Annotated in this window: 106 protein-coding genes, 3 tRNA genes, 2 rRNA genes, 1 pseudogene and 1 riboswitch (2 of these 113 running past the window's edge); of the genes and pseudogenes, 56 read left to right on the top strand and 56 right to left on the bottom strand. The window is 63.0% G+C overall.

Annotation, left to right across the window (positions count from 1 at the left end; genetic code table 11):
* Both ACRARG_RS13770 and serA read left to right on the top strand, forming a co-directional pair.
* A protein-coding gene (locus ACRARG_RS13770; protein WP_432690584.1) for a phosphoserine transaminase crosses the window boundary here: on the top strand, window positions 1-579 show its 3' portion. It extends 576 nt beyond the left edge of the window; the window shows 579 of its 1,155 coding nt (coding positions 577-1,155); the start codon falls outside the window, past its left edge; its stop codon occupies window positions 577-579.
* Window positions 580-749: 170 nt separating this feature from the next.
* Window positions 750-2,345, top strand: a complete 1,596-nt coding sequence (gene serA / locus ACRARG_RS13765; RefSeq protein ID WP_432690583.1) for a phosphoglycerate dehydrogenase — start codon at window positions 750-752, stop codon at window positions 2,343-2,345.
* 66 nt (window positions 2,346-2,411) lie between these two features.
* On the opposite strand, the gene ACRARG_RS13760 is transcribed toward serA, so the two are convergent.
* Window positions 2,412-2,786: a hypothetical protein gene (locus ACRARG_RS13760; protein ID WP_432690582.1), complete on the bottom strand. Its 375-nt coding sequence runs from the start codon at window positions 2,784-2,786 to the stop codon at window positions 2,412-2,414.
* Between the two features lie 307 nt (window positions 2,787-3,093).
* Between ACRARG_RS13760 and ACRARG_RS13755 the strand changes: the two genes are divergently transcribed.
* Together ACRARG_RS13755 and ACRARG_RS13750 are read left to right on the top strand one after the other, a co-directional pair.
* A complete protein-coding gene (locus tag ACRARG_RS13755) occupies window positions 3,094-3,822 on the top strand; it encodes a metallophosphoesterase family protein (protein ID WP_432690581.1) in 729 nt (242 codons plus the stop codon).
* Between the two features lie 91 nt (window positions 3,823-3,913).
* Entirely contained in the window at window positions 3,914-5,092 is a 1,179-nt protein-coding gene (locus tag ACRARG_RS13750; protein WP_432690580.1) for an acetyl-CoA C-acyltransferase family protein, read from the top strand.
* A gap of 182 nt (window positions 5,093-5,274) precedes the next feature.
* On the opposite strand, the gene pbpC is transcribed toward ACRARG_RS13750, so the two are convergent.
* Both pbpC and ACRARG_RS13740 read right to left on the bottom strand, forming a co-directional pair.
* Window positions 5,275-7,311, bottom strand: a complete 2,037-nt coding sequence (pbpC, locus tag ACRARG_RS13745) for a penicillin-binding protein 1C (RefSeq protein WP_432690579.1) — start codon at window positions 7,309-7,311, stop codon at window positions 5,275-5,277.
* Window positions 7,308-12,755 (bottom strand): alpha-2-macroglobulin family protein, encoded by a 5,448-nt coding sequence (locus tag ACRARG_RS13740; RefSeq protein WP_432690578.1) that lies wholly within the window; start codon window positions 12,753-12,755, stop codon window positions 7,308-7,310. The genes pbpC and ACRARG_RS13740 overlap by 4 nt, the downstream gene beginning before the upstream one ends.
* 138 nt (window positions 12,756-12,893) lie before the next feature.
* On the opposite strand from ACRARG_RS13740, the gene ACRARG_RS13735 reads away from it, so the two are divergent.
* Both ACRARG_RS13735 and ACRARG_RS13730 read left to right on the top strand, forming a co-directional pair.
* Window positions 12,894-15,110, top strand: coding sequence for a response regulator (locus tag ACRARG_RS13735; RefSeq protein WP_432690577.1), 2,217 nt, complete (start codon window positions 12,894-12,896; stop codon window positions 15,108-15,110).
* A gap of 124 nt (window positions 15,111-15,234) precedes the next feature.
* On the top strand, window positions 15,235-16,632 hold the full coding sequence (locus ACRARG_RS13730; protein WP_432690576.1) for a lytic murein transglycosylase: 1,398 nt from the start codon (window positions 15,235-15,237) through the stop codon (window positions 16,630-16,632).
* A 91-nt stretch (window positions 16,633-16,723) separates the two neighbouring features.
* Here ACRARG_RS13730 and ACRARG_RS13725 read toward each other — a convergent pair whose 3' ends face one another.
* The 4 genes from ACRARG_RS13725 to ACRARG_RS13710 all read right to left on the bottom strand — a co-directional run bounded on the left by ACRARG_RS13725 (window position 16,724) and on the right by ACRARG_RS13710 (window position 21,922).
* Window positions 16,724-19,651, bottom strand: a complete 2,928-nt coding sequence (locus ACRARG_RS13725; RefSeq protein WP_432690575.1) for an error-prone DNA polymerase — start codon at window positions 19,649-19,651, stop codon at window positions 16,724-16,726.
* Window positions 19,652-19,803: 152 nt separating this feature from the next.
* Window positions 19,804-20,601, bottom strand: coding sequence for a metal ABC transporter permease (locus tag ACRARG_RS13720; RefSeq protein WP_432690574.1), 798 nt, complete (start codon window positions 20,599-20,601; stop codon window positions 19,804-19,806).
* Window positions 20,598-21,443, bottom strand: coding sequence for a metal ABC transporter ATP-binding protein (locus ACRARG_RS13715; RefSeq protein ID WP_432690573.1), 846 nt, complete (start codon window positions 21,441-21,443; stop codon window positions 20,598-20,600). The genes ACRARG_RS13720 and ACRARG_RS13715 overlap by 4 nt, the downstream gene beginning before the upstream one ends.
* Window positions 21,440-21,922, bottom strand: a complete 483-nt coding sequence (locus ACRARG_RS13710; protein ID WP_432690572.1) for a Fur family transcriptional regulator — start codon at window positions 21,920-21,922, stop codon at window positions 21,440-21,442. Before ACRARG_RS13710 ends, ACRARG_RS13715 begins: the two co-directional genes overlap by 4 nt.
* 64 nt (window positions 21,923-21,986) lie before the next feature.
* Here ACRARG_RS13710 and ACRARG_RS13705 point away from each other — a divergent pair, with 64 nt between their 5' ends.
* Window positions 21,987-22,964 (top strand): zinc ABC transporter substrate-binding protein, encoded by a 978-nt coding sequence (locus ACRARG_RS13705; RefSeq protein WP_432690571.1) that lies wholly within the window; start codon window positions 21,987-21,989, stop codon window positions 22,962-22,964.
* Here ACRARG_RS13705 and ACRARG_RS13700 read toward each other — a convergent pair whose 3' ends face one another.
* The gene (locus tag ACRARG_RS13700; RefSeq protein WP_432690570.1) at window positions 22,965-24,227 is read right to left on the bottom strand and encodes a glycerate kinase type-2 family protein; all 1,263 of its coding nucleotides are present in this window, start codon (window positions 24,225-24,227) and stop codon (window positions 22,965-22,967) included.
* A gap of 155 nt (window positions 24,228-24,382) precedes the next feature.
* Here ACRARG_RS13700 and ACRARG_RS13695 point away from each other — a divergent pair, with 155 nt between their 5' ends.
* On the top strand, window positions 24,383-25,771 hold the full coding sequence (locus ACRARG_RS13695) for an aminotransferase family protein (protein WP_432690569.1): 1,389 nt from the start codon (window positions 24,383-24,385) through the stop codon (window positions 25,769-25,771).
* 116 nt (window positions 25,772-25,887) lie between these two features.
* Here ACRARG_RS13695 and ACRARG_RS13690 read toward each other — a convergent pair whose 3' ends face one another.
* On the bottom strand, window positions 25,888-26,268 hold the full coding sequence (locus ACRARG_RS13690; protein WP_432690568.1) for an HIT domain-containing protein: 381 nt from the start codon (window positions 26,266-26,268) through the stop codon (window positions 25,888-25,890).
* 8 nt (window positions 26,269-26,276) lie between these two features.
* Window positions 26,277-27,851 carry a DUF5928 domain-containing protein gene (locus tag ACRARG_RS13685; protein WP_432690567.1) on the bottom strand — a complete coding sequence of 525 codons (1,575 nt, stop codon included), beginning with the start codon at window positions 27,849-27,851 and terminating at the stop codon, window positions 26,277-26,279.
* Between the two features lie 134 nt (window positions 27,852-27,985).
* Between ACRARG_RS13685 and ACRARG_RS13680 the strand changes: the two genes are divergently transcribed.
* Window positions 27,986-28,804, top strand: coding sequence for a sulfotransferase family protein (locus tag ACRARG_RS13680; RefSeq protein ID WP_432690566.1), 819 nt, complete (start codon window positions 27,986-27,988; stop codon window positions 28,802-28,804).
* A gap of 3 nt (window positions 28,805-28,807) precedes the next feature.
* On the opposite strand, the gene ACRARG_RS13675 is transcribed toward ACRARG_RS13680, so the two are convergent.
* Window positions 28,808-29,404 (bottom strand): TetR/AcrR family transcriptional regulator, encoded by a 597-nt coding sequence (locus ACRARG_RS13675; RefSeq protein ID WP_432690565.1) that lies wholly within the window; start codon window positions 29,402-29,404, stop codon window positions 28,808-28,810.
* 90 nt (window positions 29,405-29,494) lie between these two features.
* Between ACRARG_RS13675 and ACRARG_RS13670 the strand changes: the two genes are divergently transcribed.
* Window positions 29,495-29,809, top strand: a complete 315-nt coding sequence (locus tag ACRARG_RS13670; protein WP_432690564.1) for a darcynin family protein — start codon at window positions 29,495-29,497, stop codon at window positions 29,807-29,809.
* Window positions 29,806-30,555 carry an SDR family NAD(P)-dependent oxidoreductase gene (locus ACRARG_RS13665; protein WP_432690563.1) on the top strand — a complete coding sequence of 250 codons (750 nt, stop codon included), beginning with the start codon at window positions 29,806-29,808 and terminating at the stop codon, window positions 30,553-30,555. Before ACRARG_RS13670 ends, ACRARG_RS13665 begins: the two co-directional genes overlap by 4 nt.
* Window positions 30,556-30,557: 2 nt before the next feature.
* Here the strand turns inward: ACRARG_RS13665 and ACRARG_RS13660 are convergent, their stop codons facing one another.
* From ACRARG_RS13660 to ACRARG_RS13650, 3 genes are read right to left on the bottom strand one after another with little or no spacing between them, the layout of a single operon-like run.
* Window positions 30,558-31,664, bottom strand: coding sequence for a CaiB/BaiF CoA transferase family protein (locus ACRARG_RS13660; RefSeq protein ID WP_432690562.1), 1,107 nt, complete (start codon window positions 31,662-31,664; stop codon window positions 30,558-30,560).
* Window positions 31,664-32,335, bottom strand: coding sequence for a DsbA family protein (locus ACRARG_RS13655; protein ID WP_432690561.1), 672 nt, complete (start codon window positions 32,333-32,335; stop codon window positions 31,664-31,666). Before ACRARG_RS13655 ends, ACRARG_RS13660 begins: the two co-directional genes overlap by 1 nt.
* Window positions 32,336-32,857 (bottom strand): DUF721 domain-containing protein, encoded by a 522-nt coding sequence (locus ACRARG_RS13650; protein ID WP_432690560.1) that lies wholly within the window; start codon window positions 32,855-32,857, stop codon window positions 32,336-32,338.
* A gap of 103 nt (window positions 32,858-32,960) precedes the next feature.
* On the opposite strand from ACRARG_RS13650, the gene ACRARG_RS13645 reads away from it, so the two are divergent.
* Both ACRARG_RS13645 and ACRARG_RS13640 read left to right on the top strand, forming a co-directional pair.
* Entirely contained in the window at window positions 32,961-34,019 is a 1,059-nt protein-coding gene (locus ACRARG_RS13645; protein WP_432690559.1) for an A/G-specific adenine glycosylase, read from the top strand.
* A gap of 26 nt (window positions 34,020-34,045) precedes the next feature.
* Window positions 34,046-35,176 carry an alkane 1-monooxygenase gene (locus ACRARG_RS13640; protein ID WP_432690558.1) on the top strand — a complete coding sequence of 377 codons (1,131 nt, stop codon included), beginning with the start codon at window positions 34,046-34,048 and terminating at the stop codon, window positions 35,174-35,176.
* Between the two features lie 147 nt (window positions 35,177-35,323).
* Here the strand turns inward: ACRARG_RS13640 and ACRARG_RS13635 are convergent, their stop codons facing one another.
* The 3 genes from ACRARG_RS13635 to ACRARG_RS13625 form a co-directional block, all read right to left on the bottom strand.
* A complete protein-coding gene (locus ACRARG_RS13635) occupies window positions 35,324-36,421 on the bottom strand; it encodes a site-specific DNA-methyltransferase (RefSeq protein ID WP_432690557.1) in 1,098 nt (365 codons plus the stop codon).
* Window positions 36,422-36,526: 105 nt separating this feature from the next.
* On the bottom strand, window positions 36,527-37,144 hold the full coding sequence (rnhB, locus tag ACRARG_RS13630) for a ribonuclease HII (RefSeq protein WP_432690556.1): 618 nt from the start codon (window positions 37,142-37,144) through the stop codon (window positions 36,527-36,529).
* Between the two features lie 118 nt (window positions 37,145-37,262).
* On the bottom strand, window positions 37,263-37,760 hold the full coding sequence (locus ACRARG_RS13625) for a hypothetical protein (RefSeq protein WP_432690555.1): 498 nt from the start codon (window positions 37,758-37,760) through the stop codon (window positions 37,263-37,265).
* A 201-nt stretch (window positions 37,761-37,961) separates the two neighbouring features.
* Between ACRARG_RS13625 and ACRARG_RS13620 the strand changes: the two genes are divergently transcribed.
* A complete protein-coding gene (locus ACRARG_RS13620) occupies window positions 37,962-38,195 on the top strand; it encodes a hypothetical protein (protein WP_432690554.1) in 234 nt (77 codons plus the stop codon).
* Window positions 38,196-38,274: 79 nt separating this feature from the next.
* Complete coding sequence (locus ACRARG_RS13615) at window positions 38,275-38,925, top strand: winged helix-turn-helix domain-containing protein (RefSeq protein WP_432691370.1); 651 nt, start codon at window positions 38,275-38,277, stop codon at window positions 38,923-38,925.
* Here ACRARG_RS13615 and ACRARG_RS13610 read toward each other — a convergent pair.
* The 5 genes from ACRARG_RS13610 to ACRARG_RS13590 are packed head-to-tail and all read right to left on the bottom strand — an operon-like array spanning window position 38,922 to window position 43,216.
* Window positions 38,922-39,701, bottom strand: a complete 780-nt coding sequence (locus tag ACRARG_RS13610; protein ID WP_432690553.1) for an N-acyl homoserine lactonase family protein — start codon at window positions 39,699-39,701, stop codon at window positions 38,922-38,924. The two genes, ACRARG_RS13615 and ACRARG_RS13610, sit on opposite strands and share 4 nt — an antisense overlap.
* 59 nt (window positions 39,702-39,760) lie before the next feature.
* Window positions 39,761-40,594 (bottom strand): metal ABC transporter permease, encoded by an 834-nt coding sequence (locus tag ACRARG_RS13605; RefSeq protein WP_432691369.1) that lies wholly within the window; start codon window positions 40,592-40,594, stop codon window positions 39,761-39,763.
* Between the two features lie 14 nt (window positions 40,595-40,608).
* Window positions 40,609-41,463, bottom strand: coding sequence for a metal ABC transporter permease (locus ACRARG_RS13600; protein WP_432690552.1), 855 nt, complete (start codon window positions 41,461-41,463; stop codon window positions 40,609-40,611).
* Window positions 41,460-42,347 carry a manganese/iron ABC transporter ATP-binding protein gene (locus ACRARG_RS13595; RefSeq protein WP_432690551.1) on the bottom strand — a complete coding sequence of 296 codons (888 nt, stop codon included), beginning with the start codon at window positions 42,345-42,347 and terminating at the stop codon, window positions 41,460-41,462. Before ACRARG_RS13595 ends, ACRARG_RS13600 begins: the two co-directional genes overlap by 4 nt.
* Window positions 42,344-43,216, bottom strand: coding sequence for a metal ABC transporter substrate-binding protein (locus ACRARG_RS13590; RefSeq protein ID WP_432691368.1), 873 nt, complete (start codon window positions 43,214-43,216; stop codon window positions 42,344-42,346). The genes ACRARG_RS13595 and ACRARG_RS13590 overlap by 4 nt, the downstream gene beginning before the upstream one ends.
* Before the next feature lie 202 nt (window positions 43,217-43,418).
* Here ACRARG_RS13590 and ACRARG_RS13585 point away from each other — a divergent pair, with 202 nt between their 5' ends.
* Window positions 43,419-44,378 (top strand): IS1595 family transposase, encoded by a 960-nt coding sequence (locus tag ACRARG_RS13585; protein WP_432690550.1) that lies wholly within the window; start codon window positions 43,419-43,421, stop codon window positions 44,376-44,378.
* A 60-nt stretch (window positions 44,379-44,438) separates the two neighbouring features.
* Here ACRARG_RS13585 and ACRARG_RS13580 read toward each other — a convergent pair.
* A tRNA-Pro gene (locus ACRARG_RS13580) sits at window positions 44,439-44,541 on the bottom strand.
* A 120-nt stretch (window positions 44,542-44,661) separates the two neighbouring features.
* A complete protein-coding gene (locus tag ACRARG_RS13575; protein WP_432690549.1) occupies window positions 44,662-45,135 on the bottom strand; it encodes a hypothetical protein in 474 nt (157 codons plus the stop codon).
* A 90-nt stretch (window positions 45,136-45,225) separates the two neighbouring features.
* Here ACRARG_RS13575 and ACRARG_RS13570 point away from each other — a divergent pair, with 90 nt between their 5' ends.
* On the top strand, window positions 45,226-45,369 hold the full coding sequence (locus ACRARG_RS13570) for a hypothetical protein (protein WP_432690548.1): 144 nt from the start codon (window positions 45,226-45,228) through the stop codon (window positions 45,367-45,369).
* A gap of 122 nt (window positions 45,370-45,491) precedes the next feature.
* On the opposite strand, the gene hemP is transcribed toward ACRARG_RS13570, so the two are convergent.
* Both hemP and ACRARG_RS13560 read right to left on the bottom strand, forming a co-directional pair.
* Window positions 45,492-45,647: a hemin uptake protein HemP gene (gene hemP, locus ACRARG_RS13565; protein ID WP_432690547.1), complete on the bottom strand. Its 156-nt coding sequence runs from the start codon at window positions 45,645-45,647 to the stop codon at window positions 45,492-45,494.
* Window positions 45,647-45,931, bottom strand: a complete 285-nt coding sequence (locus ACRARG_RS13560; RefSeq protein WP_432690546.1) for a DUF2218 domain-containing protein — start codon at window positions 45,929-45,931, stop codon at window positions 45,647-45,649. Before ACRARG_RS13560 ends, hemP begins: the two co-directional genes overlap by 1 nt.
* Before the next feature lie 125 nt (window positions 45,932-46,056).
* On the opposite strand from ACRARG_RS13560, the gene ACRARG_RS13555 reads away from it, so the two are divergent.
* From ACRARG_RS13555 to tolA, 9 genes are all read left to right on the top strand, one after another.
* On the top strand, window positions 46,057-46,965 hold the full coding sequence (locus tag ACRARG_RS13555) for a siderophore ABC transporter substrate-binding protein (protein WP_432690545.1): 909 nt from the start codon (window positions 46,057-46,059) through the stop codon (window positions 46,963-46,965).
* A gap of 1 nt (window position 46,966) precedes the next feature.
* Window positions 46,967-47,908, top strand: coding sequence for an ABC transporter permease (locus ACRARG_RS13550; RefSeq protein ID WP_432690544.1), 942 nt, complete (start codon window positions 46,967-46,969; stop codon window positions 47,906-47,908).
* Entirely contained in the window at window positions 47,901-48,866 is a 966-nt protein-coding gene (locus ACRARG_RS13545) for an iron chelate uptake ABC transporter family permease subunit (protein WP_432690543.1), read from the top strand. Before ACRARG_RS13550 ends, ACRARG_RS13545 begins: the two co-directional genes overlap by 8 nt.
* Complete coding sequence (locus ACRARG_RS13540; protein ID WP_432690542.1) at window positions 48,863-49,615, top strand: iron ABC transporter ATP-binding protein; 753 nt, start codon at window positions 48,863-48,865, stop codon at window positions 49,613-49,615. Before ACRARG_RS13545 ends, ACRARG_RS13540 begins: the two co-directional genes overlap by 4 nt.
* Window positions 49,616-49,768: 153 nt before the next feature.
* On the top strand, window positions 49,769-51,706 hold the full coding sequence (locus tag ACRARG_RS13535) for a TonB-dependent receptor domain-containing protein (protein WP_432690541.1): 1,938 nt from the start codon (window positions 49,769-49,771) through the stop codon (window positions 51,704-51,706).
* 3 nt (window positions 51,707-51,709) lie between these two features.
* Entirely contained in the window at window positions 51,710-52,498 is a 789-nt protein-coding gene (locus tag ACRARG_RS13530; RefSeq protein ID WP_432690540.1) for a MotA/TolQ/ExbB proton channel family protein, read from the top strand.
* Window positions 52,495-52,872: an ExbD/TolR family protein gene (locus ACRARG_RS13525; protein WP_432690539.1), complete on the top strand. Its 378-nt coding sequence runs from the start codon at window positions 52,495-52,497 to the stop codon at window positions 52,870-52,872. The genes ACRARG_RS13530 and ACRARG_RS13525 overlap by 4 nt, the downstream gene beginning before the upstream one ends.
* Window positions 52,869-53,249 (top strand): ExbD/TolR family protein, encoded by a 381-nt coding sequence (locus ACRARG_RS13520; protein WP_432690538.1) that lies wholly within the window; start codon window positions 52,869-52,871, stop codon window positions 53,247-53,249. The genes ACRARG_RS13525 and ACRARG_RS13520 overlap by 4 nt, the downstream gene beginning before the upstream one ends.
* Window positions 53,246-54,301 carry a cell envelope integrity protein TolA gene (gene tolA, locus ACRARG_RS13515; RefSeq protein WP_432690537.1) on the top strand — a complete coding sequence of 352 codons (1,056 nt, stop codon included), beginning with the start codon at window positions 53,246-53,248 and terminating at the stop codon, window positions 54,299-54,301. The genes ACRARG_RS13520 and tolA overlap by 4 nt, the downstream gene beginning before the upstream one ends.
* Window positions 54,302-54,501: 200 nt before the next feature.
* Here the strand turns inward: tolA and ACRARG_RS13510 are convergent.
* Window positions 54,502-54,577, bottom strand: a tRNA-Lys gene (locus ACRARG_RS13510).
* A 151-nt stretch (window positions 54,578-54,728) separates the two neighbouring features.
* On the opposite strand from ACRARG_RS13510, the gene dapF reads away from it, so the two are divergent.
* The 4 genes from dapF (at window position 54,729) to ACRARG_RS13490 (ending at window position 58,207) form a co-directional block, all read left to right on the top strand.
* The gene (gene dapF, locus ACRARG_RS13505) at window positions 54,729-55,562 is read left to right on the top strand and encodes a diaminopimelate epimerase (RefSeq protein WP_432690536.1); all 834 of its coding nucleotides are present in this window, start codon (window positions 54,729-54,731) and stop codon (window positions 55,560-55,562) included.
* Complete coding sequence (gene mtaB, locus ACRARG_RS13500; protein ID WP_432690535.1) at window positions 55,559-56,812, top strand: tRNA (N(6)-L-threonylcarbamoyladenosine(37)-C(2))-methylthiotransferase MtaB; 1,254 nt, start codon at window positions 55,559-55,561, stop codon at window positions 56,810-56,812. The genes dapF and mtaB overlap by 4 nt, the downstream gene beginning before the upstream one ends.
* A gap of 89 nt (window positions 56,813-56,901) precedes the next feature.
* A complete protein-coding gene (locus ACRARG_RS13495) occupies window positions 56,902-57,525 on the top strand; it encodes an FMN-binding negative transcriptional regulator (RefSeq protein ID WP_432690534.1) in 624 nt (207 codons plus the stop codon).
* Between the two features lie 79 nt (window positions 57,526-57,604).
* Window positions 57,605-58,207 carry a glutathione S-transferase gene (locus tag ACRARG_RS13490; RefSeq protein WP_432690533.1) on the top strand — a complete coding sequence of 201 codons (603 nt, stop codon included), beginning with the start codon at window positions 57,605-57,607 and terminating at the stop codon, window positions 58,205-58,207.
* Window positions 58,208-58,254: 47 nt separating this feature from the next.
* Here ACRARG_RS13490 and ACRARG_RS13485 read toward each other — a convergent pair whose 3' ends face one another.
* The gene (locus ACRARG_RS13485) at window positions 58,255-58,935 is read right to left on the bottom strand and encodes an outer membrane protein (protein ID WP_432690532.1); all 681 of its coding nucleotides are present in this window, start codon (window positions 58,933-58,935) and stop codon (window positions 58,255-58,257) included.
* A 219-nt stretch (window positions 58,936-59,154) separates the two neighbouring features.
* On the opposite strand from ACRARG_RS13485, the gene petA reads away from it, so the two are divergent.
* Genes petA through ACRARG_RS13470 form a run of 3 tightly spaced genes read left to right on the top strand, consistent with a single transcriptional unit; the run spans window position 59,155 to window position 61,870 of the window.
* Window positions 59,155-59,730 (top strand): ubiquinol-cytochrome c reductase iron-sulfur subunit, encoded by a 576-nt coding sequence (gene petA / locus ACRARG_RS13480; RefSeq protein WP_432690531.1) that lies wholly within the window; start codon window positions 59,155-59,157, stop codon window positions 59,728-59,730.
* Between the two features lie 11 nt (window positions 59,731-59,741).
* Window positions 59,742-61,061, top strand: coding sequence for a cytochrome b (gene petB / locus ACRARG_RS13475; RefSeq protein ID WP_432690530.1), 1,320 nt, complete (start codon window positions 59,742-59,744; stop codon window positions 61,059-61,061).
* 14 nt (window positions 61,062-61,075) lie between these two features.
* Window positions 61,076-61,870, top strand: a complete 795-nt coding sequence (locus tag ACRARG_RS13470) for a cytochrome c1 (RefSeq protein ID WP_432690529.1) — start codon at window positions 61,076-61,078, stop codon at window positions 61,868-61,870.
* Between the two features lie 177 nt (window positions 61,871-62,047).
* On the opposite strand, the gene thiQ is transcribed toward ACRARG_RS13470, so the two are convergent.
* The 4 genes from thiQ to ACRARG_RS13450 form a co-directional block, all read right to left on the bottom strand.
* Complete coding sequence (gene thiQ / locus ACRARG_RS13465) at window positions 62,048-62,740, bottom strand: thiamine ABC transporter ATP-binding protein (RefSeq protein ID WP_432690528.1); 693 nt, start codon at window positions 62,738-62,740, stop codon at window positions 62,048-62,050.
* Window positions 62,727-64,259 carry a thiamine/thiamine pyrophosphate ABC transporter permease ThiP gene (locus ACRARG_RS13460; protein WP_432690527.1) on the bottom strand — a complete coding sequence of 511 codons (1,533 nt, stop codon included), beginning with the start codon at window positions 64,257-64,259 and terminating at the stop codon, window positions 62,727-62,729. Before ACRARG_RS13460 ends, thiQ begins: the two co-directional genes overlap by 14 nt.
* Window positions 64,235-65,212, bottom strand: coding sequence for a thiamine ABC transporter substrate binding subunit (gene thiB / locus ACRARG_RS13455; RefSeq protein WP_432690526.1), 978 nt, complete (start codon window positions 65,210-65,212; stop codon window positions 64,235-64,237). Before thiB ends, ACRARG_RS13460 begins: the two co-directional genes overlap by 25 nt.
* A gap of 44 nt (window positions 65,213-65,256) precedes the next feature.
* Window positions 65,257-65,356: riboswitch (TPP riboswitch) on the bottom strand.
* A gap of 255 nt (window positions 65,357-65,611) precedes the next feature.
* Window positions 65,612-66,973 (bottom strand): dicarboxylate/amino acid:cation symporter, encoded by a 1,362-nt coding sequence (locus ACRARG_RS13450; protein ID WP_432690525.1) that lies wholly within the window; start codon window positions 66,971-66,973, stop codon window positions 65,612-65,614.
* Between the two features lie 161 nt (window positions 66,974-67,134).
* Between ACRARG_RS13450 and aroC the strand changes: the two genes are divergently transcribed.
* The 3 genes from aroC (at window position 67,135) to ACRARG_RS13435 (ending at window position 69,457) form a co-directional block, all read left to right on the top strand.
* Window positions 67,135-68,238 carry a chorismate synthase gene (gene aroC / locus ACRARG_RS13445; RefSeq protein ID WP_432690524.1) on the top strand — a complete coding sequence of 368 codons (1,104 nt, stop codon included), beginning with the start codon at window positions 67,135-67,137 and terminating at the stop codon, window positions 68,236-68,238.
* Window position 68,239: 1 nt separating this feature from the next.
* Window positions 68,240-69,190, top strand: coding sequence for an AEC family transporter (locus ACRARG_RS13440; protein ID WP_432690523.1), 951 nt, complete (start codon window positions 68,240-68,242; stop codon window positions 69,188-69,190).
* 63 nt (window positions 69,191-69,253) lie between these two features.
* A complete protein-coding gene (locus ACRARG_RS13435; protein WP_432690522.1) occupies window positions 69,254-69,457 on the top strand; it encodes a hypothetical protein in 204 nt (67 codons plus the stop codon).
* A gap of 26 nt (window positions 69,458-69,483) precedes the next feature.
* On the opposite strand, the gene ACRARG_RS13430 is transcribed toward ACRARG_RS13435, so the two are convergent.
* The 5 genes from ACRARG_RS13430 to nth form a co-directional block, all read right to left on the bottom strand.
* On the bottom strand, window positions 69,484-70,374 hold the full coding sequence (locus ACRARG_RS13430; protein WP_432690521.1) for a DMT family transporter: 891 nt from the start codon (window positions 70,372-70,374) through the stop codon (window positions 69,484-69,486).
* Between the two features lie 98 nt (window positions 70,375-70,472).
* Window positions 70,473-70,760, bottom strand: a complete 288-nt coding sequence (locus tag ACRARG_RS13425) for an HU family DNA-binding protein (protein ID WP_432690520.1) — start codon at window positions 70,758-70,760, stop codon at window positions 70,473-70,475.
* Window positions 70,761-70,913: 153 nt separating this feature from the next.
* A complete protein-coding gene (locus ACRARG_RS13420) occupies window positions 70,914-72,377 on the bottom strand; it encodes an AMP nucleosidase (RefSeq protein ID WP_432690519.1) in 1,464 nt (487 codons plus the stop codon).
* Window positions 72,378-72,598: 221 nt separating this feature from the next.
* Window positions 72,599-73,633, bottom strand: coding sequence for an adenosine kinase (locus ACRARG_RS13415; RefSeq protein WP_432690518.1), 1,035 nt, complete (start codon window positions 73,631-73,633; stop codon window positions 72,599-72,601).
* Window positions 73,579-74,223: an endonuclease III gene (gene nth, locus ACRARG_RS13410; protein ID WP_432690517.1), complete on the bottom strand. Its 645-nt coding sequence runs from the start codon at window positions 74,221-74,223 to the stop codon at window positions 73,579-73,581. Before nth ends, ACRARG_RS13415 begins: the two co-directional genes overlap by 55 nt.
* Window positions 74,224-74,340: 117 nt before the next feature.
* Here nth and ACRARG_RS13405 point away from each other — a divergent pair, with 117 nt between their 5' ends.
* The 3 genes from ACRARG_RS13405 to ACRARG_RS13395 all read left to right on the top strand — a co-directional run bounded on the left by ACRARG_RS13405 (window position 74,341) and on the right by ACRARG_RS13395 (window position 77,206).
* Complete coding sequence (locus ACRARG_RS13405; protein ID WP_432690516.1) at window positions 74,341-75,180, top strand: methylated-DNA--[protein]-cysteine S-methyltransferase; 840 nt, start codon at window positions 74,341-74,343, stop codon at window positions 75,178-75,180.
* Window positions 75,181-75,313: 133 nt separating this feature from the next.
* Window positions 75,314-75,991 carry a YiaD family glycine zipper/OmpA-like lipoprotein gene (locus ACRARG_RS13400; protein ID WP_432690515.1) on the top strand — a complete coding sequence of 226 codons (678 nt, stop codon included), beginning with the start codon at window positions 75,314-75,316 and terminating at the stop codon, window positions 75,989-75,991.
* Between the two features lie 186 nt (window positions 75,992-76,177).
* A complete protein-coding gene (locus tag ACRARG_RS13395) occupies window positions 76,178-77,206 on the top strand; it encodes a Hint domain-containing protein (RefSeq protein WP_432690514.1) in 1,029 nt (342 codons plus the stop codon).
* A 4-nt stretch (window positions 77,207-77,210) separates the two neighbouring features.
* On the opposite strand, the gene uraH is transcribed toward ACRARG_RS13395, so the two are convergent.
* The gene (gene uraH, locus ACRARG_RS13390) at window positions 77,211-77,570 is read right to left on the bottom strand and encodes a hydroxyisourate hydrolase (RefSeq protein WP_432690513.1); all 360 of its coding nucleotides are present in this window, start codon (window positions 77,568-77,570) and stop codon (window positions 77,211-77,213) included.
* Window positions 77,571-77,647: 77 nt separating this feature from the next.
* Between uraH and puuE the strand changes: the two genes are divergently transcribed.
* Both puuE and ACRARG_RS13380 read left to right on the top strand, forming a co-directional pair.
* Window positions 77,648-79,075 (top strand): allantoinase PuuE, encoded by a 1,428-nt coding sequence (puuE, locus tag ACRARG_RS13385; protein WP_432690512.1) that lies wholly within the window; start codon window positions 77,648-77,650, stop codon window positions 79,073-79,075.
* A 191-nt stretch (window positions 79,076-79,266) separates the two neighbouring features.
* The gene (locus ACRARG_RS13380; protein ID WP_432690511.1) at window positions 79,267-80,622 is read left to right on the top strand and encodes a uracil-xanthine permease family protein; all 1,356 of its coding nucleotides are present in this window, start codon (window positions 79,267-79,269) and stop codon (window positions 80,620-80,622) included.
* Between the two features lie 107 nt (window positions 80,623-80,729).
* Here ACRARG_RS13380 and ACRARG_RS13375 read toward each other — a convergent pair whose 3' ends face one another.
* Window positions 80,730-81,575, bottom strand: a complete 846-nt coding sequence (locus ACRARG_RS13375) for an LOG family protein (RefSeq protein WP_432690510.1) — start codon at window positions 81,573-81,575, stop codon at window positions 80,730-80,732.
* Between the two features lie 210 nt (window positions 81,576-81,785).
* On the opposite strand from ACRARG_RS13375, the gene dapD reads away from it, so the two are divergent.
* The gene (gene dapD / locus ACRARG_RS13370) at window positions 81,786-82,613 is read left to right on the top strand and encodes a 2,3,4,5-tetrahydropyridine-2,6-dicarboxylate N-succinyltransferase (RefSeq protein ID WP_432690509.1); all 828 of its coding nucleotides are present in this window, start codon (window positions 81,786-81,788) and stop codon (window positions 82,611-82,613) included.
* A 155-nt stretch (window positions 82,614-82,768) separates the two neighbouring features.
* Here the strand turns inward: dapD and ACRARG_RS13365 are convergent, their stop codons facing one another.
* Window positions 82,769-84,205 (bottom strand): alanine/glycine:cation symporter family protein, encoded by a 1,437-nt coding sequence (locus ACRARG_RS13365; RefSeq protein WP_432690508.1) that lies wholly within the window; start codon window positions 84,203-84,205, stop codon window positions 82,769-82,771.
* A gap of 225 nt (window positions 84,206-84,430) precedes the next feature.
* Between ACRARG_RS13365 and ACRARG_RS13360 the strand changes: the two genes are divergently transcribed.
* Window positions 84,431-84,682 carry a GlsB/YeaQ/YmgE family stress response membrane protein gene (locus tag ACRARG_RS13360; RefSeq protein ID WP_432690507.1) on the top strand — a complete coding sequence of 84 codons (252 nt, stop codon included), beginning with the start codon at window positions 84,431-84,433 and terminating at the stop codon, window positions 84,680-84,682.
* Window positions 84,683-84,737: 55 nt separating this feature from the next.
* On the opposite strand, the gene ACRARG_RS13355 is transcribed toward ACRARG_RS13360, so the two are convergent.
* A complete protein-coding gene (locus ACRARG_RS13355; RefSeq protein WP_432690506.1) occupies window positions 84,738-85,130 on the bottom strand; it encodes a rhodanese-like domain-containing protein in 393 nt (130 codons plus the stop codon).
* Between the two features lie 132 nt (window positions 85,131-85,262).
* Here ACRARG_RS13355 and ACRARG_RS13350 point away from each other — a divergent pair, with 132 nt between their 5' ends.
* The 4 genes from ACRARG_RS13350 to rnr all read left to right on the top strand — a co-directional run bounded on the left by ACRARG_RS13350 (window position 85,263) and on the right by rnr (window position 90,040).
* Window positions 85,263-85,622 (top strand): DUF8846 family protein, encoded by a 360-nt coding sequence (locus tag ACRARG_RS13350; protein ID WP_432690505.1) that lies wholly within the window; start codon window positions 85,263-85,265, stop codon window positions 85,620-85,622.
* A gap of 60 nt (window positions 85,623-85,682) precedes the next feature.
* A complete protein-coding gene (dapE, locus tag ACRARG_RS13345) occupies window positions 85,683-86,825 on the top strand; it encodes a succinyl-diaminopimelate desuccinylase (RefSeq protein WP_432690504.1) in 1,143 nt (380 codons plus the stop codon).
* Window positions 86,826-87,536 (top strand): TIGR04282 family arsenosugar biosynthesis glycosyltransferase, encoded by a 711-nt coding sequence (locus ACRARG_RS13340; protein WP_432690503.1) that lies wholly within the window; start codon window positions 86,826-86,828, stop codon window positions 87,534-87,536. It abuts the gene before it with no gap.
* Between the two features lie 224 nt (window positions 87,537-87,760).
* Entirely contained in the window at window positions 87,761-90,040 is a 2,280-nt protein-coding gene (rnr, locus tag ACRARG_RS13335; RefSeq protein ID WP_432690502.1) for a ribonuclease R, read from the top strand.
* 12 nt (window positions 90,041-90,052) lie between these two features.
* Here rnr and ACRARG_RS13330 read toward each other — a convergent pair whose 3' ends face one another.
* From ACRARG_RS13330 to ACRARG_RS13315, 4 genes are all read right to left on the bottom strand, one after another.
* Window positions 90,053-91,051: a polysaccharide biosynthesis/export family protein gene (locus tag ACRARG_RS13330; protein WP_432690501.1), complete on the bottom strand. Its 999-nt coding sequence runs from the start codon at window positions 91,049-91,051 to the stop codon at window positions 90,053-90,055.
* A 226-nt stretch (window positions 91,052-91,277) separates the two neighbouring features.
* Window positions 91,278-92,063, bottom strand: coding sequence for a peroxide stress protein YaaA (gene yaaA, locus ACRARG_RS13325; RefSeq protein ID WP_432690500.1), 786 nt, complete (start codon window positions 92,061-92,063; stop codon window positions 91,278-91,280).
* A 9-nt stretch (window positions 92,064-92,072) separates the two neighbouring features.
* Window positions 92,073-94,151: a DNA helicase RecQ gene (gene recQ / locus ACRARG_RS13320; protein WP_432690499.1), complete on the bottom strand. Its 2,079-nt coding sequence runs from the start codon at window positions 94,149-94,151 to the stop codon at window positions 92,073-92,075.
* Between the two features lie 157 nt (window positions 94,152-94,308).
* Complete coding sequence (locus tag ACRARG_RS13315; protein WP_432690498.1) at window positions 94,309-94,596, bottom strand: YggT family protein; 288 nt, start codon at window positions 94,594-94,596, stop codon at window positions 94,309-94,311.
* 136 nt (window positions 94,597-94,732) lie between these two features.
* Between ACRARG_RS13315 and ACRARG_RS13310 the strand changes: the two genes are divergently transcribed.
* The 7 genes from ACRARG_RS13310 (at window position 94,733) to ACRARG_RS13280 (ending at window position 100,360) form a co-directional block, all read left to right on the top strand.
* Window positions 94,733-95,269: an acyl-CoA thioesterase gene (locus ACRARG_RS13310; RefSeq protein WP_432690497.1), complete on the top strand. Its 537-nt coding sequence runs from the start codon at window positions 94,733-94,735 to the stop codon at window positions 95,267-95,269.
* A gap of 112 nt (window positions 95,270-95,381) precedes the next feature.
* Window positions 95,382-96,737: an MFS transporter gene (locus ACRARG_RS13305; protein WP_432690496.1), complete on the top strand. Its 1,356-nt coding sequence runs from the start codon at window positions 95,382-95,384 to the stop codon at window positions 96,735-96,737.
* Window positions 96,738-96,841: 104 nt separating this feature from the next.
* Window positions 96,842-97,657, top strand: coding sequence for a penicillin-insensitive murein endopeptidase (gene mepA / locus ACRARG_RS13300; RefSeq protein WP_432691367.1), 816 nt, complete (start codon window positions 96,842-96,844; stop codon window positions 97,655-97,657).
* Window positions 97,630-98,529 (top strand): esterase-like activity of phytase family protein, encoded by a 900-nt coding sequence (locus tag ACRARG_RS13295; protein WP_432690495.1) that lies wholly within the window; start codon window positions 97,630-97,632, stop codon window positions 98,527-98,529. Before mepA ends, ACRARG_RS13295 begins: the two co-directional genes overlap by 28 nt.
* 65 nt (window positions 98,530-98,594) lie before the next feature.
* A complete protein-coding gene (locus tag ACRARG_RS13290) occupies window positions 98,595-99,215 on the top strand; it encodes a queuosine precursor transporter (RefSeq protein WP_432690494.1) in 621 nt (206 codons plus the stop codon).
* Window positions 99,216-99,521: 306 nt separating this feature from the next.
* A complete protein-coding gene (gene arfB / locus ACRARG_RS13285) occupies window positions 99,522-99,935 on the top strand; it encodes an alternative ribosome rescue aminoacyl-tRNA hydrolase ArfB (protein WP_432690493.1) in 414 nt (137 codons plus the stop codon).
* A gap of 197 nt (window positions 99,936-100,132) precedes the next feature.
* Complete coding sequence (locus tag ACRARG_RS13280; protein ID WP_432690492.1) at window positions 100,133-100,360, top strand: hypothetical protein; 228 nt, start codon at window positions 100,133-100,135, stop codon at window positions 100,358-100,360.
* Window positions 100,361-100,820: 460 nt separating this feature from the next.
* On the opposite strand, the gene ACRARG_RS13275 is transcribed toward ACRARG_RS13280, so the two are convergent.
* Entirely contained in the window at window positions 100,821-101,054 is a 234-nt protein-coding gene (locus ACRARG_RS13275) for a hypothetical protein (protein ID WP_432690491.1), read from the bottom strand.
* A gap of 328 nt (window positions 101,055-101,382) precedes the next feature.
* A pseudogene (locus ACRARG_RS13270) lies at window positions 101,383-101,737 on the bottom strand (nicotinate phosphoribosyltransferase); the annotation flags it as partial.
* Window positions 101,738-102,080: 343 nt separating this feature from the next.
* Here ACRARG_RS13270 and ACRARG_RS13265 point away from each other — a divergent pair.
* Entirely contained in the window at window positions 102,081-102,968 is an 888-nt protein-coding gene (locus ACRARG_RS13265; RefSeq protein ID WP_432690490.1) for a hypothetical protein, read from the top strand.
* On the opposite strand, the gene pncB is transcribed toward ACRARG_RS13265, so the two are convergent.
* From pncB to pncA, 3 genes are all read right to left on the bottom strand, one after another.
* On the bottom strand, window positions 102,965-104,257 hold the full coding sequence (gene pncB / locus ACRARG_RS13260) for a nicotinate phosphoribosyltransferase (protein WP_432690489.1): 1,293 nt from the start codon (window positions 104,255-104,257) through the stop codon (window positions 102,965-102,967). The two genes, ACRARG_RS13265 and pncB, sit on opposite strands and share 4 nt — an antisense overlap.
* Window positions 104,258-104,338: 81 nt before the next feature.
* Window positions 104,339-104,665 carry a TfoX/Sxy family protein gene (locus ACRARG_RS13255; protein WP_432690488.1) on the bottom strand — a complete coding sequence of 109 codons (327 nt, stop codon included), beginning with the start codon at window positions 104,663-104,665 and terminating at the stop codon, window positions 104,339-104,341.
* Entirely contained in the window at window positions 104,665-105,261 is a 597-nt protein-coding gene (pncA, locus tag ACRARG_RS13250; protein WP_432690487.1) for a bifunctional nicotinamidase/pyrazinamidase, read from the bottom strand. The genes ACRARG_RS13255 and pncA overlap by 1 nt, the downstream gene beginning before the upstream one ends.
* Window positions 105,262-105,373: 112 nt before the next feature.
* Between pncA and trhO the strand changes: the two genes are divergently transcribed.
* Window positions 105,374-106,276 (top strand): oxygen-dependent tRNA uridine(34) hydroxylase TrhO, encoded by a 903-nt coding sequence (trhO, locus tag ACRARG_RS13245; protein WP_432690486.1) that lies wholly within the window; start codon window positions 105,374-105,376, stop codon window positions 106,274-106,276.
* A 101-nt stretch (window positions 106,277-106,377) separates the two neighbouring features.
* Here the strand turns inward: trhO and ACRARG_RS13240 are convergent, their stop codons facing one another.
* From ACRARG_RS13240 to ACRARG_RS13215, 6 genes are all read right to left on the bottom strand, one after another.
* Window positions 106,378-107,544, bottom strand: coding sequence for a CmpA/NrtA family ABC transporter substrate-binding protein (locus tag ACRARG_RS13240; RefSeq protein WP_432690485.1), 1,167 nt, complete (start codon window positions 107,542-107,544; stop codon window positions 106,378-106,380).
* On the bottom strand, window positions 107,541-108,125 hold the full coding sequence (locus tag ACRARG_RS13235; protein WP_432690484.1) for an ANTAR domain-containing response regulator: 585 nt from the start codon (window positions 108,123-108,125) through the stop codon (window positions 107,541-107,543). Before ACRARG_RS13235 ends, ACRARG_RS13240 begins: the two co-directional genes overlap by 4 nt.
* Before the next feature lie 187 nt (window positions 108,126-108,312).
* Window positions 108,313-108,624 carry a hypothetical protein gene (locus ACRARG_RS13230; protein ID WP_432690483.1) on the bottom strand — a complete coding sequence of 104 codons (312 nt, stop codon included), beginning with the start codon at window positions 108,622-108,624 and terminating at the stop codon, window positions 108,313-108,315.
* Window positions 108,625-109,237: 613 nt separating this feature from the next.
* Window positions 109,238-109,314 (bottom strand) — tRNA-Met (locus ACRARG_RS13225).
* Between the two features lie 103 nt (window positions 109,315-109,417).
* Window positions 109,418-109,532, bottom strand: a 5S ribosomal RNA gene (gene rrf / locus ACRARG_RS13220).
* A 121-nt stretch (window positions 109,533-109,653) separates the two neighbouring features.
* A 23S ribosomal RNA gene (locus ACRARG_RS13215) occupies window positions 109,654-111,236 on the bottom strand; it runs 1,866 nt beyond the window's last position.

Here is a 111,236-nt window from a genome sequence, read left to right as displayed (position 1 = left end):
GTGATGGGCGGCGAGGCGGCACATGGGATGCTGATCCTGTCGCCGCGGGCTGTTGAACGGCTGGAAAGCTACACCCCCGCCTGGCCGATGCCGAAAATCTTCCGCATGACCAAAGGCGGCAAGCTGATTGACGGCATCTTCAAGGGCGAGACGATCAACACCCCGTCGATGCTGGCGGTCGAGGATTACCTCGTGGCGCTGGCCTGGGGTCGTGAGGTTGGTGGGCTGAAGGGCCTGATGGGCCGCGCCGATGCCAATGCCAAGGTGCTGTGGGATTTCTGCGACCGGACTCCCTGGCTGGCCAATCTGGCGGTGGATCCGGCGACGCGGTCCAATACCTCCGTCTGTCTGAAGTTCACCGATGACCGGATCAAGGACGGCGCCACCTTTGCCAAGGCCGTGGCCAAGCGGCTGGAGAAGGAAGGCGTGGCGCTGGATATTGGCGCCTATCGCGATGCTCCGGCCGGTCTGCGGATCTGGTGTGGCGCGACGGTGGAGACCTCCGATGTTGAGGCGCTGCTGCCCTGGCTCGAATGGGCCTTCGAGGCGGAGATTGCGGCCCAGACGGAAGCGGCCTGATCGGGATGGGTGCAGAGCACCCATCCTGCCCCTCCGCCGGGCTTTTCCGAACCATCCGTAGGATGGGTGCTTTGCACCCATCATGCCGACCCAACGGGTCATTCCAACACAACGCAGGACGGGTGCTGTGTACCCGTTTTCCCCGATAAAACACACAAGGAGCGCCTGACATGGCCCCCAGAGTTCTCATTTCCGACAAGCTGTCGGACGCCGCCGTCCAAATCTTCAAAGACCGTGGCATCGAAGTTGATTTCCAACCGAACCTCGGCAAGGACAAGGACAAGCTGGCCGAGGTGATCGGCCAGTATGACGGCCTCGCCATCCGGTCCGCGACCAAGGTGACTGCCGCCCTGCTGGAGCATGCCGACAAGCTGAAAGTCGTCGGCCGCGCCGGGATCGGCACCGACAATGTCGACAAGGACGCCGCCTCCAAGAAGGGCGTCATCGTCATGAACACCCCCTTCGGCAATATGATCACCACGGCCGAGCATGCCATTGCGATGATGTTCGCCGTGGCGCGCCAGATTCCCGAGGCCAGCGAATCCACCCATGCCGGCAAATGGGAGAAGTCGAAATTCATGGGTGTCGAGCTGACCGGCAAGACCCTGGGCGTCATTGGCGCCGGCAATATCGGCGGCATCGTCTGCGACCGCGCCCGTGGTCTGAAGATGAAGGTCGTGGCCTACGATCCCTTCCTGGGCGAAGAAAAGGCCGCGAAGATGGGCGTGGAGAAGGTCGAGCTCGACGAGCTGCTGACCCGCTCCGATTTCATCACGCTGCATGTGCCGCTGACCGATCAGACGAAGAACATCCTGTCGGCTGAAAACCTTGCCAAGACCAAGAAAGGCGTGCGGATCATCAACTGTGCCCGTGGCGGTCTGGTCGACGAAGAGGCGCTGGCAGAGCTGCTGAAATCCGGCCATGTCGCCGGCGCGGCTTTCGACGTTTTCTCGGAAGAGCCGGCAACCGAGAACGTGCTTTTCAACCTGCCCAACGTGGTCTGCACGCCGCATCTCGGCGCCTCGACGTCTGAGGCGCAGGAAAATGTCGCGCTGCAGGTGGCGGAGCAGATGTCGAACTATCTGATCGACGGTGCTGTGGAGAATGCGCTGAACATGCCCTCCATGACCGCCGAAGAGGCCAAGGTCATGGGCCCCTGGGTCAAGCTTGCCGCGCATCTGGGGTCCTTCATCGGCCAGATGACCGATGAGCCGATCAAGGCGATCAACATCCTCTATGACGGTGTCGTGGCAGAGATGAACCTGGCGGCGCTCAACTGCTCCGTCATCGCGGGGATCATGAAAAAGTCCAACCCGGATGTGAACCTCGTCTCTGCCCCCGTTGTGGCGAAGGAGCGTGGCATCCAGATCTCGACCACCAATCAGGACAAGTCCGGCGCGTTCGACGGTTATGTCAAAGTGACCGTGGTGACGGAAAAGCGCGAGCGCTCCATCGCGGGCACCTGTTTCTCCGACGGCAAGCCGCGCTTCATCCAGATCAAGGGCATCAATATCGATGCCGAGGTGGGCAGCCATATGCTCTACACCACCAATGAGGACGTGCCGGGCATCATCGGGACGCTGGGCAGCACGCTGGGTCAGAATGGCGCGAATATCGCGAACTTTACCCTGGGTCGTGCGGCGCAGGGCGGCGAAGCGATCGCGCTGCTCTATCTGGACGAGGCCCCGTCGGCCGGGGCGCTTTCCGCCCTGAAGGACACGGGCAAGTTCCGCCAGATCAAGCCGCTTGTCTTCGACGTGGCCTGAGCCGGTCCTGCCTTCTGATCTATGACGCCGCCCGGCCCCCGGGCGGCGTTTTTCTTTGGTCGCGCGTCAGGCCGGAGCCCGGCCCTTGGTGACTAGTACGATCAGGAAAATCACCATGGACAGGATGGTCAGGAGGGAGCCGATCTTGGCCAGCGCCTCTCCGGCCTGGTTGATCGCCATGGCGATCCCCGGGACGATCAGCACAACGCCCGCAATGGCGACGGCGGCCTGTATCTTGGCGATCATGCTGGCGCCCGCATTCGGAACCAGATGATAAAAGGTGCCGAACAGGGCAAGGCTGACCCAGCCCAGCAGGTTAAGATGGGCGTGGGCCGGTGACAGCGTGTGATCGCCGGAAGCCGACATGACAATGCCCCAGGCCATGCCGATCACGGCGCAGATCGCGGCCACGGCAAACAGAATAAATGGTAGTCCCTTCAATGTCTTTCTCCTCCATATCCCGGTCAGGGGATGTGATATGGGTTGGACCGGCGATGCCTTTCTGACCGCCAGCTGATCGGGGATCGCTCTCATACCCAATGAAACCATGGACCCCCTGAAATCCCCTGACGGACAGAATAACCGGAAAAAAACTGAGGCTGTCACGTCTTCTGCGAAGGTTGTGCGTCACCCCGGCCAAAGGTGATCTGACCCTGAACCGGCAAAGCTTGTCCGCCTGGCCTTCACATGTCCGGCAAGTCCCGGATCGCTCTGGACATTTCCCGCCAAAGGCCGGAGACCTTGCGGCATGACGATCTATGCAATCGGCGATATCCACGGCCAGCTGGCAGAGCTTGACCGCGTACTCTCCCTCATCGAGCGGGACGGGAACCCGCAGGCCGAGGTCATATTCCTGGGCGACTATACCGACCGTGGGCCGGACAGCCGGGGCGTTCTGGACCGGCTGATGGCCGGGCAGAAGGACGGGCGGACCTGGACCTGCCTCAAAGGCAATCACGACCGCATGTTCCAGCGCTTTCTGCAGGACGGCACCGTGGCCGATCACAATATCAAATCGGGCCTGCCGTGGGACAATCACCGGCTGGGCGGGCGGGCGACGCTGGAGAGCTACGGGATTGCCGCGCATAGTGACCGCAGCCCGGCGGAGCTGTTCGCAGCGGCGCAAACGGACGTGCCGGAGGCGCATCTGGCCTTTCTTGCCGGCCTGCCGCTTCATGCAGAACGCGACGGGCTGCTGTTTGTTCACGCCGGTATCCGGCCCGGCCTGAAGCTCGACGCCCAGATCGAGGACGACCTGATCTGGATCCGCGAACCTTTCCTGTCGGACCCCCAGCCGCATCCCTGGCTGGTCGTACATGGCCACACCGCACTGGACGCGCCGGAGCATTTCGGCAACCGCGTCGATCTGGACGGCGGCGCGGGGTATGGACGCCCCCTGTCGGCGGCGGTTTTTGAGGGGGAGGAGGTTTTCCTTCTGTCCCATCAGGGCCGGGTGCCGCTGCGCCCGACCAGCTGACATATGGTAGGCCAGATTGCGCTCCGGCGCGGGTTGGGGCATCAAATGGGCAAGACGGCCTTCGGGGCCGATGTCTGAAGGGGAGAGGATCATGGAAGATATTGTTATTCTGAGCGGCGCACGCACCGCGATTGGCACTTTTGGCGGTAGCCTCGCCGGGACCACACCGATCCAGCTGGGCACCGTTGCGGCCAAGGCTGCGCTGGAACGGGCGGGGGTCGAAGGCGCGCAGATCGGCCACGTTGCCTATGGCACGGTGATCAACACAGAACCGCGCGATATGTACCTCAGCCGCGTTGCCGCGATGGATGCGGGCGTGCCCGATACGACACCCGCGATGAACGTGAACCGGCTCTGCGGGTCCGGGGCACAGGCCATTGTGTCCGTGGTGCAGTCGCTGATGCTGGGCGATGCCGATTTCGGCCTGGCCGGCGGGGCGGAATGCATGTCCCGTTCGCCCTTTGTGGTGCCGGATCAGCGGTGGGGCCAGAAGATGGGCGATGCGCGGGTGCTTGACATGATGCTTGGCGCGCTGAACTGCCCCTTCGGCACCGGGCATATGGGTGTGACCGCCGAGAATGTGTCGAAAGAGCATGACATCAGCCGGGAGGCGCAGGATGCCTTCTCCCTCGAAAGCCAGAAGCGCGCCTTTGCCGCGATCGAGGCGGGCCGGTTCAAGGATCAGATCGTGCCGGTCATGGTCAAGGTCAAGCGTGACGAGGTGGCCTTTGAACAGGACGAACACCTTAAACCCGCGACGACGCTGGAAGGTCTGGCGTCCCTGCGTCCCGCCTTTGCCAAAGACGGCTCGGTCACCGCAGGCAATGCCTCGGGCATCAACGACGGCGCAGCGGCGCTGGTGCTGGCCCGCGCCTCCGCCGCGGAAAAGGCCGGTCTGACCCCCCGCGCCCGCGTTCTGGGCTATGCCCATGCAGGTGTCCGTCCGGAAGTCATGGGTGTGGGCCCGATCCCGGCCGTGGAGATGCTCTGCAAGCGCACCGGGCTCGACGTGTCCGATTTCGACGTGATCGAATCGAACGAAGCCTTCGCGGCGCAGGCGCTGGCGGTGAACAAGGGTCTGGGCCTCGATCCCGCGAAGGTGAACCCGAATGGCGGGGCCATTGCCCTCGGCCATCCGGTGGGCGCAACCGGCGCCATCATCACCGTCAAGGCGCTCTACGAGCTGGAACGGATCGGCGGCTCCAAGGCCCTGATCACAATGTGTATTGGAGGCGGTCAGGGGATTGCCCTGGCCATCGAGCGTATCTGAACCATTTGGTCTGACGGCGGCCGGGCGAGGAGGTCTTCGCCCGGTCTTCAGCGCCAGCCTGCACTGGGCCCCGGGCCTGGCCTGATCGCGGTGAGGCCGGCGACACCGTATTCCCCCTGCCCCGAAGAGCGTAGTCCCGGTCAACAGAGACCGGAGCGCAGTGCCTTGCCTGTCCTGCGCATCTACTGCAGCTCGATCGACACCCTGGCGCTTTGCCCGGAGGCGTCGATCACCGTCAGATCGGTGAAGCCCTGGGTCAGACCTGACAGAAGAACCTCCCGCGATCTGACGCCAACCATGACCGGCCGGCCGTTGGCAAGCCAGGCGAAAGGCGGTGTGCCCTCCCGCACCTTGGCGGGAAGCGGCCCGTCGCGGAACAGGCTGGCGCCGTCCGGCGGAAAGGTCAGTTGCAGGCTGTTCCCGGATGCGCGGTAGCCATCGCGCGGACGGAACCGCTGCAATGGTTCAGGCAGACGTGCCGCGCCAACCAGCAGGGTTGCCGGCGGTGGCGGGGGCAGCGGTGTCAGCGATGGTTTCAGCCGGTCGAACGCCTGAAACAGGACCGGCGCGGCGAAGGTCGCACCAGAGGCGCCGGGAACCGGCGTGCCGTCCGGGCGGCCGATCCAGACACCGATCACATGTTGTCCGTCATAGCCGACAGCCCAGGCGTCCCGATATCCGTAGCTGGTACCGGTCTTGTAGGCGATCGGGGCCGCAGAGCCGCCGGGTTGTGGTAACAGGCCGGCCAGAATATGCCCGACCTGCCATGCGGCCACAGGTGTGATCACATGGCTGGGCGCGGGTGGCGCGCCGTGACGCATATGCAGGGGGATGGCGTCTCCTCCCCGCGCGAAGGCGGCGTAGAGCTGCGTCAGATCCGTGAGCGTCATACCAAGCCCGCCCAGCGACACCGCCAGCCCCGGCCTGCCACCCGGCACAACCGGAGCAGCGCCAGCCCGGCGCAAAGCCGCAATCAGATTATGTGGCCCCAGTTCGGCGGTCAGCTGGACCGCAGGCAGGTTCAACGACAGACGCAGCGCCTCGGCGATGCGCACGTCGCCCCGGAACCGGCCGTCGAAGTTCTGCGGGGCATAGCCGTCAAAGTTCATCGGCCGGTCGGCGATCAGCGTTTCGGGATGGACCAGACCCGCATCAAACGCCAGACCATAGACTAGCGGTTTGAGGGTCGAGCCGGGCGATCGCACCGCTCTGGTCATATCGACAAACCCCTGCCCTTCGGCATCGCCGATCCCCTGAGAGCCGACGCTGGCCAGAATCTCTCCGGTGTAGTGATCCGCGACAAGGATGGCAATCGACAGGTTCGCCGGTTTATCCCGCAAGCTCCGCCGTGCCAGCGCCTCCAGCCGGGCCTGAAGCGGGGCATCGAGGGTCAGCTCCTGAACGGTCTGATCCGGCGCCATCAGCAATGCATGTTGCGTGAGATGCGGGGCCAGGGCCGGAAAGCCGTGCCGGCGGGCGGGCGCAGGTTCAGATGTCGCAACCGTCGCGGCTTCTGTGGTCAGCACGCCATGGGCAACAAGGCGGTTCAGGACCCGGTCACGCGCGGCGCGCGCCGTTTCCGGATGCCGGTCCGGGCGGCGCGTTTCCGGGGATTGCGGCAGTGCCACCAGCATCGCGGACTCTGCCGTGGTCAGCCGGTGCGGTTCCTTGCCAAAATAAGACAGCGAGGCGGCGCGCAGCCCTTCAAGATTGCCGCCCATCGGCGCAAGGTGAAGGTAGAGCCCCAGGATCTCGGATTTCGTCAGCTGGCGTTCGAGCGCCAGGGCCAGGCGCGCCTGCCGAAGTTTGCCGCGCCAGCTGCCGGTGCCGGAGGCCTCCAGCAGCCGGGCGACCTGCATCGTCAGGGTGGACCCGCCGGACACGATCCCGCCCGTGCGAACGGCCTGCCAGGCCGCACGGGCCAGGGCCAGGACGTCGACACCGGGATGGCTGTAGAACCTGCGATCCTCATAGCCTGTCAACATCCGCAGATACCCGGGATCGGCCTGTTCGACAGTCATGGCAAGGCGCCAGCGGCCATCTGCAACGGTGAAGACACGCAGCAGCTCGCCGTTGCGGTCCCGGATTTCGGCCGAGGTTTCAAGCGCGAGCGGTGGCAGGTCGGTCCGGTCGATCCAGCGATCGGTCAGATCCCGCAGCGCCGCGCCGGACCACAGCAGAAGCACCAGCGCCAGTAATGCGGCGGCGGGACGGGTCATGGTCCGACCGTGACCTGCCCCGTTCCGGTCCAGGCCCTGTAGCGCGGGCGATACATGTCCTCCACCGTGGCGGCGGAATGGCGATAGGTCCCGGGTGAGATCGCGCGGACGATATAGGCCAGCTGAAAGGCATCGCTGCCCTGCCAGTCCACCGCCGCGACAAAGCGGTCTGCGCGGAATTCGCTGTGCTGGGCCTCTGCCGGGCGCAGCCAGGCCAGGTCTTTGAGATCGCCGGCCCTGATGAGATTCGGATTATCGATTTCAAACCCTGCCGGCAGCGGGTCGTCGACCATCAGCCGGGCGCCGACCGTTTCAAACGGCCGGACGGTCAGGACCGTCACCATGCGCGTCCCGCGGGCAACCGTCGCCGGATCGACCGGGGCGCCTTCCAGCGAGAAATAGGCGCGGTCTATCGCATATCCGTATCCGCCCGCCTCTGGCGGCACCTCCGGCACGCCGGATGTGGTCAGGGTGATCTCTGTCCCGGCGGTGCCGCCGTTGAACAGCGCCATCGGGGCAAGCGCGCCGGAGCGGTCGACCCGCATGACCGGCCCTGCCAGCGGAGCGCCGTCCAGCGTCAGACCTGCCAGAGCGGGTTCATCGACCAATGCCCGTGCGGCGAGCAGGGTCCAGGTGCTTTCCTGGGTGGACATCGCCCCGCCCTGTCCGGACACCCGGTTGATCAAATCTGCCCTGTCCACGGCATCCGATCCTGCCTCGACCGCGAGGGTCAGCAGGCCGGCGGTATCGCGCAGGCGGGTTCCGTAATCGGCCCGCAGCAGTGGCTTTTCCTCATCGCCAGTGTCTGCGGAGAGTTTGCGCGCCGCGATCCGGAACATGGCATCCGCACGGGTCTGGTCGCCGTACATGGCAAGCGCTGCCGCCAGTTGCGCGGCGGCCAGCGGGGTTGCGAAATCATTGCCCTTGGTATCGGCAAAGTATCGCAGGTCGCCCATGCTGGCCGCGCCTTCCCGCGCGAGGACCAGCAGAGCATAGGCGATATCTTCGCCGCCGTTTTCCGTTCCGGCATCGAAATCCGGCGCGTAGTTCACGCGGTTGCGCAGATTGTCCAGTGCCATGCGGAACGCGGTCTCAGGCACATCGTAGCCCTGCTTGCCTGCGCGCGACAGAAAGTCCGTGACATAGGCGTCCAGCCAGAAGTCCCCGCCAACGGCACGCCACAGGCCAAAAGCGCCGGTGCTGGTCTGCCGGGCGAGTATGCGGTCGATGGACTGCGTCACGCGCGCACCGGCACCTGCCGGCCCAGCGAGGCCGACAGATTCGGCCAGAGAAGACAGATAGAGCAGCGGCAGGGCCCTGGAGGTCACCTGTTCGGTGCAGCCATACGGGTAGCGGTCCAGCGACTGGAGCAGGGCCGGTGCGTCGAACCGGGCCAGCGCACCGGCCGAAATCAGGATATCGCCACCACCGCCCTGGAACCCGGCAAAGGCATTGTCGTCCAGCGTCAGGGTATCGCCGGGGTCCAGCGTGATGCGTTGTGTGCGGGTGGTTTCCGGGTCGTTCCGACGGACGGGCAGGACCAGCGTCTTGGTCAGGACTTTTCCGCCCGGTGTTGTCAGGACGACCGAGATGCGATGATCCCCCGGTTCGGACGCGGTCACAGGTATGCTCAGCCTGTGTCGTATCCCCTGTTCCAGATCGAAACCGGAGGGGACCGGACCACCAAGTTCCACCCCCGTTGCGCTGATATCCAGCCCAGCCCGTCCGACAGGGCCGCTCGCATGGACCATTTCCAGCGTAATAGCGGAACGGTCGCCGGGCTGGAGGAACCGCGGCAGGGTCGCCGTCACCACAACTGGATCGCGGATCAAAACGTCTGCCTGGGCCGCGCCGACCGCCGTGTCGGACCAGACGACGGCCATCAGCCTGACCGTGCCGTTGAACTCCGGCAGGTCAAAGGCGATATCCGCTGTCCCGTCCGCGCCGATTTCCACCGGCCCGCTGAACAGGGCCACCAGGTCCTCTACCGGCGGAGGCCCGTCTTGCCGGATCTGGCCAAGCGCATCGCCGCCTGAGCGGACCCGGCCCATCGCCCCCTGCGTGCTGTCGATCAGGCGCCCGTACAGGTCACGGATATCCATTCCAAGCCGCCGCTGGCCAAAGTAGTGGTCGCCCGGAGCCGGCGCTTCAAAGCCGGTCAGGTTCAGGATACCCACGTCCACGGCGGCCAGAGTGGCATAGACCGTTTCGCCCTCCGGTGCCGCGTCCAGACGGATTTTGGCGGTCAGCGGTTTGCGCGGTTCTGCCTGATCGGGGGCGTCAATCGTGACGCTCAGCGCCTTGTCTCCGGGTTCGACCGGCGCATACTGGATGCCAAGGCTGCGGGCCGGCATCTGTCCGGCGGACGTATCCATCGGGCGAATGACGCTGGCCGCGACATAGGCCCCTGCCCCCCAATCCTCTGTCACAGGCAGGTCAATGGTGGTCTCTTCGGCGCCAACCGGGACCGTCCAGTTGCCGATCAGGTGATCCGACATCACCGTCACCAGAGCCGTGCCCGGATAGCGTGGCGCAAGGCGAAGCCGCGCGGTATCGCCGACGGCATAGCCCGGCTGGTCCAGCGACAGCTCAAGCAGATCAGGCGTGGCGGAGGCATCGGCCGGGGCATACCATCCGGCATCGAAACTGACGCTGGTCGAGACATAGGCGCCGTCAGACCGGTCCACCACCAATTCGTAGTGCCCCCATTCAGTTGGAACCTCCACCGGGACGGGGCCGTCCGGATCAAGTATCGCCGTGCCGGCGCTGATCCTTGTCCGCGTTGTATAGGGCTCCCAGTTCCAGTTGCCGTATTGCTGATACCACTGGTAGCGCGTTTCGACACGGTTGAGGCTCCATCGCACCTGCATAGGCTGCGGCTGTAGATCGGGTCCGATTGCGATCAGGTTGAACCGGGCCGTGGCGCCTTCCTGAACGGTGCCATCGAACAGGGGACGGATGCCGATGGCCGGGCCGGCGGGGCCGACCAGCCGGGTGATCGACCGCTCCACCGGCCGGCCCGACCCTTCAAGCACGCGCGCGATGGCCGTCAGGGCAAAGGGTGCGCCGAGGTCTTCGTCCGGAAAGGCCGCAGGCAGGGCGATACTCACATGGCCGGTATCGTCGGTGGTGGCGCTGAACGTCCTGTTGCGGGCATAGGTCTGGGCATCGTGGCGGCCAAAACTATAGCCCGGAAAGGTCTCTATCTGGCGGGCAGAGACCAACCTCAGATCGCCCTCCACCGTCAGGCCGGAGGCGGGCGCGCCAAACAGAAAATCCGACTGCAGGTCCAGCTCCGGCAGGTCGTCGGCAAAGAGCGGACCCTGCGGCAGGTCCAGTGTGACATCAATGCGTTCGGGCAGGAAATCCTCGACCAGAACCTTGGCGGAGGCCAGGGCCGGTTCGTCCAGGTCAGCCTTGATGTCGATGGTCCAGGTGCCGCGCGGTGCGGTCGGCCCGAGCGGCATCGTCAGAACATATCCGCCCGCGCGATCCCCGGTCAGAGCCATCCGGGCGTATTCGACACTGTCGGGCCGGGTCAGGATCGCCGTCAGCGGGAGGCCGGAGATCGCCTTTTGCGTCCTGTCGCGGGCCAGGATCGTCAGGTTGATGTCCTCTCCGGCGCGGTAGGCGCCGCGGTCGGTGGCCAGAAAGACATCAATCGCCGGTCCCGCCGGGCGACCGGACACGCCCCGGTCCGACAGATCGAAGGCCGGGTCTTTCAGCGACAGAAAGGCCAGGTCATCGCCCAGCGTGGCAGTTACCAGCGCCGGGCTGGCCCCGCCCGTGCCGCGCGTCAGACCTTCGGGGAACAGGACGTGACCATCGGCGTCGCTCGTCGCGGTGGACAAAACGCGGTTCGCCTGCCCCAGCAGGCTGACCTCGACCCCCGGTACGGGCTGTGCATCCCCCAGGGCGCGCAGAAACACATGCAGGCCGTCATGGCCCAGATATGTGGTTATGCCCAGATCGGTGACGATGAACCACTGGAAGGCCGGCTGATCGTCAGCCGACCTCTCCATCGCGGCCTCCAACACATAGAGGCCGGGCGCCTGTCCCGCCAGCGCCTCGCCAAGGGGCAGGCGTGTGGTCACATCCTCATTGAGGTCCTGCGCCACCTCTGCGGTGCCGTCCCAGACGATTTCGCCGACATCGCCGACAAAAGAGTCCAATTCCCAGTCGGACAGCCGCCGCCCGAAATAGCCGTCCTGAAAGGATCTGAGGATATTGCGGTCCGTCACCCGCATGAGACGCAGCGCCAGCGTGTCCAGGTTGACCGTCGTCACCGGAACCGCGGCCTCGCCGGCCGCCGGCAGGACAAAGGCCCGCCCGGGGAACACGACCCTGGGATCGCGGTCGCGGACATAGGCGCTCAGGTCCACATCCTTTGCCAGCACCTCGCCCGAGGCGGCGGGCAACCCTTCGCGGAACGTGAAATTGTAGCGTGTCCCATGGTCCAGCCCGCTGATGCAGAGCTGTTGTCCGGAGGCCTCCACCGCCAGCGACGTGTCGGGAAGGCGGACGTAATCGGCATAGGTGACGCCGGTCTTGGCCAGCGGCTCGGTGAACTGGGCGCAGATGCGGGGGTCGGAGAGGTTGCTTTCAACGGTATGGTCGGCGATCCGGAAGCCATATTTGCCGATCGCATCGTCCAGCATGGCCGCGATATCGTCCCGGGGCCGGATGGTTTCGGCCAGCCGCAGGACCGGGATCATATCGCGGCCGCGATTGTTCAGCCTCAGCGTTTCGGCAATCTGGATCAGGGCCGCCGTCCGCGCCGGATCACCGGGCGCGCGCAGATACCCGTTCACGGCGGCCGTCAGGCTGCGTTTCAGATATGTCGTGCGGAATGAGTCCGCACGCGGCAGCGCCTGGACCAGGAGACGCGAATAATCCAGCCAGAGATCCGCCTGATCGGATTGTGCGACCGCCCCGCCCATCCACCGCATGGCGCTGAGCAGATCGTTGTCCGCTTCGCGCTGGCGCGATGTCTCGACCAGGGTATCGGCAGTGTACCCGCCGGCCTGATGCATTTCACCAATGGTTGCGGCCAGATCATACGCGTTGCGAAGTGTCGCCTCGCCCAGCATGGTCAGGTCTGCGGCCCGCGTGGCGGCACGGGCGATATCCGCCTCTGAGGCAATTCGGATCACAGCCGATCTTGCGCCCAGATAGGTGTCCTGACGGGTGACTGCCGATTTTGGGAAACAGGAATTATTCCGGGTATTAAAGGTAAAAGCGACGCAGGACGTGTCGGCGATACAGGCGTTGCGGCAGGCGTCGAAACGGGTGTCGAAAATCTGCGTCAGATCCGTACCGGCCAGGTCGCGGTCCGGGGTCACAATCGCCCGCCGCTCCGGCATGATATCCTGCGCCATGGCGGGCTGAAGCGCGGCCAGCGACAGGAAAATTCTGGTCAGAATACGGGTAAATTGGCCGGTCATTGCACGCTCCTTCAGTCGGGGAACAGGTTGCACGGGCGGTTCCGCCGAAACAAGGATTCTTCCCTGCCCGCTTTCCGGTGAACGTTTATTTTACCAAGATGTCAGACCTTCTCCCGAACGGGGGAAACGGAGGGCTGAATGGATCTCGCGGCCAAGCTTGCGGATGAGCGAAGATCACGCCTTGCAGCCGAACGTCTGCTTGAACAGAAGCAGGCGGAGCTGCATGCCGCCAACCGCAAGCTGGGCCGTCACGCCCGCCAGCTGTCAGAGGAGATCCACCTGACGCGGGCGCAGGTCCAGACTGTTCAGGACGAAAACCAGCGCGTGAAACTGGATCTGTCGGCCGCCAATGAAAAGGTCCAGGTGGCAGAGCGGCGGCTCTGGCAGTCGATCGCGGCCCTGCAGGACGGGTTCGCATTTTTCGATGCGGACGGGCTGATGCTGGCCGCCAATGATGCCTGGATGGGAGCCTTTGACGGGCTGGAAGAGGTCGCACCGGGCGTCAGCTATATCAAGCTGTTGCAGCTTGCCACAGAGGAGGGCGTGGTCGATATCGGGTCCGCTGCGGCCGCCGACTGGCGGTCCATGATGATCGACCATTGGGTCGCGGCCCGGTCGGAACCCTTCACGCTGAAGCTCTGGAACGGTGTCTCGCTCCGGATGTCGGTTCACAGGGGGCATGAAGGCGATATCGTCTGCCTTGCCACGGATATTTCGGCCTCTGTCCGATATGAGCGCAAACTGCAGAATGCGCAGCGGAAAGCAGAGGCCGCAAACCGCGCCAAGAGCGCATTTCTGGCCAATATGAGCCATGAAATCCGAACGCCGATGCATGGCGTCGTCGGCATGTCGGAGCTGTTGTCGGAAACCGCCCTGACCGAAGATCAGAAGCTCTATGTCGATACGATCCGAAATTCCGGGGAGGCGTTGCTGGCGATTATCAACGACGTGCTCGACTATTCCAAGATCGAGGCTGAGAAGCTGACGCTGTCACCGGAGCCGTTCGATCTGGAGCGCTGTATTCACGAGGTCGTGATGTTGTTGCAGCCCGCGGCCCGGGACAAGGGGTTGGACCTTGTTGTCGATTACGACCTGTTTCTGCCCACCCGGTTCATCGGCGACCCGGTACGGATACGGCAGGTGCTGACCAATCTTCTGGGCAATGCGGTAAAGTTCACGTCAGCGGGGCATGTCGTGATCCGGGTCGCCGGTCTGCCCCGGCCGGACAGGAATATCTGTCAGATCCACGTCTCGGTCGAGGATACGGGCATCGGTATCGCGAAAGACCAGCAGGCCATCATTTTCGGAGAGTTTAATCAGGTTGAGGCAAGTTCAAGCCGCAAATTCGAAGGCTCCGGACTGGGGCTGACAATCACCCAGCGGCTGATCGGACTGATGCAGGGCGAGATCTGGCTGGACAGCGAGCCGGACGTGGGATCGGTGTTCGGGTTCAAGATCGACCTGCCCCTGAGCGATGCGTCGGAATCAGAGGTATTGCCGCCCAGCCTGGCGGGTCCGATACGGAATATCGTTTTGGTTGGCACAAATGACGTCACCCGGGCCGTGCTGGAAAAGCAGCTGCGTGCCCTTGGCGGCCAGGTGTCCTATTGCGATGGCGGCAAGGCCGCGCTTGGCCTGATCGATAAGAGCACCGGCCTCGTTCTGACCGAACATCATATGGACGGTATGGACGGGCTGGAACTAACCCAAGCGCTGAGAGATGCGGGACGCGATGTTCCTGTAATCATGCTGAGCCCCAACGTGACCTATGCAGAGATGGACCCGGCCAGCCGCCATCTGAGCGCTATTTTGCAATGGCCGGCACCGCGGCGGGACCTGTTTGCGGCCCTGGCCGACCTGTCTGGAAAATACGTCGCCCCGGTGCCTGCATCCGCTGATGCCGGGATCGGGACCGATCCAGCCGCAGGCGACAGAAACGGCATCGTCGTATTGGCGGCAGAGGATAACGCAACAAACAGGCTGGTTCTGACCAAAATGCTGGCCGGCCTTCCGATCGATCTTCGTTTCGCGGAAGACGGCGCCCAGGCCGTCGCGATGTGGACAGAAATCCATCCCGACCTTGTCCTTATGGATATCTCCATGCCTGGCGTTGACGGGCTGGAGGCAACCCGCCAGATCCGGCAACAGGAACAGAAGCGCGGGCTTGGCCGTACGCCAGTTTTTGCCATGACCGCGCATGTCGTCGGCACGGTGTCCGGCGACTTCGCAGAGGCCGGGATGGACGGACATCTTCCGAAACCTACCCGAAAAGCCGATCTGCTGAAACTGATCGAAGGTATCGGCCACCCTGTCGCGATGGCGCCGTCCGCGAAACTGAATGCGAAGGCGATATGAGGGCTTTTGCCGGTTTTTCACCGGCGAACAGAGTATAACTTCCGAAACGTGAACAATTCGGGTAAACTTGGAAACAATAAGAGCGATAAAACAGGCAAGCAGTCCCATGCGTTCAATGATCCCGATGGCTCTCGTATCGATTCTGGCTCTTTTGTCGCCGGAAGGACGGGCGGCGGACCGGCTGGACCACTCACTGCGTCCGGTCGCGCGGCCGGGCACGGCGCAGCTGTCCAGGTTTGTCCCCGCAGCAGAGACGGCCGCCGGCATCGCCGGGGCCACATTGGCCGTACTGGGCCGGAACAGCGCCGAGCCTGCGGCGCGTGCGGCGATACCGCGCCCGAGACTGCGACCGGCCTCTGCCGTTCATGTTGCGCAGGATGCGGGCGCTGCAGACCTTGATGTGACGCCGGACGGGTTCGTGGCCTGGACCCGGGCATTCCGGGGCCGCGCCCTGGCTGCCGGCGTATCGGGACGGACCTTTGACCGTGTGTTTCAAGAGGTCCGTTACCTGCCCGAGGTGGTTCGCCTAGACGGGCGCCAATCGGAATTTACGAAGACGACCGGCCAGTATCTGGAAAGTGCGGTGTCTGACACGCGCGTCGCCAAAGGGTCTGAAAAGGCACGGGAATATGACGGCACGCTGTCGGCCATCCAATCGGCCTACGGCGTCGACAAGAGGGTTGTTGCCGCGATCTGGGGGATGGAAACGAACTTTGGCGGACATCGTGGAAATACGCATACGCCGTCGGCGCTGGCGACACTTGCCTTTGACGGCCGCCGGGGCGCCTTTTTCGAAGCGCAGCTGATCGAGGTTCTCAAGATCCTTGAACGGGGGGATACGACCTCTGAAAATATGAAGGGGAGCTGGGCCGGGGCGATGGGGCATACTCAGTTCATGCCGACCTCCTATCAGAGCTATGCGGTGGATTTCACCGGCGACGGGCGGCGCGATATCTGGTCGGATAACCCGGCGGATGCGCTGGCCTCCACGGCGGCTTATCTGAACCGTATGGGCTGGGTTTCCGGCATGCCCTGGGGGCGCGAGGTGTTGCTTCCTTCCGGGTTTGATTTTGGCAGCGTCGCTGGAGAGCGTATGCCCTCTGACTGGGCGCGGCTGGGGGTTCGGGGCACTGACGGAAAGGCGGTTCCGGATTTCGGGTCGGCGCGGCTTTTGCTGCCGGCGGGCGCCAAGGGGGCGGCATTTCTTGTCTTCAAGAATTTCGATGTGATCAAACGCTACAATAATTCGGACGCCTATGCGCTTGGCGTCGGGCATCTTGCGGACCGGATCGGCGGCGCGGGCCCGCTGCGCACGGCCTGGCCGCAGGAAGACCGCGGATTGAAGCGTGAAGAGCGCGAGGAAATTCAGGCCCGTCTGACCCATGCCGGATATTCGACCGGTGGCGTGGATGGCCGGATCGGCCCGAATACCGTGTCTGCCATCCGGTCCTATCAGCGGTCTTCTGGGCTGACACCGGACGGATATCCTTCGATTGCGCTGTTGAAGCATCTGCGCCGCTGACGGCGGCGGGATCTGTGGCTGAGCGACCGGAGGGCGCAGCCCTCCGGACCTCCCGGGATATTTTTTGCAAGAAAAAGAGGGGGCGGGTGTTCTAGCCGGCAGGGGGAGGCGTCTTTTGCCCTGTCCGGTGCAGGGCCGTGTAGCCCGGCGTCAGCCTGTCCCGCAGGAAGGCGACGGGGTGGGCCTTGAGCGAGAGGCGCAGGGCGACGAAATCCTCCACCACCGCCTCTCCCGGCGTCATCTCGGGCAGGAGGGCGGCGGGTTCGGTGATGCCCTCCCCATCCATATCGCCGTCGAAGAGCGGCAGGGGGCGGCCGGGACGCAGGGCCTTGGCATCCCAGATGGCCTGACGTCGGGCGAGACCCAGGGGGGCGAAGGCATCGGCTTCGGCCAGGCGTTCGATCTGCGCGGGGGCGATGCCGGCGCGGCGCCAGACATCGGCGACGGAGTGATAGCCATTGCCACGGGCGGCGGTGATCCAGTCTGCCTCCTCCTGCCCGATGCCCCTGATCTGGCGAAACCCGAGGCGGAGGGCGAGGCGCGTGCCCTCCCGTTCCATCGTATTGTCCCAGTCAGAGGCGTTGATATCGACCGGGCGGACCTCCACCCCGTGTTCGCGGGCGTCACGCACGATCTGGGCCGGGGCGTAGAAGCCCATGGGCTGGGCGTTGAGGAGCGCACAGGCGAAGATGCCGGGATGGTGGCGTTTGATCCAGCTTGAGGCGTAGACCAGCAGGGCAAAGCTGGCGGCATGGCTTTCGGGGAAACCGTAGGAGCCGAAGCCCTCGATCTGGCTGAAACAGCGTTCGGCGAAGTCTGTGTCATAGCCATTGCGCTCCATGCCCTTCATGAAGCGGGTGCGGAATTCGCTGACATTGCCGTGCTTCTTGAAGGTGGCGAGGGAGCGGCGGAGGCGGTCGGCCTCCTCCGGCGTGAAGCCCGCGCCGATGATGGCGATCTGCATCGCCTGTTCCTGAAAGAGCGGCACGCCGAGGGTTTTGCCCAGCACCTGACCAAGCGCGTCGGAGGGGAATTGCACGACCTCCTCCCCGTTGCGGCGGCGGATATAGGGGTGGACCATATCGCCCTGTATGGGTCCGGGGCGGATGATCGCGACCTCGATCACCAGATCGTAGAAGCAGCGGGGCCGCATCCGGGGCAGGAAGTTCATCTGGGCGCGGGATTCGACCTGAAAGACGCCGATCGTGTCGGCCTTGCAGAGCATGTCATAGACCTTTGAATCCTCTGCCGGGATGGTGGCGAGGCTCAGGTCGGTGTTTTCATGCCGGACCAGCAGGTCGAAGGCCTTGCGGATGCAGGTCAGCATGCCAAGCGCCAGCACGTCGACCTTGAGGATGCCCAGCGTGTCAATGTCATCCTTGTCCCAGCAGATGACTGTGCGGTCCTCCATCGTGGCGTTTTCGATGGGGACGAGTTCATCAAGGCGCCCTTCGGTCATGATGAACCCGCCCACATGCTGCGAAAGATGGCGTGGAAAGCCTTCGATTTCGTGAATCAGCGCCATGGTCTGTTTCAGGCGCGGGTCGGTGGGATCGAGGCCGATCTCGCGCATGCGCTGATCCTCCAGCCCGCCAGCAGCGAAAAACCCCCAGAGTTGCGACGAGAGCGCGGAGATCGTATCCTGCGTCAGCCCCATGGCGGCGCCGACCTCCCGGATGGCGCGTTTGCCCCGGTAATGGATGACGGTGGCGCAGAGGCCGGCGCGGTGGCGGCCGTAGCGTTCGTAGATGTGCTGGATCACCTCCTCCCGGCGTTCATGTTCGAAATCAACGTCGATATCGGGGGGCTCGTCCCGGGCCTCCGACACGAAACGTTCGAAGACCATGGTGCCGATCTCGGGCGAGACGGAGGTGACGCCGAGGCAATAGCAGACGACCGAATTGGCCGCAGACCCCCTGCCCTGACAAAGGATATCGCGGGAGCGGGCGAAGGCCACTACATCATGCACGGTCAGGAAATAGGGTTCGTATTTCAGCTTGGCGATGAGGGTAAGCTCATGATCGAGCATCCGTTTCACCCGGTCGGGGGCGCCGAAGGGATAGCGCCAGGCGAGACCCTTGCGGGCGAGACGGGCGAGACGGACGGTCGGGGTTTCGCCCTCGGCAATCTCCGACGGGTATTCGTAGCGCAGTTCATCGAGGGAGAAGGTGAGCTCCTCCGCGAGCTGGACCGTTCGGTCTACTGCGGCGGCATGGGGACCGAGGAGGCGGCGCAGTTCGGCCTCCGACCGGAGACGCTGTTCGCCATTGGCCAGCGCGTCGCGGCCCAGGGCATCGACGGTGCGACCGGTGCGGATGGCGGTCATGACATCGGCCAGTTTGCGGCGGCGACCGTGGTGCATCAGGGGCCGGGCAGAGGCCAGGGTGGGCAGGTCCAGATCGGCGGCGAGCCGGGCCTGTGCATCGAACCGGGCGCTGTCCTGACCGTCATAGGCGGGGGCCAGTGCGAGGGACATCTGCGCGCCAAGGCGGCGCGTCAGCCGGCGCGCCCGTGTCAGCCAGTCGCCCGCGCCGCGTGGACAGGTCAGCGCCTGTGGCGGGTGCAGGATCAGCCGGACCTCTGCAAGACCATTGTCCAGCAGATCCTCTGGGTGGAGAAAGCACTCCCCCTTGGGCGCACGCAGGCGGCCTCTGGACAGAAGCCGGCACAGGCGGGCCCAGCCCGTGCGCGTTTCCGGCAGGGCCGTCATTTCCATACCGTCCGTGAGGGCGAGCCGGGCAGCCGGGATCAGGCGCGGGGCGATCATCGGGGGCGGGACATGGCCCGGGAGATGCGGCCCGATGGGACCATTTTTCATGTCCCAGTCAAGACGCTCAGCTATCTGGCGACGCAGATCCCGGGCACGCTGATGGGCCCGGACAATTCCGGCGACGGAGTTTGTATCGGCAATGGCGACAGCCGATAGCCCAAGTTCGAGGGCGCGCTGCATGTAATCCTCCGGATGGGAGGCCCCTGTGAGGAAGGTGAAATTCGACGTGGCAGAAAGCTCGGGAAACATGCGCTGGCCGGAGTTGAAGCGAGTCGCAGTATATTCACGATTTGTTCTTTTTTGAACCCTATCCTGATGAGGCCGACCCGCGGCGAGACGCCTGCGATCACACTGGACAGGGATGGACCAAATGGGGCCGGAAAGAAGAGGGATCGACGCGTTCAGGCCCGACGCAGGATGCGGGTAAGCCCAAACAGGGCAACCGCCGTGACCACGATGGACGGGCCCGCCGGGCTGTCCCACTGATAGGACAGGCCGAGCCCGCCGAGTGCCGACAGCGCGCCAATAGCCATGGCCCAGCCCAGCATCGCTTCGGGCGTACGGGAGAGAGGACGGGCCGCCGCGGCCGGGATGATCAGAAGGGCCGTGATGAGCAATGCGCCAACCACCTTGATCGCAAGCGCGACCAGCAGTGCGAGAGAGAGCGTCAGAATACGCCTGTCCCGATCCGGATTGCAGCCGGCGGACCAGGCGAGATCCGGGTTCACCGTTGCCGTCAGCAGGGCCTGCCAGCGCCAACCAATGACAGCCGCAATGAACAGCGCCCCGCCCCAGATCACCGCGACATCCAGCCACCCGACCGCCAGAATGTCACCGAACAGGTAAGCCTCCAGGTTCAGGCGGGCGCCCGGCAGGAAGCTGACAGCGATCAGCCCGATGGCAAGCGCGCCATGCGACAGGACCCCAAGGAGGCTGTCGGCGCCGATGCGGGCGCCTCCGCGATCAAGGGTGGCGACGACCAGGGCCATAAGGAGGGCGACACCGAGGACACCAATCGACACCGGCAGGTGCAGCAGCAATGACAGCGCGACACCCAGAATGGCGGCATGGGCTGTGGCGTCGCCGAAATAGGCCATGCGGCGCCAGACGACAAACACGCCGAGAAACGGTGCGGAAAGCGCAACACCGAGCCCGGCAAGAGCTGCGCGAACCATAAAATCTGCGAACACTCCGGTCATCCTGCGCGACGGCCGGCCTTTTCCGGCGATCTGTCATCGGGCGCAAGGGGATCGCCGTGGCGGTGCCCGCTGCCGTGATCGTGACCATGTCGATCTTCCCGCGCATGATCATGTGCGTGATCATGTGCATGGTCGTGGGAATGGTCGTGAATATGCCGGTAGAGCGCGAGCGCTCCATGCGTTCCGGTCCCAAAGAGCGCCCTGTATTCCGGCGCGGAGCTGACGATCTCGGGCGTGCCTTCGCAACAGACATGACCGTTGAGGCAGATCACCCGGTCGGATGCGCTCATGACAACGTGAAGCTCGTGGCTCACCATCAGGACGGCCGTGCCGTGCCGGGCGCGAAGCTCCGCAATCAAAGCATAAAAATCGGCTGAACCACGTTGATCCATCCCCTGCGTCACCTCGTCCAGAACCAGCATGTGCGGGTGACTGAGCAGCGCGCGCGCCAGAAGCGCACGCTGGTATTGCCCGCCCGAAAGGCTGGACAAGGGCGCGTCGGCAAGCGGGGCGATGCCAACGGTCTCAAGCACCTCCTGCCGGTCACGTGTAGATACGCGCCGTGGCAGTCCGAGAAACCTGGACACTGTCAGCGGCAGGGTAGGATCGATCGAAAGCTTCTGAGGTACATAGCCCAGGCTCAACCCCGGCTGACGGGTAATGCGGCCGGACAGCGGTGCTATCGCGCCGACAAGCAGACGCACCAGCGTCGACTTGCCTGACCCGTTCGGGCCGACAACCGTTACGATCTCTCCGCTGTCGATGTGAAAATCGACGCCCGTCAGAACCGGGTCGGCGCCGAACCCTGCGGAAACGTTCCGCGCCTCGATCAGTCTTGTCATGCCGCACCACCGGCAATGCAACCGGCGCAGAGCCCCTCGGCCTCCATCGTGGTCCGCTCAATCCGGAACCCGTTGGGGATCTCTGGCAGAGCGGCCGGGACCTCGGCCACAAGCCGGCAGTTGCGGCAGATCAGGAAGGCGGCGGAATGCCCCTGAGACGCTGGATGGCGGCAGGCGATAAAGGCGTTCAGCCGTTCGATCCGGTGGACAAGCCCATGATCGCTGAGAAAGCCGAGCGCGCGATAGGCCACGGGTGGTTTATCGCCCAGACCTTCGGCATCGAGACGCGCCAGAACGTCATAGGCCCCCATCGGGCGATGCTCTTCCAGCAGAATTTCCAGCACACGCCGGCGCACGGGCGTCAGACGTGCGCCCGCGACTCGGCAGACCTCTTCGGCCTCTGCCATCACGCCGGATATGCAGCTTTGGTGGTCGTGCGGCCTGAATTCACGCAGAACGGAAGAATTTGCTTGGGTCATATTGCGATCTTATCACGACCGATTTAAGGACGAAATGTTATTTCATAACAAAACGGAGCTTTTGATGTCTGCCCTTGCAAAACTGTCCGCCGCCGCCTGGTTTATGGCGCTGCCGGCATTTGCGGACGTGCCGGAGGTGGTAGCCGACATACCGCCGGTTGCGTCGCTTGTCGCACAGGTCATGCAGGGGATCGGGGCGCCGGACCTTCTTCTTCAGCCGGGCAGCTCTCCGCATGGGCATCAGATGCGCCCCTCCGAAGCGGCCGCCCTGTCGCGCGCCGACCTTGTCGTCTGGATCGGGGCCGCACAATCGCCCTGGCTGAAACAGGCGCTGGACCAGCTCGCCGCGGAGAGCGCATCATTGCCGTTGCTGGAGGTTCCCGGCACGCATCTTCGCCTGTTCGGATTCCAGGCCCACGAGGATGCAGATGGGGAGGATGGTCATGACCATGAGAGCCCGGATCATGACGAAGCGCCGGGCGATCCACATATCGCCCATGTCACCGGAGACGGCCACGCCCACCACGGGGTCGATACGCATGCCTGGCTGGACCCACGAAACGCGGTCATATGGCTGAATGCAATCGCTCAGCAGCTGTCAGTGATCGACCCGGATCATGCAACGCAATACACGGAAAATGCCAAGGCGGCGCAGGCAGATATCATGTCGCTCGATGCCGATATCCGGGCGGAGTTCGATGGTGTCACAGGGGCGATCGTGACCTATCACGACGCCTATGGGTACTTTACGGATTATTATGGGATCCGGTCTGCGGGAACCGTGACCGACGGGACGGCGGCACATCCGGGCGCCAAGCGCATGGCCGAACTGCGCAGCCGGCTGGAGGCGCTGTCCGTTCAATGTCTCTTTACTGAACCTCAGTTCGACGCCAGCGGGGCAACCGGTCTCGCCTCGGCGCTAGGGCTCAGATCCGGTCAGCTTGACCCGGTCGGATCGACCCTTGCGCAGGGTCCGGATCTGTATCGCGACCTGCTTCGCCTTACGGCGGATACGATTGCCGGGTGCCTGAAGGAGGAGTGATCAGCGTATCAGGATCGCCCTGAAGTCATTCACATTTGTTCCAGTGGGGCCAGGTACGAACAAGCCCTGGCATGCCGCGAATGCCGTCCAGGCGTCATTGGCGGACAGTGCCTCGGCCGGATCGATGCCGGCGGCACGGATGCTGGCCGCCGTGTGCCCGTCAGCAAAGGCGCCCGCGTTATCTTCGCTTCCGTCGATACCGTCCGTATCGGCGGCAAGGGCGGCCAGACCATCCATCCCTTCGGCGGCAAGGGCAAAGGACAGCAGAAATTCGCTGTTGCGGCCTCCGCGCCCGACCTGTCGGAGGGTGACCGTTGTCTCTCCGCCGGAGAGCAGCAGGCAGGGGGTAGCAAAGGGGCGGTTGCGGGTCTTCACCTCGCGCGCGAGGGCCGCATGTACACGGGCCACTTCGCGCGCCTCGCCCTCTATGGCATCGGACAGAATATGCGCCGCGATCCCACGGCTTTCGGCCAGGCGGGCCGCCGCTTCGAGCGATTGCGCAGCCGAGGCGATCACCTGCACGGAATTGGCCGACAGCGTGGGATGGTCGGGCGCCGGCGCGTCTTCGGGCGCGTCCTCCAGGTATCGCTGCAGGTTTTCCGGCAGGTCTATGTTATGGGCGCGAATCGCCGCGAGTGCCGTGGCGCGGGTCGCAGGCCCCGGCACGGTGGGTCCGGAGGCGACCTCGGCCGGGTCATCGCCCGGCACGTCTGAGACGACCAAGCTCACAACCCGGGCCGGCGCCGCCGCGAGGGCAAGCCTGCCGCCCTTGACCCGGCTCGCCTGTTTGCGGATGGCATTCATCGCGCCGATCGGCGCACCAGAGGCCAGAAGGACCTTGTTCAGCGCCTGCTCGTCTTCGAGCGTCAGGCCGACCGGAGGGGCCGCCAGCAGGGCAGAGCCGCCGCCGGTGATCAGCGCCACGACGAGGTCGTCCTCGGTCAGATCGCCAAGCAGGCTGAGAATTTCCTCTGTTGCAGCGGCCCCGGAGGCATCAGGCACCGGATGCGCCGCCTCCACGACCTTGAGATGACGGCAGGGTACTGCGTATCCGTAGCGGGTCACGACAATCCCTTCGACCGGACCTTGCCAGAGGTCCTCAAACGCACGGGCCAACTGCGCGGCGCCCTTGCCCGCCCCGATCACAATCGTGCGGCCGCGTGGCGGATCCGGCAAATGCCCCTCAAGCGCCTTCACCGGATCGGCGGCGGCTACGGCGGCATCGAACAGATCGGTCAAAAAGGCTTTGTCTTCAGGTGTCATAGGGCCAGCGTAGCGATACTGTGGCAAGCTGCAACCACGATGGAGCCGGAGCATGCCGGCCTTGTCTGTGAGGCCGCGTTCACATCGCCGGCCCGCATTGCCAATGGTGCTTTCCGGGCGTAGGCTCCCGGCCAACCGCCAGACAGGAGCCCGATATGGACGACGCTTTCCGAGACAATGACATCTCTAAAATTGTTGCCGCAGATCGCGCCCATGTCTGGCACCACCTGACACAGCACAAACCGTTTGAAACGGGTGAACCGCGGATCATCACCGAGGGGAAGGGCATCCATGTCTGGGATCAGCATGGAACCCGGCTGCTGGATGCGGTGTCCGGCGGTGTCTGGACCGTGAATGTCGGCTATGGCCGGGAATCGATTGCAAATGCTGTCCGGGACCAGCTGATCAAGCTGAACTATTTTGCGGGCGCTGCGGGGACCATTCCGGGTGCCATCTTTGCCGAAAAGCTGATCGAGAAAATGCCCGGGCTCAGCCGCGTCTACTATTGCAACTCCGGTTCGGAAGCGAATGAAAAGGCGTTCAAGATGGTCCGTCAGATTGCGCATAAGCGCTATGGCGGCCGCAAGACAAAGATCCTGTACCGCGACCGCGACTACCACGGCACAACGATCGGCACGCTGTCCGCCGGCGGTCAGGCCCAGCGAAATGCACAATATGGCCCGCTGGCCCCGGATTTTGTTGCGGTGCCCCATTGCCTTGAATACCGCGCCGCAGATCAGGGCGCCCCGTCCGAAAATTACGGCGAATGGGCCGCGGACCAGATCGAAAAGGTGATCCTCGCCGAAGGGCCCGATACCGTCGGCGCAATCTGCCTTGAGCCGATCACGGCGGGCGGCGGCGTCATCACCCCGCCCGAAGGCTACTGGCCCCGGGTTCAGGAAATCTGCCGCAAATACGATGTGCTGCTGCATATCGACGAGGTGGTCTGCGGCCTTGGGCGGACCGGCACCTGGTTCGGATATCAGCATTACGGGATCGAGCCCGATTTCGTGACCATGGCCAAAGGCGTTGCCTCCGGTTACGCCGCGATTGCCTGCTGCGTCACGACCGAGGCCGTCTTTGAGATGTTCAAGGATGATGCAGAGGACCCGCTGAATTATTTCCGCGACATCTCGACCTTTGGGGGGTGCACGGCCGGTCCGGCCGCCGCCATCGAAAACATGCGGATCATCGAGGATGAGAAGCTGCTTGATAACACCGTGGCCATGGGCGCGCGCCTCATGGAGAATTTCGCCGCTCTGACCGAGAAACACGCGGTCGCCGGTCAGGTCCGCGGCAAGGGCCTATTCGCCGGGATCGAACTGGTGGCGGATCGCACAACCCGCGCCCCCGTCGACGAAAAGCAGGCGGCACAGGTTGTTGCGGAATGCGCCAAGCGGCGGGTCATCATCGGTGTCACCAACCGGTCGGTCCCGGGCTATAACAATACGCTGACGTTCAGCCCTGCCCTGATTGCGACCGCGGATCAGATCGACGAGATCTCCAACGCGGTTGACGAAAGCTTGACGGCCGTCTTCGGCTGATGCCGTCCTGCTTTAGTTGGTATTGATCCGCATTTGCTGCGCAGAGTCGGCAGATGTGACCCAGGTAATTGACCTGCAGGCTCAGAAGGGGTGAGCCCCTGCCCCGGATCGCCGGATTACTCCGGCGACACCATCCGCCCCATCCGGCGGCCGCCCAGAACATGCAGATGGAAATGCGGCACTTCCTGCACGCCATGCTCGCCCGCATTTGAAATGAAGCGGGCACCCGGGCCGCCATCTGCGGCCGTGGCGCCGGTCTGCTGACAGACCTTGGCCAGAACGCGGTGGAAATCGACGATCTCCGCCTCCGATGCCTCGGCCGCGAAATGGTCGTAGGTCACATAGGCGCCCTTGGGGATGATCAGGACATGGACCGGCGCCTGTGGCCGGATATCTTCAAAGGCCAGCGTGTGGTCTGTTTCCAGAACAGTCTTGTTCGGAATTTCGCCGCGCAGGATTTTGGCAAAGATGTTCTGGTCGTCATAGGCGTAGGACATGGGCATCCTCAATCAAACAGGAAAGGTGTCTGGGCCAATTCATGGGCGACATCTTCGGGAACCGCAAGGAAACGCATCAGCGCCTGCGCGTTCTGTTCCACGGTGCCGCCCTGCCTGAGCCGGTAGAAATTGTCGAAACCGGCATCTCTCAGCGCATCGCTTTCCGAAGCGATGGCGTCCCGGACGGAGGGCAGGATCTGGCGCATGATCTCCGACCCGGACTGGCTGCCCGCCAGACCGATCCTGCGGGCATGTCCAAGAACGTAGTCATCGTCAAATTCACAATCGATTTCGAGCAGTGTCGTCACCGACCGGTCGGAACAGAAGTCGCTGAGAAGGTCCAGGCTGCCCGGATCGAGGCAGATGACCATGCGGCTGGTTTCATGAAAATCGAACAGCATCCGCATCAGGGACCGGCGATGCCGGGTCCGTTTGGACAGGCTGCTCTGAATTCCGCCCAGATCGGGAAGGTCACACTCTTCCTCGTGAAACAGATATTCCGTCACCGGCAATCCGACCTTTTCGTGGATTGCCTGGACCAGCCGTTTCGCAACATGCCACTTCTTGCATATCACGATCAGGAGTTCGCGTTCCCGCCCGAGCGAGCTTTCGTTTTCCCAGAACCGGGGCGCAAACCGGCGCCCGATCCGGCCACGCCCGGTGATGAAGTTGAACAGCGACCGGCCTTCGTTGGTGATATGGAAGTCCATGTTCTGTTCGCTGTAGAGCTTGCCCAGTCGCGCCTTGAGCTCTGTCGCGCCTGGGCTGATCTTGCGTGCAAACAGGAAATCCTGTCCCAACAGCATTTCATAGTGGTCGTTATAGAAGGTCACCGGCATGCCGTAGTCGGTGAACATCAGAAAGGTCAGCGACCGCGACACGATCTCGTTCGCGGGGACAAGATGGCGCACAAGCGTCTGAAAGAATGTCTCGTCGGGAATCCAGGTCGTCCGGAAAAACCGCATCACGTCGCGTCGCCTGGCGATGAAATCCATGATGGCCTCGACGGTGGCGCGGCGCAGGCACCACCATTGGCTGCCGATCTGTATCTGTAAATCCTCGGGGATCCGACGCTCAAGCCGCAGTCTGCGCTGCCATTCGATGCTTTCGTAAAACAGCCACTTCTGTTTGCGTTCGTTGAAATAGTGCCGGTAGATCAGCCGCTCTTCCTGGATGCCGGTCTTGATCCAGTTGCTGTCAAAGAAATCAAAGCTTTCGACGAAGTCGACATCTCTGCGATCCAGAAAATCATGCGCATATTCCGCCGTTTTGATCGGCATGCAGTCGCCCGACACCATGTACAGGTGCGTGGCTCTTGGAAAATCTTCCAGCGCGGCCTTCACGGCCTGGATCGTGGCGTCGACCAGCGACCACTCGCCCCAGCCGCAGCGGACGCGCCGGCGGGCAAAAGTCACCCTGGCATTATCGGCCAGAGCGGTACGGATACGGGCATAGTCTTCGGCGGCGGCACTTTTGTCGAAATGGATCGCGACCGCATCTCCGACTGCGGTCAGGCGCTTCGCCTGCTCCACCACCGCATCCGGGTCTTTGTGGCAAAGAAGAATATAGGCGATGAGAGCCATGCCGGGATCGGGTGCCTGTTATTTATGTCTTTGTTTATATCCTTATGCGCGAAGACCGATTGATAAAACCATCATTCTTTGATTTTTTATGTGAACCAAGAACAAACCCGGCAAGGGATTTCGGAGGCAAGCAGATGGGCTTTCCAGGCGTCTGGATGACAGAAAGCGAAAGCGTGGTCTATCGCGTGGTGCCGAAATGCGCCTGTTCGACCATCGGCCAGATCATGTTCTATTCAGACCACGGCCGCTTCTTCGACGGAGATATCCACGATTCCAGCGAGGGGCTGCACAAATGGGCTCAGGACTGGTCGCAGGGCCCGATCGAACAGAACGTCAGCGCGCATCGCAGTTTTGCCTTCACCTGTGTCCGGAACCCCTACACCAGGGTGCTGTCGTCCTTTTTCGACAAAATCTGTGGTATTCAGAGGAATGGGAACAGGTATCGCGGCAACCTGGTGCCGCTGCTGATACAGAAGTATGGCATCGAAGTGGGTGGCGATGACGGAAAGCAGGAATTCGACCAGATCAAGTCGTTCCGCCGGTTTCTGCTGTTTGCGCGTGACACGATCCGCTGGCGGCGGCCGATGGAGCCGGACATCCACTGGTCGGCCATGTCGGGCCATGTCTCCACCTTCATCAACAACGGCGGGCGCTACGACAAGATTTTCTGGACGGAGCAGTTCAACGACGGCATGCAGCAGGTTCTCGACCGGATCGAGACCCCGCATGCCATCGATCTTGGCACCATACCGCGGTTCAATGAAAGCGAAGGCCACGGTCCGAAACGGGCGCATCCCGTCGAAGACTATTTCGACGACCTGTCGATGCATCTGATGTACGAGATCTATCAAAAGGATTTCGACCTGTTCAAATACGACGCCCAGGATCCGTCGAACAAGATGCCGATCGGTGAGATCGACCTGGACGAGGTGCATGCCAAGCTGGGCGACTGAGCTTCAGGCTGTCTCAAGGTAGCCGGCAACGATCCGGTCGAGACGCCCCAGCACATCCTCCATATCCGTCTCGCCAGCCATCACGGCGCTGTCGACCAGCGCGGCCGTCACGGCACATAGATCACGCGCCGCGATATCAGGCCTGGGCACATTGTGACGGGTCAGGACACCCGCGACCAGCGGCTCCACCGCACCTTTTATTGCTGCGATTTCTTCCGTCTGCGGAAGGCTCTCTTCGATCAGCTCCAGCATTCGGGCACGGTCCGGGGCGGCCAGGTGGTGGCGCACCGATGCCTCCAGCAGGGCGCGGGTGATGTCCGGGAGCGTGGCATGACGGTTCAGGGCCGCCGCCTCTTCCAGATCCTGCAGCATGTCATGTCGCATACGGCGGATCAGTTCCAGCCAGATCGCCTCTTTCGACGGGAAGTACTGGTAGAGCGAACCGATGGAGACGCCGGCGCGGTCCGCGATCCGGTTGGTGGTGGCGCGGGCGCCTTCGGATAGCAAAAGCTGAGCCGCGGCTTCGAGGATGGCCTCGCAGGTCACCAAGGCCCGGCTCTGAAGCGGCCGTTTTCGTGGAGAAAGCTGTTGTTTGGGCATCGGCGGCTCCGGCAAGGCGGGATGCGAGTATAATATGTGAGATTTTGCTCATATTTCTATCTCATCTTTTATGGTGCAAGGAATTTCGCAATGCTGACCACCTTTCTTCTGCTCACCGCGCGACCGGGCTGGCTGGCGCTTCCGCGTGAGGAGCGACGGCAGATCGCCGGGGCCGCACTGGCCGAGACCGGGTTCGATACCATCCGACATTTCGATGCGGAGGCCTTTTCCGCCTTCTGTTCCGACGTGGTGATGGTCACCGCACCGGACGCTGCCGCCCAGAACAGGGCGATGGAACGCCTGCGGGACACGCCGATCTTCGCCGCACCCTATTTCGACCTCGTGGCGGTTCTGCCCACGATCGAGGACGGGTTCCGTCAGTATGAAGCGGAGGCAGGGCTGTGAGCGGGCCGTTCGCAGGGCGCAAGGTGGTTCTGACCGGGGCCACGCGGGGCATCGGCGCCTGTATGGCACAGCAGTTGATTGACGGCGGCGCCCATCTGGTTCTGCCCGTGCGGAGCCCGAAGGCGCTTGGACCGCTGCTGGACCGTCATGCGGCGCAGATCACGATTTTACAGACTGACCTGTCCGACCCGGCGGAGGTGCTGCAGCTTGCCGGCCGCATCGCCACGGATCACCCCGATTGCGCCGGGCTGATCAACAATGCCGCCGTGATGGTTCATACGCTTTACACGGGGCGTGATCCGGCGCTTGACCGGATCGCGCCGGAAGTGGCGCTGAACCTGACCGCCCCGATGATCCTGTCGGCGCGACTGCTGCCGGTTCTGGCCCGCCAGAGCGGCGCGTTCCTGTGCAATGTGACCTCCGGGCTGGCGCTGTCGGCCAAGACGGAAGCGGCGGTCTATTCGGGCACCAAGGCGGGGCTGCGGAATTTCACCCGGGGTCTGCGCAATCAGGTGCGTCAGGCGGGTTGGGACATAACGGTAACAGAGGCGCTGCTGCCGGTTGTGGACACCACCCTGTCGAGCGGCGGGCCAGAGGGGAAGATGCCGCCCGAAGTGGCCGCCCGTCATATCCTGTCTGGCATCGGGCGACAGGAGACCGAGACCTTTATCGGCAAGGCCCGGCTGCTGGCGGCGATCCTGCGGGCCTCACCGGCGCTCGGGCACCGGATGATGGCCCGCATGTAAGATTAGCGGTTGAGCTTAGGCGAGGCGCGGTCGATCTTGAGCTCCGCATCGGAGAAACGGAAGGGGCCCCGCACGCCGGGGATCCCTTCCGGGTCGATCCGCATGCCACGGGCGATGACCTGCGGGTCTTCGAAGACCTCATCCATATTGTTGATCGGCCCCGCGGGGATGCCCTTATCCTCGCATTGCGCCAGCAGGTCTGTCTTGGTGAAGGTCAGACAGGCCGCCTGGATACGGCGGATCATCTCAGGCCGGTTGGCGACCCGGGCGGAATTGTCGATATAATCCGGGTCACCCTTCATATCGGGCAGGCCCAGCACATCGCAGAGCCGCTGATACTGGCCGTCATTGCCCGTAGCGATGATGATATGGCCGTCGGAGACCTCGAACACCTGATAGGGGGTGAGGTTGGGATGGTAGTTGCCCGTCCGCTCCGGCGGATTGCCGGTGGAGAGGTAGTTCATCGCCTGATTGGCCGTGACGGAGACAGCGGTATCCAGCAGCGACATATCGATATGCTGGCCGCGTCCGGTACTGGCGCGCTGATGCAGGGCGGCAAGGATCGCGGTGGCGGAATAGACGCCGGTGAAGAGGTCGGTTATCGCGACGCCCGCGCGCAGCGGCTGACCGTCCGGTTCGCCGGTCAGGGACATCAGCCCTGACATGCCCTGAATGATGTAGTCGTAGCCCGCACGATGCGCATAGGGGCCGGTCTGGCCGAAGCCGGTGATCGAACAATAGATCAGGCGCGGGTTCACCTGCGCAAGGCTCTCGTAATCCAGCCCGTATTTCTTCAGCCCGCCGAGCTTGAAATTCTCGATCAGGATATCGGCATCGGCCACCAGTTCGCGGACCAGCTGCTGGCCCTCCTCGGTGCGGAAATCGGCGGTGACAGAGGTCTTGCCCCGGTTGCAGGAATGGAAATAGGCCGCCGACCGGTCACCTTCGCGTTCGATGAAGGGCGGGCCCCAGCGACGGGTATCGTCGCCTTCCGGGCTTTCCACCTTGATCACCTCTGCGCCGAGGTCAGACAGCGTCTGACCGGCCCAGGGGCCGGCCAGGATACGGGCGAGTTCGACGACCTTCAGGCCAGCAAGCGGCGTGGACATCAGCCCTCCAGCTTGGCGTCGAGGATCGCGGCCAGATCGTCGTAGGTCATGTTCGAATGCTTTTCGCCGTCGATGATCAGCGTGGGCGTGCCGGTGATCTCATCCGCCGTTGCGTTCTTCTGGTACCAGGCGACGAGTTCACGCGCCTTGTCCTCATCGGCCAGGCAGGCGTCGAGCTCTTCCTTCTCAAGGCCGGAGATCATGCCGATCTTGCGCAGCCGCTGGGAGATGCCCTGCGGGTTGCCGTCGCCGATCCAGTCCTTCTGCTGGTCGAACATCATGTCGGCCACACCGAAAAACCGCTCCGGCCCGGCACAACGGGCGACCATGGCGGCCCAGAGGCCAAACTGGTCGAAATAGACGTCGCGAAAGACGAATTTGACCTTGCCGGTGTCGATATAGTTGGTCTTCAGCTTGTCATAGACATTGGCATGGAAATTGGCGCAATGCGGGCAGGTGAAGGAGGCATATTCGGTCAGTGTGACCGGCGCCTCGGGGCTGCCGAGCATCATTTCGGTTACGCCGGAGGTGTCGACCTCCGCCTCGCCCGCGACGGGCGTGACCGTGGCGATGGAGGTGGTGCCGGGCGCGCTGCCCTGACCGAAATACCACGCAGCGCCGGCGGCTGCGACGGCGGCTGCGCCACCGACGATGAAAAGTCTGCGGTCCATTTAGGATCCTTCCTGTTTCTTCTGTTTGCTTAGGACATTCCTGGCCAGCGCCTCAAGGGCCGATCTTAGGTCGTCGTTGCCGACGCCTTCCGCGACCGTTCTGGCCTCTGCCGCAACTTCGGGGCTGTGAGTCTTGGGTGTGACCCCTTGCGGTTTTGTCGAAAAGGCTACCTGCCCCTCGGCAAAGCCGGTGGCGGCGGTCTGGGTGACGCGGACGCGGGAGATGGCGTTGTAGCCGTAGACGGCATTCACCTTCTCGCGCAGGCGTTCCTTCTGCATCTCGACCATGGGCGCCATGGGGCCGGTGGTCAGAACAGTGAGCGTCGCGCCAAAGCCACCCTGACGGCCGTATTTGACATCGACGGGCCGCGCCATGGAGGCCAGATCGCCCGCGATCTCCTCCCAATGGGTGAGCAGGCGCGTGACCGCAAAACCGCGCGTCTCGCCGGCCTTGCGGATCTGGGTCTCCAGCAATTTCGACGTGCGGGCAAAGCCGTATGTCGTCGTTTCGCGTCTGGCCATCTTTTGCCTTTCGGGTTCGGGCTCTATCCTAGTCGGATATGCGTGGGCCGCACCAGTGGGGCGGGCTCGCGTCCCCATAAAGAATACGTGACGGTTTGACATAATGACAGCAGGCGCAGAGGCCCGGGATCTTTTGGAGTGGTATGACGTGCATGCGCGCGATCTGCCGTGGCGCGTGCCGCCCGGGGCGACGCACCGGGCCGATCCCTATCGCGTCTGGCTGTCAGAGATCATGCTGCAACAGACCACGGTTGCCGCTGTGCGGGCCTACTTTCTGCGCTTCACGACGCTCTGGCCCGATGTCACCGCGCTGGCGGCGGCGCCGGATGAGCAGGTGATGGGGGAATGGGCCGGGCTTGGCTATTACGCCCGCGCCCGCAACCTGCTGAAATGTGCGCGCGTTGTGGCCAGAGAGCTGGGCGGGATGTTTCCGGATACGGAGGAGGGGTTGCGGGCGCTGCCGGGGATCGGGCCCTATACGGCCGCCGCGATTTCGGCCATCGCCTTTGACCGGCCGTCGGTGGTGATGGATGGAAATGTGGAGCGGGTTATGGCCCGGCTGCATGACATCCACACCCCCCTGCCCGCCGCCAAACTGGCGCTGAAGGCGGCGGCGGCGGCTTTGACCCCTTCTGCGAGACCCGGCGACTACGCACAGGCGGTGATGGACCTGGGCGCCACGATCTGCACGCCCCGCTCGCCCGCCTGCGGCATCTGTCCGTGGCGCGACCCCTGTGTCGCACGGGCACGCGGAACGGCGCCCGAACTGCCCGCCAAGACACCGAAAAAGGCCAAGCCGGTGCGGCTGGGCATCGCCTATGTCGCGCGGACGCCGGAGGGCTGGCTGCTGGAGCGGCGGCCGGAAAGCGGGCTGCTGGGCGGCATGCTGGGCTGGCCCGGGACGGTCTGGGCCGAAGATGTGCCGGTCGAAATGCCGCCGGTGGCGGGCCCCTGGCGCGGTCTTGGTGCGGAGGTCCGGCATACCTTCACCCATTTCCACCTGCGGCTGGCGCTGCGGGTTGCCTTTCTGGAGACGGAAGAGGTGCCGGAGCCGCTGCGCGTCGTGCCGCACCACCAGTTCCGTCCAGGCGATCTGCCCACGGTCATGCGAAAGGCATTTGACCTTGCGCAAGGCGCGTTGGAGACTTCTGGCGACAGTTAGGCGTCAGACCTATGCCGGAGCAGATGATGACCCACCCTTTCGCCAGTTTTCGCAGCGCCCTGCCCTTCTGGATGACGCTGATCAACGTGCCTCTGGCCCTGATCGGCACGATCTGGGGCGGGCTCTGGGTGCTGTTGCTGCCGGTCTATGGGTTCGTGCTGGTCACCGTGCTCGACAGCCTGGCCGGGCTGAACGAGGAGAATGCCGATCCGGAGACGGCGGAGGCCGATCTGAAATGGTATCGCGCCATCACCCTGATCTGGGTGCCGGTGCAGTTCGTGACGCTTTTCTTCGTCATCGGCTATGTCGCCTGGCACCGGCATCTGAACGGGTGGGAGGTGCTTGGCCTGATGTACGGCATCGGGATCATGACCGGGGCCGCTGGCATCGTCTATGCGCATGAGCTGCTGCATCAGCGGAACCGGCTGGAGCGCTGGCTGGGCGATATCCTGCTGGCGATGGTGCTCTATTCCCATTTCCGGTCGGAACATCTGCTGGTGCATCACCTGCATGTGGGCACGCCGCGCGACGCGGTGACGGCGCGGTACAATGAAAGCTTTTTGCGGTTCTTCCCCCGCGTGCTGATGGAATGCCCCCCAAGCGCCTGGCGGGCGGAGGTGGCGATGCTGCGGCGTCGCGGCGCGGGGCCGTTCGACCGGCGCAACCCCTTCTGGCGTTATGGGGCGCTGCAGCTTGGTATGCTGATCTGCGCGCTGATCGTGGGCGGCTGGTATGGGCTGCTGCTATTCCTGATGCAGGCGTTTTTCGCCGTCTGGATGCTGGAGCTGACGAATTACGTCGAACATTACGGTCTGACGCGGAAATATCTGGGCAATGGCCGGTTCGAACATGTCAAACCACATCATTCCTGGAATGCGGCGCATACCGTGTCGAACTGGATGCTGATCAATCTGCAACGCCATTCGGACCATCACTACAAGCCCGACCGCCGCTTCCCGCTGCTGCAGACCTATGGTGCGGATCAGGCACCACAGCTGCCCTACGGCTATCCGCTGATGGCAAGCCTTGCGATGGCGCCGCCGCTCTGGCGCCGGATGATGAACCCGAAGGTCCGGAAGTGGCGCGCGATGTATTACCCGGAGATCACCGACTGGGCGCCCTATAAGCGCGGCAGACATGAAGATCTGGCCAGCTGAGAACAGGCTTGCGACTTCCACAGGCGGGTTTTGCCAATAAAGCGGCCCTGTCTGCGATGAGACAGGGCCCAGTTGGGCGCCCTCCCGGCGGTATCGGGGGCACCGGCAATTTCGTCTGATGTGTGGTCTTTGTCCGGCGTGCCGGGCTCAGTTCATCTCCGCCCGGATCTGCTGACGCAGAAGGTCGATCGGGATGGTCTGGCCGTCCTTGCGGAAATGCCAGTAGGTCCAGCCGTTGCAGGACGGCGCGCCTTCGATATGCGCCCCGACCTGATGGATCGAACCGTTGAACCCGTCGGTGGCCAGCGTGCCGTCGGCGCGAACGCGGGCGGCCTGGCCGCGCTGGTTCACCAGCATCTCACCCGGGCGCAGCATGCCACGCTCGACCAGCTGGCCAAAGGGCACACGCGGTTCGGCGCGTTTGGAGGTGGAGACCTGAAGCGCCTCGCGGTCGAACTTGCGGACACGGGCGATGCGGGCCTCGGCCACCTTGCGATAGGCCTCCTCCCGCTCGATCCCGATGAATTCGCGGCCCAGCATCTTGGCCACGGCGCCGGTGGTTCCGGTGCCGAAGAACGGGTCGAGGATCACGTCGCCGGGATTGGTCGAACCGACCAGCACGCGATGCAGCAGCGCCTCGGGCTTCTGGGTCGGATGGGCCTTTTCGCCGTTGGCATCCTTCAGCCGCTCACCGCCATTGCAGATCGGCAGCACCCAGTCGGAGCGCATCTGCACGCCTTCATTCAGCGACTTCAGCGCCTCGTAGTTGAAGGTGTATTTGGCACCCTCCCCTTTCGAGGCCCAGATCATCGTCTCATGCGCATTGGTCAGGCGCTTGCCGCGGAAGTTCGGCATCGGGTTCGACTTGCGCCAGACCACGTCGTTCAGGATCCAGTAGCCGGCATCCTGAAGCGCGGCGCCGACGCGGAAGATATTGTGGTAGGAGCCGATCACCCAGATGGCGCCATTGGGCTTGAGCAGCCGCTTGGCCGCCGCCAGCCATTCCCGCGTGAACTGGTCATAGGCCGCGAAGGAGGCGAACTGGTCCCAGTGGTCATCCACCGCGTCGACCTCGGAATTATCCGGGCGATGCAGGGAGCCTTTCAACTGCAGGTTGTAGGGCGGGTCCGCAAAGATCAGGTCGACCGAATTGGCCGGGAGGGAGTTCATCACCTCCACGCAATCGCCGGACAGAATGGTGTTCAGCGGCAGGGCGGGTGCCGCTTTCAGCGTTTTGTTCGTCATTTTTGCCTCTTATCCGGCCCCGTTTGCGGGTGCTCGTTAGATAACAAAAAGATGAGTCAAAGCTGATTCGCGGTCAATTTCTTTTTTGATTCAAGGGGTTATAAATCAGGCTTTACACAAGATATTGTGGACCGGCTTGAACGACCGCCTATGGTGTGGGGTCACCCCTAGGTCAGAGAGCGCTGAAATATGGCTTTTTGAGGGATATCCGGCGTTGCTCTCCCAGCCGTAGCCGGGAAACTGTTGCGCCAAATCCCGCATGATCGCGTCGCGCGCGATCTTGGCCGCGATGGAGGCGGCCGCGATCGAGACGGATCTTGCGTCGCCCTTGATCACCGCCGTGGCGGGCAGGGTCAGGTCGCGCGGGATCAGGTTGCCGTCGATCAGCACATGGTCCGGGGTCTGGCGCAGCCCGGCGATGGCACGCGTCATGGCGAGGTGGGAGGCGCGGAGGATGTTGATCTCGTCGATCTCCGCCACACTGGCATGGGCGACGCAGACATCGGCGGTGGCCATGATGTCTTCCAGCAGGGCGAGACGGCGCTTTTCCGTCAGCTTCTTGCTGTCGTTCAGCCCTTCGGGGATGCGCACGGGGTCGAGGATCACGGCGGCGGCGGTCACGGGGCCCGCCAGCGGGCCACGGCCGACCTCGTCCACACCGGCGATCAGGGCGTGGCCTCGGGCGATCAGATCCTGTTCGAGGGAGAAATCGGGGGTGCTCATGCTCCGGGGATACACTGTGCCCCCGACATAAAAAAGGGGAGGAAGAGGCCATGCCCCTCTCCCTCCCCGCTCCGCGCGGTCGAACTGGGTGTCGCCGCCGGAGCGTTTCGGGACCTGTTCAGGCGTTGAAACCATACCGGCGCAGACAGGTCCGTTCGTAAAAGAGGCGCGGCCCGGCGGAGGTGTTGCGACGCACACAATCGCTGGGCAGAGTGCCGCGAACGCTCTCCTGAGCGCAGCGCAGCCCATAACCGGTTGTCCATCCGCCGCGGGTGCTGACGTTGCGCAGGCAATTGCGGGGGATGGTGCCGCGGACACGGTCATGGGACGGGTTGCGGCGATCATAGCCGGGCCGCTCCGTGCGGCGGTCGATGGGTTTTTGATAGGTCCGCCCCCAATGATACCCGTTCGGATCAGGGCGGGGATGGTAGCGTTCCGGTTCCCGGTGGTTGTCCCGATTATTGGCATTGGCGATGGCACCGCCGATGATTGCCAGCGCCGTGGCCCCGACAATGATGCGGGTAATGTCTCGGTTGTCGGCCTGAGCCGTGCTGACGTTGACCGAAGTTACCGCGACGGCTGCGGCGAGAATGGTGGCAAGTATGCGGCGGGTCATTGGGGTCTCCTTTTCCGGCGCGGTGTCGGTGCGGTATGTGGTGCATCCCAAAGGCGTCGGCCCGTGCAGCGATGCGACATGAGGAAAAGATGCGCCCTGCCCCAGAAATCGGGCAATAACAGGCGGGGGTTATCGGATAACATCGCGGCCCAGCCCCTTTGGTTATTGAATGACAGCCGGGGGATGGGCACATTCCCGCCCATGAGACAGATGCTTGCCATACTTGGTGTCACGGCCCTGCTGCTGACCGCCCCCGCCGTGGCCCAGGCCGCCTGTGTCGCCGAGTTCAAGGCGAAGCAGGACAATCCCCTGCGGCTGCATTACGGTAGCCAGCAGGTGTCCTCCTGCGATCCTGCCGCCGCCGCGCAGGAGCTGCGCGCGATCCTGGCGCAGAAGGGATGGACGCTGCTGAAGATCGTGTCTCTCAAAGGGTAGTCACTTGAGTGCTCCGCTGAACGGCCCTTCCGGGTCTCAGGAATTTGCCGCAGATGTGCGGCGGGTCGGCACGCGGGTGATGGCCGCCGCCGCCGCGGTCATCGGGCTGATGGGCGTGATCGGTGGCATCCTGCTGTTCGTCACCCTGCCCGATGGCGGGCTGTTCAATGCGAAGGTGGAGCAGCTTTTCGTCTCCAACGACTCGCTCACCGGCGATGCGGAACTGCGGCTGCTGGAGATCCTCGCCCAGTCCGGCACGACCTTTGCCGAAACGCTGTCGAGCTACCGGATCGTCATCTTTGTCCTGCTGGTTTTCACCACCGCCCTGCTAATCGCCGCGCTGGCGCTGCTTGTGATCCTTGCCGCGCTGAACCGACGGATGGCCGCGATCGAACGGTCGGGGATCGAGGTCAACTCCCTCGTCATCAGCCGGGAGGAGAAGATGGTCTATCTCAACAACCACGGCTTCAAGCTGACCGATGCAGCGATGGAGACGCTGTCGATCCTTGCGGAAGCCCGGATGGATGACGAGACGCTGACGGGCGCGCAGATCGAGGCGATGATCTCTGGCCGCAATGTCACGGATTGCGAAGAGGCGGCGGGCGCGACGCGGATCAAGCGACTGCGCGACACTCTGGGCAACCAGCTGGTCAGTGAGCTCTTGGTGCGCAATATCGCCCGGCGCGGCTATATGCTGGCCGTGGGCAAGGATGTGATCCGGGTTCTCTAGACCGGGTCGGCGTCGAGGCGGACGATCCCCTCCCCCAGTCCCGAGGACGGGTAGCGTTGCAGGACCAGCGGGTCATGGCCGGGGATGACATGGGCATCCGAGGTGGCAAGCTCCCGCAGGGTCCGGAAGGCGCGGACGGCATCGCCGACATTGGCGACGATGGGAAAGGGTGCGGCTTTCTCGAAATTCTCGTAGTAATGCGTGGCGTCGGAGGCGAGGACGACCCAGCCGCGCCGCGTCTTCACCCGCACCACCTGAAGCCCGCCGGAATGCCCGCCGACCCAGTGGAGGGAGAGGCCCGGCGCGATCTCCTTCGATCCGTCATGGAAGCAGACGCGGCCTTCGAAGACGCGTTTGACCATGTGCTGGACGTCTTCGACCTCAAAAGGCCGGTTCATCGTGTGGTTGCACATGCAGGGGCCGGTGGCGAAGGCCATCTCCTTTTCCTGCAGGTGGTATCTGGCCTGCGGGAAGAGGTCGTGATTGCCCGCATGGTCCCAGTGCAGGTGGGTGATGATGACGTCTTTGACCGTAGCGGGGTCGGTGCCGGTGGCCTCCAACGCCGCATGGATGGGCCGCAGCAGGGTGCGGTTGCGCCGGTCCGCCACGGTCTGGTCAAACCCGGTATCGACGACAAAGGTGCCGTGGTCACCGGTGATCACCCAGATGAAGAAGTCGAGCGGCATGGGCCCGTCATGGTCATCCAGATGCAGGAAATTGTCGCGCCGCATCCGGTCCATCTGGCCATAGCGGATCGCGTGGATCTCGTAGGTCATGCGGGTCCTCCCTCCCTCATGACGGCATCATGGCGTGGGGAGGGGGGTTGCGAAAGGGCTCAGGCGGTCTGAGAGGCCCGTCGCGTCGCGCGGATCCGCAGGAGGAAGGCCAACAGGAAGACCGCCGTCAGGATCAGGATGATCGTCGCCGCCGGGGAACTGTCGAGCCAGAAGCTGGCGTAGACGCCTGAAATCATGGCGAAAAGACAGGTCATCACCGCCACGATCAGCATTGCGCCGAAGCTGCGCACCAGCAGGAAGGCCACGGCGCCCGGGGCGATCAGCAGGCCGACGGCCAGGATCAGTCCGGTGGCCGTGAGCGTTGCCACGATGGTCAGCGACAGGATCGTCAGCAGGCCGTAATGCAGCAGCCCCACCGGCAGGCCGGAGGCCCGGGCCTGTGCCGGATCGAAGGCATGCAGCATCAGGTCCTTCCATTTCGCCACCAGCGCGACGGTCACGATCATCGCGATGGGTCCGGCCGTCCAGAAATCCTCCGGGCCGACGCCCAGCATATTGCCGAAGAGGATATGGTCGAGATGCACGTTGCTGGGGATGGAGACGTAGATCACGATGCCCAGGGCGAACATTCCGGAAAAGACCACGCCCATGACCGTGTCCTGTTTCACCCGGCTGTTTTCGCTGAGATATCCGGTGGCGAGGGAGGTCACCATGCCGGCAAGGAAGGCCCCAAGGATCAGCGGCGCGCCAATGATATAGGCCAGCACGATGCCCGGCAGCACCGCATGGCTGACCGCATCGCCCATCAGCGCCCAGCCCTTGAGGACGAGGAAGCATGACAGCAGCGCCGTGGGGATGGCGACGATGGCCGCGATCAGGAAGGCGTTCTGCATGAAGGGGAACTGGAAGGGCAGCAGCAGGGTCTGCAGCAGGGTCAGATCGTCGATCATGTCGTGCCCTCCAGCGCCGCGGCGGCGCGGCGGCGGGCGGCGAGGATCCCGTGGGTCGGGGCCCAGATGAAGGTGGCGAGGAAGATCAGGGTTTGAAGGCAGACGATGATGCCGCCCGTCGCCCCGTCGAGGAAGAAACTGACATAGGCGCCGACAAAGCTGGTGAGCGTGCCGATGGCGACGGAGGTCAGGATCAGCCGCGGGAAGCGGTCGCAGAGCAGATAGGCCGTGGCGCCGGGGGTGACGACCAGCGCGATAACGAGGAAGGCGCCCACGGTCTGCATGGCCGCTACGATGCAGGCCGAGAGAAGCACGAAGAAGATGCCCTTCAGCAGCGGCGGGTTCAGACCGATGGTGCGGGCATGAGTCTCGTCAAAGAAGACGACCAGAAGATCGCGCCATTTGGCCAGCAGGATGGCGAGCGACACGACCCCGATGATTACCAGCTGCAGCGTGTCAGACGGCGAGATGGCGAGGATATTGCCCATGGTTATGGTCTGGATCGACACCGCCACCGGGTTGACGGAGATCATGAAGAGGCCGAGGCCGAAGAACCCCGTGAAGATCAGCCCGATGACGACATCCGTCTTCAGCCCCGACCGGTTCGACAGAAACAGCATCGCGGCCGCGGCCAGCCCGCCCGACAGGAAGGCGCCCAGAGCAAAGGGCAGACCCAGCATATAGGCCCCCGCCACGCCGGGCACGACGGAATGGGAGAGCGCATCGCCGATCAGCGACCAGCCCTTGAGCATCAGATAGGCCGAGAGGAACGCACAGACCCCGCCGACCAGCGCCGCGACCAGCATGGCGCTGAGCATGTAGCCGTAGATGAACGGGTCGAGCAGGATCATTCGCCGGGCGTCCGCGTCTGGGTCCGGTCGCCGAACTGCACGAGCGGGCGTTCGTCGTCGGAATAGATCGTGACCTCATGCGGGTCTTCGACACCCTCGGGGTCGTGCCGGGCGAAGGTGAAATGGCGCAGGACACCGCCAAAGGCCGCTTCGAGGTTGTCGCGGGTAAAAGTCGTCTCGGTCGGGCCATAGCCCAGAACGGTGCCCTTCACCATCACCACGCGGTCGCAGAATTCCGGGACGGAGCCGAGGTCATGGGTTGAGACCAGCATGACCCGCCCCTCCTCCCGCAGCTCGCGCAGGAGGGTGATGATCTGCTCTTCGGTCTTCACATCGACGCCGGTGAAGGGCTCGTCCAGCAGAATGACCTTGCCGTTCTGCGCCAGCGCCCGGGCGAGGAAGACGCGTTTCTTCTGCCCGCCCGAGAGCTCTCCGATCTGGCGGTGGCGGTAGTCCTGCATATTGACGCGGGCCAGCGCCGCATCGACCGCGTCGCGGTCGGCCTGCCGGGGACGGCGGAAGAAGCCCATATGGCCGTAACGGCCCATCATCACCACGTCTTCGACCAGCACGGGGAAGGACCAGTCGACCTCCTCCGACTGGGGGACGTAGGCGACGAGGTTGCGGCTCAGCGCCTCCCTGACCGTCATGCCAAGCAGGCGGATTTCGCCCTGCGCACTGGCGACAAAGCCCATGATCGCCTTGAACAGGGTCGATTTACCGGCGCCGTTGACGCCGACGAGGGCCGTCACCGTGCCTTGCGGGATCTCAAAAGATGCGTTGCGCAGGGCGGTGTGGCCGTTGCGATAGGTGACGGTCAGATTTCGGGTGACGATGCCCGGCACCTTCGCATCCACCTGCCCGAAGCGGTTCTGCGCGTTCATTCGGTTTCTCCCGTCAGCCCGTCCGCAACTGTCTGAACGGTCACTCTGAGCAGGTCCAGATAGCTGGGCACCGGCCCGTCCGGTTCCGACAGGCTGTCGACATAAAGCACACCGCCATAGCGCGCGCCGGTCTCTCGGGCGACCTGTTCGGCGGGGGCCTGATTGACCGTGCTTTCGCAGAAGACAGCTGGGACGCGATGCGCCCGGACCCCGTCGATCACGGCGCGGACCTGCTGCGGCGTGCCGGTCTGGTCAGCGTTCATCGGCCAGAGGTAGAGTTCCTGCAGACCGAAATCGCGGGCGAGGTAGCTGAAGGCGCCCTCGCAGGTGACCAGCCAGCGTTGGCTTTCGGGGATGGTGGCGATGCGGTCGCGCAGCGGCTCCAGCGTGTCGCGGAGGGTCTGGGCGTAGGCTTCGGCATTGGCGCGGTAGGTGGCGGCGTTGGCCGGGTCCTGTTCGGACAGGGCCTTTTCGATATTGGCGATGTAGATCAGGGCGTTGTACAGACCCATCCAGGCATGCGGATTGGGTTTGCCCTCATATCCGCCACGGGTGATCAGGATGGGCTCGATCCCTTCTGACAGGGTCGCCGTCGGCACGTTTTTCAGGTTGCGCAGGAACTGTTCAAACCAGAGCTCCAGGTTCAGCCCGTTCCACAGCACCAGATCGGCGTCGAGCGCGCCGAGGATGTCGCGCGGCGTCGGCTCATAGCCGTGGATTTCCGCCCCCGGCTTGGTGATCGACACGACGTCGGCGGCATCGCCCGCCACCTGCTGCGCCATATCGGCCAGCACGGTGAACGTCGTCACGACCTTCAGCCGGTCAGCGCTGGCGTGCTGCACGCCTGTACCCAGCATGGTTGTGGCCATCGCGAGGATGGCGGCAAACCTTAGCATCCGAAACTCCTTTTTGACATGTAAATGATAATCGTTCGCAACTGTCAAGGACTTCGGGCCCGCTTGGGCTGAGAGCACCCGGGACCGAAGCGGCAGGCATAAAAAAGGCGATTGTATATTTGACAAACCCAACCGGGACTCCTATATCTAACACATAGAGATAAGGAAGCCCGCCATGTCCGTTCTGTCCAAAGCCTACATGCACGACGAAGCCGCAGCGTTTGCGCACGTCGAAAGCATCCTGTGGCCGGACGGCCCGGTCTGCCCGCACTGCGGCGTGGTCGATAGCGCCTACAAGCTTGAGGGCGTCCGCACGAAGGCCAGTAAGAAGAACCCGGAAGGCAAAGAGCGCTTCGGCCTGTGGAAGTGCCGTGAGTGCCGCAAGCAGTTCACCGTTCGCAAAGGCACGATCTTCGAGGAAAGCCACATCGAAATGTTCAAGTGGCTGCAAGCGATCCACCTGATGGTATCCAGCAAGAAGGGCATCAGCAGCCATCAGCTTCACCGCGTCCTTGAGATTACGCACAAGTCCGCATGGTTCATGTCTCACCGTATCCGTGAGGCAATGCGCAATGACGGTTCCGTTGACTTCGGCTCCAACGGCGGCACGGTTGAAGTTGATGAAACGTTCATCGGCAATGACCGGACCATCAAACCGAAGCACACCAAGAAGGGCCGTGGCTACGCGCACAAGCACAAGCTGCTGACGCTGGTGGATCGCAACACCGGCCACGCCAAGAGCATCGTTGTGGACGACCTCAAGCAGTCCACGCTTCTGCCGATCCTCAAGGCGAACATCGCCGCCGAAGCCGTGATCTACACGGACGAGGCCGGTCAGTATAAAAACCTTTCCCGCGACTTCGCCGGTCATGACTTTGTGCGTCACGGTCAGGGCGAGTATGGCCGCGGCGTCGTCCACACCAACACGATTGAGGGTTATTTCAGCGTGTTCAAGCGCGGCATGAAGGGCGTCTATCAACACTGCGCCAAGAAACACCTGCATCGCTATGCGGCTGAGTTTGAGTTTCGTTACAATAACCGCTCGGCAAATGGGGTTGAGGACGCCGAACGTGGCGAGATTGCGCTTCGCGCCATGGCAGGGAAAAGGCTGTCATATGCAGCGCCTACTGCATGAAATGATTGATTCCGCTGGCAATATAAAAATTGCCAGCGGAATCACTATATTGTATGAAGGTGGTGCGGATGACCGGGATCGAACCGGCACGGGCGTCAGAGCTGTAGGAGGCTCGCCCGGTGGCATCCAAAGCCACTGTGTCTACCTATTCCACCACATCCGCAGTGTGGCCCGCCCCTCGCCAGCATATCGCGTGGCAGGAGCGGGATGGTCCCTCCGCCGTGAGGCGGTCAGGCGATCAATTCAAGGCGGCGGCATTGGATTTACCTCCATAGCTGTTTCCTCAAGAAGAAGCGGAGGTGTCACCCTCCAAGGTATCGTCCTCCGCTTCTTCAAAATCCTCACCGGGGAAGGGGCGATCAGAAAACCACCAACCAACGCCTCGGCGAACTTTAAACTCTTCCGAGTTGGAAAGCCTTGCAGAGAGAGTGGCTATGGGGTCTTTGCCTCCAACCTCGATACCCCGCTCCTGGATCAAGGGAAGAAGGTCACGGGTTTCCACCGGCATGCCAAGCTCGTCAAGTATTTCCCTTGCGGCGATCCGAGTTGGGGCCATCGTCGGGGCGGGCCTAGACCTAACGCCCCCCCCGCCACCAGCATAGATAAGTGTCCTTGTGGGTTTCGCTTGCGCCGCCCCAACATTAGATGCGGCAAGCGCCTCGGCATGCTTGACGAGCGCCAGAAGGTGGTCGCGCTCGGCATCAATCGCGCGAAGCCTGCTACGGGCATCCATGAGAAGTTTGTGATAGTCCAGCATCGGTTGGCCCTCCAAGGTCCGATTCCACCATATGCTGAGTTTAGACGTGAGACAAGCCATTTGTGACGTGTGGCGTGAGAGGCCGTGAGAATGGAAAATGAAAGCAAGAAGCCCCAACTCGACAAATTCAAAGAAGCCGCTCGTGAACTCGGGACGGACGACGATGAGGACCGCTTTGAGGAGCGGCTCAAGAAGCTTGTGAAGCAGAAGCCGGACGAGAAGAAAGACGACTGACGCGGATCGCGCTTGCCGTCACGTAACCCGCTCAATCTGCGGGTTTGTCAAATATACAATCGCCATAAAAAAAGGCGCCCTTCCGGCGCCTTTTTACCTGCTGCGGTCGTCTCGGACCCGTTTTATTTGGTGAGGATCAGCTTGCCTGCTTTGGTGATACGAAGCGTGTAGACCTGACCGTCCAGGTCGATTTCCGCCATTTTGCTATCCCCGGTGAGCCGCCGTGCCTCATATCGGGGTTTGTCGGAGGCCGCGGGGCGCAAAGATTGTTCCTGCATCACACTGACCAATTCAAAGGCGCAGGCTGTTCGCGATGCGCAAAACGCAGAAGATGATCCTCGATGATGAACTTCGCCTTTTTCAGACCGTCGTCATCCGGACCGCTGACTTCTATCGAAAGACCCTGAGCATCCGCGGCCAGGCTGGCAGGCCCCGGCGGCAGCTGCGCCTTGCCGGTCTGGCTGTCATATTCAACAGCAACCTTATGGGCGAAATGCTTGCAGAGTTGCTGAAGATAGCGGGACGCATTCGCCGTCTCAAACCGGGTCGTGGCAGTTCTCATCACATTCACCTTATCTCGATTCTTTTAGTAAGGTATTTCATTGACCTCCATTTGCCAAGACCATAGAAGGCAAAAAACATGCCCAGCGCATTCAATCCCCAAGCCAGGCGTTTCCGGAGATACCTATGCCCCCCCTTATCCGTCCTCTTGTCACCGCCACTTTCATGATGCTGGGCGCTCTGGCCGCTGCGGCGGACCCGGTCACGTTCCAGACCGCGACGGGGCCGATGACTTTGCCGGAAAAACCGCAGCAGATCGTGGCGCTGGATGTTTCGGCTGTCGATACGCTCGCCGCGCTTGGCCACCCGCCGGCGGGCAGCGTCGCGCCGACCTATGTGTCCTATCTGGACCCCGAGGCAACCGGCGCCGCGCCAGTCGGATCCTTCTTCGATCCGGATTTCGAAGCGATCGCGGCCCTGCGTCCGGATCTGATCATTGTCGGATCGCGGGCGGCCTCGCAGGCGGATGCCCTGAGCCGGATCGCGCCGGTGGCTGATATGAGCATTGGCACGGATGCCTTTGCAGATGGGAAGGCGCGGCTGGCGGCCTATGGGGTTCTGCTTGGCCGGGAGGACGCCGCACAGGCGCTGTCAGACGCGCTGGATGCGCGGATGGCGGACCTCCGCAGCCAGGTCCAGTCCGTGGGCGGCACAGCCCTGATTTTGATGACCAACGGACCGAAACTGTCGGTGTTCGGACCGGCGAGCCGATTCGGATGGCTTCATACAGAGCTTGGCTTTGCCCCTGCCGTGGAGGGGATCAGCGACAACCGGCACGGAGAGGCCGTATCCTTTGAATATATCGCGCAGACCAATCCCGATACGATGATCGTGGTCGACCGGGGCGCGGCCATCGGGGATGGCAGCGCCGCGGCGCAGGCAACGCTCGACACACCGCTGGTTGCTGGAACTGCGGCCGCCCAGGAGGGGCGGATGATCTATCTGTCTCCGGCGGAGCTCTATATCGCCCCCGGCGGTGTGCAGTCGATGAACCGCACGCTGGACGAGATCGAGGCAGCGCTCGGGGCTGGTTAAGATGCGCCTGCTCGCGGTCGCCGGGCTGGCCCTGCTCTGCCTCCTGTCCCTGACGCTTGGCGTGACCGGGACGGGCCTCTTCGACATCTGGCGCGGCGAAAATGCCGGGTTGTTCTGGGAGAGCCGCCTGCCCCGCACGCTTGCTGCGGTTCTGTCCGGCGGCGGCCTGGCTGTTTCGGGCCATATCATGCAGCACCTGGCGCGGAACCGCTTTGTCGAACCGATGACGGCCGGCGCAGGTCAGAGCGCGGCGCTTGGGTTGCTGCTGTGTACCGCCGTTCTGCCGGGCGCCGCAATTGGCTGGAAAATGGTGGCAGCAGCCGTGGCAGCCATGGCGGGAAGTCTCGGGCTGATGGCCCTTATCAGACCCCTTCCCCCGACCCAGCCGCTGCTCGTGCCGCTTGTGGCGCTGGTCTACGGCGGAATGATCGGGGCTGTTGTCACGTTTTTTGCCTACCAGGGCGATATGATGCAGTTCCTCGGCACCTGGATGACCGGAGAATTCTCCGGCGTGCTGCGCGGCCGGTATGAACTGCTCTGGCTGGTCGGGATCACCTCGGCCCTGGCCTATGGCCTGGCCGATCAGCTGACGCTGCTGAGCCTTGGCAGGCCAACGGCGCTGGCCCTTGGGCTGAATGTGCGGCGCGTGACCGGGCTGGCGCTGGTGACCGTGTCGGCGGTCACGGCCATGGTGGTGGTGACAGTGGGCGCGATCCCGTTTGTCGGTCTGGTGGTGCCGAACCTGACGGCAAGGCTGACGGGCGACAACCTGCGCCGGTCGCTGCCGCTGACTGCCCTGGGGGGCGGTATCCTTGTGCTGGGGGCCGATATCCTCAGTCGCTGGCTGCGGGCCCCTTACGAGGTTCCGGTCGCGACAACCGTGTCGGTCATCGGAGCGGTCGTGTTTCTGTTCATGATCAATCAACGGCCTGCGCGTGGCTAGGCGGCTGGGTTTTCTGGCCGTGATTCTGGCCACCGTCAGCCTGCTGTTTGTCGTGGTGGCGGCGCGGGCGCCGTGGGAATTCCTGCTGCCATTCCGGCTGATGAAACTGGCGGCGCTGATCATCGTGGGCGCGTCGCTGGCCGTAGCAACCGTGCTGTTTCAGACGCTGACTGCCAACCGGATCCTGACCCCGTCCCTGCTGGGATTTGACGCGCTCTACATGCTGATCGTGACGCTGCTTATCCAGCTTCTGGGCGCGGCCGGGTTCAATGCGCTCTCGCCGCTTGGTCTTTTTCTTATGACCGTGGTTGCGATGTCGGGGCTGGGCCTTGGCCTGTTCACGGCCCTGATGCGGATGGCGCAGAAGGACATGATCCGGCTGGTGCTGACCGGCATCGTGATCGGCCTGCTGATCCGGTCGATGACCGAATTCATCCAGAGGATCATCGACCCCAGCGAATTCCAGATGGTGCAGTCCATGTCCTTTGCCCGGTTCACCCAGGCCGACCCGCAGATGCTGCTTCTGGCCGGGCTTGCCGTTCTGCCCGCCTTGGCCGGAGCCTGGGCCTTGCGGCACCGGCTGGATGTCCTGACCCTTGGCGAGGATGCGGCGATCGGGCTTGGCGAACGGCCGTCTCGTGTTCGCAGGCAAGCGATGCTGGCGATTTGCACCCTGGTTGCCGTTGCGACGGCGCTGGTGGGCCCGTTGTCGGCGGGCGGGTTCGCGCCGTCCAGCTTCTTCGGCATTATCGTTGCTGCCTTCGCGCGGATGGTGACGCCGACCCACCGGCACGCGATCCTTTTGCCCTGTGCGGCGATCATCGGGGCGCTGGTTCTGAGCGGCGGCCAGTTTGTTCTGGAGCGGCTGCTGTCCCTGGATACGCCGCTCATGGTGGTGATCGAATTGATCGGCGGCTTTATCTTCCTTGCCATTCTCTTGAAAAGGCGCCTCGCATGATCCGGATCCGCAATCTGCACTATAGCGTCGGGCAGACCCCCATCCTCAACGGGGTCGATCTCGATATACCGGAGGGCGGGGTGACGGCGATCATCGGCCCCAATGGCGCGGGAAAATCCACGCTGCTGTCGCTGATCGCGCGCCTGCTGCCTCTGCAACAGGGAGAGATCGACATTGGCGGCCACCTCATCGGGCAGGTGTCCGACCGGGACCTGGCCCGTATCCTCGCCATCATGCCGCAGAGCTCTGACATCACCGCCCGACTGACGATCGAGGATCTGGTGGGTTTTGGACGCTACCCCTGGCATCGCGGCCGCCCCCGCGACGAAGACCGCCAGAAGGTGGCCGCCGCGCTGGGCAGGTTCGGCCTGACCGACCTGCGCCGCCGGTTTATCGACGAGGTTTCCGGCGGCCAGAAGCAAAGGGCGCTGGCTGCAACCGCCTTTGTCCAGGAAACGCCTTTTCTGTTGCTGGACGAGCCGTTGAACAACCTCGATATCGCGGCGTCGCGCGATCTCATGCGGATATTGAACGAGATGAGCGACAAGGACGGCAAAGCCATTGTCGTGGTGATGCACGACATCAATTACGCCATCGCGTTTGCCGACAGGCTGGTGGTGATGAAGGAGGGCCGCGTCGTGGCGCAGGGCCATCCCGCCGAAATTGTGACCGGGCTGATGATCCGTGATGTTTTTTCGACCGAAGTCGATGTCGAGCAGGTCAGGGGGCGGCCAATTGTCTTGGTATGACAAGGCGATGGGTTTAGTTGACTATTTAAATAGGTTATTATATCGGCAAGCCAAAGCCAGCAAGACGGCAAGTTTTGACCGTCCCGCGAGCCATTGTCAGAGTTTGGGTTTCGGGACATGATCAATCAGAAAAAATTCGCTCTTTTTGCCAGTGTGGCTGTTATCTATCCGATGACACCTATTCTGGCGCAAAACACCATCGAACTGGATGCGATCCGCGTGGAATCGCAAGCTGCGCAGGGGCTTCTTGGCAATGCCGAGATATCCGAAGAAGACCTTGAGGATCGCAATCCACAGACCATGACGGATGTGTTCGACGGCCAGACAGCTGTCACGGCCTCTGGTGGCGCACCGATTGCCCAGAAGGTCTTTGTTCACGGTGTTGAAGAAAGCATGCTGAACGTCACGATTGACGGGGCGCGGCAGAATAAGTCGGCCTTTCACCACACCGGCAATGTGCTGATCGATCCGACCCTGCTGAAACAGGTCGAGGTTACCTCGGGCCTTGCACCGGCCGACAGCGGCCCTGGCGCGCTGGCCGGATCCATCGCCTATGAGACAAAGGATGCGCGCGACCTGCTGGAGCCGGGCAAAACCTTCGGCGGCAGCGCCACGCTGGGTTACGCCGACAATGGCGACACCTTCCGCCGCAGCCTGACGCTGTTCGGGGCGCAGGGCGGGTTCGAATATCTGCTGAGCGGGACCCGCTCTAACGGGGACAATTACGAGGACGGGGCGGGCAGCGTTCTGCTGGGCACCGGCGCGGATCTGGACAATCTCGTCGCGAAATTCGCCTATACGACGGACACGGGCAAACGGCTGGAGTTTTCCGCCGATCATACCAAGGATGCGGGGCCGCGTGCCGGGCAAACCCGGGACGGTGTCAATTTCTACATCCGGCCCGATTTTGCCGATGTCGGGGGCGACGTGGTCGAGGTCTATGCGGAATCGATCCGCCGGTCCTATACCTTTACCTACACGGACGAGGCGCCCGACGGCATCTGGGCCCCCACGGTCCAGCTGACCTATAACGAGCAGGAACTGGACGGCGATCAGGTCACCAAAGGGCTGAACACCAGCCTCAGCGGTACGATCAAAAACGACTTCATGCTGGGCAGCGGCGTCCTGACCGCCGGTCTGGATTTCTTCCGCGATACGGCAGAGGCGACGGGCGCTGTCACCGCGGGAACAGATTCCAAGGAAACCCTGGAAAATATCGGTGTCTTTGCCCAGATGCGGCAGGATATCGGGTCCCGCGTGTCGCTGAGCTATGGTCTGCGGGCCGATCTGCAACGGTTCTCCACCCCCGATGGGCAGACCTTCAAAGACGGGGGCGTCAGCGTCAATTTCGCCGCCGATGTCGTTCTGACCGACCGGCTGACGCTGAATATCGGGGCCGCCTCTGTCTGGGGAGGCTATGAGCTGAGCGAGGCCTCGCTGATCAATTCGAGCTCTGGTGCTTCGGTTCTGGCGCCCTGGGCCTATTCCAATATCCGGTCCTCCCGCGCGAATAACGCCCGGATCGGGCTGCGCTATGATACCGGGCCGTGGTCGGCAAGTGCGGCCCTGTTCTATACAGAGATCAAGGACGCGCCCTATCTGTTCACACCGGACCGCACGGATTCCTCGACCGGCACGTCCTACCCGACGATCACGACCAAAGGTGTGGATGCCTCGGTCCGGTATTCCTCCGGCGCGGGATATATTCAGGCGAATTATACCTATGCCGACGTTCAGCTCGACGGGGCGCAGATCGGGTCGACCTCCTATTACTGGGGCCGTCCGATGGGGCATCTCTTCGGCCTGACCGCCGCGTTTGAGGTGACACCGGGACTGACGCTCGGCGGGACAGCGGAAATCGCGCTCGACAATAACGATGGCGCGGTCGCGCTGCCCGGCTATGAGGTGGTGAACCTCTTTGCCAGCTATAAACCGCGGCAATTCGACAATCTGGAATTGCGACTCGACGTCCGGAATGTCTTTGACGAAACCTACAGCAAGCGAAGCGCCGACGGGATCGACTTCTCCCGGGTCACTCCTCTGACCGAACCGGGCCGGACGATTGCTGTCTCACTTACGACAAGGTTCTGATCCATGACACCTCGCCTCCTGTTTCTTAGTTCCGGCAGCCTGTTTCTGGCAGGTCATGTCGCCGCGCAGGAGGCGACCGACACCGGCACCGGTACGGTTCCGACCGGTACGGTGCCGGACCCCTCTGTCGCGCCGGCCGGACCTGAAACGCCGCTTGATGTCGCCCTCGGGTTTCTTATCGACGGGGGGCCGGCCATCTGGGCCATTGCTGCGCTGTCGGTGCTGACCCTTGCGCTTATCCTATGGAAAACATGGCACCTTTACCGCTCCGGGGCCTGGTCGCGTCGTCCTGCCCGTGCGGCGGTCGAAGCCTGGGAAAGCCGTCGCCCTGGCGCGGCGCTCGATCAGCTGAAGGGGCGTCACGGGCTGCGCAGCCGTCTGGCGCGGGCCGCGATGCAGGCGCGACTGGATCACGATCCGGAGACCGCGCGCGAGGAAACCACCCGGGTCGCGCGGCGGCTTATGGCAGATCAGCAGGCCGGCCTCCGGGCCTTGGAGCTGATCGCGACCATTGCGCCGCTTCTGGGTCTTCTGGGGACCGTTCTGGGCATGATCTCGGCCTTTCAGGCATTGCAGGAGGCCGGATCGCGGGCCGATCCGGCGCTGCTGGCCGGCGGCATCTGGGAGGCCTTGCTGACCACGGCGGCGGGTATGGCCGTTGCGATCCCTGCCTCGGCGGCGCTGACCTGGTTTGAAGCCATTATTGAGTCTGCACGCGCCGACATGGAAGATTTCGCGGCACGGATATTTGTGACCGACCAGCCGCAGGAGCTGCAGAAGGCTGAAGAATGATGCTGTTCCCCGAACAGAGAGCCAGACGCAAGCCCAGCCTCACGCCTTTGATCGACGTGGTTTTTCTGTTGCTCGTGTTCTTTATGCTCGCGTCCCGTTTCGGGATTGAAACGGTCCTGCCGTTGCCTCTCGCCTCCGGCGGGTCGGGCTATTCCGGGCCGCCGCGCCTTGTCGATATCGCGCCGGACGGGCTGCGGCTGAACGGCCAGCCCGTTGCGCTGGATCAGCTGGCGGCGGCACTTGAGCCGCTGACAGACACAAAATCCGACGCAATTATCCTCCGCGGGCGTGATGACGCCGACCTGCAGGCCGTCGTGACCGTGTCCGAAGCGCTTCGTGATGCCGGGTTCCTGTCGGTGGTGCTGGTCGAATGATGGATTTTGCCGCGCCCCGGAAAAAGAACCGCGCGGAATCGACCGTGCCCATGATCAATGTCGTTTTCCTGCTTCTGATCTTTTTTCTGATGACAGCCGAACTCGCGCCGCCGGACCCGGTCGAGGTAACTCCGCCCACCGGCGCAGGCCAGACCGCCGACGGAGCGCCGCCGGTTCTTTATCTGGCCGCCGACGGGACCCTCGCCTATGGGGAGCTGCGGGGGGAGAACGCCGTCGCGGCCTTTGCCGGGCTGGGGGCGGAGGGGGCGCAGTTGCGTGCCGATAGTGGCGTCGAGGCCAGCAAGGTTGCCCGGGCCCTGAAAGAGTTGGGTCAACAGGGGCTTACCTCTGTCTCGCTTGTCATGGTGCCGGAATGAAGCTCAGCTTTCCGATATTCCTGCTGATAGCGGCCGTTCTGCACCTGGCAGCGTTCGCCTCATGGTCAGAGGTGGAGGGCGGCGCTGAAACCGGCGGTCAGGGTGGCACGTCCGACGTCAGCCTGATGGCTGCAACCCCCGGCGTCGAAGCCATGGTCGAGGCATGGGACCGACCGCCCGAAACCGCTGAGACACCCGATGCGCCGGTCCCGCAGCCACCGGACAGCAGCGACCCTGCGCCTGCCGCATCAACCTTTGCGGATGCCGCTCCGTCCGTTGCTTTTGCCGGTCTGCCCGAGCTGTCCGAGCCCGCAATCACCTTGCCCAAGGTCGTAGAGCCGGTCACGCCGCAAATCGGCCAGATCGCCATTCCGGACCCGGCGCCACAACTTGATCCGCCGGAGGCCGCGCCTCAGGTCACCGCCCGGTCTGCTCCGGCGCGCCCTGAACGCCCGGCCGCGCCGGCTGCTCTCGCCCCCACGCGCACCGAAAGTTTGCCGGATATGGATCGCACTCCTCCCGCGCCGCAGATCATCGTGGACGCCATTCCCCAGACCAGCCGCCGCCCGGCAGAGCGGCCAAAATCGCTTGAAACGCCGGAACCCAAGCCCCCTGCCCCGGCGCCACGTCAAGCAAGTCGCACGCCAGAGCCGTCGCCCTCGGCGCGTGGCGACAGCGCGGCGGCAAGGCCAGCCGCCACTGCCGCCGGCTCGGGCGGGTCCGCACAGGCCGGCACAGCGCAGAATTCCGGCGCCAAAACGGTATCCAAGGCTGCGCAGCAGCGCGCGATATCGAAATGGGGAGCCCAGATTCGCGCCCGGATCGAACGGCGGAAACGTCATCCGGGCGGCAGCGGTGGCCGAGTCGTCGTCCGTCTCAGCGTTGCGAATTCGGGTCAGGTCACCGGCGCGGGCATCGCACGATCTTCGGGAAATGGCCGGCTGGACAATGCGGCGCTGGCGGCTGTGCGATCGGCCGGACGCATGCCGCGCGCCCCTGCCGAGATACAGGCCGGCGTCAGCACATTCAGCCTGCCAATGGATTTCAACTGAGACCGTAAAGGTGTAACCGGATCCGGCGCCGTGCCCTGTCGTATGTTCATACTGCAGGCGCTGACGCGACGCGTTACGACGGACCCGGGCCGGGCAAGACCTCTGTGGACGCCGGAGCGGGAAGGCCAGGACCGAAGCTTGCAATGGCAAGGGCCCTCACCGCATTAAACGGCGACATCCGGCAATATCAGTGAAAATAGTGGTGAGCCGTGCAGGATTCGAACCTGCGACCCACTGATTAAAAGTCAGTTGCTCTACCAACTGAGCTAACGGCCCACTAGAGCCGCCCTATTAGATATGCCGTGACAGGGGGTCAACCCCGTATTCCGTGGAATCTGCGGTTTTCGTTGCGGAAAATCTTCTTCCGGCGCGGCCGGCGTTGCGCTGTCTCTTTTAAAGGTCGGGTTTCGCCTTTATATGCGGGCCGATGCAGGTACGCGCGATCCCCTCCGCCGGCCTCCCCTTCCGCAAGATGCACGGGGCCGGCAACGATTTTGTCATCCTCGACAGCCGGGGCATGGCCCCTGTCTGCACGCCTGATCTGGCGCAAAAGCTGGGCGACCGGAATCGCGGTGTGGGATTCGACCAGCTGGCCGAGATCCGGGATGGCGAGAATACCGACATCACACTCGATTTCTGGAACTCCGACGGCTCGCGCGCCGGGGCCTGCGGTAATGCCACCCGCTGTGTCGCCTCCATGGTGATGGCGGAGACGGGGGCGGAGACGGTGACGATCCGTACTGAACGCGGTGTGCTCAAAGGGATGACCTGCGACGGGGCGATCTGGGTGAACCTCGGCGCGCCGGTGCTGGACTGGCGGACGCTGCCGCTGTCGCGGGATGTCGACCTGCTGCACCTGCCGATCGACGGCGATCCGGTGGCCGTGGGAATGGGCAATCCGCATGCCGTCTTCTTTGTCGACGATATCGCGGATGTGGATGTGGCGGCGCGGGGCGCTGTGGTCGAACATGATCCGCTGTATCCGCAGGCTACAAACGTCGAATTCGTCGAAGTCCGGTCGCGGGACGAGGTGCGGATGCGGGTCTGGGAACGCGGGACGGGAATCACCCTCGCCTGCGGGTCGGGTGCCTGTGCGGCGGCTGTGGCGGCGCATCAGCGCGGTCTGACGGACCGGCACATCCGGATGGAAGTCGACGGCGGCTGGCTGGAGCTCGACTGGCGCGAAGACGGGGTCTGGATGACCGGACCGGTGGCACATGTGTTTGACGCGGTGCTGACGGCGGAGTGGCTGGGGCTATGAGCAATCCGCCGATCTTTGCCACGCTCGGCTGCCGGCTGAATGCCTATGAGACCGAGGCGATGAAGGAACTGGCCGCGGAAGCCGGGGTCGAGAATGCCGTGGTCGTGAACACCTGTGCCGTGACCGCCGAGGCCGTGCGCAAGGCGCGGCAGGATATCCGGCGGCTGCGGCGGGAGAACCCTGCGGCCAAGATCATCGTGACGGGCTGCGCCGCACAGACCGAACCGGAGACTTTTGCGCAGATGGCCGAAGTCGACCATGTGATCGGCAATTCGGAGAAGATGCAGGCGGCGACATGGAAGGGCCTCGCCCCCGATCTGATCGGGGAGACGGAGCGCGTCATCGTCGACGACATCATGTCGGTGACCGAAACGGCGGGCCATCTGATCGACGGATTCGGGCGGCACCGGGCCTATGTGCAGGTCCAGAACGGCTGCGATCATCGCTGCACCTTCTGCATTATTCCCTATGGCCGGGGCAATTCTCGGTCCGTCCCGGCGGGGGTCGTCGTGGATCAGATCAAGCGGCTGAGGGATCGCGGGTTCAACGAGGTGGTGCTGACCGGGGTCGATCTGACCTCCTGGGGGGCCGATCTGCCGGGCGGGCCGCGGCTGGGCGATCTGGTCCGGCGGATCCTGAAGCTGGTGCCGGACCTGCCGCGGCTGCGGATTTCGTCAATCGATTCGATCGAGGCGGATCCGGCGCTGATGGAGGCCATCGCGACGGAGCCCCGGCTGATGCCGCATCTGCACCTGTCGCTACAGGCAGGCGACGACATGATCCTCAAGCGGATGAAGCGGCGGCACCTGCGGGACGATGCGATCCGGTTCTGCGAGGAGGCCGTAAAGCTGCGGCCGGAGATGACCTTTGGCGCCGATATCATCGCCGGATTCCCGACGGAGACGGAGGCGATGTTCGAGAACTCCCTGCGTCTGGTCGAGGAGTGCCAGCTGACCTGGCTGCATGTCTTCCCCTATTCGCCCCGCCCGGGCACGCCCGCCGCGCGGATGCCGCAGGTCAAGGGCCCGGCGATCAAGGCGCGCGCCGCGCGGCTGCGCGCGGCCGGGGAGGCGCGGGTCGCGGCGCATCTGGCGGCGCAGGTGGGTACGGTGCAGAAAGTGCTGATCGAGGGCCCGCGCATGGGCCGGACAGAGCAGTTCGCCGAGGTGCATTTTGCCGAGGATCAGCCCGAGGGGCAGATCATCACGGTTTCGATTGCCTCTCATGACGGAAATTCACTGGCAGCGTGAGGCTGGCCCGGCCTAGGGTCGGGCGGCGGGCGCCGGAGGCTCTGCCTCCGGACCTCCGGAGTATTTTTGCCAAGATGAAGGAGGGGCGTATGCACCCCAATCCGATCTACCGTTCATCCGAGCGCGACGCCTGTCTGGAGTTTGCGCGGGAGGTGGGGTTTGGCGTACTGGCGATTTCAGTGGCGGAGGCGGCGCCGCTGATCTCGCATGTGCCCTTCGTGGTGACGGAGAGCGGGGATGTGGAGATGCATCTGGTGCGGTCCAACCCGATCACCCGGGCGGCGGGTGGACCGGTGGCGGCGCGGCTGGCCGTGCAGGGGCCACATGGTTATGTCTCGCCTGACTGGTACGGGATGGAGCATCAGGTGCCGACGTGGAACTACGTGGCCGTGCATCTGACCGGTGTGCTGGAACCCTTGCCGGATGAGGCGTTGCGGGGGGCGCTGGACCGGCTTTCCGATGTGTTTGAGACGCGGCTGCAGCCGAAACCTGTCTGGACGTCGGACAAGATGCCGGAGGAGGCGATGGCACGGCTGATGCGGATGATCCGGCCGTATCGACTTCGGGTCGAGGCGGCGGAGGGGACCTGGAAGCTGGCGCAGAACAAACCGGAGGCGGCGCGACTGGGCGCGGCGGAGGGGCTGGCGGCGTCCGGGATCGGTGCGGAGGTGCAGAGCCTCGCCGCTCTCATGCGCGACTGGCGCGAAGTTTGACGGGATTTACACCGGGCAGGGCCGCTCCTAGGCTCGGCGCGGAATGGGCCGGTCTGCCCGGCACCCAGAGGAGAACCCCATGAAACTGATCTATTCCCCGGCCTCGCCCTTTGCCCGCAAGGTCGCCGTCACCATCGCCGAATGCGGGCTTGGCGCGCAGGTGGAGTTCGTCTCTGTCGCGACGACGCCGGTCAAGACCGATCCACAGCTCAAGGCGGCGAACCCGCTGGGCAAGCTGCCGGCGCTGGTGCGGGAGGACGGGCCGGCGATCTATGACAGCCGGGTGATCTGCCGCTATCTGAACGATCTGGGCGGGGGCACACTCTATCCGCAGGGCCGGATCTGGGATGTGCTGACGCTGGAGGCGACCGCCGACGGGATCATGGAGGCCGGGATCCTGATGGTTTATGAGCGCCGGGTGCGGCCCGAAGACAAGGTCTTTGACGATTGGATCGAAGCGCAGTGGGGCAAGGCCATGTCGGCCATTCAGGCGGTCAATGACCGCTGGATGGCGCAGCTGGCCGGTCCGGTGGATGCGGCACAGATCGCTGTTGGCTGTGCGCTTGGCTATATGGATTTCCGGATGGGTGACCGCGGCTGGCGTACAAGCTGTCCGGAGCTGGCCGCGTGGTACGAAGACTTTGCCAAACGTCCGTCGATGGCAGGTTCAGCCCCGGCCTGAAGGCATCGGAGCGGGGCGCGCGCCTTACTCGCAGGCGCGCCCCCGGATCAGAAGCTGAAGCCGACGCCCACGTTCAGCGCATTGGTGATGATCCGGGTTTCCAGCGACCCGCCACCTGTCAGGTCCGCCTCGTTCTGAGACCAGGTGAACTGATATTCTCCGAACACGGACCAGCGGTCGGTGATGGCATATTTGGCGCCGGCCGTGACCCGGGCCGCCGGGCCTGTCACCTGATAGCCAAAGGTGCGGTTGCTGCCCTCGGTGACATCGACATGCGGCATGGCGATTCCCACGCCGCCGCTGACATAGGGGGTGAAGTTGCCCCAGGCGCCCGGCCAGCGCTTTGACACATTGGCCGTGATGATATTATGGCCATCGGTGAATTCCAGCCGCGAGAATCCGGCAGGCATTTCCGAGGCAGGCGCATAGGCCTTGTCATGTGTGACCTCTAGCCCGAAGCCGATATTGTCGCCGCGCCACCACGTTGCGCGCAGACCGTAGTAGATCGGCGCGTCAAAGCTGTTGCCATCCCAGCCGATCAGATTGTCGAAGGGGGTGCCGCCGGAAGAGGCGCCGCGGTTGCCACGAACCCGGCTGTGCGGCGAGGTCTGATAGCCTGAATAAAAGCTCAGCTCGATTTCCGCCGATGCGGGGCTGACAGAGCCGACAACGCCCACCGTGGACAGGATGAGAAGGGCTGCGGTGCTTATCGCAGATCGATTATTCATGGTACGCAACGTTCCGGAGCGGCTTTCAGTTGATGTCTGACTACACCCTCAGACATGGCGGCTCAAGCGCGACAGATGATCACCCCCGTGGCTTATGGGCGATTGTATGCTGGACGCAGCGAAAAAGCACGGTTAAACACCGGCTCGGACGGGTATGATCGCAGGATTACGCCCCGAAATTCATATCTGGCCTCCCGGCCGAAGGATGGAGCAAACCTCGTGTCCCACGCAGAAGATCACGAAGGCACCCGGAGGGACTTCCTCTACTATGCCACAGCCGGCGCCGGTGCCGTCGCAACAGGTGCGGCTGTCTGGCCGCTTGTCAACCAGATGAACCCCTCCGCGGATGTGCAGGCGCTGTCCTCGATCCGTGTTGATGTTTCGGGCATTGCCCAGGGTACGCAGCTGACAGTCAAATGGCGCGGCAAGCCGGTGTTCATCCGGCGCCGGACACAGGAAGAAATCGATGCGGCCAATCAGGTGGAGATGAGCCAGCTCGTCGACACCGATGCGCGCAACGAAAACATCGATGCCGGGTCCCAGGCGACCGATGCCAACCGCACACTGGCGCCCGAAGGGTCCGACAGCGAGGAATGGCTGGTGATGATGGGCGTTTGTACGCACCTTGGCTGTGTGCCGCTGGGCAATGCCTCGGGTGACTTCGGCGGCTGGTTCTGCCCCTGCCACGGCTCTCACTACGACACGGCCGGCCGTATCCGCAAAGGTCCCGCGCCGCAGAACCTTCATATCCCGCTCGCCCGTTTCGACGGCGAGACTGAAATCGTCCTGGGCTGAGGGAGGACCGCATGTCTGGAATTCCGCACGATCATTACGAGCCCAAGACCAAGGGCGAGAAATGGCTTAACTCCCGTCTGCCGGTCATCGGGCTGCTTTACGACACCCTGATGATCCCGACGCCGAAAAACCTGAACTGGTGGTGGATCTGGGGCATCGTCCTGGCCTTCTGCCTGGCGCTGCAGATCGCAACCGGCATCGTGCTGGTGATGCACTACACGCCGCATGTGGATTACGCCTTCGCCTCTGTCGAGCATATCATGCGCGACGTGAATGGCGGCTTCATGCTGCGCTACCTGCATGCCAACGGCGCATCGCTGTTCTTCTTTGCCGTCTATATCCACATCTTCCGCGGCCTGTTCTACGGCTCCTACAAAGCCCCGCGTGAGATCACCTGGATTGTCGGCATGATCATCTACCTGCTGATGATGGGCACGGGCTTCATGGGCTACGTTCTGCCCTGGGGTCAGATGTCCTTCTGGGGGGCCACTGTGATCACCGGCCTCTTTGGCGCAATCCCCTTCATCGGGGAGCCGATCCAGACCTGGCTGCTGGGCGGGCCCGCTGTGGACAATGCCACGCTGAACCGCTTCTTCTCCCTGCACTACCTGCTGCCCTTCGTCATCGCCGGGCTGGTGATCGTGCATATCTGGGCCTTCCACTCCACCGGCAACAACAACCCGACGGGTGTGCCAGTGCGGACCGGCTCCAAGGAAGAAGCCAAGAAAGACACCCTGCCCTTCTGGCCCTACTTCGTGATCAAGGATCTCGTCGGTCTGGCCATCGTGCTGGTGGTGTTCTTCGCCATCGTCGGCTTCATGCCCAACTATCTAGGTCACCCCGACAACTACATCGAGGCAAATGCGCTCGCCACGCCTGCGCATATCGTGCCGGAATGGTACTTCCTGCCCTTCTACGCCATCCTGCGCGCCTTCACCGGCGACGTCTGGATCGTGATGTTCTTCAGCTGGATCACCGGCGGCATCGTGGATGCAAAGTTCTTCGGCGTGCTGGCGATGTTCGGTGCCATCGCGGTCATGGCGCTGGTGCCCTGGCTCGACACCTCCTCGGTGCGCTCCGGCCGGTTCCGCCCGATGTTCAAGTGGTGGTTCTACCTGCTGCTGCTGGATTTCGTGGTGCTGATGTGGTGTGGCGCGATGCCGGCAGAACCGCCCTATTCGACCATCTCGCTAATCGGTGCGACCTACTGGTTCGCTTACTTCTTGGTCGTCCTGCCGATCCTCGGCGTGATCGAGAAGCCGCTGCCGCAACCGGCGACCATCGAGGACGACTTCAACGACCATTACGCCCCCAAGGCGCCGGCCGAATAAGGAGGACAGAGATCATGTTCCGCAAAGTTACTCTCTCTGCCCTTGCAGCCCTCGGCCTGACGGCCGGGGCGGCCTTCGCGGCCGGCGGTGAAGAAGCGCATATCCATGATGTGGATTTCAGCTTCGAAGGCCCATTCGGTGCCTTTGACCAGATGCAGCTGCAGCGCGGCCTGCAGATCTACACGGAAGTCTGCTCGGCCTGCCACGGCCTGCGCTATGTCCCGATCCGGACGCTCGCCGACCATGGTGGCCCGCAGCTCCCCGAAGATCAGGTGCGCGCCTATGCGTCCCAGAACTTCACGGTCTATGACGAAGAGCTGGAAGACGATCGTTCGGCGATCCCGTCGGACCACTTCCCGCAGTCGAGCCTGCCGAATGCGCCTGACCTGTCGCTGATGGCCAAGGCCCGCGCCGGTTTCCACGGCCCCTATGGCACCGGGATCAACCAGTTCTTCAAAGGCATCGGCGGCCCCGAGTACATCGTCAACCTGTTGACGGGCTACACCGGCGAGACCAAGGAAGAGGCCGGCACGACCTATTACGAGAACAAGGCCTTCCCGGGTGGCTGGATCGCCATGGCGCCACCGCTGGCCGGTGAGGATGTGGAATTCGCCGATGGCCATTCCAATGAGCTGCACCATGAGGCCGAGGATATCGCGGCCTTCCTGATGTGGACGGCGGAGCCCAAGATGATGGCACGCAAGCATGCAGGCTTTGTCGCGGTGACCTTCCTGATCCTGCTGTCGGTGCTGCTCTACCTGACGAACAAGCGTCTCTGGGCCCCTTACAAGGGCAAGAAGCACGCCTGACGCCCGCCCCGGCAGTATCGTTAAGAACAGCCCCCGTCGAAAGACGGGGGCCTTTTTGTCCGGTTTGGTGGCCGGGGCCACGGCCCTTGCGGCCCGAGCAAAGTAGATCGCGTGCGCCGAAGGCGCTCCTTTGGATCAGAGGCGATAGGGGACGGACGGAGAACTTAGGCGACCGTATCAGCCAAGGTATCTCTGCATCGCTTCTGACGGGGCCCGGAGCGCCTGCGCTGTCGCCACCGGCGCCTCTGCCCGCCCCTCGTCCACAAAAATGATCTGCTCCGCGATGCGGCGGGCATCTTCCGGCGCATGGCTGACCATCAGCAGGGTTGCCTGTGTCTGACGGCAAAGGTCCGAGACGAGCCCGAGCATCTCCTGACGCAGTGCTGGTCCAAGAGCTGAGAAGGGTTCGTCCAGTAGCAAAAGAGGCCGGTCCATGACAAGAACCCGCGCCAGGGCGGCCCGGCTCTGTTGCCCGCCTGACAGGCTGCTCGGGGTTCGGTCTTCCATGCCCGACAATCCGACCCGCGTCAGCGCTTCGGACACGCGGGCGCGGTCCGTGCCGGACAGTTTCCGTGCCTGCGACAGGCCCAGCGCCACGTTGCGGCCGATATCAAGATGCGGGAACAGATTGCCGTCCTGGAACAGCATCGCCACCGGCCGCTGGCCCGGAGGCATCCCGGTAAGCTCTCGGTTGTTCCAGAAGATGCGGCCGCTGTCCGGGGTCACGAAGCCGGCGATGGCATTCATCAACGTCGACTTTCCGGCCCCCGAAGGTCCGATCAAGGCGACGCGCGCGCCGGGTGCAACCTGCCAGTCCGCGCTGAGGCGGAACCCGCCTTGCCGGAGGACGAGGTTTTCAAGTACGAGCATGGCGCCCCGCTGTATCGAAAAGGATAAAAAGACCGAAGGTCAGCCCGGCAAGCACCAGGCTTGCGCCGGCTGCCGCCTCGGTTTGATAGGCGCCCATGAGTCTGTAGATAAACAGGGGCAGCGTGGCCGTATCGGGCGGAGGAAACAGGGCGATGACGCCCAGATCGCCCATCGACAATGCAGCGGCAAGGCCCATGGAGAACCCAAGCGCCGGTCTGATGCGCGGCAGAATGAGCCAGCGGAGGCGCGCCCAGCCGGTCATGTCCAGACTATCGGCCAGCCGCCCGTAATCCGCCTCGGCCGCTCGGATCCCGGGGGCAATCGCCCTGAGCACAAACGGTAGCGCGGCGGCCGCGTTTAGGGCCGACGTGATAAGCAGAATGTGGTTGCCGGGGAAAGCAAACGGGCGGATCAACAGGAATAATCCTGTTCCAAGCACCAGCGGCGAGGCGGCAAGCGCCAGCAGCGCAAGGCCTTCGAAGCTGCGCCGCTGCGGGAGCGCGAGGCAGAAGGCAAGCAGCACGGACAGGACCCCGGAGGAGAGCGCAACGGCCAGAGAGGTCGCCGCCGCCCGGCCAATGCCCGCCGGCAGGTCGATCAGATTGGCCGCACCACGCCAAGTTACGAGAAGAATCGGCAACAGGATGAACAGGGTGGACAGGGTGATCCAGATCGCATCCAGAATGGTTTGGCCGACCGCCCCGTCCCATCTCTGGACCGTTCGGTCCAGCCCGACCCCAGAGCCGTCGGGAACTGCTAAGGTCATGGCGAGGCCGGCGGCAATTGCCACGATCACGATCTGTACGACAGACAGCATGGCCGCCCGCCCAAGGTCAAAATCAAAACTGAACGCCTGATAAATCGAAAGCTCGATAGTTGTCGCCTTCGGACCGCCGCCCAGGATTAGCACAACTGCGAAGCTCGACAGGCAGATGGCAAATATCACGGCCAGAATTCCGGGAATGCGCTGTCGCAACATGCGCAGCTCCAGGACCCGGAAGAGCGAGGCAGAAGACAGACCAAGCTGTGCTGCCAGACGGAAATGTTCCGTCGGAATACCCCGCCAGCCCTCCAGCAACAGTCGCGTCGCCAGGGGGAGATTGAAGAAGACATGGGCCAGCAGAACGCCGTGCAGTCCAAAAATGCTGACGGGCTCCAGCCCGACCGCGCCGAGCCCGGCATTGAGCAGCCCGTTTCGTCCGAAGATGGTCAGCAGCCCGGCGATGGCCACGATCACCGGCAGGATAAACGGCGCGCCGAGCAAGAGGATCAAGAGCCCTCGCCCCGGAAACCGGCGCCGCGCGATGGCCCGGGCCAAGGGCACAGCCAGCGCGGTGCTGATCAGCGCCGACAGGGCCGCCTGCAGGGTGGTAAAGCGCAGGGCGGACCAGTCGGCCGCGGAAAGCCGGCCCGCGCCCCCCGCATGGGCCAGCACCGCGACAAGCGGCGCGACGACAAGAGCGGCGACGAACAGGGCCGCCGCCGCTCCTGCGGTTAGCGCGAAAGGGCTGCGCGCCATTCTTCCAGGGCCACGGGCCGCAGCTCGTCAACCTCTTCCGGCGGCAGCAACAGGGCCTTTTCGGGCTGGATCAGGTCCTCAAATCCCTTGGGCAGGCCATCCGCCGGATCGACAGCCGGATACATCCAGTTGGTCGTGGGAATCACCGATTGAGCCGCGTCGGACACGAGATATCCGAGGAACTGCCGCCCCAGATCGGTCTGGCTGGACCCGGCGACGAGGCCCGCGACCTCGACCTGCAGATAATGTCCCTCTGTGAAGGGAAGCGCGACCTTGCTGTCGTCCTCTTCGGCGATGATGTGATAGGCGGGCGAGGTGGTGTAGGACAGGACGAGATCGACCTCTCCATCGGTGAACATGCCATAGGCTTCGGACCAGCCCGGCGTCACGGTGACGATATTGTCGGACAGGCGGCTCCAGATGTCCGCGGCTGCGTCGCCATAGGCCTGTTTGACCCAGAACAGCAGGCCAAGGCCCGGCGTGGACGACCGCGGATCCTGGATGACGACTGTCAGATCACTGTCCGCCAGCTCTTTGAAAGAGGCGGGCATGGCGGCGCCCCGCTGACCGATAAAGGCAAAATATCCCCAGTCGAACGGGACGAAATCGGGATCGGACCAGCTGATCGGCAAGGCGTAGTCAGCCTCGATCTGCGCCGGTGCGAAGAGGCCGGTCTCGCGGGCCGCCCCAATAAGATTGGTGTCGAGCCCGAGAACCACGTCTGCCTCGGTCCTGTCACCTTCCAGGCGAAGCCGTGACAGCAGGGCGGCCCCGTCACCTGCGGTGACGAATTTCAGGTCGCAGCCGCATACAGCCTCAAACCCGGCCTCGATCTGGGGGCCCGGCCCCCATTCCGTGGCGAAACTGTCGTAGGTGTATATCGTAAGGGTCGGCGTCTCTGCCACGGCCTGCGTGGCAAGGACAAGACCCGCGGCGGTGATAAGATGTTTCATGACATCCTCCATTGCTACGGGCGAAAGGAGGATGCGGATGCCTGAGCAGACCGCTGGACCTTCCCTCCGCCGGTTCTAACCGGTTCAGGTTCAACGGGTTCGCGTTATGCATCTCAGCCCTGACGGGCACCCCGAGGTAGGGCAGAGGGTAGTTTGAGCTGCAGGGGATGGCAAGAGGTGGAGAGCACGGGGGGAGGCCCAGTCTGACCGGTATTAGCAGTGCCCCGGCGCGAAACGCTGCGGCCAGGTGAGCCATTGTCCCCTTTGTCCACGGACAGTCCAAATGGCGGAGGTGGAGGGGGGGCGCTGCCCCCGTCCGCCAAATGCGATGCATTTGACGGCCACCCCCGGGATATTTCGGGCAAGAAAAACGGGGGCGCTGTGCCCCCGTTCAAGGTGTCAGTGCGGTTTGGCGTATTGGGCGAGGTCGCGTTCGGCTTCCTCGTCCATCTCGAGGTCGTCGTCATCCATGACGCCCGCGTCGGGATCATTGAAGACGGCCATGTCGAGCTTGCCTTCCTGCTTGCCGACGATGGTCGACACCACCGCGTCGCCGGTGATGTTCACCGCCGTGCGGATCATGTCCATCAGACGGTCGACGCCGAGGATCAGCGCGATGCCTTCGATCGGCAGGCCCACCTGGCTGAGCACCATGGTCAGCATGACAAGGCCCACGCCAGGCACACCCGCCGTGCCGATGGAGGCCAGAACCGCCATGGCGATGACGGTGATATAGCCGCCGAGGCCCAGATCGATACCGTAGACATTGGCCAGAAAGACCGTCGCCACACCCTGCATGATCGCCGTGCCGTCCATGTTGATCGTGGCGCCGAAGGGCACGCAGAAGGAGGCCACGGAGTTGTCGACGCCGACCCGCTTGGTCACGGAGCGCAGTGTGACCGGGATGGTCGCGTTGGACGAGGCCGTGGAGAAGGCGAAGATCTGCGCCGGGCGCATCTTCTTCATGAATATGATCGGGTTGAGGCCGGAGAAGACCTTGAGGATGATCATCAGCGTCACAAAGAGGTGCAGGAAGAGCGCGAAGACCAGCACGAAGACATAGGCGAGAACCGGCACAAAAAGCTCGATCCCCTGTTCGGTAAAGGTCTTGGCGATCAGGCAGAAGACGCCGATGGGCGCGAAGGCCATGACGATGGTGACGACCTTCATCATCACCTCGTTCATGTATTCGCAGGCCTCGATAAAGGGTTTGGATTTTCCGCCCAGCATCAGCACGGCTATGCCCAGAACCACCGTATAGAAGATCACCTGCAGCATGTCGCCATTGGCAAAGGCCGCAACCGGGTTGGTCGGCACGATGGAGGCGAAGACGTCCCAGACGGAGGGCGCCTCTTTCCCGGTGACGCCGGAGGTATCGACGCCGGTCATGTCGAAGCCCTTGCCCGGGCCGACAATCAGCGCCAGCAGGATTGCGATGGAGATGGCGAGGCCGGTGGTGAAGATATAGAGCACGAGGCTCTTGCCGCCGACCCGACCCAGCACCCGGATGTCACCGATGCCCGTCACGCCGCAGATGAGCGAGAAGAAGACAAGCGGCACCACAAGCATCTTGAGCGCGTTGACGAACATCTTGCCGATCATGGCAAAGAGGCCGCCCGCGATATGGGTGTTGATGAACGTGCTGTCGATCATATTGAAGATGACGCCGAGGATCAGACCGGCGACCATGCCCAGAAGGACTTTGACGGTCAGAGACATCTTTCCGCCCCCGCCGCCGGGGGTTGCGGCAATATCTGCCATGGGGACCTCCACTATTGGTTGTGTGTCATCAGTGTGACACGCGGTCGCGGGATCTCTGAGGGAAAATGTCCGTCATGTGGAAAATGGCGGGGAAAAGCCGCGATTGCGCTGCCTATTTGGATCCGATACCTGCTTTTGCGACGTATCCGGAAAGGCTCTCCATGTCGCTCAACAGCTTCGGTCACATCTTCCGAGTCGCCACCTGGGGCGAAAGCCATGGGCCTGCCCTGGGGGCCACTGTGGACGGCTGCCCGCCGGGTGTAACGGTGGATGAGGCGATGCTGCAGCGCTGGCTGGACTTGCGCAAGCCGGGGCAGAACAAGTTCACCACGCAGCGGCGCGAGGCCGATGAGGTGGAGATCCTGTCGGGCGTGTTCGAAGGGAAAACCACCGGCACGCCGGTGCAGCTGATGATCCGCAATACCGATCAGCGATCCAAGGATTACGGCGAGATTGCCGAGAAATTCCGCCCCGGCCATGCCGATATCACTTACTGGCAGAAATACGGCATCCGCGACTATCGCGGCGGCGGGCGGTCTTCGGCGCGGGAAACGGCGGCGCGGGTGGCCGCGGGCGGGCTGGCGCGGGCGGCGCTCGACCACCTGATCCCCGGCATCGCGATCAAGGGCTACATGGTGCAGATGGGCCCCCGCGCAATCGACCGGGAACAGTTCGACCTGACGGAGATCGACCGCAATCCCTTCTGGTGCCCCGATGCCACGGCCGCGGCGGACTGGGCCAATTACCTGGATGAGCTGCGGAAATCCGGCAATTCGGTTGGTGCGGTGGTGGAGGTCGTGGCCTCTGGCGTCCCGGCCGGGCTGGGCGCGCCGATCTACGGCAAGCTTGATACCGATCTGGCGGCGGCGATGATGTCGATCAATGCCGTGAAGGGTGTTGAGATCGGCGAGGGCATGGCCGCGGCCTGCCTGACCGGCGAGGATAACGCCGATGAGATCTTCATGGGGAACGACGGTCAGCCGGTCTATTCCTCCAACCATGCGGGCGGGATCCTCGGCGGGATATCCACGGGTCAGGAGCTGGTGGTGCGCTTTGCCGTGAAGCCGACCTCCTCGATTCTCAAGACGCGCCAGACGATTACCAAAGCCGGCGAGGCGACGGAGATCGTGACCAAGGGCCGCCACGACCCCTGCGTCGGGATCCGTGCCGTTCCCGTGGGCGAAGCGATGATGGCCTGCGTTATTCTCGACCATTTCCTGCTTCATCGTGGACAAATCGGAGAGGCCGGCGGAAAGATCGGCTGACATGCTCGCCGTCCTTTCCGTCACCACCCCGCTTTTCGCCATTGTTCTCGTGGGGTACCTCGCCGCGCGCTACGGGCCGTTTCCCCGGTCGGCGATGCGGGCGCTTGGCGATTTCACCATGTATATCGCCCTGCCCGCAGCGCTGTTTCTGGCCGTCGCCAGCCGCGATCTGGCAGAGGTGATTGACCCGTCCTATCTGGTGACGCTGGCAATTGGCAGCTTGGCCACCCAGCTGTCCATCTGGATTATCCTGCGGATCAAGGGGACAGGGCCACGGCGTCGGGCGCTGGCGGTGATGGGATCGGCGACCTCCAATTCTGCCTTTCTGGGCTTTCCCATTATCTACTCGGTCCTGCCGGATCATGCGGGCGTCGTCTTTGCGATGAATCTGCTGATCGAGAATTTTCTGCTGACGCCCATCGGGCTGGTGCTTCTGGCCTCGGCTCAGGCGGAGGGGCCGGACCGGCCCAAACCGTTGAGGCTGATCGGGCAGATCGCGCTGTCCGTGCTGCGCCGGCCGCTGATTATTGCGCTGCTGGCTGCCATGGCCTTTATCGTCATGGGGCTGCATCTGCCGGTCATTGCCCAGAATTTCTTTGGCACAGTCGGCGCGGCGGCAACGCCGATTGCGCTTTTCGTGATCGGGGGAACGCTCTACGGGCTTGATCTGAGGGGCGAGATCAAGCTGGCCGGGCTTATCGCCACGGTGAAGCTGCTGCTGCACCCGGCGCTTGTGGCGATCATGATGGTGCTGGGTGCGGCAACTTTTCTGCCACCGCTCAGCCCGGAGATGCAGGCGGCGCTGATCCTGTCGGCCACCATGCCGATGTTCGCGACATATGTGATGTTCGCCCAGGAGGTTGGGCATGAAGGCCTGGCATCGCTGGCGCTGACCATTGCCGTCTGCCTGTCCTTCGTGACGATCAATATTGCGCTGCTCGTTTTGATCTGAGGTGCGTTAGACAAAAATTCATTTTGTTGTGTGAGGTTTTTTTCATCCGAAGTGGAGAAAATCATGCAGCACTCTGACGATCTCAGACGGTTCGGCACGCAACTGACCTCCGTCGCCCTGATGGCTGGACTGGCGGGATGGTATCTGGGATGGCTCACGCCCCAGACACTGACCTTGCCAAAGCTCGAACTTGCAGAGCCCGCGCCGGTGTCATTCTCGCCGCCCCTCGTGGACGTCAGAGAATTGCCGCCGGCGGCGGTACCGTGATCAGCCGCGCCTGATAAATCCGTTCGTCAGGTCTTTTCAGGCATGCCAGGTGCGCCCGCCTGCTTTGATAGCTGAACTGCCAGGATGCCGATCATGGTGATGCATACGCCGGTAATGTCGAGCAGGCCAATCTTCTCGCCCAGAACCAAAGTAGCGATGGCAACGCCAAAGAACGGGTTCAGGAAATGGAAAGTCGCGGCACGCACGGCGCCGATACGATTGACCAGCGTGAACCAGACCCATGTGGCCAACAGGCCGGAGATGAGCGTGGTGTACAAAAAGGCGAGGACCAGCTGCGCCGACCACACCACATGCCAGGGCTCGAACAGAATGGCGACGATGGCCAGGATGGCACTGCCCACCAGCATCTGCATGCCGACAACCATCAGGACATTGCCGCCCGTCGACGCGCGGCCGACCGAAAGGGTTGCAATCGTCAAGGCAAGCGTACCGAGGATACAGGCCGCGATCCCCGTCAGATCTGCCCCCCCGGTCAGGCGGCTGCCCAGGATCAGGGCTGTTCCGCATAATCCAAGCACGAGCCCGACGATGGCCATGCCGGACAGCCGGTCGCCCAGAAAAATCCAGCCGGCCAGCCCCACGAACAGCGGCATTGCGGCTGCAATAATTGAAGCGAGCGATGCCTCGATCGTCTGCATCGCGTAGAAGAAAAGCCCGAGGTAGAGCGCATTCTGGCAAATGCCAAACACCAGTGTGGCACGCCATTGCCGGCGATCGAGCCGCCAGCTCTGCCCCAGGGCGCGCGCGATGAGGACGCCCAGCAGGCCCGACACGAGAAACCGCAGAGAGAGTGCGGCAATCGGCGGCGCGTCGACCAGGATGATCCGGGCCGAGGTAAAGGCAGACGACCACATAAAGGCGAAGGAGACACCTAGCAGGAGTGCACGCAGGTCCATAGGATTCTTTCTTTGCGGCAGCCGGGACAGAAAAGGGCCGCCCGCGGGCGACCCTTTCCGAATTCTGTGGTCGGGGCAACCCCGACCTGAACAGGCGATCAGGAGTTGACGCTGTCCTTCAGTGCCTTCGCGATGGTCACCTTGACCACTTTGTCGGCTTCTTTCTTGATCTGCTCGTTGGTTGCCGGGTTGCGGACCATACGCTCAGGACGTTCGCGGCAGTAGAACTTGCCAACGCCGGGGATGGTCACCGCGCCGCCGCCGGCGACTTCTTTGGTGATGACATTTGCGATCGCATCAAGCGCTGAAGTCGCGGTTTTCTTGTCAGACCCCAGCTCATCGGCCAGAGCGGCCACCAGTTGTGTCTTGGTCAGAGGTTTTGCCATTTCTGGTCTCCTTATTGTCGCCCACACACTCGGGCTGTCACTCGCCCATTGGTTGGGGCTTAGTAGCAAGAATTTAACTTGATGTAGTGGTTGCACACAAGAATTTGTGCGCCAGATTCGGGCCCGAATGGCCAAAAAACAGCGTTTTTTCCCTTATAAGAAGGCTGTTTCGTCGAAAGAGCGCAGTTTTCGACTGTGAATCCGCTCCAGAGGCATGTCCCGAAGGGTCTCCATCGCGCGAATCCCTATCATCAAATGACGCGAAACCTGAGTCTTATAGAAGTCGGAGGCCATGCCAGGAAGCTTCAATTCGCCATGCAGGGGCTTGTCCGATACACAGAGCAACGTGCCGTAGGGGACACGAAACCGGAACCCGTTGGCTGCAATCGTGGCGCTTTCCATATCCAGCGCCACGGCGCGGGACTGGGACAGGCGCTGCACCGGCCCGCGCTGATCGCGCAATTCCCAGTTGCGATTGTCGAGAGAGGCCACCGTGCCTGTGCGCATGATCCGTTTCAGGTCGTAACCTGCGACGCCGCTTTCGGCCTCGACCGCATCTTCGAGGGCGACCTGGATTTCGGCCAGGGCCGGGATCGGCACCCAGACGGGCAGGTCATCGTCCAGCACCTTGTCCTCTCTCAGATATGCATGGGCGAGGACAAAATCCCCCAGCGACTGGGAGGAGCGCAGACCGGCACAGTGACCAACCATCAGCCAGGCATGCGGACGCAGGACGGCGATATGGTCGGTGGCGGTTTTGGCATTGGAGGGGCCGACGCCGATGTTGACCAGCGTGATCCCGGCGGAGCCCGGCCGCTTCAGGTGGTAGGTCGGCATCTGCGGCATTTTCGGCGAGGGCGGCAGATCGCCCAGCGGATCGGTGATTTCTGCATTGCCGGTGGAGACGAAGCTCGTATAGCCGGAGCTCTTGTCGGCGAGCATGCGGCGCGCGAAGGCTTCGAATTCCGAGACGTAGAACTGGTAGTTGGTAAAGAGAACGTGGTTCTGGAAATGCTCCGGATCGGTCGCCGTGTAATGGGCGAGCCGGGCCAGGGAGTAGTCGACGCGCTGCGCCGTGAAGGGGGCGAGCGGCGCGGGATCGCCGGGCAGCGTCTCATAGGTGCCGTTGACGATGTCGTCGTTGGTCGTCGACAGATCGGGAACGTCGAAGACATCACGCAGGGGGAATTCGGCGGCGCCTTCCTGCGGCACGGCGCTTTCATTGCGGCGGCTGACCGCAAAATGTATCGGCATGGGCGTGCCGGAGGGGCCGATCTGGACCGGCTGCTGGTGGTTGTCGATCAGGAGGCCGATCTGCTGTTCCAGGTAGTTCCGGAAGAGGTCCGGCCGGGTGATCGTGGCGGAATAGGTGCCGGGCTGCGGCACATGGCCAAAGGACAGGCGGCTGTCGATTTTGGCGAAGGTCGTCGTGGTGATCCGGACCTCTGGGTAGAAGGCGCGGACGCGGCCTGTGGGCTGGCCGTCGCGCATGGCCTCGTCAAAGGCCTGCTGCAAGAAATCCGTGGCCTGATCGTAAAGCTGGTTCAGACGGTCCACGGCGGCGCGCGCATCGCTGAAGCTTTCGAAAGCGGCGGCGTCGGGGGTCTGAATTTGCATGGGGCCTCCGGCTGGTTCCCTCTGGTGTTGGCGCAGATGGCCTGAAAGGCGTGGCGGATGCAACGCCTGCGGACGTGCGGGGGTCAAATTTCGCGCAGGACCGCAGGGTCAGGCGTGACTTGGCGGAGTGCCCCTACGGGGCACGTTCGGGTCTGGCCCGATCCTGCGATGCAGGATCGGGCAGGCCTCCGGCGGGGATATTTCAAGGACCAGAGAAAAGGTCAGATAAGACCCTGTTCCCGGAACAGCGCCTTGAGATCGGTTTCCGGGCGGGCCCCGTAATGAGAGATCACCTCGGTGGCGGCGGCGACGCCCATCCGCCCGCAGGTGGCGAGGTCAGCCTTTGTGGCCAGCCCATAGAGGAAGCCGGCGGCGAACTGGTCCCCTGCCCCGGTCGCATCGACGGGGGTGACCTGTGTCACGGGCGCTGTGGCATGATCATTGCCCCGGACAATCGCCACATCATGGCCTGACCGGGTGCAGACGATCATGCCGCTGTCGCCTGCGGCCTTTTCCAATGCCTCTGACAGATCCTCTGTCTGGTAGAGGGAGCGCCATTCGTGTTCATTGCCGATCACGAAATCGAGCTCTTTCACAAGTTTGCGGAAGTCGCTGCGGTGGCGGTCGACGCAGAAGGGATCCGACAGGGCGATGCCGGCCATGCCGCCAGCCGACCGGGTCAGGCGGGCGGCCGTTTCGAACGCCTTTTTGCCTTTGTCCTTATCGTAGAGATAGCCTTCGAGGAAAAGGATGCGCGCCTCGTTGCAGACCTCTTCCGGCACATCGGCCGGGCCCACTTCGGAGGAGATGCCGAGATAGGTGTTCATCGACCGCTCGCCATCCGGGGTGACGAGGATCATGGAGCGGGACGAAGGCAGGTGCGCATCGCCGACCGGGTCGTTCGGGCAATCGGTGCCGGCGGCGCGGGTTTCCTCGACATAGGCGCGGCCGATTTCATCGTCGGCTACCTTGCCGATGAAGGCCGTCTTCAGACCGAGGGTGCCAACGCCAGCGATAGAATTGGCCACAGAGCCGCCGGGCACGCGGCGGTATCCGGGAAGGGCATGGAAGAGCATGTCAGAGCGGTCGAGCTCGATCAGCTGCATGATGCCCTTCTGGATCGACATCTCCTTGAGGAAGTCGTCCTGGATAGGCGCGATAAGGTCCATCACGGCATTGCCGATCCCGATAACGTCGTATTTCAAAGTGTCTTCTCCTCGAAGTCGCAGAGATCGCGGATGATGCAGGCCGCGCATTTCGGTTTGCGGGCGACGCAGGTGTAGCGCCCGTGCAGGATGAGCCAGTGATGGGCGTGGCGCTGGAATTCGGCCGGGATATTATCCTCGATCGCGCGCTCCACGGCGTTCACATCCTTGCCCGGCGCGATGCCGGTGCGGTTGCCGACGCGGAAGATATGGGTGTCCACCGCCTGTGCCGGATGACCCCACCACATGTTGAGCACCACATTGGCCGTCTTGCGCCCCACCCCCGGCAGGGCCTGGAGCGCGGCGCGGGAAGAGGGGACGTCTCCGCCGTAGTCATCGACCAGGATCTGGGACATCTTCATCACGTTCTTCGCCTTCTGGCGGAAGAGGCCGATGGTCTTGATATGCTCTGTCAGCCCGTCGAGGCCAAGCGACAGCATCTTCTGGGGCGTATCGGCCACGGCGAAGAGGCCGCGGGTCGCCTTGTTGACGCCCGCATCCGTCGCCTGAGCCGACAGCGCCACGGCGACAACCAGCGTATAGGCGTTCACATGCTCCAGCTCGCCCTTGGGTTCGGGCTCCGCCGCCTGGAAGCGGGTGAAGATGTCCTTGAGGACCGGATAGGGCAGTTGCTTGGCCATGGCCGCCGTTATTACGTGGAATACTTGGGCTCACAAGGCGGGAGGCCTGTTTTCGCAGGTTTCGGGTCGTTTGGGCGCGGGGGCTGCCGTAGATTGGGCGATGAAAGGATGCCTGCCATGCTGCAACACGATGTCGAACAGGGCTATCATTACCATGTGATCCGTCGCGCGATCGAAGAGATCGACGCGGCGGAGGTGCCTTTGACACTGGAAGAGCTGTCGCGCCGGATGGGGATGAGCCAGGCACATTTTCAAAGGCTGTTCTCGGCCTGGACGGGAGTCAGCCCGAAGCGGTTCCAGCAATATCTGGCGCTTGGCCATGCCAAGGCGCTTCTGTCGGAGCGGTTCACCATGCTTGAGACGGCGGCGGGGGCGGGTCTGTCAGGAGGCGGGCGGCTGCATGATCTCTTCCTCAGGTGGGAGGCGATGAGCCCGGGCGACTACGCCAGGGGCGGCGCCGGGCTGGTCATCCGCTGGGGCTGGCTGGAGAGCCCGTTCGGGCCGGCACTGGTCATGGCGACCGACCGCGGCATCTGCGGCATCGGTTTTTCGGACGAGCTGGGGCCGGAGCAGGTATGGTCCGATCTGACGGGGCGCTGGCCCGAGGCGCAATTTGTCGAGGATGCGAAGGCTGTGACCCCCTGGGCCGAGGCCGCGTTCGGCGGGCAGGGCGAGGCCCGGATCCATATGCTGGGCGCCCCCTTCCAGATCAAGGTCTGGGAGGCCCTGCTGCGTATTCCCTCGGGCCATGTCACGACCTATGGCGAAGTTGCCCGCGCCATCGGAAGCCCGGGGGCAAGCCGCGCCGTGGGCACGGCCATCGGGCGCAACCCGGTCAGCTGGCTGATACCCTGTCACCGGGCGATCCGTGCCACCGGCGGCGTTGGCGAATACCACTGGGGGCAGCCGGTCAAGCGTGCGATGCTGGCATGGGAGGCCGCGCGGGCCGACGCCTGAAAGTATAAAACAGGTTAAAACGCGCGATAAATTGAGCGGATTGGCGCCGGAACTTTATCCGACGCTGTTGGTTATGCATCCGGGCGGAGCTATATGTTCCGCAAATTAATTTGGTATACCCACGAGGCTCTAAATGACCCGAACCGTCGCGCAGACACGTCTGACTTTTCTTAACCGTCCGGTTCTGGCGCTCAGCGCCGCCGCGCTCCTGACCGTCACTGCCTGTTCGGAAGCGCAGATGAACGACGGCCGCCAGAACACCCGCACCGGCGCGCTCAGCGGCGCGGTTCTGGGCGGGCTGGCCGGGGCCGTGGTTGCCGGAAACAACACGAAGGGGGCCATCATCGGCGCGACCCTTGGCGGGATCGCCGGCGCGGCTTACGGTGACTATCTGGACCGGCAGGAGGCCGCATTGCGCAGCGATCTGGGCAATAACGTCTCGATCGTCAACACGGGTGACCGTCTGATCGTGACGATGCCGCAGGATATCCTGTTCGCGACGGACAGCGCGACGCTGCGGCCCGATCTGACCTCGGACCTCGTGACCGTCGCGCGCAGCCTGAACGAATACCCGGAAACGACCGTTCAGGTCGTTGGACATACCGATAACACCGGCGATGCAGCGTATAACCAGCAGCTGTCGGCGCGTCGTGCGCAATCGGTGGCCAGCGTGCTGATCAATAACGGCGTGTCGGCCGGCAGAGTCCAGTCCTTTGGCCGCGGGGAGGACCAGCCCAAGGTGACAAACCTGACACCGGAAGGCCGCCAGCAGAACCGCCGGGTGGAAATCGTCATTCTTCCGACGACCTGATCTGGCGGCCAGACGGCCCTGATCAGCACCACTGAAGCTGTATACATTCAGACCGGTACGCCCGCATGTCGCATGCGGGCGTTTCGTATTTGTTGGAACTCTTTAAGCATTTGCTGTAAAACCCTTTGTTACAAAGCTCCGAAAAGGAGCATCGCCGTAATATCGGCACCGGGGTAGAGCAGCTGCATGGCGACGCAAAGTCTCCAGTTCTTTGACTTGTCGACAATCTCGACGGATGATCCGGACGGGTTCTCTGACAATGGCGGCTACCAGTTCGACCTCGGCAGCAGCCATGTGACCATTGCCGATGGGGCCACGGAACAGTCCATTTCGGTCGAAGATGACGACAGCTATTTCGACGATGACGATCTGGGGCAGACCCTCACGACGGGGCAGACGCTGAACGGCACGCCATATAGCGCCGGAACGATAATCGAGTCTGAATATGAAATTGTCGTGCGTGACAGCCTGGGCAATGACTATGTGCTTCAGTTCGTTTCGGCCGACGGCGATGCCTATAATATCGTGGGCTTTATCATTCAGGGGGCAAACCCGCCTTTTGGAGAACCGCTCACTGTCGTCGGGCGGTCAGATGGCGTGTCAGGGACCTATGCCTATTCGACCTCGTCGCCAGCCTGCTTTGCGCCCCAGACCCGTATCCTGACAGAGCGCGGCCAGGTGAGGGCGCGGGATCTGCGCGTCGGCGATGTCGCGGTTCTGGCCGATGGCGGGCGCGGGCGGATAGAGCTTGTCCTGACGACCGATGCGCCCCCGGCAGAGGGGGCCGATACCCTGCCCGTGCGGATACGTGCCGGCGCCTTTGGCCGTGCCATGCCCCGGCATGATCTGGTCCTGTCGCCGCAGCATCGGGTCTATGTCCCTGCTCTGGGCGCGCTGGTGCCGGCACGCGCCCTGACCGTTCTGCCCCGGATCGGGCTGCTGAAGACACGTCAGGTGCCAAAGCTGGTGCATATCGTGCTGGCCAGTCATTCTGTGCTGATCGCCGAAGGCCATCCCTGCGAAAGTTTCTGGCCAGGGCCCAGCGCGATGGCCCAGCTGCCGGAACATGCCCGCGGGCTGGTGCGGGGAATAATGGGTCCTGCCCCGGCCCGGGCCATGCCATTTCTGCGTATGCAGGCGGCGATAGCCGCGCTTTTGCAGGCCGACAGTCCTGTCGCCCCGGCCGCCCCTGCCGAAGACAAACGGGTCGCCTGACAGCTTAGCTGCCCCGATAGGTCGAATAGCTGTAGGGAGAGAGCAGCAGCGGCACGTGATAATGGGCGTCCACATCCGAGATCCCGAACCGGAGTGGAATCTGGTCCAGAAACAGGGGCTCTGCCAGGTCCTGACCGCTGGCGCGAAGATAGTCGCCCGCGAAGAAAACAAGCTCGAACGTTCCGGTGCGGAACGTGTCGGCTGGCAGAATTGGCGTATCGGTCCGGCCATCGGCGTTTGTCACGGCCTCCGCGATCTTGCGATGGGAATTCCCCGAGACGGAATACAGCGCGATCTTCACACCCTCCGCCGGAATTCCAAGCGCGGTATCAAGGACATGGGTGGTCAGGTAGCCTGAGGGCATCGCATTCTCCGAATAGGGGTTGAAACGGGGGCGTCCGGGGATTGAGATTGCCCCGAGCCGCCGCAGGAGACAAGACGATGGATCGCTACCCCCGCAATATGATCGGTTACGGCCCCAATCCGCCGGATGCCAAATGGCCCGGGGATGCGCGGATCGCGATTTCCATGGTGATGAATTACGAGGAAGGCGGGGAGAACAATCTGCTGCATGGCGATGCGGCCTCGGAAGCCTTTCTGTCGGAGATCATCGGCGCTGCACCTTGGCCCGGGCAGCGGCACTGGAACATGGAATCGGTCTATGAATACGGGGCGCGGGCCGGATTCTGGCGGCTGCACCGGCTGTTCACCCATATGGGCATCCCGCTGACCGTCTATGGCGTGACCACGGCGCTGGCGCGGGGCCCGGAACAGGTTTGGGCCATGCAGGAAGCCGGGTGGGAGATCGCCTCTCACGGGCTGAAATGGATCGAACATAAGGACATGGATCCGGCGGAAGAGCGGCGTCAGATGGAAGAGGCCGTGCGGCTGCATACGGAGGTCGTGGGGGAGCGGCCCAGCGGCTGGTATACCGGGCGCTGTTCCATGAATACGGTGCGACTGGCGGCCGAGATGGGCTTTGACTGGGTGTCGGACACGATTGACGACGACCTGCCCTACTGGCTGCCCGTGGAGGGGACGGACCGGCATCAGCTGGTCATCCCCTACACGATGGACGCCAATGACATGCGCTTTGCCGTACCTGCCGGGTTCTCCACCGGGGATGCATTCTTCACCTATCTCAAGGACACGTTTGATGCGCTCTACCGCGAGGGGCAGGAGGGCGCGGCCAAGATGATGTCCGTGGGCATGCATTGCCGGTTGTTGGGCCGTCCGGGGCGGATCGAGGGGCTGAAGCGGTTCCTGGAGTATGCGCAGGGGCATGAGGGTGTCTGGTTCGCCCGCCGCTGCGATATTGCCCGGCACTGGACCTATGCGCATCCACCTGAAGTGCCGGCGCTTGTGCCCTCGCAGATGGAGCTGCCCGCCTTTCTGGACGCCTTCGGGTCGATCTATGAGCATTCCCCCTGGATCGCGGAACGCGCCCATGGGCTGGAGCTGGGGCCGGTACATGACCGGGCCAAGGGGCTGGCCAATGCTCTTGCGCGGATCTTCCGGTCCGCCAGCGCGGAGGAGCGGATGGGCGTGCTGACGGCGCATCCGGACCTGGCGGGCAAGCTGGCGGCGGCCAAGCGGCTGACGGCGGAGAGCACGGCGGAACAGGCCTCTGCCGGGCTGGATGCGCTGACGGATGACGAGCGGGCGGCGTTTGAGGCGCTGAATGCGGAGTATGTGGCAAAACACGGCTTTCCCTTCATCATCGCGGTGAAGGACCATTCCAAGGCCAGCATCCTCACGGCGTTTCGGGACCGCGTCGCCCATGCGACAGAAGAGGAATTCGCGGAGGCCTGCCGTCAGGTCGAACGGATCGCCTATCACCGGCTTTCGGCGCTTCTGCCTGATCACTGACCGAGACGCGATAAGGGGCGTCCTGCCCGGCGGCGACAAAATTTGCAGCGCTCGGGGCCTGCCGCGTCGTCACCCGCATCGCCCGGGGCAAAATTCCTTTCCGACGCACCGCGCTTCCGTCCTAGGATCAACATGACCCGCCCAACAGAGGCGGGGCTGCCGCATAGCGGCCAAGCAAGGGACCTGGGACAATGACTGATACTTCACTGGGCACGCCGGAACAGCTTCGCGACCCGAATTACATGCCGCCCATCGGCAAGGCAGTGCCGCTGGGCATCCAGCACGTGCTGGCAATGTTCGCCTCCAACGTGACGCCGTCGATCATCGTTGCTGGCGCGGCCGGGTTCGGCTTTGGATCGGATCAGGGGGCGCTCGGTTTTCCGGACATGACCTACATGATCCAGATGGCGATGCTCTTTGCCGGTGTGGCGACGCTGTTCCAGTCGATCGGCATTGGTCCGGTGGGGGCACGCCTGCCTATTGTCCAGGGCACCTCCTTTGCCTTTCTGCCGGTGATGATCCCGGCGGTTGCGGGCCAGGGGCCGGATGCGATGGCCGGGCTGATGACGGGTGTTCTGATTGGCGGCATCTTCCACTTCTGCCTTGGCACCTTCATCGGCAAGCTGCGCTTCGCCCTGCCTCCGCTGGTGACCGGGCTGATCGTTCTGATGATCGGGCTGGCGCTGCTGAAGGTCGGTATCCAGTATGCCGCGGGCGGTGTGCCGCTGCTGGGCAAGCCGGAATTCGGATCGCTGGCCATGTGGCTTCCGGCGCTTGTGGTGATCGTTGTGTCGCTGATCCTGAGCTTCTTTTCCTCCGGGCTGCTGTCAGTGGCGGCGGTGCTGGTCGGGCTGGTCGCGGGCTATGTCGTGGCGCTGCTGATGGGGCAGGTGAATTTCGCAAATGTCGGAAGAGCTGCCATTTTCGACCTGCCGATGCCCTTCAAATGGGGCGTGGACTTTAATCTGGCGATCATTCTCGGCATGTGTTTCATGGCCATCATCTCGGCCATCGAAACCGTGGGGGACGTCTCCGGCATCACCAAAGGCGGGGCCGACCGGGAAGCGACCGACAAAGAGATCTCCGGCGCGACCTTTGCGGATGGCCTGGGCACCGCCATTGCCGGGGTGTTCGGCGGCTTGCCCAATACCTCCTTCAGCCAGAACGTCGGCCTGATCTCCATGACCAAGGTGATGAGCCGCGGTGTGGTGACGATCGGTGCGATTTTCCTGATCGTCTGCGGCCTGGTGCCGAAATTTGGCGCGCTGGTCTCGACGATCCCGATCAACGTGCTGGGCGGCGCTGTGATCGTGATGTTCGGCATGGTAGCGGCGGCCGGGGTGAACATGCTGTCCGAGGTCGTCTGGAACCGTCGCAACATGGTGATTTTCGCGATTTCCCTGTCGGTCGGGTTTGGCCTGCAGCTGGAGCCAACGGCGCTGCAGCACCTGCCCAAGACAGCGCAGATCCTGTTGACCTCCGGCCTGCTGCCGGCGGCGGGCCTGTCCATCGTGCTGAACCTGCTGTTGCCGGAAGAGCTGGATTGAGCTGATCCAAAGGCGCGCCCTTGCAGGGCGCAAGACATGATGTGAGGGCGGCCTTCGGGCCGCCCTCCGTGCCTCCGGCGGGAGTATTTTCGGAAAGATGAAGGGGATCAGCGCCCCGGGATGTCGTCCCGCTTGCTGCCCGCATCAGCCCAGGTGTCGATGGCCTGCAGGGCCTCTTCGGCCGTTTCGACAATCCGGAAGAGGTCGAGATCGTCGCGGGCAATGGTGCCGGCGTCGGCCAGGGCCTCCCAGTTGATGATCTTTTCCCAGAAGTCGCGACCGAAGAGCAGGAAGGGCACGCGTTCCATCCGACCGGTCTGAATCAGGGTCAGCGCTTCGAACATCTCATCCAGCGTGCCAAACCCGCCGGGGAAGACGCAGATCGCACGGGCGCGCATCAGGAAATGCATCTTCCGGATCGCGAAATAGTGGAAGTTGAAACAGAGGTCGGGCGTCACCCATTCGTTGGGCGCCTGTTCGTGCGGAAGCACGATGTTGAGGCCGATGGACTGGCCTCCGGCATCATCGGCGCCGCGGTTGCCCGCCTCCATCACGCCCGGACCACCGCCGGTCGCCACCACCCATTCGCGGCCGTAGGATTCGAGCGAGCGTTCGGTGACCAGCCTGGCCAGCGTGCGCGCCTCGTCATAGAATTTCGTGAGCTCGGCCAGGGTCTTGGTCTTGGCCCTGTCCTTATGGGCCGGGTCGGGGATACGGGCGCCGCCAAAGAGCACGACGGTGGAGCTGATCCCGCGTTCGTCCATGACCATCTGCGGTTTCAGCAGTTCCAGCTGCAGGCGCACCGGACGCAGCTCGTCCCGGCAGAGGAAGTCGTCATCGGCAAAGGCCAGCCGGTAGGCGGGCGCACGGGTCTGAGCGGTATCGGGCACATCATGCGCGGTACGGATGTCGGTATGGGCGTCACGGAAGGGCGAGTGGCGGTCTTCGGTCATTGCGGCTCCTTTGGGTCCGGTCTCCCGGTCCGGATCGGTGTACCCTGTTGTGGCGGTCATCACCATGCCCCGCTGACGGGATTCGCGCCGGGACAGGGATTGCCCGGATGATTGCACGCATGATTGCACGGGCCGCCGCTTTCGTGTCTAAGCCCTGCGACAGCTTTCCGCCCCGCGACCGGGGCTTCCGACCAGAAGAGGACCGGCCCCATGTCCAATGCACAGCTCGAAACCGCCATCGAAACCGCCTGGGAGGCGCGCGACCAGATCACCCCCGCGACGACCGGCGAGACCCGCGAGGCGATCGAAGATACGCTCAATGCGCTCGACAGCGGCGCGTTGCGTGTGGCTGAAAAGCAGGCCGACGGCTCCTGGCACGTGAACCAGTGGGCCAAGAAGGCCGTTCTGCTCGGCTTCCGCCTGAAGGATATGGAAGAACAGTCCGGCGGCCCGCAGGGTAGCGGCTGGTGGGACAAGGTCGACAGCAAATTCGCAGGCTGGGGCGAAAACCAGTGGAAGGCCGCGGGTTTCCGCGCGGTGCCGAACTGCGTCGTCCGCCGCTCTGCCTATATCGCCAAAAACGTGGTGCTCATGCCTTCCTTCGTGAACCTCGGCGCTTATGTCGATGAAGGCACGATGGTCGACACCTGGGCCACCGTCGGCTCCTGCGCGCAGATCGGCAAGGGTGTGCACCTCTCGGGCGGCGTTGGCATCGGCGGCGTGCTGGAGCCGATGCAGGCCGGCCCCACCATCATCGAGGACAACTGCTTCATCGGGGCCCGTTCCGAGGTGGTCGAGGGCGTGATCGTCCGCGAAGGCTCCGTCCTCGGCATGGGTGTCTTCCTCGGCCAGTCCACCAAGATCGTCGACCGGGAGACCGGTGAGGTCATGTATGGCGAGGTCCCGCCCTATTCGGTGGTCGTCTCCGGCTCCATGCCCTCGAAGAACGGCGTGAACCTCTACTGCGCCGTGATCGTGAAACGCGTCGACGAGAAAACCCGCTCTAAAACCGGGGTCAACGAACTGCTTCGGGACTGACCCCCCATTTTTCTTGCCGAAAATATCCCAAGGCAACGCGAAACGCTGCGCGTTTCTGCTTGGGTGAATTGAGCCGCAGGCTCAAGAGGGGCAGCGCCCCTCAAATCCCGAATAATCGTGCACGCGGGGCCCATCGGGCCCCGCGTTCCTTTGGATCACTCCGCCGGGGTTCTCGCGGCGTCCGGCCAGGCCGTTACATCCGTGTCGAGATCGGGGAAGGCCGCCGGGTCGAAGACCGGCCGTTTCACCCCCGACGCCAGCTGCGCGCGGTAGTCGTTGATCACCCGCAGCGCCACCGGGAAGAGCATCATCAGCGCCAGCAGGTTGACCACCGCCAGGATCCCCATCATCGGGTCGGAGAAACTGAAGACAAAGGTTGCCCCCGGCGCCACCGCGCCCAGGAAAACGATGCCCATAATCGCCACCCGCAGCACGTTCAGCGCCATCGGGTTCGGAGTCAGGAAGCTCAGCGCATTCTCACCCAGGTAGTAATTGTACATGATGGAAGAGAAGCTGAAGAGGAAGATCGCCGCCGTCAGGTAGTACTGGGCCCAGCCGCCGACATGGTCGACCATGCTCTGCTGAGTCAGCGCCACGCCGTCGACACCCTCGGCTCCCGGCACGTAGACATCGCCCAGCAGGATCACGAAGGCCGTGCAGGAGCAGATGATGATCGTGTCGATAAAGACCGAAAAGCTCTGCGTGATGCCCTGGCTCACCGGGTGGCGCACATAGGCCGTGGCCGCCACGTTGGGCGCGGAGCCCAGCCCCGCCTCGTTGGAAAAGAGGCCGCGGCGCAGGCCCTGCGCGATGGCCGCGCCCATGCCGCCCGCAACCGCTTCACGCAGGCCAAAGGCATTGGCGACGATCTCGATGATGACCCCGGGCAGGGAGGCGATGTTGATCACAATGATCAGAACCGCCATGGCGAGGTAACCCACCGCCATGACCGGCACCACGACATCCGCCGCCTTGGCGATCCGGTGGATCCCGCCGAAAACGATGATGCCCGTGACCGCCGCCAGAACGACCCCGGTCCAGAGCCGCGGAATGGCCATGCTGTCCAGCGCAGCGCCTGCAACGGTATTTCCCTGGAAGGCGTTGAAACCGATGGCGAAAGAGGCAATCAGACAGACGGAATAGATCACGGCCAGCCAGCGGTAATTCTCGCCCAGCCCGTGGATGATCGCACGTGCCGGACCACCGCGATAATCGCCCTCGGCGGTCGTGCGTTTGAAGAGCTGCGCCAGCGTCGCCTCGATCAGGGCGGAACACATGCCGATCAGCGCAATGGCCCACATCCAGAAGACCGCTCCGGGTCCGCCGGCCGTGATTGCAACCGCGACGCCCGCGATATTGCCACCACCAACCCGGCCGCCGACCGATACGAAAAGCGCCGCCCGGGCGCTGATCTTGGACGGATCGGCATCCGGATCGCCCTTCAGCACCTTGAACATGCGCTTGAAGAATCGGAACTGCACAAAGCCGCTCGCCGCGGTGAAAAAGAGACCCAGCACAACAAGGAACGGGATCAGCGCCCAGCCCCATGTCAGATCGTTGATCGCGTTGAAAATGGTGTCTAGAAAACCCATCAGTCTGTCCCTGTGGTTATTTTTCGGTGAAGCGCCCAAACCGGCCCGCACCCACCGTGTGACGATGGCGGCGGACACAACCAAGGGTTGGCCCCCACCCTAGGGTTGGCCGAAAAGTACATGTCTGGCAAATTTTTTGTGACGTTTTCGTAACTTCGCACCGGAACCGCGGGCTTGCCGGATCGGTTGTGCCTGCAACACCCTCAAACTGGACGGAGACGGAAGATGGAAGGACTTGGATGGATCGCCGCGATCATCGTCGGCGCGCTGGCGGGCTGGATCGCCGAAAAAATCATGCATGCCGATCACGGTCTGCTGACGAATATCGTGCTGGGGATCCTCGGCGCGCTGGTTCTGAACTTTATTCTGATGGCGGTGGTTGGCTCCACCCTCGGCGGCTGGATCGGTCAGCTGATCATCGGTGTGATCGGGGCCTGCCTGCTGATCGGCGGCTACCGCGCGGTGCGCCGGGCCTGATCTGAACGGCAGACGAAAAAAAGGCCGGGGATTGTCCCCGGCCTTTTTGTATTGCCTATTTCTTCACCGGCTTCTCCCCCACCGGGCCGCCGCTTTTCTTCCAGCCGCCGAAGCCGTCGGTGATATGGCTGACATTCTCCAGCCCCATCTCCTGCGCCGTCCGGGCCGACAGAGCAGAGCGCCAGCCGGAGGCGCAGTAGAAGACGAACCGGTGGCCCGACTGGAACTGCGGCTTGGCATAGGGGCTTTCCGGATCGATCCAGAATTCCAGCATGCCGCGCGGGCAATGGAAGGCGCCGGGGATCATGCCGTCACGCTCCAGCTCCCTCGGGTCGCGCAGGTCGACGAAAGTGACGCCCTCCTGCCCGTGCAGCGCCATCATTTCCGTCGCCGGGGCGTGGTCCACCACCTCATTGGCCTCGGCCACCATGTCCTTGATGCGTTTCATCACCTGCCTCCCTGCAGTTCGGGGGTATCGAAGCACAGGCCGGGGCGCTCTGCCAGCCCCGCGATGGTCACTGCGGCATTGCGTGGCGGGCCGGAACACCGTAACCCGCCGCTAGTGCCTCCGGAGATGTCCATGTCCAAGTCCGACAAGCCCGAAAAAGCCGCCAAGCCGCGCAAGCAGCAGGTCTTTACCCTGTTGGTGGAGGTCGGCCGGTCCAAAGGCGACGGCCTACCCAAGGACAGCACGGGTGCTGCGCTGATGTGCTATGCCTCCGGCGTCGATGAGGCAGAGGCGGTGCGGGAAACCGTCGCGATCCTCAAGCAGGCGGAAATGGCGCCGCTGGATGTCTCGGGCTACGGCACTTTGGAGGAACGTCTGGCCGAAGGGCACGATATTCCGGAGGAAGAGCGCGCGCTGATGGAGCGGGCGCTGGAAGAGAATGCCGTGATCGTGGCGCAGGTCACGCCCTTCTATGACGAGGCGAAGGGCTGAGGCCATTTGCGCTTTGCCGCGCTTGGGTCTAGCCATGGGCAAAAGACCCGGAGACTGCCCATGCCCATCGATCCCGTAGACCTGACCGCCGCGCTGGTCCGCTGCCCCTCTGTCACGCCGGAGGAAGGCGGGGCGCTCGTGTTGCTGGAGGACTTGCTGTCCGGCGCCGGATTCGACTGCACGCGGGTGGACCGGAACGGGACCTCAAACCTCTTTGCCCGCTGGGGGCGGAAGGGGGCGAACCGGTCGTTCGGGTTCAACGGCCATACCGATGTGGTGCCTGTAGGGGACGAGGCCGCCTGGACCGTGCCGCCTTTTGGCGCGGTGCAGAAGGACGGGTATCTCTGGGGGCGCGGCGCCACGGATATGAAATCGGGCGTTGCGGCCTTTGCGGCGGCAGCGGTGGATTTCGTGACCGACACGCCGCCGGACGGGGCGGTGATCCTCGCCATCACCGGGGATGAAGAGGGCGATGCGACGGATGGGACCGTGGCGCTGCTCGACTGGATGAAGGGCGCCGGGGAGGCGATGACGGATTGCCTGGTCGGAGAGCCGACCTCCCCCAACACGATGGGCGAGATGATGAAGATCGGCCGGCGCGGGTCGCTCACAGCCTGGTTCGAAGTAACGGGTGTGCAAGGTCATTCCGCCTATCCGCACCGCGCCAGGAACCCCCTGCCCGCGCTGGCGCGGCTGATGGACCGGCTCGCCTCACATGAGCTGGACCGGGGCACGGATCATTTCGATGCCTCGACGCTGGCGATCGTGACGATGGATACTGGCAATCCGGCGACCAACGTGATCCCGGCGCAGTGTCGCGCCACGGTGAACATCCGCTTCTCGGATCAGCATACCGGGGCCAGCCTGACCGGCTGGCTGGAGGCGGAAGCCGCCAGTGTGGCGGAGGCCTTCGGGGTGAAGATCGCCGTGAAGGTGAAGGTTTCGGGCGAGAGCTTCCTGACGCCGCCGGGGCCACTGTCGGATGTGATCGGGCGGGCCGTGAAGGCGGAGACGGGGGTGCAGCCGGAGCTGTCGACTTCTGGCGGGACCTCGGATGCGCGCTTCGTGAAGGACCATTGCCCGGTGGTGGAATTTGGCCTGGTCGGCCACCGGATGCATGCGGTGGACGAACGGGTTGAGATCGCGCAGATCCACCAGCTGAAGGCGATTTACGGGCGGATCCTTCGGGATTACTTCGCCTGAATGGCGGCCCGGCCCCTGCTGATCATCATGGTGAAAGAGCCGCGCGCCGGTCGGGTGAAGACCCGGTTGGGGCGGGAGATCGGCATGGTCGCGGCGGCCTGGTGGATGCGGCACCAGGTGGCGCGCCTGCTGCGACGGTTGCGCGATCCCCGGTGGGAGATTGTGCTGGCGGTGGCGCCTGACAGGGCGGTTGGGTCGGGGGTCTGGCCGCGTGATCTGGCACGGGTGGCGCAGGGGCTGGGGGATCTGGGCGACCGGATGGGGCGGCTGTTGGGGCGCAACACTGTCAAAGCGCCACCCGAGCGTCGGGACGAGGGGCGCGCCGGCCCGCGGGGTGGCGCAATCGCGCCGCCCCGGGGGGGCGGGTCGGCGCGGCCCGGCGGTTCCCGCCGGGCGGGACGGACCTTATATGTCGGGCCGAGCCCGGTATGCCTCATCGGCTCCGACATTCCCGGCATTAACCGCGGCCATATCGCCCGGGCCTTTGCCCGGCTCGGCGGGCATGATGCGGTGATCGGCCCGGCGCCAGATGGCGGTTACTGGCTGATCGGGCTGGGGCCGGGTGTCATGCCGCCCGCCGGGTTCCTGCGCGATGTCCGATGGTCCACTGCGGAGGCCCGCGCCGACACGCTCCGCTCCATGACGGGCCTGCGGGTGGCGATGACCGACACGCTCGCCGATGTCGACACGGCCGCCGATCTTCAGAGGTAGCCGCCCCCCAAAAGCCCCCCTTTAAGACGCCGATGAGGAAGATCGCGGTCGTCGCGCAGGCAAGGACGGGAAGGGTCAGGAGGTCTGTCATCCGGGCGCTCCGGCAGATGAGCCCACCGGACCCCGATCGGTCATCGCGGTCAATTGTGCTTATCCGCAGGTCCGGATGTCCCCACTGTGGCTTTCCATGTGACGGCCCCTTCGCGAAGTGCTACGCCAAACGCATGACACAGATCCCCACCAAGGATGAGATCCTCCAATGGATCTCCGACAATCCCGGCCTCTCGGCCAAGCGCGACATTGCCAAGGCCTTTGGGATCAAAGGCGCGGCCCGGATCGACCTCAAGCGCCTGCTGCGGGAGCTGGAGGATGAGGGGCATCTGGAGAAGCGCAAGAAGACCTATCGCGACCCCGACCGGCTGCCGCCGGTTTCGGTGCTGCAGGTCAACGGGCCGGATCGGGACGGCGATCTGACAGCCAAGCCGCTGGAATGGCAGGGCGAGGGCGATGAGCCTGTGGTGCGGCTGGTGCTGCGCAATTCCGACCCGGCGCTCGGGGCCGGGGACCGTATCCTCGCGCGGGTCAGCCTGCTGGGGCATGGCCCGGATTACGAGGGGCGGCTGATCCGACGGATCGGGCATAATCCGAAGCGTATTCTGGGTGTGTTTCGCGCTGGCTCCGAAGGCGGGCGGGTCGTGCCCATCGACAAGGGGCAGGATCTGGAATGGATGGTGCCCGCCGGGGCGACGCACGGCGCCAAGGACGGTGAACTGGTAGAGGCCGAACAGGCCGGCCCCAAGGCGCGCATGGGTCTGCCCAAGGCGCGGGTGGTCAACCGGCTGGGCGATCCCTCTGCCCCCAAGGCGGTGTCGCTGATCGCCATCCATCAGCATGGCATTCCCGATGACTTCCCCGACGATGTCATCGCAGAGGCCGACCGGGCCAAGCCCGCCGGGCTGAAGGGACGCGAGGATCTGCGCGATCTGCCCTTTGTCACCATCGACCCTTCCGATGCGCGCGACCATGATGACGCCTGTTTCGTGGAGCCCGACGAGGACCCCAAGAACCCCGGCGGCTGGGTGATCTGGGTGGCCATTGCCGATGTGGCGCATTACGTGCGGCCAGGGTCGGAGCTGGACCGGGAGGCCCGCCGGCGCGGCAATTCCACCTATTTCCCGGACCGCGTGGTGCCGATGCTGCCGGACCGGCTGTCAGGCGACCTCTGTTCCCTGCACGAGGGCGTACCGCGCCCCTGCCTTGCGGTACGGATGCGGATTGACCCGGCGGGCGTGAAGCTGGGGCACAGCTTCCACCGTGGTCTCATGCGGTCTGCTGCCTCGCTCGCCTATGAAGAGGTGCAGGCGGCGGTGGACGGCCACCCGAACGACAAGACCGGGCCGCTGATGGAGACGGTGATCACACCGCTTTACGTTGCCTATGCCGCGCTGAAGGCCGCGCGGGAACGGCGGCAGCCGCTCGATCTGGATCTGCCGGAGCGGAAGATCATCCTGTCGGACGAGGGGGAGGTGCTGTCGGTCAATTTCCGCGACCGCCTTGATGCGCATAAGCTCATTGAGGAGTTCATGGTGCTGGCCAACGTCGCCGCGGCAGAGACGCTGGTGGCCAAGAAATCTCCCCTGCTCTTCCGCGTGCATGAAGAGCCGCCGGTGGATAAGATGGAGAGCCTGCGGGATACGGCGCAGTCGATCGGGCTGAACCTGGCCAAGGGGCAGGTGATCCGCACCGCCCATCTGAACCGGCTGTTGAACGACGCAGCGGGAACGGATCATGCGGAGCTGATCAACATGTCGACCCTGCGGTCGATGACGCAGGCCTATTACGCGCCGCAGAACTTCGGCCATTTCGGGCTGGCGCTGCAGAATTACGCGCATTTCACCTCGCCCATCCGGCGCTATTCCGACCTGATCGTGCACCGCTCGCTGATTTCGGCCCATGGCTGGGGCGAGGACGGGCTGACCCAGCAGGAGATGGCGGAGCTCGACAGTATCGGCCAGCATATCTCGGAGACGGAGCGGCGGTCGATGACGGCGGAGCGCGACACGACCGACCGCTACCTTGCCGCCTATCTGTCGGAACGGGTGGGGCATGAGTTCGCGGGCCGGATCAGCGGGGTCGCGCGGTTCGGCGCCTTTGTGCGGCTGGACGAGACAGGCGCGGACGGGCTGGTGCCGATCCGGTCGCTGGGGGCGGAATATTTCCATTTCGACCGCGATGCCGCGACGCTCATGGGGGCCGATACGGGCCGCATCATCACCCCCGGTCAGCGCGTGACCGTGAAGCTGCAGGAGGCCGCCCCGGTGACGGGCGGGCTAATGCTGGAGCTGATCTCTCTCGACGGCGAAACGGTGGAACACGGACCCCTGCGTGGCGGCCCACGCCGGGCGGGCGCGCGCAATTCCAAGGGCGGGCCCAAGCGCAAGCTGATCAAGGCCAAGCGCAAGGACGACAAGGTCAAGCGCAAGCTGGAGCGGAAACGGCGCTAGGCGCCGCCGCCCTCAGAGGTTGTTCGCCGCGTTGAAGACGCCAAAGACGCTGCCGATCAGGCCCAGCACGGTGCGGGCAGAGGTAACTGACGCCTCTGTCGCATAGACGATATCGTCCGGCAGGATCTCGAATTTTCCGGCGCTGAACAGCCCGTCGGCGCTGGTCAGGTCAACCACAAAGATCATCCGTTCGTTTGGCGGGCCGCTGCCGTCGGCGCGGACTGTCCGGGCGGGATATTCGCGCAGCACCAGGATACCTCTGGGGTCCGCCCTGTTGTCGGACACCCCGCCGGCGATGGAAATCGCTTCTGCTGCGGTCAGGTTATCTTTGGGAAAGTTCTGAAGCGCCTCGCTGCCGGTGGCGCCAAGGGACAGGAACGTCCGGTCATCCGATTGCAGAATGACCTTGTCGCCGCCGACCAGCGTGGTGTCGAGGGCCGGATTCTCATACAGCCGTTTCAGCGAGGTTCCGTAGATCTTGCCGTTGCGATGCAGGCGCACCTGCGGATTGTTCAGCGCAGGCTGCGCGCCGCCGCCCTGCGACAGAAGCGCCATCAGAGTGTAATCCATATCCGGCATCGGATAGGTGCCCGGCGCGGCCACACCTCCGACAAGGCTGACCTCGCGCTGGCGGCCTTCCTCCAGATCCAGCTGGACCTGGGCCGACGGCGTCACCTCTTCGTATTTCTGCTGGATGACCTCGCGGGCATGTTCCGGGCTCATTCCGGAAATCTTGAGCTCTTCGAGATAGGGCAGGAAAATCCGGCCCGAGGGCGACACCCTGACAGATTGCAAAGAGGCTGAGCGCTGCTCGAGCGAGGTCAGCAGGCCGTTATCTTCGGTGTTCCAGATCGTGATGCTGACCGTATCGCCGGGTGCGATGATCCGGTTCATCGGCTGCTTGCGACGCGAAATCCACGGATAGCCGGTCTCGCTGGTACGGGGCCAGCCGGCATAGGTCGCGATGCTGGCGCGGGTCACCTGTGCCACAGCAAACTGGTCACCGACCAAGGAGTCCTCAGTCTGTTCGACTTTCAGGACTTCTCTTTGCAATGCTGCGCCACGGGGCAGTTCAGCACAGCCGGATAGCCCGATCAGGGCCGCACAAGCGACGGTCCCGCCCCAGTTCATAAACGTCAATTGGCTATCCCCTGCATATTCTTAGTTCTGGGGTCACGGCAGTTCGCACCCTGCGCGTTTTTAATAGGTATTTAAAGATTCGATCCAGCCCAATCCGTCAGCTTGCCGCAGCCGCCGCCTGATAAGGCCGGCGAAAGCACGGGGCGCCGGGGGCAGACCCTTCAGGATCGAAGCGATATCCGCCAAGGTCAAATGCCTCGAGCCCGGCCGGATCGGTGATGCGATTGGTAATCGCAAAGCGCGCCATGGCACCGCGGGCTTTTTTGGCGAAGAAGGACACGACCCGGCCTTTTCCGTCACGGTCCTCCAGAAAGACCGGGGAAATCACCTGCAGGTTCAGACGATCACGGTCGACGGCCCCGAAATATTCCTGGCTCGCACAGTTCAGCAGCCAGCCTGTGCCTGTCGCCTCGGCCTGCGCGTTCAACGCCCGGGCCGGGATGTCACGCCAGTAGTCGTAGAGGCTCTCGCCGCGTCGGGTGTGCAGGCGGGTGCCCATTTCCAGCCGGTAGGGCTGGATCCCGTCGAAGGGGCGCAGAAGGCCATAGAGGCCCGACAGGATGCGCAACCTGTCGCCGGCCCAGGCTTGATCTTCGGGCCCGAAGCTGCCCGCATCCAAACCCTGATAGGTATCGCCGGCAAAGGCCAGAACGGCCGGCCGCAGATCGCCATCCTCCGGATCATCGGAAAATGCCCGGAACCGGTCACGGTTCAGCCGCGCAAGGTCGTCGCTCAGGCTCATCAGCCGCTTGATCTCTGTCAGCGAGCGGTTGCGCATCGTCCGGGCGAGGCTGTTCGCCTCCTCCAGGAAATCGGGGCGGGTCATGGGGTCCGGACGTGCGGTCCAGTCCAGCCGTTTGGCGGGTGATATCACGATAAGCATATGTGCCGTCTACTCCGCCGCCGCGATGGCGTCCAGAAAGGCGGTGCCGAACCGTTCTGCTCTGCGGTCACCGATGATCTGCTCGATGGAGGTCATGTCGGCGGGGCGGCGCTCTGCGACCCTGGCGATCAGCGAGGCAGAGCAGGACAACGGTTTGTCACAACCATCAGGCCCACGGGCCAGATCAGCCTGAAGTTCCAGCAGCCTGTCGTACAGGCCACCCGACGCCCGGCCGGCAAGTTTCCGGCGCTGCGGATGAACGGTTTCGGTGCTGCCGGTCAGAACGGCCAGAAACAGAGCGCCGTAGGTCTCCAGCTTTTTGGCCCCCACGCCCGAGATGCCGGCCATTTCGTCCAGTGTTCCGGGGCGGGTTTCGGCCATTTCGATCAGCGTGCGGTCATTGAAAATGATGTAGGCAGGCACGCCCTGCGCCTCGGCCAGTTCCCGGCGTTTCGCCTTGAGCGCAGAGAGCAGGGGTTCGTCCTCTTCGTTCACCAGGGTGCGCGCATCCCTGCGCCGGTCCCGTGCGGCGGCAATCGTGTCGCGCCGCAGACGGATTGTCGTTTCACCACGCAGGATCGGGCGGGCGGCTTCGGTCATGGTCAGGGCGCCGTGCCTGTCCGGATTGGGGCGGATCAGGTCATGGCCCATCATCTGGCGGAACACCGCCTGCCATTCGGCGCGCTTCATCTCCTGACCGACGCCGTAGGTGGGCAGCTGATCGTGACCCCGGGCCCGGACCTTTTCCGTCGGATTGCCGGTCAGAATGTCGATCAGATGCCCGGCTCCGAACCATTCCTCTGTTCTGAGGATCGCGGACAGCGCCTTGCGGACCGGTTCGGTTCCGTCGAACACCTCTGCCGGGCGATCGCAGAGATCGCAATTGCCGCAGGCGGTGGCCTCCTCTCCGAAGTATCCCAGAAGGGTCGCCCTGCGGCAGTCCAGCGCCTCGGCCAGGCCCAGCAGGGCATTCAGCCGTCCGTGATCGGCGGCGCGCCGTTCCGGTGGCGCCAGCCCCTCGTCAATCTGGGCGCGACGCAGCCGGATATCGTCGGGGCCGAACAATGTCAGGGTTTCGGCCGGCGCGCCATCGCGGCCTGCACGTCCGATCTCCTGATAATAGGCTTCAATCGATTTCGGCAGATCGGCATGCGCGACCCATCGGATATCCGGTTTGTCGATCCCCATGCCAAAGGCCACGGTGGCCACGACGATCAACCCGTCCTCCTGCTGAAACCGGGTCTCCGCGACGCGCCGGTCTTCGGGGTCCATACCGCCATGGTAGTGGATCGCCTGATGCCCGGCCTCCCGCAAACCCTGTGCCAGATTTTCCGTCTTGGCGCGGGTGCCACAGTACACGATCCCCGACCGACCGCGCCGGGCCGCAACGAATTCCAGGATTTGCCGGCGCGGACTGTCCTTGGCCTGGAACGACAGATGCAGATTCGGCCGGTCAAAACCTTTGAGGAACAGATCCGGATTGCGGCCGGGAAACAGGCGGTCGACGATATCCTGCCGGGTTTCGGCATCGGCCGTCGCGGTAAAGGCCGCCACCGGCACATCCAGCGCCGCGCGCAATTCGCCGATCCGCAGATAATCGGGGCGGAAATCATGCCCCCACTGGCTGACGCAATGCGCCTCATCAACCGCGATGAGAGAGACATCAATGCGCTGGAGCATGTCCATCGTCCGCACGGACGCCAGCCGCTCAGGCGCGAGATAGAGCAATTTCAGCCGGGCTTCGCGGATCGCGGTCCAGACCGCCTCCGTCTCCTCCTCCGTATTGCCGGAGGTCAGGGCATGCGCGTCCACACCCACGGCCCGGAGCGCCCTCACCTGATCCCGCATAAGCGCGATGAGAGGAGAGATCACCACCGTCACCCCCTGCCGCATCAATGCCGGAAGCTGGAAACAGAGCGATTTGCCGCCGCCCGTGGGCATGATGGCCAGCACGTCGCGACCGGCACTCACCGCCGAGACGATTTCGGCCTGACCCGGACGAAAGGCGTCATAGCCGAATATCCGTCGGAGGATGTCGACATCCGACTCATCGCCCCCGGCCGCGACGCTGCGCATGGCTTGGCTCATCTGCCCCTCATTGCGTGATGACTGCTCTAGTCGACCTGATTGGCCGTTAAGATGCAGTAAACCAAAATAAGGGGGGTCAGTTCAACCCATCAACATGATCTAGTGGTCATGAGGGACCTGGAATGTCGCCCTGCGATCTGCAGCGCCTGCGCGCTGGTCAGAAAAAGGCCGCCGCATTGTTTTGCAGCACGATCCGGATCGCAAATATCGCGACCAGGACGATCAGCGGCGCAAGGTCCAACCCGCCCATGGGGGGCAGAATGCGGCGGATCGGCCCGTAGAGCGGCTCCAGCAGGCGGTTCAGCCCGTACCAGATCTGCGCCACCAGCTGCTGCCGCACATTGAGGACCTGAAACGAAATCAGCCAGCTCATCACGACATGCGCGATGATAAAGAACCAGACGATGTCGAGGATTAGCATCAGGATCTGGAAAAGCGACTGCATCTGGGTCTCCGTTTTGGGTGGTTCTTAGTTAGGCAAGGCCCGGTAAAAGGGCAAGGGCAGGTCTGTGCGCGGGTAACGTACGGTCGGGCTTGACCCCCTGTCGGGCTTGCGCCCTTGCTGGGCCAGGAGGCGAGATATGTATCCTTTCATACGACTGGCTAAAGAGCTTTTGAAATTCCGCAAGGCGCCCGCTCTGGGCCCGTGGGAGACACATGTCTCGCACCACCGGATCTGGCCCTGGGATCTGGACATGATGATGGAGCTGAACAACGGCCGGACCCTGTCGATCTTTGACCTCGGGCGCATCCCGTTTGCCATGCGGTCCGGTCTGTTTGCCGTTCTGAAGCGGCACAAATGGGGCCTGACGATTGCCGGGTCGCTGCTGCGGTATCGGCGCCGGCTGACCATGTTCGAACGGATCGAAATGCAGACGCGCATGATCGGATGGGATGCGCGGTTCATCTATATCGAACAGTCGATGTGGACGGCGGACGGCACCTGTGCCAACCACGGAATTTTCCGGGCCGCCATCGTCGGTGGCGGCAAAATGGTGCCAACAGACGACATTCGTCGCGCCCTTGATCATGACGCCGCCCCGCGCGCCCTGCCCGACTGGGTCGGGGCCGCATTTGCCGCCGATGACAGCCGCCCCTGGCCACCCGATCGTATCTGATCTGGTTCCGCGGGGGCCGATGGCTTGGCTGCCGGCGGTCTGCACCAGCACGATTGTCTTGCGTCCATCAGCCCTAGGCGGTCATATCGCCCCGAAACTTCGGGGGATGGATATGGAACGGCGTAAGCGTATCTGGGGCTGGTTCTTTTTCGACTGGGCCAGTCAGCCCTATAACACGCTGCTCATCACCTTCATCTTCGCCCCCTATATCAAAGAGCTGATCGGCGACGGCACCGCCGCGCAATCCGCCTGGGGGTTCGGGATCGGGTTGACCGGGTTCATCATCGCGATCCTTGCGCCGGTGCTTGGTGCTATCTCGGATATCTCCGGCAACCGGATGCGATGGATCTGGGCCTTTTCCGGCCTGTATGTGATTGGCGCCGCAATGATCTGGTTTGCCGCGCCGGACAGTTTCAACCTCTACCTGACGCTGTTCTTTTTCGGGATCGGCATGATCGGGATGGAGTTCGCAACGATTTTCACCAATTCGATGCTGCCGGATTTGGGGCCGAAGGAAGAGATCGGGCGGATTTCCGGCAACGGCTGGGCCTTTGGCTATCTGGGCGGGCTGGTGGCGCTGGTCCTGATGCTCACCCTGTTTGCGGAGAATGCGGCAACGGGCCGGACGCTGCTGGGCATTCCGCCGATTTTCGGGCTCGACCCTGCCCAGCGGGAAGGCACGCGGTTTGTCGGGCCTCTGACCGCCCTGTGGTTTGCCGTGTTCATGATCCCGTTCTTTTTCTACGTCCGCGATCCCAAACCAAGCCGGGCGCCCAAAGGCGCGGTGCGTGCAGCGCTCAAAGGGTTGGGGGGGACGATCCGGTCCCTGCCACAGCGCCCGTCCCTCTTTGCCTTTCTGGCGTCGTCGATGTTTTACCGGGATGCGCTGAACGGCATGTATTTCTTTGGCGGGATCTATGCATCCGGCGTTCTGGGCTGGTCTGTCGTCTTTATCGGCGTCTTCGGAATCGTCGCCATCGTCTCTGGCGCGGTGTTTGCCTGGATCGGCGGTCGGCTTGACGAGAAATTCGGCCCGAAGCCGGTGATCACCGCCTGTATCCTGGTGCTGACCTTTGTTGCCGGATCCATTGTCGTGGTGTCGCGCGAGTCCGTCTACGGCATTCCCGTGGCCGCGGATTCAGCCCTGCCCGACATCGTTTTCTTTGTGTTCGGCGCGCTGATCGGCGCGGCCGGCGGGGTGATCCAGTCGGCCAGCCGGACGATGATGGTGCATCAGGCCAATCCCGCCCGCATGACCGAGGCCTTCGGACTGTTCGCGCTGGCCGGAAAGGCAACGTCTTTTCTGGCGCCTACCCTGATCGGCATCACGACCATGGTCAGCGGGTCGCAGCAAATTGGCGTGTCGCCCCTGATCTTTCTTTTTATCCTGGGGGTGATCCTGTTACGGTGGGTCAAGCCTGAAGGAGAGCAGTCAGAATGGTCAAACGCCACGTCCTCCGCGGTCTGACCGCGGTCGCCCTAACCGCCCTGCTTGTCGCCTGCGGCGGCGGCCGCGAAACATCCAATGCACCCCAGACGCAGATTTCGTCGCAGCAGGAAATCCCTGCCGCCATGCGCGGGCGGGAAGCGCGACAGCTGTTCGGCGCCATGCACGGCGGGTCGGCGCAATCTGCCGCCCCCTTCGGCAGCTATGCCAAAGGCTGTGTTGCCGGCGCGGTCCAGCTGCCGGAGACGGGGCCAACCTGGCAGGCCATGCGCCTGTCCCGCAACCGGAACTGGGGCCACCCCGAGACCATCGCCTTTCTCAAGGACCTCAGCCGGAAGGCTGCGGCCCAGCCGGGCTGGCAGGGGCTCTATATCGGCGATATCTCTCAGCCGCGGGGCGGGCCGATGCTCAGCGGGCATGCGTCGCATCAGATGGGGCTGGATGCCGATATCTGGATGTTGCCGCCTGACCGCCTGAACCTGACCAGGACAGAACGGGAAAACCTGTCGTCCATCTCCATGCGCCGGTCCGCCGGCGCCTTTGTGAATTCCAGCTGGACCCGGCAGCATCATGAGGTGCTGAAGGCGGCGGCCTCGGACCCGCGGGTCGCGCGAATTTTCGTCTTCCCCGGCGCCAAGGTGCAGATGTGCAAGGATGAGACCGGCAATCGCGACTGGTTGCGGAAAATTCGCCCCTGGTATGGCCATCACTACCATTTCCATGTCCGGCTGGCCTGCCCGAAAGGCGCCAGGGGCTGTGTGGATCAAACGCCGCCCCCACCCGGCGACGGCTGTGCGGATGCGCAGAAATGGGTCAACGATATCCTGAATCCGCCGCCGCCCAAGCCGCGTGATCCCAATGCTCCGGCGCCCAAGCCGAAGCGTCAGCTCACTATGGCGGATCTGCCCGGTCAATGCGTTTCGGTCCTGCAGTCGCAATAGCTGCGGCGCTCAGCCTGCTTGCCGCCTGTTTCGCGCCGGCCGCGTCTGGCACGGGCACTCTGACGCCTGTTCCGCTTATCGGCGGGGATGCCCGCGTCGGCGGGCTTTCCGGGCTGGAAGTGTCGGAGACGGGCGACCGTTTCACCGCCATCAGCGACCGTGGCTATATGCTGACGGGCGGAATTGATCGTGATGAGGCCGGATCGCTTCGGGCCCGGATCGGGGCGATCGAACGTATCCGTCATCTGGACGGTAGCGAATACCCGGCAGACCGGCCCCTGATCGCGGATGCGGAAGGGCTGGCGCTGTTTCCCGATGGCCGGCTGGCGATAAGTTTTGAAGAGTTTCACCGCGTCTTTGTCTACCAGCCCAACGGACGCGCGCTACGGATGCCGTTTCCCCCAAAATCGCTGAACATGGCGCGTAACAACGGGTTCGAAGCCCTGGCTGTGGATCCCGAGGGCCGGCTCGTCGCGCTGCCAGAGGGTGGCGGCGGCGACAGGACCGCGCCTGTTATGCGGCTGATGATGGGCGGCTGGCATGTGGTGGCCGAGGTCAACCGGGCCGACAGGTTCCGCCCCGTCGGCGCCGATTTCGGGCCGGACGGCCTGCTGTATCTGCTCGAACGGAAGGTGACCCCGCTGGGGTTCCGGTCGCGGATCCGCCGGTTTGACCTGTCACGCCCGGGGCTTTTGTCCGGCGAAACGCTCTGGGCGCCGCACCGCAGTTTTGGCAATCTCGAGGCCCTGTCGATCTGGACGGACAAGACCGGAAGGCTGCATGCGATGCTGCTGGCAGATGACAATTATTCGGCCTTCATGAGCGGTGGCATGTACGACCTGCCCCTTGCCGCAGCGGACGAAGCCATGTAAGCGGCGGGTCCGGCGCATGACGCGCCACAAGTCTCCGCGACCTTGTCTAAAAAACGGTATCAGATATGACCCGCATTCTTCCCGGCGTTCTCGCCATGGCGGCCGTTGTTGTGGCCTCCAACATCCTTGTTCAGTTCCTCTTTGGCCAATGGCTGACCTGGGGCGCTTTCACCTATCCCATCGCCTTCCTCGTCACCGATGTGATGAACCGCGTCTATGGCCTGGGCCCTGCCCGCCGCGTCGTGCTGGCCGGATTTGTCGTCGGCGTCGCCTGTTCGCTGATCGGCACCCAGATCATGGGTGAGTTCGGCCCGCTCGTGACCCTGCGCATCGCCATCGGCTCCGGCCTCGCCTTCCTCTGTGCGCAGATGATGGACGTGGCGATCTTCGACCGCCTGCGTGAGGGCTCCTGGTGGCGCGCACCGCTGGCCTCCACGCTGGTTGGCTCTTCGCTCGATACAGCGATTTTCTTCACCGTCGCCTTCTCCGGCGCCCTTGTTTTCCTGGAGCCGGGCAATGACGTGTCCTGGGCCGGAGAGGCGCTGCCGCTGCTGGGATTTGGCCCTGTCGTGCCGCTCTGGGTCTCCCTCGCCGTGGCCGACTGGATGGTCAAGCTGGGGCTGGCGCTGCTCGCTCTGCTGCCTTTCCGAGCAATTGTCAGAAAACTTTCACCACAGATTGCGTGAAATCTTTTGACAGACACGAAATCTGTGTCACCCTCCTAGGTATCGGAAACAGATGAAAGGAGGTGCTCTAGTGTCTATTGAGATATCGGAGAGAGGTGTCGGAACAGTTTGGAGGAAGATGCCCTGAGGCAGCCCTTGGGGTATATTTGACCAAATTGGTGGCAGCCTAACCGGCGCACCTCCTGAACTCGAGGGGGCTATCCGATCCGATCGGATAGCCCTTTCCTATTGCGGGGTCCTGTGTTGGACCCTGACGAATTTGGCCTTATCTGATGGGGCCTGAGCCGCTGGACCCGACCCGAGACCATGTTACGCATCACCGATCAGATTTCGATTGAGGACTGGGAGATCACGGAGCAGTTCGTGCGCGCCTCCGGCCCCGGCGGGCAGAATGTGAACAAGGTGTCCTCGGCCGTGGAGCTGCGGTTTGAGGCGGCGCGCTCCCCCTCCCTGCCGGAGCCTGTGAAGCGTCGGCTGCGGCAGCTGGCCGGGCGGCGCTGGACCAAGGACGGCGCGCTGGTGCTGCAAGTGTCAGAGGAGCGGTCGCAGACCCGGAACAGGGAGATCGCGCGGGAACGTCTGGCGGAGCTGGTGCGGCGGGCGCTGGTCGCACCGAAACGGCGGATCGCGACGAAGGTGTCGCAGAACCAGAAGCGGAAGCGGGTAGAGGCGAAGAAGGCTCGGGCAGAGGTTAAGGAAGGCCGCGGGTGGGAAAGGTAACTGCCCGGTTCAAGCCTGCCTCGATGACATTTTCTATTCCTTGATCCCAATTGCCCCTGTGTAGGACAGTAAGGAACGGTCGCTCGCATCAGAAAAGCGGGTGGCATAGTGGCCCATTGTTCCTGGTGGCTTTTGGCGGCTCTCGATCTGCGAATGCCACGCATTGAGAGCGAATTCAGAGAAGGATTGAAATGCAGATGTTCGGCGTTGTTATTCTAGCAGGCTTCTTCGGCTGGCTCCTGATCGGCTGGTTCGATGTTAGTTACCTTGTGGCATCGGTTTCGGCCTTTGTTGTCCTGTTCATAGTCGCCATCCTTTTCGAGGCGGCCGAAGAAGAAGCCAAATCTGAAACAGCCTGCGGTCATTGCGGCGAGGCGATCAAGGTCACCGCGAAAGTCTGCCGTTTCTGCAACAGGAACGTCTGATGTTTAAGTTCATGTCCACCCTAGGCTACGGATTAATGCTGATCCTTAATTTGCAATATATGGAGGATCATCGACCATTTAACAGGTGCTATTCCAACGCGTCGGATGCGCAGCGGCAGGGCAATTCTAGACGAGCGGCGGACAAGCAAAAATGCGTCGCATTGTTAATGGTCGTATTCCCCGCGGTGGTGCTTACGAACGTGTTTGAACGTGACTAACGCTGGGCGCCGGCAGAGTATCAGTTGTGCAGATGGCGGGAAAGATGTCTTGCTTAAAGCCTTAAAATTATGAATTTTTTTGACATTCCCACACATCCCTGAAGCGCCACGTCAATGTGGAGACCAAGAACTACAAAGAAGGACGCGTTTCACAACGCCTCCTTCGATTGTTTAATAGCATAAAGCCCTGAGCCTTCGGTCAAAAGCCAAGCGGCCTCGTTGACCGTCGCGTCTCTGTTCGATCAGAACGACTTCGCGTTGCTGCCATCGTTGGAAAGGGTTGTCTTCACATCGTAAAGAAGCGGAGTACCCGTAACCGCCAGCATGACCATGCTGAGCATACGCGCGGCAAGACCGACGAACATCATGAAAAAGAAGAACCCGAAACCGGCCGCTACGTTATTCATTCCCAGTGCAACACCGCCCAAAACAGCAATCAAAAAAACGATCGCGCGAAAACGTTTTACGTGAATCATATCTGCCTGTCCTTTTTTACCGTTAAGCATTGATGATGAGCCACTTTTGACGAGCCCCCGTACCGTTTCAAGGTGAGAATGTGGCAAAAAAAAGAGAGTGCGGCATCGCAGATTTCCGCAATGCGTTCTCCATAAACTCCTTTGACGTTTCGCCTTCTCTTATCCGTCGCTTCTTATACGGATCAATGAGGTCGCAACATCCAGAAACGTCTTTTATTTAAGGGGAAGCCGCCGCATCTTAGAATTCCTTCGATGCCTTTCTACGCTTCAATTTAATCGGATGGTTGTGCGTCTCGCATGCAAATCCGGCGGCACAAATGTGTGTCTTTCAAACCACAACCTCCCGACTCACCTGCTCCCTTACCCCAAACACCCGCTTGTACCGCGCAATCTCCGCTTCCGGCCCCATCGCCTTCTCCGGGTTGTCCGACAGCTTCACAGTGGGCCGCCCGTCCGCTGCAACCGCTTGGCACACCAGTGAAAACGGCGCCGAGGCGTCGCCCGAAGGTCGTCGGTCAACAAAGGTCCTCACCCAAAACTCTCCGGCACCCGGCCGAGGCCTAGCGGTGCAGTTTCTCGATCACCTCAATGGCCAGCCCGTCGAGGGCCGTCCACCAGTTGACGGTCGTCGCCTCACCCGCTGCGGGGTCTCCTACGTCGATGCGGATGCCGGCCCAGCGGGCTGGAGGCGCGTTCGAGGACGCCCTTGGTATTTCAATTTCGCCACGGCGGTGATGAACAATCTGCTCTTCGACGAGTGACACAGGATTAAGCATTGGGCGCTGGTGCTGCAGTCGACGGAGGAGCGGTATCTCGCCTGCATTGAACAGGAAGAGCGCGCAGATAGCGCAGAAGCCATCGATTGCTCGCAAGACCTCGGCCAACTAAACGCCGATTCGTGAGCAATTGCAGGATGAGTGAGGTGGGAGATGTAGAAATGATTGACGCGCGCATCAATTTTCGATTGCTTTTTCAAGAATCGCGTCCAAACTAAAAATCTGTTTCCAGCGGAAGTCTAAGATACTGATGAACATTGTTTTGGCCTCAGTGATTGAATTAGCCGGGTGGATCTGCACAGTCTCAGGACCATTTTCCCTTATCGACACCTTTGGACCTGAAAAATCACGAAACAAAATCGCAGATTTTGTTTTTGGCTTTCACTTAGCTACCGGCCGGGACTTCGACTATAATACCACAATGCTAATAATAGGCGTTTTCTTTCAAAGGGATGGCACCCGACTACGCCTAGGCCGCATCGCACTTTTAGTACTCGTGGTTTCACCTTTACTTTGCGTTTTCACGAACGCAGCGGTCAGTATGGTTATTCTTCAGGAAATCAAAAGTGAGGGGATACAGTATCCAGATCCGATGACGACAATACTGTCCTTAAAATGGGCAGATTTTTCCCTGTTAGCCCTGTTAGTTCCCGGCACACTTATTGCAGGCTTCACGGATTTCTGTAATTTGTATTTTACGAAGTGGCTATATTCTAGGAAAACGAGAACAAATAGGGCTATCACTTTTTTTGTAGACATTCTCGCTTCCACTTCCATTCCAATCACTATCTCCCTGGCATTTCTGTTGACGTCGACACCTTCGGTTGCGAGTCAAATCGACTCCGGCTCAAGCATCTTAGAAATTAATCTCTCCACAGCCGAATTTATCTTTTTTACCTCTGGTTCGCTCGCCTTATCCGCCGGCCTATACTACTCTATAATTAGGATAATTATTTTCATTTCCGGATTGTTACTCCGCACCTTAATCAGAATATCCCATCTAAATAGCTATGCAGCCGTTCATACGTCTGCGTACAACATGCCGCTCACGTTCCTGTCGGTCATCACTGCAGTGGCGTTTCTTCTTTGCACCACCGTTTGGAGAGTACTTAGCAAGCATTTGGTACACTTCAATTAAACCACAACCTCCCGCCTCACCTGCTCACCAACCCCAAACACCCGCTTGTACCGGGCAATCTCCGCCTCCGGCCCCATCGCCTTCTCCGGGTTATCGCTTAGCTTCACCGTCGGCCGCCCGTCCGCCGCAACCGCTTTGCACACCAGTGAAAACGGCGCCAAGGCGTCGCCCGGCACCAGCCCTCGGAAATCGTTCGTCAGCAACGTGCCCCATCCAAAGGACACCCGCACCCGGCCGGAGAACTGGCGGTGCAGCTCCTCGATCTTCGCGACGTCCAGCCCGTCGGAGAAGATCACCAGTTTCTCCCGCGGGTCCTCGCCGCGGGCGGTCCACCAGTTGATGGCCGTCTCCGCCCCTGCCGCCGGGTCTCCGCTGTCGATGCGGATGCCGGTCCAGCCGGCCAGCCAGTCCGGCGCATTCTCCAGGAAGCCCTTGGTGCCGTAGGTGTCGGGCAGGATGATGCGGAGGTTGCCGGAATGCTCCTCGTGCCAGTCGGCCAGCACGTCATAGGGGGCGCGGGCCAGCGCGGCGTCGCCCTCGGCCAGGGCGGAATAGACCATCGGCAGCTCATGGGCATTGGTCCCCACAGCCTCAAGGTCGCGGCGCATGGCGATCAGGCAGTTGGAGGTGCCGGTGAACTTGTCCCCCAGCCCCTCGATCATCGCCTGCACGCACCAGTCCTGCCAGAGGAAGCTGTGCCGCCGGCGGGTGCCGAAATCGGCGATCTTCAGCCCGTCGAGGTCGCGCAGGGCAGAGATCTTCTCCCAGATCTTGGTCATGGCGCGGGCGTAGAGCACCTGAAGCTCAAACCGGCCCATCTGGTCGAGGATGGCGCGACCGCGCAGCTCCATCAGGATGGCGAGGGCGGGGATCTCCCAGAGCATGACCTCGGGCCAGGAGCCTTCGAAGGTCAGCTCGTACTGGTCGCCCTTCTTTTCCAGCTGGTAGGGCGGCAGGCGGAGGTTTTCGAACCACTCCATAAAGTCGGGGCGGAACATCTGGCGCTTGCCGTAGAAGGTATTGCCGCGCAGCCAGGTGGATTCGCCGCGCGACAGCGACAGCGACCGCACATGGTCCAGCTGTTCGCGCAGCTCGCCTTCGTCGATCAGCTTAGCCAAGGGCACGTGTTTGGAGCGGTTGATGAGGGAAAAGGTGACCGTCGTGTCCGGCTTGTTGCGGAAAACCGACTGGCACATCAGCAGCTTGTAGAAATCCGTGTCGATCAGGGACCGGACGATCGGGTCGATCTTCCAGCGGTGATTCCAGACGCGGGTGGCAAGATCGGTCATCGGCGGGCTCCTTCTGCGCCGCCCGACTAAAGCAAGGGGGGCCGGGCTTGTCCAGCGCGCGGCCCATGGTTGGGTGCCGTGCTATTGCAGACGTTTCGGGAACTTCTTCGGCTGGGGCAGCGCCGCATGTACCGCCCGTAGTAGCGCGGTGAGCGCGTCGCGGTCCTCCAGCATCTCCTCGGGGACGAGAACATGGGGTTTCGCGCCGGGATAGGGCGGGGCCATGTCAAACCCCGTGGCCTGGGTCACCGGCAGCGGTTTGAGGTAGAGCCGGTCGTCGCAGATCAGCCTCACCAGCTTGACCCCGACATAAAGCCCGTATTCCTCGAACATCGGCAGGGCGCGCACCGGACCCAGGTCGGACAGCAGGTCTGTCAGGTGATCGACTGTGGCCCGTGCGGTGGCCATCAGGCCATCTCCACCCCCGCGCCCGCCATCTGCTCCAGCGCGGCGGCCAGCGATCCGTCGAGGTCGATGCCGCGGCAGAGCTCCGACAGGACGCGGACCTTGAACCCCAGCTTGGCTGCATCCACGGCAGAGAAATTGACGCAGAAATCGGTGGCGAGGCCGACCATGGTCAGGTCGGTGATGCCCCGCGTGCGCAGGTAGCCCTCCAGCCCGGTGGGCGTGACATGGTCATTCTCGAAAAAGGCCGAATAGCTGTCGATCGCCGGGTTATAGCCCTTGCGGATGATCATATCTGCCCGGTCCACCGTCAGATCGGGATGGAAATTCGCACCCGGAGACCCCTGGATGCAATGATCGGGCCAGAGCACCTGCGGGCCATAGGGCATCGTCACCACGTCGAACGGATGCTGGCCATCATGGGTGGTGGCAAAGGAGGAATGGCCCGCCGGATGCCAGTCCTGGGTCAGGATCACAGCGTCATATTCGGTCATCACCGCATTGATGCCCGGAACGATCGCGTCGCCCTCGGCCACGGCCAGTGCGCCGCCGGGACAAAAGTCATTCTGGACATCGATGACAATCAGGGCTCGGGCCATAAAGTTTCCTTTCGCAGTTGTTCAAACCGTAACAGGGCGCGGGGTCGCGTCAACATGGGTGCGCGCCTGCAACGCGCTTGCTCTGGAGGTCGGTCGGGCCTAAATGGCGCCTATGTACAGGATCGCCGCGCTTTACCACTTCACCCGGTTTGACGACCCATCGGCCATTCGCGGCCCTCTTCTGGCGCTCTGCCAGGCCGAGGGCGTGACCGGGTCGCTCCTGCTGGCCAGAGAGGGGATCAACGGCACGATTGCCGGGTCTCAGACCGGGATTGACGCGGTCGTTGCGCATATCCGGGGCCTGCCCGGCTGTGCCGATCTCGACTGGAAGGAAAGCCAGGCTGCGGATCAGCCATTCGGCCGCCTGAAAGTGCGCCTCAAGAAGGAAATCGTGACGATGGGGCAGCCGGATGTCGACCCCCGGGCCGCGGTTGGACATTACGTCGATCCGACGGACTGGAACGCGCTGATCCGGTCGCCGGACGTGGCCGTGATCGACACGCGCAACGATTACGAGGTGGCGATTGGGACCTTCGAAGGCGCGGTTGACCCGAAGACAGAGAGTTTTCGGGAATTCCCCGCCTGGTGGGAGGCCAATAAGCACCGGTTCCACAACAAGCGGATCGCGATGTTCTGTACCGGGGGCATCCGCTGCGAGAAATCGACGAATTACCTTCTGTGTCAGGGGGTTGAAGAGGTGTATCACCTCAAGGGCGGCATCCTGAAATATCTGGAAGAGGTGCCGGCCGAGGACAGCAGCTGGCAGGGCGAATGTTTCGTATTTGACGGGCGTGTTTCGGTCGGGCACGGCCTGACAGAGGGACCGCATGAGCTGTGTCATGCCTGCCGGCGACCGATCGAGCCCGAAGACCGCAACCGGGCCGAATATGAACACGGCGTATCCTGTCATCATTGCATCGCCAAGACATCGGAGGCGGATAAGCTGAGATTTCGCGAGCGTCAGAAACAGATCGCCCTGTCAGCTAAGCGGGGCGAACGGCATCTGGGCGGCTGAGCCGGGTTCGGGCTGGACGGTGGGACAGCAGAACCGGAATTGGGCGGGAACGACAAGGGTATTTGACCAGGCCAGGGACGCGGGCACAGCGCCCGGCCCTGCTATTTCATAGGGTCAAAGACCGATCCGTCGAAGAACCGGTCTGGCGCGAGGATGACGCGCCCAGTCTCCGACCCGACAGCTGTCGGAACAGACAGCGTTCCTTCCAGCTTTTCCGATGCGGTGGGAAGGTCGGCCCCGATTCCGCGCAGATGCAGCCGGTAGAGATCGGTCCGGAAAACGCTCTTTGCCGCAGCCACAGACTGCGCCCGGTCGAGCCCGAGACGTGCGGCGATCCGCATTCCGATCCATGCGGCCTGCGACCGCCAGGGGAAATTGGCGGCCCCGGCATGGAATGTCAGAAACCGTTCTGTCTGGCGGACGTCCCCCCGGGGGGAGATCACAAAACTGTCCCGTAGTGCATGTTCCACGATCCCCACGGGCAGGTCGAGCCATCTGCTGTCGGCCAGAATTTCCGCTGCCGTGCTTCTATTGTCCTCCCGGTCCAGCCAACGCCCGGCGCGCCAGATCGCACGCATCAACCGCCCTGCCCGGTCCGGATATTGTTCCGGCCAGCCACTGCGGACCGCCAGAACCTTTTCTATCCCGCCATTGCGGATCGCCGAACCGGGCAGCAACATCGTGCCGTCGCCGTTTTCCACTGTCAGTGAATTCCAAGGTTCCCCGACGCAGAACGCATCAATCGCGCCATCAGCCAGTGCCGCGGCCATCAGCGGCGGCGGCACCGTGTGAACTGTCAGGGCCTGTGGTGCGGCCAGTCCAAGTGTTTCCAGCCAGTAGTAGAGAAGCTCGGCATGCATGGAAAACGGGAATGGAACGCCGATCCGTAGAGGGCGGTGCAGAGCGATCAACGCCCGCCCTGCCGCAGTCGCATCCGCAAATGAAAAATCGTGACCCGCAGCACGCATCTCTTCGGCCAGTTCATTGCTGACCGTGACCGCATTGCCGGACAAGTTCAGCGCCATAAGCACCTCAAGCCGACTGTCGGAATTCCCGATGCCAAGCGCACCGGCCACGGGGATCGGCGCCAAGATATGCGCCGCGTCGGTTTCGCCCATAACCAGGCGATCCCGCAATGTCGCCCAGGACGGCGCCGGCACGAGGGTAATATCGAGGTCTTCCTCCGCCGCGAACCCAAGCTCGCGGGCCACGATAAGGGGTGCTGCATCCGTCAGCGGAATAAAGCCGACCTTGATAGGTTCCGTCACGACAGCAACCCCGCGGCCGTTACGATCGCTTCTGCAACTTCGGAAACGCGTTTTCCCTTATCCATGGCCGTCCGACGCAACAGAGCATAGGCTTCGTCTTCGGTCATGCCCCGCGCCTTCATCAAAAGCCCTTTGGCCCGGTCGATCACCTTGCGCTCTTCCAGTGCGCGTTTGGTCGTTTCCAGCTCTGTGCGCATCCGTTTGAAGATATTGAACCGGCTGACCGCGGCGTCGACAATGGGGCGGATCCGATGCGGTTGAAGCCCGTCGACAACATATGCAGAAACACCCGTTTCCATTGCGGCACGGGTCATGGCGTCGTCTGACCTGTCGACAAACATCGCCACGGGCCTTTCCAGAGGCGAGGAAGCCAGAGCCAGATCCTCAAGCATATCGCGTGACGGGCTGGCCACGTCGATCAGCACGACATCCGGGTTCCGTTCCGCGATGTTGCGCGCCAATCCGGTAGATTCCGAAATGACAGAAATGTTGAAATTGCCGCCTTCCGCCAGCCCATCCACAATTTGGGTGGCCCGGTCAGGGTCGGATTCGACAACAAGGATTGAGATTCGGTCCGGCATTGCACCATTCTGCGGTGCGGCACAGGCTTGCGCAAGTTGCATAATGCTGCGTAACAGGACCGGAAATCGGGCACGGAGCCTGCTACCTGTCGGGGCGGACGCCAGCTCGATCGACTTCGCCGGTGCGGACAAAACTGCTGCTCCCTCGCAATTTCCGTTGCAGCTGAGAACGCGACGGTGAAGGTGCCTACCGTTTCGACATACTTGCTAAGGTATTGCTGAAAGATGCGCTGAAGGCGGCTTCCCATTTTCTTTCCGTTTCCGGCGATACGTCCCCGCGGAGGAATTCAGGCAGGAGCGGATCGAACTCCGTGTCGTGCCGGCGTCCGAGCTCCTGCTGCAACCTCTGCTCGGACCATCCCTTTTTCACACCCTCGTCGATCACGGAAACCAGCTTCTGCGAGAAAATCTCGAGATCAAGTTCGTTATGCCCACCCATTTCCGCCGGAAACTGCTTACAGAGGTTCGCGTACAGATTATCTCTGAATAGCTTCGGCATTGCGACCAGGTTTTTTCGAGCAGTGTTTGCGGAAGCGGACCATATCAACGCTACGACCACCAGGCCTCCGACTATCCACCAGACCATCCAGAAAGCCTCCGTCGCACGAAATCATCCGCGACCCGCCTTGAAAGGGCTCTGCACGGCACGGTTGTTTCAAGCCGGCATTCTCCGATCCGACTGCCCGCCGCTGTCTAACTTTGCCGAACTCGGATGCTCGATCAAGCGCCAACTCCGACGAAAACTGCTGACTATAGCGTCACCACCAGAGCGCGCCTCGCGTTTGCAGACATAGAAGAGGGTGAAGAACGGCGCTTCTTTGATCCTGACCGCCTAGTGACCCATCCCTTTGATATGGATCCTATCGTTCCAATCCGGTAGCCGGTCTCCTTTGCTGCAATAAATGCTATTAAAGGAGCGGCATCAAACCGTGACGAGTCTTTCTAAAATCGCGATCAAACCGCACTGAAAGCAACGACAGTCTCCGGCAGCGGTTCACAAAGCGGCAGACAGAACTTCTGCCCCTGTTGCTTCCAAAATGCTTACACAGGTGTTGGACACGCAGTTGCACCGCGCAAGAACGGTGTTTATGAGTTTATAACATACAGAAAATTGGTTGCGGGAGCAGGATTTGAACCTGCGACCTTCAGGTTATGAGCCTGACGAGCTACCGGGCTGCTCCATCCCGCGACACTGGCAGGTCTTCGGCGTATTACGCGATCTGAGACCTGCTTGCGGCCTCCCTGGAAAGGGGGGCACATCGAAGAGAGAAATCAATGCAGTGGCTTTTTAGGTCTGGCGGTGACCTACTCTCCCACGTCTTAAGACGCAGTACCATTGGCGCGACAGCGCTTAACGGCCGAGTTCGGGATGGGATCGGGTGTTTCGCTTGTGCTATGACCACCAGACCAAAGAAACCACTGCGTTGTCCAAGTTGTACGCTGTTTGATGTGTATGCTTTTGATTGTCAGTAGTGTCTTGCGCTACCGCGTCGCTGCTTGAGCGCGGTAAGCCTGGCTACTACTGGATCAAATCAAGCCTATCGGGCAATTAGTACTGGTCAGCTGAGTACGTTACCGCACTTACACCTCCAGCCTATCGACGTAGTCGTCTACTACGGCCCTCAGGGATACCTTGTTTTGAGGGGGGCTTCCCGCTTAGATGCCTTCAGCGGTTATCCTGTCCGATCATAGCTACCCAGCACTGCCGTTGGCACGACAACTGGTCCACCAGTGGATCGTTCACCCCGGTCCTCTCGTACTAGGGGCAACTCCTCTCAAGTATCCTACACCCACGGCAGATAGGGACCGAACTGTCTCACGACGTTCTAAACCCAGCTCACGTACCTCTTTAAACGGCGAACAGCCGTACCCTTGGGACCTGCTCCAGCCCCAGGATGAGATGAGCCGACATCGAGGTGCCAAACACTGCCGTCGATATGGACTCTTGGGCAGTATCAGCCTGTTATCCCCGGCGTACCTTTTATCCGTTGAGCGATGGCCCTCCCACTTGGGACCACCGGATCACTATGGCCGTCTTTCGACTCTGCTCGACTTGTCAGTCTTGCAGTCAGGCTGGCTTCTGCCATTGCACTCAACGAGCGATTTCCGACCGCTCTGAGCCAACCTTCGCGCGCCTCCGTTACGCTTTAGGAGGCGACCGCCCCAGTCAAACTACCCGCCACACAGGGTCCCGGAACCCGATAAGGGATCGCGGTTAGACATCAAGCAAAGCAAGGGTGGTATCTCAAGGAAGGCTCCACCGAGACTGGCGTCCCGGTTTCAAAGCCTACCACCTATCCTGCACATGCTTGGCCTGATGCCAGTGTGAAGCTGTAGTAAAGGTGCACGGGGTCTTTCCGTCTAACCGCGGGAAGCCTGCATCTTGACAGGCAATTCAATTTCGCTGAGTCGATGTTGGAGACAGCGGGGAAGTCGTTACGCCATTCGTGCAGGTCGGAACTTACCCGACAAGGAATTTCGCTACCTTAGGACCGTTATAGTTACGGCCGCCGTTTACTGGGGCTTCAATTCGGAGCTTGCACCCCTCCTTTTAACCTTCCAGCACCGGGCAGGCGTCAGACCCTATACGTCGTCTTGCGACTTCGCAGAGCCCTGTGTTTTTAGTAAACAGTCGCCACCCCCTGGTTTGTGCCCCCAGCCAAAACTTGCGTTGAAACTGGGCCTCCTTCTCGCGAACTTACGGAGGTATTTTGCCGAGTTCCTTCAACATCGTTCTCTCAAGCGCCTTGGTATTCTCTACCAGTCCACCTGTGTCGGTTTCGGGTACGGTCCTATGGAGGGCTATTTCCAGGGACTGCTAAACGGCCCGACCAATCCGATAAGGTCGAACAATCTTCGCAATCCGTCACCATCTCCTGGCCCAGGAATATTAACCTGGTTCCCATCGACTACGCCTTTCGGCCTCGCCTTAGGGGCCGGCTTACCCTGCTCAGATTAGCTTTAAGCAGGAACCCTTGGACTTTCGGCGACAGGGTCTCTCACCCTGTTTGTCGCTACTCATGTCATCATTCTCGCTAGTGATCTCTCCACCGGATGGCTCACGCCCCGGCTTCATCGAAAGCCTCTCTCCTCCAATGTACCCGAAGGTAC

Origin of the sequence: Pseudooceanicola profundi, from assembly GCF_050897955.1 — a bacterium.
In the GTDB taxonomy this organism is placed as follows: Bacteria; Pseudomonadota; Alphaproteobacteria; order Rhodobacterales; family Rhodobacteraceae; genus Pseudooceanicola.
The sequence above is the reverse complement of the archived record's forward strand: the minus strand, read 5'-3'. Positions and strand labels throughout refer to the sequence as shown.

Excerpts from the sequence above, each read along its gene's own strand:
- serA (WP_432690583.1), top strand. The coding sequence starts at position 750 with ATGGCCCCCAGAGTTCTCATTTCCGACAAGCTGTCGGACGCCGCCGTC.
- ACRARG_RS13755 (WP_432690581.1), top strand. The coding sequence starts at position 3,094 with ATGACGATCTATGCAATCGGCGATATCCACGGCCAGCTGGCAGAGCTT.
- ACRARG_RS13750 (WP_432690580.1), top strand. The coding sequence starts at position 3,914 with ATGGAAGATATTGTTATTCTGAGCGGCGCACGCACCGCGATTGGCACT.
- pbpC (WP_432690579.1), bottom strand. The coding sequence starts at position 7,311 with ATGACCCGTCCCGCCGCCGCATTACTGGCGCTGGTGCTTCTGCTGTGG.
- ACRARG_RS13740 (WP_432690578.1), bottom strand. The coding sequence starts at position 12,755 with ATGACCGGCCAATTTACCCGTATTCTGACCAGAATTTTCCTGTCGCTG.
- ACRARG_RS13735 (WP_432690577.1), top strand. The coding sequence starts at position 12,894 with ATGGATCTCGCGGCCAAGCTTGCGGATGAGCGAAGATCACGCCTTGCA.
- ACRARG_RS13730 (WP_432690576.1), top strand. The coding sequence starts at position 15,235 with ATGGCTCTCGTATCGATTCTGGCTCTTTTGTCGCCGGAAGGACGGGCG.
- ACRARG_RS13725 (WP_432690575.1), bottom strand. The coding sequence starts at position 19,651 with ATGTTTCCCGAGCTTTCTGCCACGTCGAATTTCACCTTCCTCACAGGG.
- ACRARG_RS13720 (WP_432690574.1), bottom strand. The coding sequence starts at position 20,601 with ATGACCGGAGTGTTCGCAGATTTTATGGTTCGCGCAGCTCTTGCCGGG.
- ACRARG_RS13715 (WP_432690573.1), bottom strand. The coding sequence starts at position 21,443 with ATGACAAGACTGATCGAGGCGCGGAACGTTTCCGCAGGGTTCGGCGCC.
- ACRARG_RS13710 (WP_432690572.1), bottom strand. The coding sequence starts at position 21,922 with ATGACCCAAGCAAATTCTTCCGTTCTGCGTGAATTCAGGCCGCACGAC.
- ACRARG_RS13705 (WP_432690571.1), top strand. The coding sequence starts at position 21,987 with ATGTCTGCCCTTGCAAAACTGTCCGCCGCCGCCTGGTTTATGGCGCTG.
- ACRARG_RS13700 (WP_432690570.1), bottom strand. The coding sequence starts at position 24,227 with ATGACACCTGAAGACAAAGCCTTTTTGACCGATCTGTTCGATGCCGCC.
- ACRARG_RS13695 (WP_432690569.1), top strand. The coding sequence starts at position 24,383 with ATGGACGACGCTTTCCGAGACAATGACATCTCTAAAATTGTTGCCGCA.
- ACRARG_RS13690 (WP_432690568.1), bottom strand. The coding sequence starts at position 26,268 with ATGTCCTACGCCTATGACGACCAGAACATCTTTGCCAAAATCCTGCGC.
- ACRARG_RS13685 (WP_432690567.1), bottom strand. The coding sequence starts at position 27,851 with ATGGCTCTCATCGCCTATATTCTTCTTTGCCACAAAGACCCGGATGCG.
- ACRARG_RS13680 (WP_432690566.1), top strand. The coding sequence starts at position 27,986 with ATGGGCTTTCCAGGCGTCTGGATGACAGAAAGCGAAAGCGTGGTCTAT.
- ACRARG_RS13675 (WP_432690565.1), bottom strand. The coding sequence starts at position 29,404 with ATGCCCAAACAACAGCTTTCTCCACGAAAACGGCCGCTTCAGAGCCGG.
- ACRARG_RS13670 (WP_432690564.1), top strand. The coding sequence starts at position 29,495 with ATGCTGACCACCTTTCTTCTGCTCACCGCGCGACCGGGCTGGCTGGCG.
- ACRARG_RS13660 (WP_432690562.1), bottom strand. The coding sequence starts at position 31,664 with ATGTCCACGCCGCTTGCTGGCCTGAAGGTCGTCGAACTCGCCCGTATC.
- ACRARG_RS13655 (WP_432690561.1), bottom strand. The coding sequence starts at position 32,335 with ATGGACCGCAGACTTTTCATCGTCGGTGGCGCAGCCGCCGTCGCAGCC.
- ACRARG_RS13650 (WP_432690560.1), bottom strand. The coding sequence starts at position 32,857 with ATGGCCAGACGCGAAACGACGACATACGGCTTTGCCCGCACGTCGAAA.
- ACRARG_RS13645 (WP_432690559.1), top strand. The coding sequence starts at position 32,961 with ATGACAGCAGGCGCAGAGGCCCGGGATCTTTTGGAGTGGTATGACGTG.
- ACRARG_RS13640 (WP_432690558.1), top strand. The coding sequence starts at position 34,046 with ATGACCCACCCTTTCGCCAGTTTTCGCAGCGCCCTGCCCTTCTGGATG.
- ACRARG_RS13635 (WP_432690557.1), bottom strand. The coding sequence starts at position 36,421 with ATGACGAACAAAACGCTGAAAGCGGCACCCGCCCTGCCGCTGAACACC.
- rnhB (WP_432690556.1), bottom strand. The coding sequence starts at position 37,144 with ATGAGCACCCCCGATTTCTCCCTCGAACAGGATCTGATCGCCCGAGGC.
- ACRARG_RS13625 (WP_432690555.1), bottom strand. The coding sequence starts at position 37,760 with ATGACCCGCCGCATACTTGCCACCATTCTCGCCGCAGCCGTCGCGGTA.
- ACRARG_RS13620 (WP_432690554.1), top strand. The coding sequence starts at position 37,962 with ATGAGACAGATGCTTGCCATACTTGGTGTCACGGCCCTGCTGCTGACC.
- ACRARG_RS13615 (WP_432691370.1), top strand. The coding sequence starts at position 38,275 with ATGGCCGCCGCCGCCGCGGTCATCGGGCTGATGGGCGTGATCGGTGGC.
- ACRARG_RS13610 (WP_432690553.1), bottom strand. The coding sequence starts at position 39,701 with ATGACCTACGAGATCCACGCGATCCGCTATGGCCAGATGGACCGGATG.
- ACRARG_RS13600 (WP_432690552.1), bottom strand. The coding sequence starts at position 41,463 with ATGATCCTGCTCGACCCGTTCATCTACGGCTACATGCTCAGCGCCATG.
- ACRARG_RS13595 (WP_432690551.1), bottom strand. The coding sequence starts at position 42,347 with ATGAACGCGCAGAACCGCTTCGGGCAGGTGGATGCGAAGGTGCCGGGC.
- ACRARG_RS13590 (WP_432691368.1), bottom strand. The coding sequence starts at position 43,216 with ATGGCCACAACCATGCTGGGTACAGGCGTGCAGCACGCCAGCGCTGAC.
- ACRARG_RS13585 (WP_432690550.1), top strand. The coding sequence starts at position 43,419 with ATGTCCGTTCTGTCCAAAGCCTACATGCACGACGAAGCCGCAGCGTTT.
- ACRARG_RS13575 (WP_432690549.1), bottom strand. The coding sequence starts at position 45,135 with ATGCTGGACTATCACAAACTTCTCATGGATGCCCGTAGCAGGCTTCGC.
- ACRARG_RS13570 (WP_432690548.1), top strand. The coding sequence starts at position 45,226 with ATGGAAAATGAAAGCAAGAAGCCCCAACTCGACAAATTCAAAGAAGCC.
- hemP (WP_432690547.1), bottom strand. The coding sequence starts at position 45,647 with ATGCAGGAACAATCTTTGCGCCCCGCGGCCTCCGACAAACCCCGATAT.
- ACRARG_RS13560 (WP_432690546.1), bottom strand. The coding sequence starts at position 45,931 with ATGAGAACTGCCACGACCCGGTTTGAGACGGCGAATGCGTCCCGCTAT.
- ACRARG_RS13555 (WP_432690545.1), top strand. The coding sequence starts at position 46,057 with ATGCCCCCCCTTATCCGTCCTCTTGTCACCGCCACTTTCATGATGCTG.
- ACRARG_RS13550 (WP_432690544.1), top strand. The coding sequence starts at position 46,967 with ATGCGCCTGCTCGCGGTCGCCGGGCTGGCCCTGCTCTGCCTCCTGTCC.
- ACRARG_RS13540 (WP_432690542.1), top strand. The coding sequence starts at position 48,863 with ATGATCCGGATCCGCAATCTGCACTATAGCGTCGGGCAGACCCCCATC.
- ACRARG_RS13530 (WP_432690540.1), top strand. The coding sequence starts at position 51,710 with ATGACACCTCGCCTCCTGTTTCTTAGTTCCGGCAGCCTGTTTCTGGCA.
- ACRARG_RS13525 (WP_432690539.1), top strand. The coding sequence starts at position 52,495 with ATGATGCTGTTCCCCGAACAGAGAGCCAGACGCAAGCCCAGCCTCACG.
- ACRARG_RS13520 (WP_432690538.1), top strand. The coding sequence starts at position 52,869 with ATGATGGATTTTGCCGCGCCCCGGAAAAAGAACCGCGCGGAATCGACC.
- tolA (WP_432690537.1), top strand. The coding sequence starts at position 53,246 with ATGAAGCTCAGCTTTCCGATATTCCTGCTGATAGCGGCCGTTCTGCAC.
- dapF (WP_432690536.1), top strand. The coding sequence starts at position 54,729 with ATGCAGGTACGCGCGATCCCCTCCGCCGGCCTCCCCTTCCGCAAGATG.
- mtaB (WP_432690535.1), top strand. The coding sequence starts at position 55,559 with ATGAGCAATCCGCCGATCTTTGCCACGCTCGGCTGCCGGCTGAATGCC.
- ACRARG_RS13495 (WP_432690534.1), top strand. The coding sequence starts at position 56,902 with ATGCACCCCAATCCGATCTACCGTTCATCCGAGCGCGACGCCTGTCTG.
- ACRARG_RS13490 (WP_432690533.1), top strand. The coding sequence starts at position 57,605 with ATGAAACTGATCTATTCCCCGGCCTCGCCCTTTGCCCGCAAGGTCGCC.
- ACRARG_RS13485 (WP_432690532.1), bottom strand. The coding sequence starts at position 58,935 with ATGAATAATCGATCTGCGATAAGCACCGCAGCCCTTCTCATCCTGTCC.
- petB (WP_432690530.1), top strand. The coding sequence starts at position 59,742 with ATGTCTGGAATTCCGCACGATCATTACGAGCCCAAGACCAAGGGCGAG.
- ACRARG_RS13470 (WP_432690529.1), top strand. The coding sequence starts at position 61,076 with ATGTTCCGCAAAGTTACTCTCTCTGCCCTTGCAGCCCTCGGCCTGACG.
- thiQ (WP_432690528.1), bottom strand. The coding sequence starts at position 62,740 with ATGCTCGTACTTGAAAACCTCGTCCTCCGGCAAGGCGGGTTCCGCCTC.
- ACRARG_RS13460 (WP_432690527.1), bottom strand. The coding sequence starts at position 64,259 with ATGGCGCGCAGCCCTTTCGCGCTAACCGCAGGAGCGGCGGCGGCCCTG.
- thiB (WP_432690526.1), bottom strand. The coding sequence starts at position 65,212 with ATGAAACATCTTATCACCGCCGCGGGTCTTGTCCTTGCCACGCAGGCC.
- ACRARG_RS13450 (WP_432690525.1), bottom strand. The coding sequence starts at position 66,973 with ATGGCAGATATTGCCGCAACCCCCGGCGGCGGGGGCGGAAAGATGTCT.
- aroC (WP_432690524.1), top strand. The coding sequence starts at position 67,135 with ATGTCGCTCAACAGCTTCGGTCACATCTTCCGAGTCGCCACCTGGGGC.
- ACRARG_RS13440 (WP_432690523.1), top strand. The coding sequence starts at position 68,240 with ATGCTCGCCGTCCTTTCCGTCACCACCCCGCTTTTCGCCATTGTTCTC.
- ACRARG_RS13435 (WP_432690522.1), top strand. The coding sequence starts at position 69,254 with ATGCAGCACTCTGACGATCTCAGACGGTTCGGCACGCAACTGACCTCC.
- ACRARG_RS13430 (WP_432690521.1), bottom strand. The coding sequence starts at position 70,374 with ATGGACCTGCGTGCACTCCTGCTAGGTGTCTCCTTCGCCTTTATGTGG.
- ACRARG_RS13425 (WP_432690520.1), bottom strand. The coding sequence starts at position 70,760 with ATGGCAAAACCTCTGACCAAGACACAACTGGTGGCCGCTCTGGCCGAT.
- ACRARG_RS13420 (WP_432690519.1), bottom strand. The coding sequence starts at position 72,377 with ATGCAAATTCAGACCCCCGACGCCGCCGCTTTCGAAAGCTTCAGCGAT.
- ACRARG_RS13415 (WP_432690518.1), bottom strand. The coding sequence starts at position 73,633 with ATGCGCGGCCTGCATCATCCGCGATCTCTGCGACTTCGAGGAGAAGAC.
- nth (WP_432690517.1), bottom strand. The coding sequence starts at position 74,223 with ATGGCCAAGCAACTGCCCTATCCGGTCCTCAAGGACATCTTCACCCGC.
- ACRARG_RS13405 (WP_432690516.1), top strand. The coding sequence starts at position 74,341 with ATGCTGCAACACGATGTCGAACAGGGCTATCATTACCATGTGATCCGT.
- ACRARG_RS13400 (WP_432690515.1), top strand. The coding sequence starts at position 75,314 with ATGACCCGAACCGTCGCGCAGACACGTCTGACTTTTCTTAACCGTCCG.
- ACRARG_RS13395 (WP_432690514.1), top strand. The coding sequence starts at position 76,178 with ATGGCGACGCAAAGTCTCCAGTTCTTTGACTTGTCGACAATCTCGACG.
- uraH (WP_432690513.1), bottom strand. The coding sequence starts at position 77,570 with ATGCCCTCAGGCTACCTGACCACCCATGTCCTTGATACCGCGCTTGGA.
- puuE (WP_432690512.1), top strand. The coding sequence starts at position 77,648 with ATGGATCGCTACCCCCGCAATATGATCGGTTACGGCCCCAATCCGCCG.
- ACRARG_RS13380 (WP_432690511.1), top strand. The coding sequence starts at position 79,267 with ATGACTGATACTTCACTGGGCACGCCGGAACAGCTTCGCGACCCGAAT.
- ACRARG_RS13375 (WP_432690510.1), bottom strand. The coding sequence starts at position 81,575 with ATGACCGAAGACCGCCACTCGCCCTTCCGTGACGCCCATACCGACATC.
- dapD (WP_432690509.1), top strand. The coding sequence starts at position 81,786 with ATGTCCAATGCACAGCTCGAAACCGCCATCGAAACCGCCTGGGAGGCG.
- ACRARG_RS13365 (WP_432690508.1), bottom strand. The coding sequence starts at position 84,205 with ATGGGTTTTCTAGACACCATTTTCAACGCGATCAACGATCTGACATGG.
- ACRARG_RS13360 (WP_432690507.1), top strand. The coding sequence starts at position 84,431 with ATGGAAGGACTTGGATGGATCGCCGCGATCATCGTCGGCGCGCTGGCG.
- ACRARG_RS13355 (WP_432690506.1), bottom strand. The coding sequence starts at position 85,130 with ATGAAACGCATCAAGGACATGGTGGCCGAGGCCAATGAGGTGGTGGAC.
- ACRARG_RS13350 (WP_432690505.1), top strand. The coding sequence starts at position 85,263 with ATGTCCAAGTCCGACAAGCCCGAAAAAGCCGCCAAGCCGCGCAAGCAG.
- dapE (WP_432690504.1), top strand. The coding sequence starts at position 85,683 with ATGCCCATCGATCCCGTAGACCTGACCGCCGCGCTGGTCCGCTGCCCC.
- ACRARG_RS13340 (WP_432690503.1), top strand. The coding sequence starts at position 86,826 with ATGGCGGCCCGGCCCCTGCTGATCATCATGGTGAAAGAGCCGCGCGCC.
- rnr (WP_432690502.1), top strand. The coding sequence starts at position 87,761 with ATGACACAGATCCCCACCAAGGATGAGATCCTCCAATGGATCTCCGAC.
- yaaA (WP_432690500.1), bottom strand. The coding sequence starts at position 92,063 with ATGCTTATCGTGATATCACCCGCCAAACGGCTGGACTGGACCGCACGT.
- recQ (WP_432690499.1), bottom strand. The coding sequence starts at position 94,151 with ATGAGCCAAGCCATGCGCAGCGTCGCGGCCGGGGGCGATGAGTCGGAT.
- ACRARG_RS13315 (WP_432690498.1), bottom strand. The coding sequence starts at position 94,596 with ATGCAGTCGCTTTTCCAGATCCTGATGCTAATCCTCGACATCGTCTGG.
- ACRARG_RS13310 (WP_432690497.1), top strand. The coding sequence starts at position 94,733 with ATGTATCCTTTCATACGACTGGCTAAAGAGCTTTTGAAATTCCGCAAG.
- ACRARG_RS13305 (WP_432690496.1), top strand. The coding sequence starts at position 95,382 with ATGGAACGGCGTAAGCGTATCTGGGGCTGGTTCTTTTTCGACTGGGCC.
- mepA (WP_432691367.1), top strand. The coding sequence starts at position 96,842 with ATGCGCGGGCGGGAAGCGCGACAGCTGTTCGGCGCCATGCACGGCGGG.
- ACRARG_RS13295 (WP_432690495.1), top strand. The coding sequence starts at position 97,630 with ATGCGTTTCGGTCCTGCAGTCGCAATAGCTGCGGCGCTCAGCCTGCTT.
- ACRARG_RS13290 (WP_432690494.1), top strand. The coding sequence starts at position 98,595 with ATGACCCGCATTCTTCCCGGCGTTCTCGCCATGGCGGCCGTTGTTGTG.
- arfB (WP_432690493.1), top strand. The coding sequence starts at position 99,522 with ATGTTACGCATCACCGATCAGATTTCGATTGAGGACTGGGAGATCACG.
- ACRARG_RS13280 (WP_432690492.1), top strand. The coding sequence starts at position 100,133 with ATGTTCGGCGTTGTTATTCTAGCAGGCTTCTTCGGCTGGCTCCTGATC.
- ACRARG_RS13275 (WP_432690491.1), bottom strand. The coding sequence starts at position 101,054 with ATGATTCACGTAAAACGTTTTCGCGCGATCGTTTTTTTGATTGCTGTT.
- ACRARG_RS13265 (WP_432690490.1), top strand. The coding sequence starts at position 102,081 with ATGAACATTGTTTTGGCCTCAGTGATTGAATTAGCCGGGTGGATCTGC.
- pncB (WP_432690489.1), bottom strand. The coding sequence starts at position 104,257 with ATGACCGATCTTGCCACCCGCGTCTGGAATCACCGCTGGAAGATCGAC.
- ACRARG_RS13255 (WP_432690488.1), bottom strand. The coding sequence starts at position 104,665 with ATGGCCACCGCACGGGCCACAGTCGATCACCTGACAGACCTGCTGTCC.
- pncA (WP_432690487.1), bottom strand. The coding sequence starts at position 105,261 with ATGGCCCGAGCCCTGATTGTCATCGATGTCCAGAATGACTTTTGTCCC.
- trhO (WP_432690486.1), top strand. The coding sequence starts at position 105,374 with ATGTACAGGATCGCCGCGCTTTACCACTTCACCCGGTTTGACGACCCA.
- ACRARG_RS13235 (WP_432690484.1), bottom strand. The coding sequence starts at position 108,125 with ATGCCGGACCGAATCTCAATCCTTGTTGTCGAATCCGACCCTGACCGG.
- ACRARG_RS13230 (WP_432690483.1), bottom strand. The coding sequence starts at position 108,624 with ATGCCGAAGCTATTCAGAGATAATCTGTACGCGAACCTCTGTAAGCAG.